This is a genomic window from Pseudomonas sp. SM4 (assembly GCF_051913165.1).
Taxonomy (GTDB): Bacteria; Pseudomonadota; Gammaproteobacteria; order Pseudomonadales; family Pseudomonadaceae; genus Aquipseudomonas.
In genome coordinates, this window is sequence record NZ_JBODOE010000003.1 from 98,791 (window position 1) to 210,793 (window position 112,003).

111 protein-coding genes, 1 tRNA gene, 1 other RNA gene and 1 pseudogene (1 of these 114 cut by a window edge) are annotated in these 112,003 nt (G+C 58.0%); 77 read left to right on the forward strand and 37 right to left on the reverse strand.

Going from position 1 to position 112,003, the window contains the following annotated elements:
* A partial coding sequence (locus ACQ4MY_RS06110; protein ID WP_440094375.1) for a M10 family metallopeptidase occupies positions 1–1,272 on the reverse strand: 1,272 nt, incomplete at its 3' end.
* 156 nt (positions 1,273–1,428) lie between these two features.
* Between ACQ4MY_RS06110 and ACQ4MY_RS06115 the strand changes: the two genes are divergently transcribed.
* Both ACQ4MY_RS06115 and ACQ4MY_RS06120 read left to right on the forward strand, forming a co-directional pair.
* On the forward strand, positions 1,429–2,073 hold the full coding sequence (locus ACQ4MY_RS06115; RefSeq protein WP_440094377.1) for an MBL fold metallo-hydrolase: 645 nt from the start codon (positions 1,429–1,431) through the stop codon (positions 2,071–2,073).
* 109 nt (positions 2,074–2,182) lie between these two features.
* Positions 2,183–2,920, forward strand: coding sequence for an OmpA family lipoprotein (locus tag ACQ4MY_RS06120; protein WP_008086951.1), 738 nt, complete (start codon positions 2,183–2,185; stop codon positions 2,918–2,920).
* A 227-nt stretch (positions 2,921–3,147) separates the two neighbouring features.
* On the opposite strand, the gene ACQ4MY_RS06125 is transcribed toward ACQ4MY_RS06120, so the two are convergent.
* Entirely contained in the window at positions 3,148–3,582 is a 435-nt protein-coding gene (locus tag ACQ4MY_RS06125; protein WP_008086953.1) for a YhcB family protein, read from the reverse strand.
* Positions 3,583–3,726: 144 nt separating this feature from the next.
* Here ACQ4MY_RS06125 and ACQ4MY_RS06130 point away from each other — a divergent pair, with 144 nt between their 5' ends.
* The 3 genes from ACQ4MY_RS06130 (at position 3,727) to zapE (ending at position 6,921) form a co-directional block, all read left to right on the forward strand.
* Positions 3,727–4,356 carry an alpha/beta hydrolase gene (locus ACQ4MY_RS06130; protein WP_440094379.1) on the forward strand — a complete coding sequence of 210 codons (630 nt, stop codon included), beginning with the start codon at positions 3,727–3,729 and terminating at the stop codon, positions 4,354–4,356.
* Between the two features lie 24 nt (positions 4,357–4,380).
* The gene (locus tag ACQ4MY_RS06135; protein WP_440094381.1) at positions 4,381–5,736 is read left to right on the forward strand and encodes a tryptophan--tRNA ligase; all 1,356 of its coding nucleotides are present in this window, start codon (positions 4,381–4,383) and stop codon (positions 5,734–5,736) included.
* A 90-nt stretch (positions 5,737–5,826) separates the two neighbouring features.
* On the forward strand, positions 5,827–6,921 hold the full coding sequence (gene zapE, locus ACQ4MY_RS06140) for a cell division protein ZapE (RefSeq protein ID WP_053123668.1): 1,095 nt from the start codon (positions 5,827–5,829) through the stop codon (positions 6,919–6,921).
* A 255-nt stretch (positions 6,922–7,176) separates the two neighbouring features.
* On the opposite strand, the gene ACQ4MY_RS06145 is transcribed toward zapE, so the two are convergent.
* On the reverse strand, positions 7,177–8,073 hold the full coding sequence (locus ACQ4MY_RS06145) for a GlxA family transcriptional regulator (protein ID WP_177323306.1): 897 nt from the start codon (positions 8,071–8,073) through the stop codon (positions 7,177–7,179).
* A gap of 250 nt (positions 8,074–8,323) precedes the next feature.
* Here ACQ4MY_RS06145 and ACQ4MY_RS06150 point away from each other — a divergent pair, with 250 nt between their 5' ends.
* A complete protein-coding gene (locus ACQ4MY_RS06150) occupies positions 8,324–9,460 on the forward strand; it encodes an acyl-CoA dehydrogenase family protein (RefSeq protein WP_008080270.1) in 1,137 nt (378 codons plus the stop codon).
* A gap of 187 nt (positions 9,461–9,647) precedes the next feature.
* Here the strand turns inward: ACQ4MY_RS06150 and ACQ4MY_RS06155 are convergent, their stop codons facing one another.
* On the reverse strand, positions 9,648–10,688 hold the full coding sequence (locus ACQ4MY_RS06155) for an NADP(H)-dependent aldo-keto reductase (RefSeq protein WP_008080271.1): 1,041 nt from the start codon (positions 10,686–10,688) through the stop codon (positions 9,648–9,650).
* A gap of 245 nt (positions 10,689–10,933) precedes the next feature.
* On the opposite strand from ACQ4MY_RS06155, the gene rplM reads away from it, so the two are divergent.
* The 7 genes from rplM (at position 10,934) to ACQ4MY_RS06190 (ending at position 15,819) form a co-directional block, all read left to right on the forward strand.
* Complete coding sequence (rplM, locus tag ACQ4MY_RS06160; RefSeq protein ID WP_007917032.1) at positions 10,934–11,362, forward strand: 50S ribosomal protein L13; 429 nt, start codon at positions 10,934–10,936, stop codon at positions 11,360–11,362.
* Positions 11,363–11,376: 14 nt separating this feature from the next.
* Positions 11,377–11,769, forward strand: a complete 393-nt coding sequence (rpsI, locus tag ACQ4MY_RS06165; RefSeq protein WP_008080273.1) for a 30S ribosomal protein S9 — start codon at positions 11,377–11,379, stop codon at positions 11,767–11,769.
* A 269-nt stretch (positions 11,770–12,038) separates the two neighbouring features.
* Entirely contained in the window at positions 12,039–12,632 is a 594-nt protein-coding gene (gene petA / locus ACQ4MY_RS06170) for a ubiquinol-cytochrome c reductase iron-sulfur subunit (RefSeq protein ID WP_003228055.1), read from the forward strand.
* Positions 12,632–13,843 carry a cytochrome b gene (locus ACQ4MY_RS06175; RefSeq protein ID WP_008080276.1) on the forward strand — a complete coding sequence of 404 codons (1,212 nt, stop codon included), beginning with the start codon at positions 12,632–12,634 and terminating at the stop codon, positions 13,841–13,843. Before petA ends, ACQ4MY_RS06175 begins: the two co-directional genes overlap by 1 nt.
* Entirely contained in the window at positions 13,843–14,625 is a 783-nt protein-coding gene (locus ACQ4MY_RS06180) for a cytochrome c1 (protein WP_440094383.1), read from the forward strand. Before ACQ4MY_RS06175 ends, ACQ4MY_RS06180 begins: the two co-directional genes overlap by 1 nt.
* A 146-nt stretch (positions 14,626–14,771) precedes the next feature.
* Positions 14,772–15,389 (forward strand): glutathione S-transferase N-terminal domain-containing protein, encoded by a 618-nt coding sequence (locus ACQ4MY_RS06185; protein ID WP_007917025.1) that lies wholly within the window; start codon positions 14,772–14,774, stop codon positions 15,387–15,389.
* A gap of 16 nt (positions 15,390–15,405) precedes the next feature.
* On the forward strand, positions 15,406–15,819 hold the full coding sequence (locus ACQ4MY_RS06190; protein ID WP_007917024.1) for a ClpXP protease specificity-enhancing factor: 414 nt from the start codon (positions 15,406–15,408) through the stop codon (positions 15,817–15,819).
* A 146-nt stretch (positions 15,820–15,965) separates the two neighbouring features.
* Here ACQ4MY_RS06190 and ACQ4MY_RS06195 read toward each other — a convergent pair whose 3' ends face one another.
* The 4 genes from ACQ4MY_RS06195 to ACQ4MY_RS06210 form a co-directional block, all read right to left on the reverse strand.
* Positions 15,966–16,544: a BON domain-containing protein gene (locus tag ACQ4MY_RS06195; RefSeq protein WP_007917023.1), complete on the reverse strand. Its 579-nt coding sequence runs from the start codon at positions 16,542–16,544 to the stop codon at positions 15,966–15,968.
* The gene (locus tag ACQ4MY_RS06200; protein WP_007917022.1) at positions 16,541–17,134 is read right to left on the reverse strand and encodes a phosphoheptose isomerase; all 594 of its coding nucleotides are present in this window, start codon (positions 17,132–17,134) and stop codon (positions 16,541–16,543) included. The genes ACQ4MY_RS06195 and ACQ4MY_RS06200 overlap by 4 nt, the downstream gene beginning before the upstream one ends.
* Positions 17,135–17,238: 104 nt before the next feature.
* Positions 17,239–17,601: a YraN family protein gene (locus tag ACQ4MY_RS06205; protein WP_158831928.1), complete on the reverse strand. Its 363-nt coding sequence runs from the start codon at positions 17,599–17,601 to the stop codon at positions 17,239–17,241.
* A complete protein-coding gene (locus ACQ4MY_RS06210) occupies positions 17,601–19,412 on the reverse strand; it encodes a penicillin-binding protein activator (RefSeq protein ID WP_158831930.1) in 1,812 nt (603 codons plus the stop codon). Before ACQ4MY_RS06210 ends, ACQ4MY_RS06205 begins: the two co-directional genes overlap by 1 nt.
* Positions 19,413–19,589: 177 nt before the next feature.
* Between ACQ4MY_RS06210 and rsmI the strand changes: the two genes are divergently transcribed.
* The 18 genes from rsmI to lpxC all read left to right on the forward strand — a co-directional run bounded on the left by rsmI (position 19,590) and on the right by lpxC (position 39,128).
* A complete protein-coding gene (gene rsmI / locus ACQ4MY_RS06215) occupies positions 19,590–20,495 on the forward strand; it encodes a 16S rRNA (cytidine(1402)-2'-O)-methyltransferase (protein ID WP_440094387.1) in 906 nt (301 codons plus the stop codon).
* Between the two features lie 73 nt (positions 20,496–20,568).
* Positions 20,569–20,922, forward strand: an RNA gene (gene rnpB, locus ACQ4MY_RS06220) — RNase P RNA component class A.
* Between the two features lie 402 nt (positions 20,923–21,324).
* Positions 21,325–21,780 (forward strand): division/cell wall cluster transcriptional repressor MraZ, encoded by a 456-nt coding sequence (mraZ, locus tag ACQ4MY_RS06225; protein WP_007917012.1) that lies wholly within the window; start codon positions 21,325–21,327, stop codon positions 21,778–21,780.
* Positions 21,777–22,724 carry a 16S rRNA (cytosine(1402)-N(4))-methyltransferase RsmH gene (rsmH, locus tag ACQ4MY_RS06230; protein ID WP_008082779.1) on the forward strand — a complete coding sequence of 316 codons (948 nt, stop codon included), beginning with the start codon at positions 21,777–21,779 and terminating at the stop codon, positions 22,722–22,724. Before mraZ ends, rsmH begins: the two co-directional genes overlap by 4 nt.
* Positions 22,721–23,014 (forward strand): cell division protein FtsL, encoded by a 294-nt coding sequence (ftsL, locus tag ACQ4MY_RS06235; RefSeq protein WP_007917008.1) that lies wholly within the window; start codon positions 22,721–22,723, stop codon positions 23,012–23,014. Before rsmH ends, ftsL begins: the two co-directional genes overlap by 4 nt.
* Entirely contained in the window at positions 23,014–24,753 is a 1,740-nt protein-coding gene (locus tag ACQ4MY_RS06240; protein ID WP_177323319.1) for a peptidoglycan D,D-transpeptidase FtsI family protein, read from the forward strand. The genes ftsL and ACQ4MY_RS06240 overlap by 1 nt, the downstream gene beginning before the upstream one ends.
* Positions 24,753–26,216 carry a UDP-N-acetylmuramoyl-L-alanyl-D-glutamate--2,6-diaminopimelate ligase gene (locus ACQ4MY_RS06245; RefSeq protein ID WP_440094390.1) on the forward strand — a complete coding sequence of 488 codons (1,464 nt, stop codon included), beginning with the start codon at positions 24,753–24,755 and terminating at the stop codon, positions 26,214–26,216. Before ACQ4MY_RS06240 ends, ACQ4MY_RS06245 begins: the two co-directional genes overlap by 1 nt.
* The gene (locus ACQ4MY_RS06250) at positions 26,209–27,576 is read left to right on the forward strand and encodes a UDP-N-acetylmuramoyl-tripeptide--D-alanyl-D-alanine ligase (protein ID WP_440094392.1); all 1,368 of its coding nucleotides are present in this window, start codon (positions 26,209–26,211) and stop codon (positions 27,574–27,576) included. The genes ACQ4MY_RS06245 and ACQ4MY_RS06250 overlap by 8 nt, the downstream gene beginning before the upstream one ends.
* A complete protein-coding gene (gene mraY / locus ACQ4MY_RS06255; protein WP_008082775.1) occupies positions 27,576–28,658 on the forward strand; it encodes a phospho-N-acetylmuramoyl-pentapeptide-transferase in 1,083 nt (360 codons plus the stop codon). Before ACQ4MY_RS06250 ends, mraY begins: the two co-directional genes overlap by 1 nt.
* Before the next feature lie 5 nt (positions 28,659–28,663).
* On the forward strand, positions 28,664–30,010 hold the full coding sequence (gene murD, locus ACQ4MY_RS06260; protein ID WP_440094394.1) for a UDP-N-acetylmuramoyl-L-alanine--D-glutamate ligase: 1,347 nt from the start codon (positions 28,664–28,666) through the stop codon (positions 30,008–30,010).
* Complete coding sequence (ftsW, locus tag ACQ4MY_RS06265; protein ID WP_008082773.1) at positions 30,007–31,224, forward strand: putative lipid II flippase FtsW; 1,218 nt, start codon at positions 30,007–30,009, stop codon at positions 31,222–31,224. Before murD ends, ftsW begins: the two co-directional genes overlap by 4 nt.
* Positions 31,214–32,284, forward strand: coding sequence for an undecaprenyldiphospho-muramoylpentapeptide beta-N-acetylglucosaminyltransferase (gene murG / locus ACQ4MY_RS06270; RefSeq protein WP_064392864.1), 1,071 nt, complete (start codon positions 31,214–31,216; stop codon positions 32,282–32,284). Before ftsW ends, murG begins: the two co-directional genes overlap by 11 nt.
* Positions 32,277–33,737: a UDP-N-acetylmuramate--L-alanine ligase gene (gene murC, locus ACQ4MY_RS06275; RefSeq protein ID WP_158831944.1), complete on the forward strand. Its 1,461-nt coding sequence runs from the start codon at positions 32,277–32,279 to the stop codon at positions 33,735–33,737. Before murG ends, murC begins: the two co-directional genes overlap by 8 nt.
* Positions 33,734–34,693 (forward strand): D-alanine--D-alanine ligase, encoded by a 960-nt coding sequence (locus tag ACQ4MY_RS06280; RefSeq protein WP_440094396.1) that lies wholly within the window; start codon positions 33,734–33,736, stop codon positions 34,691–34,693. Before murC ends, ACQ4MY_RS06280 begins: the two co-directional genes overlap by 4 nt.
* Before the next feature lie 4 nt (positions 34,694–34,697).
* Positions 34,698–35,564: a cell division protein FtsQ/DivIB gene (locus ACQ4MY_RS06285; RefSeq protein ID WP_008082766.1), complete on the forward strand. Its 867-nt coding sequence runs from the start codon at positions 34,698–34,700 to the stop codon at positions 35,562–35,564.
* A 15-nt stretch (positions 35,565–35,579) separates the two neighbouring features.
* A complete protein-coding gene (ftsA, locus tag ACQ4MY_RS06290; protein ID WP_008082764.1) occupies positions 35,580–36,839 on the forward strand; it encodes a cell division protein FtsA in 1,260 nt (419 codons plus the stop codon).
* A gap of 68 nt (positions 36,840–36,907) precedes the next feature.
* The gene (gene ftsZ, locus ACQ4MY_RS06295) at positions 36,908–38,104 is read left to right on the forward strand and encodes a cell division protein FtsZ (protein WP_007916986.1); all 1,197 of its coding nucleotides are present in this window, start codon (positions 36,908–36,910) and stop codon (positions 38,102–38,104) included.
* 112 nt (positions 38,105–38,216) lie between these two features.
* Positions 38,217–39,128 carry a UDP-3-O-acyl-N-acetylglucosamine deacetylase gene (gene lpxC, locus ACQ4MY_RS06300; RefSeq protein WP_008082763.1) on the forward strand — a complete coding sequence of 304 codons (912 nt, stop codon included), beginning with the start codon at positions 38,217–38,219 and terminating at the stop codon, positions 39,126–39,128.
* Between the two features lie 151 nt (positions 39,129–39,279).
* Here lpxC and ACQ4MY_RS06305 read toward each other — a convergent pair whose 3' ends face one another.
* The 7 genes from ACQ4MY_RS06305 to ACQ4MY_RS06335 all read right to left on the reverse strand — a co-directional run bounded on the left by ACQ4MY_RS06305 (position 39,280) and on the right by ACQ4MY_RS06335 (position 49,358).
* On the reverse strand, positions 39,280–40,788 hold the full coding sequence (locus ACQ4MY_RS06305) for a sensor domain-containing diguanylate cyclase (protein WP_440094399.1): 1,509 nt from the start codon (positions 40,786–40,788) through the stop codon (positions 39,280–39,282).
* A 222-nt stretch (positions 40,789–41,010) separates the two neighbouring features.
* On the reverse strand, positions 41,011–42,327 hold the full coding sequence (locus ACQ4MY_RS06310; RefSeq protein ID WP_440094401.1) for an OprD family porin: 1,317 nt from the start codon (positions 42,325–42,327) through the stop codon (positions 41,011–41,013).
* Positions 42,328–42,521: 194 nt separating this feature from the next.
* Positions 42,522–42,743, reverse strand: coding sequence for a hypothetical protein (locus ACQ4MY_RS06315; protein ID WP_158831954.1), 222 nt, complete (start codon positions 42,741–42,743; stop codon positions 42,522–42,524).
* Positions 42,744–43,046: 303 nt separating this feature from the next.
* Positions 43,047–44,411: a heavy metal sensor histidine kinase gene (locus ACQ4MY_RS06320; RefSeq protein ID WP_440094402.1), complete on the reverse strand. Its 1,365-nt coding sequence runs from the start codon at positions 44,409–44,411 to the stop codon at positions 43,047–43,049.
* The gene (locus ACQ4MY_RS06325) at positions 44,401–45,078 is read right to left on the reverse strand and encodes a heavy metal response regulator transcription factor (RefSeq protein ID WP_003228008.1); all 678 of its coding nucleotides are present in this window, start codon (positions 45,076–45,078) and stop codon (positions 44,401–44,403) included. The genes ACQ4MY_RS06320 and ACQ4MY_RS06325 overlap by 11 nt, the downstream gene beginning before the upstream one ends.
* A gap of 9 nt (positions 45,079–45,087) precedes the next feature.
* Positions 45,088–48,201 (reverse strand): multidrug efflux RND transporter permease subunit, encoded by a 3,114-nt coding sequence (locus ACQ4MY_RS06330; protein WP_008088919.1) that lies wholly within the window; start codon positions 48,199–48,201, stop codon positions 45,088–45,090.
* Positions 48,198–49,358, reverse strand: coding sequence for an efflux RND transporter periplasmic adaptor subunit (locus ACQ4MY_RS06335; RefSeq protein ID WP_440094405.1), 1,161 nt, complete (start codon positions 49,356–49,358; stop codon positions 48,198–48,200). Before ACQ4MY_RS06335 ends, ACQ4MY_RS06330 begins: the two co-directional genes overlap by 4 nt.
* 1,017 nt (positions 49,359–50,375) lie before the next feature.
* Between ACQ4MY_RS06335 and ACQ4MY_RS06340 the strand changes: the two genes are divergently transcribed.
* From ACQ4MY_RS06340 to ACQ4MY_RS06360, 5 genes and pseudogenes are all read left to right on the forward strand, one after another.
* Complete coding sequence (locus ACQ4MY_RS06340; protein WP_008083854.1) at positions 50,376–50,738, forward strand: DUF6124 family protein; 363 nt, start codon at positions 50,376–50,378, stop codon at positions 50,736–50,738.
* 239 nt (positions 50,739–50,977) lie between these two features.
* Positions 50,978–51,283, forward strand: coding sequence for a type 1 fimbrial protein (locus ACQ4MY_RS06345; RefSeq protein ID WP_440094407.1), 306 nt, complete (start codon positions 50,978–50,980; stop codon positions 51,281–51,283).
* 111 nt (positions 51,284–51,394) lie between these two features.
* Complete coding sequence (locus ACQ4MY_RS06350; RefSeq protein ID WP_008083852.1) at positions 51,395–51,634, forward strand: hypothetical protein; 240 nt, start codon at positions 51,395–51,397, stop codon at positions 51,632–51,634.
* 165 nt (positions 51,635–51,799) lie between these two features.
* Positions 51,800–52,081: pseudogene (locus ACQ4MY_RS06355) on the forward strand (PAS domain-containing protein); the annotation flags it as partial.
* A 246-nt stretch (positions 52,082–52,327) separates the two neighbouring features.
* Positions 52,328–53,389 (forward strand): methyl-accepting chemotaxis protein, encoded by a 1,062-nt coding sequence (locus ACQ4MY_RS06360; RefSeq protein WP_440094755.1) that lies wholly within the window; start codon positions 52,328–52,330, stop codon positions 53,387–53,389.
* A gap of 140 nt (positions 53,390–53,529) precedes the next feature.
* On the opposite strand, the gene ACQ4MY_RS06365 is transcribed toward ACQ4MY_RS06360, so the two are convergent.
* The 5 genes from ACQ4MY_RS06365 to norR form a co-directional block, all read right to left on the reverse strand.
* Positions 53,530–54,279 carry a YkgJ family cysteine cluster protein gene (locus tag ACQ4MY_RS06365; RefSeq protein ID WP_440094409.1) on the reverse strand — a complete coding sequence of 250 codons (750 nt, stop codon included), beginning with the start codon at positions 54,277–54,279 and terminating at the stop codon, positions 53,530–53,532.
* Positions 54,280–54,362: 83 nt separating this feature from the next.
* Positions 54,363–54,689 (reverse strand): hypothetical protein, encoded by a 327-nt coding sequence (locus ACQ4MY_RS06370; protein ID WP_158829252.1) that lies wholly within the window; start codon positions 54,687–54,689, stop codon positions 54,363–54,365.
* 152 nt (positions 54,690–54,841) lie between these two features.
* A complete protein-coding gene (locus tag ACQ4MY_RS06375) occupies positions 54,842–55,303 on the reverse strand; it encodes a GNAT family N-acetyltransferase (protein ID WP_440094411.1) in 462 nt (153 codons plus the stop codon).
* 27 nt (positions 55,304–55,330) lie between these two features.
* Entirely contained in the window at positions 55,331–56,233 is a 903-nt protein-coding gene (locus tag ACQ4MY_RS06380; RefSeq protein WP_007916955.1) for a chemotaxis protein CheV, read from the reverse strand.
* Between the two features lie 200 nt (positions 56,234–56,433).
* Positions 56,434–57,990, reverse strand: coding sequence for a nitric oxide reductase transcriptional regulator NorR (norR, locus tag ACQ4MY_RS06385; RefSeq protein WP_440094414.1), 1,557 nt, complete (start codon positions 57,988–57,990; stop codon positions 56,434–56,436).
* A gap of 164 nt (positions 57,991–58,154) precedes the next feature.
* On the opposite strand from norR, the gene hmpA reads away from it, so the two are divergent.
* The 10 genes from hmpA to ACQ4MY_RS06435 all read left to right on the forward strand — a co-directional run bounded on the left by hmpA (position 58,155) and on the right by ACQ4MY_RS06435 (position 67,240).
* Positions 58,155–59,336 carry an NO-inducible flavohemoprotein gene (hmpA, locus tag ACQ4MY_RS06390; protein WP_008084801.1) on the forward strand — a complete coding sequence of 394 codons (1,182 nt, stop codon included), beginning with the start codon at positions 58,155–58,157 and terminating at the stop codon, positions 59,334–59,336.
* A 251-nt stretch (positions 59,337–59,587) separates the two neighbouring features.
* Positions 59,588–60,097: a disulfide bond formation protein B gene (locus tag ACQ4MY_RS06395; protein ID WP_025109264.1), complete on the forward strand. Its 510-nt coding sequence runs from the start codon at positions 59,588–59,590 to the stop codon at positions 60,095–60,097.
* A gap of 840 nt (positions 60,098–60,937) precedes the next feature.
* Positions 60,938–61,879: a ubiquinol oxidase subunit II gene (cyoA, locus tag ACQ4MY_RS06400; protein ID WP_008084799.1), complete on the forward strand. Its 942-nt coding sequence runs from the start codon at positions 60,938–60,940 to the stop codon at positions 61,877–61,879.
* Between the two features lie 3 nt (positions 61,880–61,882).
* Positions 61,883–63,913: a cytochrome o ubiquinol oxidase subunit I gene (gene cyoB, locus ACQ4MY_RS06405; RefSeq protein WP_008084798.1), complete on the forward strand. Its 2,031-nt coding sequence runs from the start codon at positions 61,883–61,885 to the stop codon at positions 63,911–63,913.
* Between the two features lie 3 nt (positions 63,914–63,916).
* Positions 63,917–64,540 carry a cytochrome o ubiquinol oxidase subunit III gene (cyoC, locus tag ACQ4MY_RS06410; protein ID WP_008084797.1) on the forward strand — a complete coding sequence of 208 codons (624 nt, stop codon included), beginning with the start codon at positions 63,917–63,919 and terminating at the stop codon, positions 64,538–64,540.
* The gene (gene cyoD, locus ACQ4MY_RS06415; RefSeq protein ID WP_007916940.1) at positions 64,540–64,875 is read left to right on the forward strand and encodes a cytochrome o ubiquinol oxidase subunit IV; all 336 of its coding nucleotides are present in this window, start codon (positions 64,540–64,542) and stop codon (positions 64,873–64,875) included. The genes cyoC and cyoD overlap by 1 nt, the downstream gene beginning before the upstream one ends.
* 10 nt (positions 64,876–64,885) lie before the next feature.
* Positions 64,886–65,773, forward strand: a complete 888-nt coding sequence (gene cyoE, locus ACQ4MY_RS06420; protein WP_053123579.1) for a heme o synthase — start codon at positions 64,886–64,888, stop codon at positions 65,771–65,773.
* Between the two features lie 115 nt (positions 65,774–65,888).
* Positions 65,889–66,233: a hypothetical protein gene (locus ACQ4MY_RS06425; RefSeq protein ID WP_008084795.1), complete on the forward strand. Its 345-nt coding sequence runs from the start codon at positions 65,889–65,891 to the stop codon at positions 66,231–66,233.
* Positions 66,230–66,544 (forward strand): helix-turn-helix domain-containing protein, encoded by a 315-nt coding sequence (locus tag ACQ4MY_RS06430; protein ID WP_008084794.1) that lies wholly within the window; start codon positions 66,230–66,232, stop codon positions 66,542–66,544. The genes ACQ4MY_RS06425 and ACQ4MY_RS06430 overlap by 4 nt, the downstream gene beginning before the upstream one ends.
* Before the next feature lie 204 nt (positions 66,545–66,748).
* Positions 66,749–67,240, forward strand: coding sequence for a RidA family protein (locus ACQ4MY_RS06435; RefSeq protein ID WP_008084793.1), 492 nt, complete (start codon positions 66,749–66,751; stop codon positions 67,238–67,240).
* Positions 67,241–67,311: 71 nt separating this feature from the next.
* Here ACQ4MY_RS06435 and ACQ4MY_RS06440 read toward each other — a convergent pair whose 3' ends face one another.
* The 3 genes from ACQ4MY_RS06440 to ACQ4MY_RS06450 all read right to left on the reverse strand — a co-directional run bounded on the left by ACQ4MY_RS06440 (position 67,312) and on the right by ACQ4MY_RS06450 (position 70,350).
* Entirely contained in the window at positions 67,312–68,013 is a 702-nt protein-coding gene (locus ACQ4MY_RS06440) for a hypothetical protein (RefSeq protein ID WP_158829260.1), read from the reverse strand.
* A gap of 118 nt (positions 68,014–68,131) precedes the next feature.
* Positions 68,132–69,643 carry an ATP-binding protein gene (locus tag ACQ4MY_RS06445; RefSeq protein ID WP_440094419.1) on the reverse strand — a complete coding sequence of 504 codons (1,512 nt, stop codon included), beginning with the start codon at positions 69,641–69,643 and terminating at the stop codon, positions 68,132–68,134.
* Entirely contained in the window at positions 69,640–70,350 is a 711-nt protein-coding gene (locus ACQ4MY_RS06450) for a response regulator transcription factor (RefSeq protein ID WP_008084787.1), read from the reverse strand. The genes ACQ4MY_RS06445 and ACQ4MY_RS06450 overlap by 4 nt, the downstream gene beginning before the upstream one ends.
* Positions 70,351–70,502: 152 nt before the next feature.
* Between ACQ4MY_RS06450 and msrB the strand changes: the two genes are divergently transcribed.
* From msrB to msrA, 3 genes are read left to right on the forward strand one after another with little or no spacing between them, the layout of a single operon-like run.
* A complete protein-coding gene (gene msrB / locus ACQ4MY_RS06455; protein ID WP_440094421.1) occupies positions 70,503–71,021 on the forward strand; it encodes a peptide-methionine (R)-S-oxide reductase MsrB in 519 nt (172 codons plus the stop codon).
* Between the two features lie 43 nt (positions 71,022–71,064).
* Positions 71,065–72,873, forward strand: coding sequence for a cytochrome c biogenesis protein DipZ (locus tag ACQ4MY_RS06460; RefSeq protein ID WP_440094423.1), 1,809 nt, complete (start codon positions 71,065–71,067; stop codon positions 72,871–72,873).
* Positions 72,874–72,888: 15 nt separating this feature from the next.
* Positions 72,889–73,587 carry a peptide-methionine (S)-S-oxide reductase MsrA gene (gene msrA, locus ACQ4MY_RS06465; RefSeq protein ID WP_440094424.1) on the forward strand — a complete coding sequence of 233 codons (699 nt, stop codon included), beginning with the start codon at positions 72,889–72,891 and terminating at the stop codon, positions 73,585–73,587.
* Between the two features lies 1 nt (position 73,588).
* Here the strand turns inward: msrA and ACQ4MY_RS06470 are convergent, their stop codons facing one another.
* From ACQ4MY_RS06470 to ACQ4MY_RS06480, 3 genes are all read right to left on the reverse strand, one after another.
* Positions 73,589–74,104 carry a hypothetical protein gene (locus ACQ4MY_RS06470; RefSeq protein WP_440094426.1) on the reverse strand — a complete coding sequence of 172 codons (516 nt, stop codon included), beginning with the start codon at positions 74,102–74,104 and terminating at the stop codon, positions 73,589–73,591.
* A 61-nt stretch (positions 74,105–74,165) separates the two neighbouring features.
* Positions 74,166–74,570, reverse strand: a complete 405-nt coding sequence (locus tag ACQ4MY_RS06475; protein WP_008084778.1) for a GNAT family N-acetyltransferase — start codon at positions 74,568–74,570, stop codon at positions 74,166–74,168.
* A gap of 53 nt (positions 74,571–74,623) precedes the next feature.
* Positions 74,624–75,529: a LysR family transcriptional regulator gene (locus tag ACQ4MY_RS06480; RefSeq protein WP_440094428.1), complete on the reverse strand. Its 906-nt coding sequence runs from the start codon at positions 75,527–75,529 to the stop codon at positions 74,624–74,626.
* Positions 75,530–75,631: 102 nt separating this feature from the next.
* Here ACQ4MY_RS06480 and ACQ4MY_RS06485 point away from each other — a divergent pair, with 102 nt between their 5' ends.
* A complete protein-coding gene (locus ACQ4MY_RS06485) occupies positions 75,632–76,798 on the forward strand; it encodes an aspartate aminotransferase family protein (protein WP_440094430.1) in 1,167 nt (388 codons plus the stop codon).
* Here ACQ4MY_RS06485 and ACQ4MY_RS06490 read toward each other — a convergent pair.
* The 4 genes from ACQ4MY_RS06490 to ACQ4MY_RS06505 form a co-directional block, all read right to left on the reverse strand.
* On the reverse strand, positions 76,792–77,046 hold the full coding sequence (locus ACQ4MY_RS06490) for a Txe/YoeB family addiction module toxin (protein ID WP_008084772.1): 255 nt from the start codon (positions 77,044–77,046) through the stop codon (positions 76,792–76,794). The two genes, ACQ4MY_RS06485 and ACQ4MY_RS06490, sit on opposite strands and share 7 nt — an antisense overlap.
* A complete protein-coding gene (locus ACQ4MY_RS06495) occupies positions 77,043–77,297 on the reverse strand; it encodes a type II toxin-antitoxin system prevent-host-death family antitoxin (protein WP_008084770.1) in 255 nt (84 codons plus the stop codon). Before ACQ4MY_RS06495 ends, ACQ4MY_RS06490 begins: the two co-directional genes overlap by 4 nt.
* Before the next feature lie 231 nt (positions 77,298–77,528).
* Complete coding sequence (locus tag ACQ4MY_RS06500) at positions 77,529–79,448, reverse strand: alkaline phosphatase D family protein (protein WP_440094432.1); 1,920 nt, start codon at positions 79,446–79,448, stop codon at positions 77,529–77,531.
* Positions 79,449–79,519: 71 nt separating this feature from the next.
* Positions 79,520–80,302, reverse strand: coding sequence for a hypothetical protein (locus ACQ4MY_RS06505; protein ID WP_440094434.1), 783 nt, complete (start codon positions 80,300–80,302; stop codon positions 79,520–79,522).
* Between the two features lie 173 nt (positions 80,303–80,475).
* Here ACQ4MY_RS06505 and ACQ4MY_RS06510 point away from each other — a divergent pair, with 173 nt between their 5' ends.
* A complete protein-coding gene (locus ACQ4MY_RS06510) occupies positions 80,476–80,844 on the forward strand; it encodes a PH domain-containing protein (RefSeq protein WP_008084761.1) in 369 nt (122 codons plus the stop codon).
* A gap of 17 nt (positions 80,845–80,861) precedes the next feature.
* On the opposite strand, the gene ACQ4MY_RS06515 is transcribed toward ACQ4MY_RS06510, so the two are convergent.
* Both ACQ4MY_RS06515 and ACQ4MY_RS06520 read right to left on the reverse strand, forming a co-directional pair.
* Positions 80,862–81,191: a hypothetical protein gene (locus ACQ4MY_RS06515; RefSeq protein ID WP_440094436.1), complete on the reverse strand. Its 330-nt coding sequence runs from the start codon at positions 81,189–81,191 to the stop codon at positions 80,862–80,864.
* 241 nt (positions 81,192–81,432) lie between these two features.
* The gene (locus ACQ4MY_RS06520; protein ID WP_440094438.1) at positions 81,433–82,026 is read right to left on the reverse strand and encodes a hypothetical protein; all 594 of its coding nucleotides are present in this window, start codon (positions 82,024–82,026) and stop codon (positions 81,433–81,435) included.
* A gap of 753 nt (positions 82,027–82,779) precedes the next feature.
* On the opposite strand from ACQ4MY_RS06520, the gene ACQ4MY_RS06525 reads away from it, so the two are divergent.
* A complete protein-coding gene (locus ACQ4MY_RS06525) occupies positions 82,780–84,876 on the forward strand; it encodes an ATP-binding protein (protein WP_440094440.1) in 2,097 nt (698 codons plus the stop codon).
* A gap of 57 nt (positions 84,877–84,933) precedes the next feature.
* On the opposite strand, the gene ACQ4MY_RS06530 is transcribed toward ACQ4MY_RS06525, so the two are convergent.
* Both ACQ4MY_RS06530 and ACQ4MY_RS06535 read right to left on the reverse strand, forming a co-directional pair.
* Entirely contained in the window at positions 84,934–86,364 is a 1,431-nt protein-coding gene (locus ACQ4MY_RS06530; protein ID WP_440094442.1) for a DNA cytosine methyltransferase, read from the reverse strand.
* Positions 86,361–88,430 (reverse strand): ATP-binding protein, encoded by a 2,070-nt coding sequence (locus tag ACQ4MY_RS06535; RefSeq protein WP_440094444.1) that lies wholly within the window; start codon positions 88,428–88,430, stop codon positions 86,361–86,363. Before ACQ4MY_RS06535 ends, ACQ4MY_RS06530 begins: the two co-directional genes overlap by 4 nt.
* Before the next feature lie 1,166 nt (positions 88,431–89,596).
* Here ACQ4MY_RS06535 and ACQ4MY_RS06540 point away from each other — a divergent pair.
* From ACQ4MY_RS06540 to ACQ4MY_RS06550, 3 genes are read left to right on the forward strand one after another with little or no spacing between them, the layout of a single operon-like run.
* Entirely contained in the window at positions 89,597–90,142 is a 546-nt protein-coding gene (locus tag ACQ4MY_RS06540) for a PAAR domain-containing protein (RefSeq protein ID WP_440094446.1), read from the forward strand.
* A 10-nt stretch (positions 90,143–90,152) separates the two neighbouring features.
* Positions 90,153–90,935: a hypothetical protein gene (locus ACQ4MY_RS06545; protein ID WP_440094448.1), complete on the forward strand. Its 783-nt coding sequence runs from the start codon at positions 90,153–90,155 to the stop codon at positions 90,933–90,935.
* Entirely contained in the window at positions 90,920–91,276 is a 357-nt protein-coding gene (locus tag ACQ4MY_RS06550; protein WP_440094449.1) for a DUF7079 family protein, read from the forward strand. Before ACQ4MY_RS06545 ends, ACQ4MY_RS06550 begins: the two co-directional genes overlap by 16 nt.
* Positions 91,277–91,338: 62 nt before the next feature.
* Here the strand turns inward: ACQ4MY_RS06550 and ACQ4MY_RS06555 are convergent, their stop codons facing one another.
* Together ACQ4MY_RS06555 and ACQ4MY_RS06560 are read right to left on the reverse strand one after the other, a co-directional pair.
* On the reverse strand, positions 91,339–91,584 hold the full coding sequence (locus ACQ4MY_RS06555; protein WP_440094451.1) for a hypothetical protein: 246 nt from the start codon (positions 91,582–91,584) through the stop codon (positions 91,339–91,341).
* Between the two features lie 602 nt (positions 91,585–92,186).
* A tRNA-Leu gene (locus tag ACQ4MY_RS06560) sits at positions 92,187–92,271 on the reverse strand.
* Between the two features lie 108 nt (positions 92,272–92,379).
* Between ACQ4MY_RS06560 and queA the strand changes: the two genes are divergently transcribed.
* From queA to ACQ4MY_RS06590, 6 genes are all read left to right on the forward strand, one after another.
* A complete protein-coding gene (gene queA / locus ACQ4MY_RS06565; RefSeq protein WP_008084675.1) occupies positions 92,380–93,444 on the forward strand; it encodes a tRNA preQ1(34) S-adenosylmethionine ribosyltransferase-isomerase QueA in 1,065 nt (354 codons plus the stop codon).
* A gap of 14 nt (positions 93,445–93,458) precedes the next feature.
* Positions 93,459–94,574: a tRNA guanosine(34) transglycosylase Tgt gene (gene tgt, locus ACQ4MY_RS06570; protein ID WP_162130783.1), complete on the forward strand. Its 1,116-nt coding sequence runs from the start codon at positions 93,459–93,461 to the stop codon at positions 94,572–94,574.
* 43 nt (positions 94,575–94,617) lie between these two features.
* A complete protein-coding gene (gene yajC, locus ACQ4MY_RS06575; RefSeq protein ID WP_003227923.1) occupies positions 94,618–94,956 on the forward strand; it encodes a preprotein translocase subunit YajC in 339 nt (112 codons plus the stop codon).
* 64 nt (positions 94,957–95,020) lie between these two features.
* A complete protein-coding gene (gene secD, locus ACQ4MY_RS06580; RefSeq protein ID WP_158829282.1) occupies positions 95,021–96,889 on the forward strand; it encodes a protein translocase subunit SecD in 1,869 nt (622 codons plus the stop codon).
* 9 nt (positions 96,890–96,898) lie between these two features.
* Positions 96,899–97,813 (forward strand): protein translocase subunit SecF, encoded by a 915-nt coding sequence (gene secF, locus ACQ4MY_RS06585; protein ID WP_008084669.1) that lies wholly within the window; start codon positions 96,899–96,901, stop codon positions 97,811–97,813.
* Between the two features lie 121 nt (positions 97,814–97,934).
* Complete coding sequence (locus ACQ4MY_RS06590; RefSeq protein WP_008084667.1) at positions 97,935–98,483, forward strand: glycine zipper 2TM domain-containing protein; 549 nt, start codon at positions 97,935–97,937, stop codon at positions 98,481–98,483.
* Positions 98,484–98,708: 225 nt separating this feature from the next.
* On the opposite strand, the gene suhB is transcribed toward ACQ4MY_RS06590, so the two are convergent.
* Positions 98,709–99,527: a type III secretion system regulator SuhB gene (gene suhB, locus ACQ4MY_RS06595; RefSeq protein ID WP_008084666.1), complete on the reverse strand. Its 819-nt coding sequence runs from the start codon at positions 99,525–99,527 to the stop codon at positions 98,709–98,711.
* A gap of 145 nt (positions 99,528–99,672) precedes the next feature.
* Here suhB and trmJ point away from each other — a divergent pair, with 145 nt between their 5' ends.
* The 16 genes from trmJ to hisS form a co-directional block, all read left to right on the forward strand.
* On the forward strand, positions 99,673–100,443 hold the full coding sequence (trmJ, locus tag ACQ4MY_RS06600; protein ID WP_008084663.1) for a tRNA (cytosine(32)/uridine(32)-2'-O)-methyltransferase TrmJ: 771 nt from the start codon (positions 99,673–99,675) through the stop codon (positions 100,441–100,443).
* A 3-nt stretch (positions 100,444–100,446) separates the two neighbouring features.
* Entirely contained in the window at positions 100,447–101,223 is a 777-nt protein-coding gene (gene cysE, locus ACQ4MY_RS06605) for a serine O-acetyltransferase (RefSeq protein ID WP_007916901.1), read from the forward strand.
* A gap of 245 nt (positions 101,224–101,468) precedes the next feature.
* A complete protein-coding gene (gene iscR, locus ACQ4MY_RS06610; RefSeq protein ID WP_003227911.1) occupies positions 101,469–101,960 on the forward strand; it encodes a Fe-S cluster assembly transcriptional regulator IscR in 492 nt (163 codons plus the stop codon).
* A 47-nt stretch (positions 101,961–102,007) separates the two neighbouring features.
* On the forward strand, positions 102,008–103,222 hold the full coding sequence (locus ACQ4MY_RS06615; RefSeq protein ID WP_008084662.1) for an IscS subfamily cysteine desulfurase: 1,215 nt from the start codon (positions 102,008–102,010) through the stop codon (positions 103,220–103,222).
* Between the two features lie 101 nt (positions 103,223–103,323).
* Entirely contained in the window at positions 103,324–103,710 is a 387-nt protein-coding gene (iscU, locus tag ACQ4MY_RS06620) for a Fe-S cluster assembly scaffold IscU (protein WP_007916892.1), read from the forward strand.
* 34 nt (positions 103,711–103,744) lie between these two features.
* Positions 103,745–104,068: an iron-sulfur cluster assembly protein IscA gene (iscA, locus tag ACQ4MY_RS06625; protein ID WP_003227904.1), complete on the forward strand. Its 324-nt coding sequence runs from the start codon at positions 103,745–103,747 to the stop codon at positions 104,066–104,068.
* A gap of 8 nt (positions 104,069–104,076) precedes the next feature.
* Positions 104,077–104,598, forward strand: coding sequence for a co-chaperone HscB (gene hscB / locus ACQ4MY_RS06630; protein ID WP_008084660.1), 522 nt, complete (start codon positions 104,077–104,079; stop codon positions 104,596–104,598).
* Between the two features lie 51 nt (positions 104,599–104,649).
* Entirely contained in the window at positions 104,650–106,515 is a 1,866-nt protein-coding gene (gene hscA, locus ACQ4MY_RS06635) for a Fe-S protein assembly chaperone HscA (RefSeq protein ID WP_008084658.1), read from the forward strand.
* Positions 106,515–106,856, forward strand: coding sequence for an ISC system 2Fe-2S type ferredoxin (fdx, locus tag ACQ4MY_RS06640; RefSeq protein WP_064392064.1), 342 nt, complete (start codon positions 106,515–106,517; stop codon positions 106,854–106,856). The genes hscA and fdx overlap by 1 nt, the downstream gene beginning before the upstream one ends.
* Before the next feature lie 14 nt (positions 106,857–106,870).
* Positions 106,871–107,071 carry a Fe-S cluster assembly protein IscX gene (iscX, locus tag ACQ4MY_RS06645; protein ID WP_008084655.1) on the forward strand — a complete coding sequence of 67 codons (201 nt, stop codon included), beginning with the start codon at positions 106,871–106,873 and terminating at the stop codon, positions 107,069–107,071.
* Positions 107,072–107,159: 88 nt separating this feature from the next.
* Positions 107,160–107,585, forward strand: coding sequence for a nucleoside-diphosphate kinase (ndk, locus tag ACQ4MY_RS06650; protein WP_007916882.1), 426 nt, complete (start codon positions 107,160–107,162; stop codon positions 107,583–107,585).
* Between the two features lie 28 nt (positions 107,586–107,613).
* Positions 107,614–108,762 carry a 23S rRNA (adenine(2503)-C(2))-methyltransferase RlmN gene (gene rlmN, locus ACQ4MY_RS06655; RefSeq protein ID WP_008084652.1) on the forward strand — a complete coding sequence of 383 codons (1,149 nt, stop codon included), beginning with the start codon at positions 107,614–107,616 and terminating at the stop codon, positions 108,760–108,762.
* Between the two features lie 12 nt (positions 108,763–108,774).
* A complete protein-coding gene (gene pilW / locus ACQ4MY_RS06660; protein ID WP_008084650.1) occupies positions 108,775–109,533 on the forward strand; it encodes a type IV pilus biogenesis/stability protein PilW in 759 nt (252 codons plus the stop codon).
* Positions 109,533–110,564 carry a RodZ domain-containing protein gene (locus ACQ4MY_RS06665; RefSeq protein WP_008084649.1) on the forward strand — a complete coding sequence of 344 codons (1,032 nt, stop codon included), beginning with the start codon at positions 109,533–109,535 and terminating at the stop codon, positions 110,562–110,564. Before pilW ends, ACQ4MY_RS06665 begins: the two co-directional genes overlap by 1 nt.
* A gap of 3 nt (positions 110,565–110,567) precedes the next feature.
* Entirely contained in the window at positions 110,568–111,677 is a 1,110-nt protein-coding gene (gene ispG, locus ACQ4MY_RS06670) for a flavodoxin-dependent (E)-4-hydroxy-3-methylbut-2-enyl-diphosphate synthase (protein ID WP_008084646.1), read from the forward strand.
* 37 nt (positions 111,678–111,714) lie between these two features.
* On the forward strand, positions 111,715–112,003 hold the beginning of the coding sequence (gene hisS, locus ACQ4MY_RS06675; RefSeq protein WP_016984369.1) for a histidine--tRNA ligase. The gene runs 1,001 nt beyond the window's last position; the window shows 289 of its 1,290 coding nt (coding positions 1–289); its start codon is at positions 111,715–111,717; its stop codon lies beyond the right edge, outside the window.

Genomic DNA, 112,003 nt, shown 5'->3' on the forward strand with positions numbered 1-112,003 from the left:
GCCACCGTCCAGGGTGTTGTTGCCGGCGTTACCGGTGATGATGTTGTTGAGCGCGTTGCCGGTGCCGTTGAGGTTGTTGCTCCCCCACAGCGTCAAATTCTCGAGATTGGTGCCCAATGTGTAGTCGATGGCCGAAATGACCGTATCAATTTCGGTCAGTGAGCTACCGGTTTCAACGATGGTATCGCCGACGTTATCGACGATGTAAGTGTCGTTGCCGGCGCCGCCGGACATTGTATCGGCGCCCGCCCGGCCATCCAGCACGTTGTCCAGACTGTTGCCGACCAGAATGTCATTGAAGGCCGAGCCGATGGCATTTTCAATCTTCGCGCCGAAGGCGATGGCAAGACCATCATTGACCGAGATCTGAGTCGCTGTATTGACGAAGGCCTTGCCGATCTGGCTGTACTGCCCCTCATTGAGGTTCAGTGTGACGGCCGACAGTTGATTGCTTGCGTCGATGGTGTCGTTGCCGCCAGCGTCCCAGATGGTCTCGAAAACCGATTGATCCGATGCCCATTTGTAGACGTTGTCGCCGGTTTGCCAAAGCATGTTGGCACCGTAGAGCTGCTGGATCACAAGGATGTCCAGAACCATCGGCGTCGTTGGCTGATAGGAGTACGTGTTGTTGTAGCTCATCAGGGTGAAATGCGAATCGTCGATCAACGGCGAAATAAGGGTGCTGTTGGTCGGGCTCGCTTCGAACGGGTGCTTCAGGCCCAGCGCATGGCCGATTTCATGGACAAATGTCATGTAGTCATATGTGCCTCGGACAGGGTTCGGGTTATCCGTCACCGGTCCGATCCAGACGTCGCCGGCCAGAGGTTTTTCATCAGGAAAGTAGGCCCACGCGGCCGTTTTTGGGTCCATGCCGGCGTAGCCGCCAAAACGCAGGTCGCCAGCGCTGCCGTTAATGTCGCTGATCAGCGTGAATTTGATGTTCGCTACTGCGCTCCAGGCATTGAGTGCACTGGTCACGGCGGTTTGTTGTGCACTGGTCAGGGCATAGCTGTTGAGAAATTCGTTGTCCGGACTGTAGCCCTTGGCGAAGTACGACTGGCCGGGGGTGACAAAGCTGTAGGTCAGTCGGGTCGAGAAGAAATCGCTGCCACCAAAGTCCGGGCTCAGCCACTGTGTGCCAAAGATCAGGCTGTCTGCCTGGGCATTGCCGGTAAGAAACGAAGGCCTGGTGAGCACATAACCTGTTGGTGACGACATTGCGAGATCCTGAGTGGGGGCGGCCTTCCTGAATATGGCCACTTCAATAAACAATTTTGTACCAAGAGCAGCGTCAATTGATATCAGTACGCCACTATTTTTTTGTCAGTGGCGCCAGAAAAATGACTCAGCCCTGTATCGGTGCGCCGGCATGAAACTGAAGTTCGGCAGGCTGGTATCCTGTCGGAAATCGAAATTCAGGAGCTCTCGATGAATGTCCCGGCCACTAAGCTCATCCGCGAAACATTTCCCGTCGGCCCGCTCCAGTGCAACTGCACGATCATCGGTGACCCGATTACAAAAAAAGCCATTGTTGTCGACCCGGGCGGCAACCCCGACCTGATCATGGCGCGTCTCGATGCGCTAGGCCTCAAAGTGGTGAGCATCATCCACACCCACGCACACCTCGATCACTTTCTCGCTTCCGGGCAGATGAAGGAAAAAACCGGCGCGACCCTGCATCTGCACAAGGAAGATCAATTCCTCTGGGACAACCTGGAGATGCAGTGCCAGATGTTCGGCGTGCCTTACGTGCCGGTGCCATCGCCAGATCGCTGGTTGAGCGACGATGAGGAGTTGGCCTGTGGCTGCGGCGTGGCGCTGCATACGCCGGGGCATACGCCAGGTTCCATGAGCTTTTGGTTTTCCGAGGCTAAGCTGTTGATTGCCGGCGACACGCTGTTTCGTCGCGGTGTAGGGCGCACGGATTTGTGGGGCGGCGATCAGGCGACCATCGTGCGCTCGATCAAGCAACGGCTGTACACCCTGGACGAAGACGCCACGGTTGTGACCGGCCATGGTCCGGATACGCGTCTGGGCGATGAAATGCGCGAGAACCCGTTTGTGCGTGCCTAAATATTTTGTCACGGGTTGTCGGCGGAATTTTTCGGCATTGTCATGATCCAACGCCCGCACAGGTCCATTGCCAAATGGCCGCCATAGAATGCAAAAGTAGGAGCTTTCCATGTTCACCACGCGTCGTTTGATTATTGTCGCTACTGCCGTGGCCGTGCTGTCCGGCTGCGCCTCGCCCAACCCGTATGACAATCAGGGCCAAGCCGACGGTGGCTCGCAAGGCATGAGCAAAACCGCCAAGTACGGAGGCCTCGGTGCACTCGCCGGCGCACTGGCCGGTGCCGCCATCGGTCACGACAATCGTGGCAAGGGCGCGTTGATCGGCGCTGCCGTGGTAGGTGCCTCGGCAGCCGGCTACGGTTACTACGCCGACCAGCAAGAGAAAAAACTGCGCGCGAGCATGGCCAACACCGGTGTTGAAGTGCAGCGCCAAGGCGATCAGATCAAGCTGATCATGCCGGGCAATATCACCTTCGCCACCGACTCGGCGAACATCGCTTCCAGCTTCTACCAGCCGCTGAACAACCTCGCGGGCTCGCTGAAGGAATTCAGCCAGAACCAGATTGAAATCGTCGGCTACACCGACAGCACCGGCAGCCGCCAGCACAACATGGACCTGTCGCAGCGTCGTGCGCAGAGCGTGGCGACCTACCTGACCTCGCAAGGCGTCAGCGGTGCCAACCTGTCGGCCCGTGGCGCCGGCCCAGATAACCCGATTGCCAGCAACGGTGACGTCAATGGCCGGGCGCAGAACCGTCGGGTCGAGGTCAACCTTAAGGCGATCCCGGGGCAGCAGTATGGTGGTCAGCAGCAACAGCAGCCGGGCACGGTTCAGCAGTATCCGTAAACGATTGCCCGTATGAAGAAATGCCCGATCCGGTGATCGGGCATTTTTTTGTGTGGCCGGTTATGGCCTCATCGCGAGCAGGCTCACTCCTACAGGGGAATGCATTTCAAAATGTAGGAGTGAGCCTGCTCGCGATGGCGATCAAATCGGCCCCACAAAACTATCAGATACAAAAAAGCCCCCGGACACTTCACTGTCCGGGGGCTTTTGTTTGCAGCGAAGGCTGATTACTTCTTCAGACCATAATGCTCATCGAGCATTCCCGGTGCATTCGGGGTTTTCGGTGCGTAGTCGCGCGGCGGCTCTTGATCGCGCGGTGGCGTCAGGCGTTCGCGCGGGGTCTGTACCGCGTCGGCGTGCAGCGCGGCGATCAGGCGTTGACGGGTCTGCTCGTCCAGGGCCAGACGGTTGGCGCCCTCGGCGAGATGATCCTGCACTTCCTGATAGCTCTGGGTCAGTTTCTTGACCAGCGTCGCGGTGCTGTTGAAGTGGGTGACCACTTCGTTTTGATAACTGTCGAAACGCTCCTGGATATCATCCAGTTGACGCTGCGTGCGGCTCGGCGCGGCGCTTGGCACAACGCGCGCGATCAGGAATCCAATGGCGACACCCACAACCAGGGCAAGAGTCGGTAACAACCAAACTAAGAGCGAGTGTTCCACGAGTCCTTCCTCTATAAACGGCTTTGCTTTACGTTAACGGCTCGAACCTGCGCTGTATACCGCGATTCACTCGCAATAGATTGGCACAGACAATTTGCTAGACGAGTCGACCCGATTCGAGGTCACGGAGTTCCTTCCTTGCTGATGCGTGAAACCCCTGTAGTGATTGCCGGCCCAGTCGGCCAAATCGAAGCCTTGTACCTCGACAATGAGCAGCCGCGCGGCATCGCGCTGATCTGCCATCCGAACCCGGTGCAGGGCGGCACCATGCTCAACAAGGTCGTCTCGACCCTGCAGCGCACCGCGCGCGACGCCGGCCTGATTACCTTGCGCTTCAACTATCGCGGCGTCGGCGCCAGCGAAGGTTCGCACGACATGGGCACCGGTGAAGTCGACGATGCCCAGGCGGCTGCGGCATGGCTGCGGGAAAAACACCCGGATCTGCCGCTGACCCTGTTCGGTTTTTCCTTCGGCGGATTTGTTGCTGCAAGTCTCGGCGGTCGTCTCGAAGCCCAGGACGTGCAGCTGAAACATCTGTTCATGGTCGCGCCGGCGGTCATGCGTCTGGGCGAGCAGGATCAACTGCCGCAGCAGGGCGAACTCACCTTGATCCAGCCGGAAACCGACGAAGTCATCGAGCCGCAGTTGGTTTACGACTGGTCGGAAAAACTCCAGCGCCCCCATGAGCTGTTGAAAGTGGCAGAATGCGGACACTTTTTTCATGGCAAGCTGACCGATCTCAAGGATCTGATCCTGCCGCGTCTCTCGAATTGATTGCAGTCTGACAAGCGATTACCCATGACGAACCGTACCCGTATCCTCACCGGCATCACCACCACCGGCACCCCGCACCTGGGCAACTACGCCGGCGCCATCCGCCCGGCGATCCTTGCCAGCCGCGACAGCAATGCCGATTCGTTCTACTTCCTGGCCGACTACCACGCCCTGATCAAATGCGATGACCCGCTGCGCATCCAGCGCTCGCGTCTGGAAATCGCCGCGACCTGGCTGGCCGGTGGTCTCGATGTCGACCGCGTGACGTTCTATCGCCAGTCCGACATCCCGGAAATCCCTGAGCTGACCTGGCTGCTGACCTGCGTCGCCGCCAAGGGTTTGCTCAACCGTGCGCACGCCTACAAGGCCTCGGTGGACAAGAACGTCGAAACCGGTGAAGACCCGGATGCCGGCATCACCATGGGCCTCTACAGCTACCCGGTGCTGATGGCCGCAGACATCCTGATGTTCAACGCGCACAAGGTGCCGGTCGGTCGCGACCAGATTCAGCACGTGGAAATGGCCCGCGATATCGGCCAGCGCTTCAACCACTTGTTCGGTCAGGGCAAAGAATTCTTCACCATGCCCGAAGCGCTGATCGAAGAAAGCGTGGCGACATTGCCAGGCCTCGACGGTCGCAAGATGTCGAAGAGCTACGACAACACCATCCCGTTGTTCTCCAGCGCCAAAGAAATGAAGGACGCGATTTCGCGGATCGTTACTGACTCGAAAGCGCCAGGCGAAGCGAAAGATCCGGACAACTCGCACCTGTTCACCCTGTTCCAGGCGTTCGCCACGCCAGCGCAGGCTGACGAATTCCGTAGCGAACTGCTCGGTGGTCTGGGTTGGGGCGAGGCGAAGAGCCGTTTGTTCCAGTTGCTCGACAACGATCTCGGCGAAGCGCGCGACAAGTATCACCAGTTGATCGAGCGCCCGGCTGATCTGGAAGACATTCTGCAAATCGGCGCCAAGAAGGCCCGTGCTGTGGCCACGCCGTTCCTCAACGAACTGCGCGAAGCGGTTGGCCTGCGTTCGTTCGTCAATCAAGTTCAGGTTGCCGCAACCACCAAGAAGAAAGCCGCGAAAGCCGCACGTTTCGTCAGCTTCCGCGAAGACGACGGTAGCTTCCGCTTCCGTCTGCTGGCGGCCGATGGCGAGCAATTGCTGCTGTCGCGTAACTTCGCTGACGGTAAAACCGCTGGTCAGGTGACCAAGCAACTGCAATCGGGTCAAGCGCTGGACCTACGCAGCGAAGACCTGAGCTTCAGCGTCTGGCTGGAAGGCGAGTGTGTCGGCGACAGCCCGGCGTTCGCCGACGGTGCTGCGCGGGACGCGGCCATCGAGGCGTTGCGCATTGCGCTGACCCCGGTTCAGGACTAATCGGCGGCACGGTCCGACCAAGGGCCGATTGCCATTCCCACGGGCCGTCGCTACAGTGACGGCCCGTTTTTGTTGCCTTGCTAACGAATTATGACGCCCCTAGAACGATACCAAGCTGATCTGAAACGCCCGGACTTCTTCCATGACGCCGCGCAGGAAACTGCTGTGCGTCATTTGCAGCGTCTGTACGACGATCTGATCGCCGCCGATCAAAACAAGCCGGGACTGCTGAGCAAGCTGTTCGGCAAGAAGGATCAGACGCCGGTCAAGGGCCTGTATTTCTGGGGCGGCGTAGGTCGCGGCAAAACTTACCTGGTCGACACCTTCTTCGAAGCGCTGCCGTTCAAGGAAAAGACCCGCACCCACTTCCACCGCTTCATGAAGCGCGTGCACGAAGAGATGAAGACCCTCGGCGGCGAGAAAAACCCGCTGACCATCATTGCCAAGCGTTTCTCCGACGAGTCGCGGGTGATCTGCTTCGATGAGTTCTTCGTCTCCGACATCACCGACGCGATGATTCTCGGCACGTTGATGGAAGAACTCTTCAAAAATGGCGTGACCCTGGTCGCGACCTCGAACATCGTCCCGGACGGTCTGTACAAGGACGGCCTGCAACGCGCGCGCTTCTTGCCAGCCATCGCGCTGATCAAGCAGAACACCGAGATCGTCAACGTCGACAGCGGCGTCGACTACCGTCTGCGTCACCTCGAACAAGCGGAGCTGTTCCACTTCCCGCTCGACGAAGCGTCCCACGAAAGCCTGCGCAAAAGCTTCCGCGCGCTGACACCGGAATGCACTGCAGCGGTCGAAAACGATGTGCTGATGATCGAGAACCGCGAGATTCGCGCCCTGCGTACTTGCGACGACGTGGCCTGGTTCGACTTCCGCGAACTGTGCGACGGCCCGCGTAGCCAGAACGACTACATCGAACTCGGCAAGATCTTCCACGCCGTGTTGCTCAGCGGTGTCGAGCAGATGAGCGTCACCACTGACGACATCGCTCGCCGCTTCATCAACATGGTCGACGAGTTCTACGACCGTAACGTCAAGCTGATCATTTCTGCTGAAGTCGAGCTGAAGGATCTGTACACCGGCGGCCGCTTGAATTTCGAATTCCAGCGCACGCTGAGCCGTCTGCTGGAGATGCAATCGCACGAATTCCTGTCGCGGGCGCACAAGCCTTAAGCGGATTTCGGCAAATAAAAAGGGCCTGCAATTGCAGGCCCTTTTTTATGCGCTGAAGATCAAAAGATCGCAGGCTTCGCCAGCTCCTACAGGTGTACGCCATTCTGTAGGAGCTGCCGCAGGCTGCGATCTTGATCGCTCCCACGCTCCGCGTGGGAATGCATACCGTGACGCTCTGCGTCACATTCCGGGGCGGACGCAGAGCGTCCATTGGCAGCATTCCCACGCAGAGCGTGGGAACGATCATCGGGAGGGTTAGGCAGCTTGCTGAAACTGCTGCCGATACTGGTTCGGCGACAGCTCGGTGTGCTGGCGGAACAACCGCGCAAAGAAGCTCGCGTCGTCGTAACCGACCTCATAACTGATGGTCTTGATGCTTTTGCGGCTGCCCGACAACAAGCCCTTCGCCGTTTCGATGCGCAGCCGTTGCAGGTAATGCAGGGGCTTGTCGCCAGTCGCAGTCTGGAAGCGACGCATGAAGTTACGAATGCTCATGCCATGCTCGCGCGCCACATCTTCGAAGCGGAACTTGTCGGCAAAATGCTCTTCAAGCCAATGCTGAATCTGCAGGATGATCACGTCCTGATGCAGCTTCTGCCCGCCAAAACCAATGCGCCCCGGGGAGTAATTGCGCTGCACTTCGTAAAGGATGTCGCGGGCCACGGCCTGGGCGACGTTGGCCCCGCAGAAGCGCTCGATCAGATAAATGTAAAGGTCGCAGGCTGATGTGGTGCCGCCGGCGCAATAGAGATTGTCAGCGTCGGTCAAGTGCTTGTCCTGATTGAGGTGCACCCTGGGGAAGCGCTCGGCGAAGGCATTGAAGAAACGCCAGTAGGTGGTCGCTTCCTTGCCATTGAGCAACCCGGCTTCGGCCAGCCAGAAAACGCCGGTGGCTTCGCCGCACAGTACCGCGCCGCGAGCGTGTTGTTCGCGCAGCCAGGGCAGGATTTGTGGGTAACGGCTGCACAGCGTATCGAAGTCATCCCAGAACGCCGGGAGGATGATGATATCGGTGTTTTCCAGACCGCCGTCCACCGGGATGACCACGTCACTGAAGCTTTTCACCGGTTTGCCGTCGGGGCTGACGAGGCGCGTTTCAAACGCCGGAGTCAGGCCGTGGCCCAGTTGCTTGCCGTAACGCAGGCTCGCCACATGGAAAAAATCCTTGGCTTGCATGAGGGTGAAGGCGAAAACCTGGTCGATCGCCAGGATGCTGACGCGCCGCAAGGGCGTGGAGACTTGCTTGGACATAATTCAACTTTTGTTTTGTTTTTATAAGGGAAAGTGGTCACCAGACGGCTGGATCGTCTTATTTTTTGTCGGATGTGTCCAGTGTCCTGTGTCGGAGGGGAGGCATAGTCTCTGAAGGTCATCTCCCTCCAACAAGAAACAAAGGTGCCGCATGATTCCCAGAACCTTGTTCAGCTCCGAGCACGAATTATTTCGCGACAGCGTACGAACCTTCCTCGAAAAAGAGGCGGTGCCGTTCCATGCGCAGTGGGAGAAACAAGGCCACATCGACCGTAAACTGTGGAACAAGGCAGGGGAGGCGGGGATGCTTTGCTCGCATCTGCCGGAGGAATACGGCGGGTTGGGGGCGGACTTTTTGTACAGCGCTGTGGTGATTGAGGAAGTCGGCCGGCTCGGTCTGACCGGCATCGGTTTCTCGCTGCATTCCGATATTGTTGCTCCTTACATCCTGCATTACGGCAGTGAGGCGCTGAAGCATAAGTACCTGCCGAAACTGGTCTCGGGCGAAATGGTCACGGCCATCGCTATGACTGAGCCGGGTGCCGGTTCCGACCTGCAGGGCGTGAAAACCACTGCCGTGCTCGACGGTGACGACTACGTGATCAATGGCTCGAAAACTTTCATCACCAACGGCTTCCTCGCCGACCTGGTGATCGTCGTCGCCAAGACCGATCCCAAGGCCGGCGCCAAGGGCACCAGTCTGTTTCTGGTCGAGGCCAATACGCCGGGCTTCGAGAAGGGCAAACGCCTGGAGAAGGTCGGTATGAAGGCGCAGGACACCTCGGAATTGTTCTTCCAGGACGTACGTGTGCCGAAAGAAAACCTTTTGGGTCAGGCCGGGGCAGGGTTCGCCTATCTGATGCAGGAACTGCCGCAGGAACGCCTGACGGTGGCGATTGGCGGACTGGCCTCAGCTGAAGCGGCGTTGCAATGGACACTGGATTACACCCGTGATCGCAAGGCCTTCGGCAAGGCAATTGCCGATTTCCAGAACACCCGTTTCAAGCTGGCAGAAATGGCCACTGAAATTCAGATCGGCCGAGTCTTCGTCGACAAATGTCTGGAACTGCACCTGCAAGGCAAGCTCGATGTGCCGACGGCCGCGATGGCTAAATACTGGGGCACCGACCTGCAATGCAAGGTGCTCGACGAGTGCGTGCAGTTGCATGGCGGTTACGGCTTCATGTGGGAATACCCGGTGGCCCGGGCGTGGGCGGATGCGCGCGTACAGCGGATTTATGCCGGTACCAATGAAATCATGAAAGAGATCATTGCGCGGTCGCTCTGATGATCGTTCCCACGCTCTGCGTGGGAATGCCGCCGGGGACGCTCCGCGTTCCGCTGTGGATGCGACGCGGAGCGTCGCGGGATGCATTCCCACGCGGAGCGTGGGAACGATCAGACTGGCCTCTTCGCGAGCAGGTGATCACCGTACCTGTGGGAGCGAGCCTGCTCGCGAAGCTTTTAATGCTCAATCAGGGTGCCGGATTCGGATGATCCTTGTGAATCGCCTCAATCCCTTCCAGCACTTCATCGGAAAGCTTCAGATCGAAACTGGCAATGTTGCTGTCCAGTTGCTCAAGCGTTGTCGCGCCAATGATGTTGCTGGTGACGAACGGTTGCTGGGTCACGAACGCCAGGGCCATCTGCGCCGGGTCCAGACCGTGTTCACGGGCCAGTGCGACGTAACGGCTGCAGGCTGCTTCCGATTGCGCGTTGAAATAGCGGCTGAAGCGGCTATAGAGGCTCAGGCGGCCTTTCGGCGGACGTGCGCCACCTTCGTACTTGCCTGAGAGGAAACCGAACGCCAGCGGCGAATAAGCGAGCAAGCCGCACTGTTCGCGGATGGCGATTTCCGCCAGGCCCACTTCAAAACTGCGGTTGAGCAGGTTGTACGGGTTCTGGATCGACACTGCACGCGGCCAGCCACGGGCTTCGGCCAGTGCCAGGAAACGCATGGTGCCCCACGGCGTTTCGTTGGACAGACCGATGTGGCGGATCTTGCCGGCCTTCACTTGCTCGTCGAGTGCTTCGAGCGTGTCTTCCAGCGGGGTGAGGTTGGCTTCGATCTTGTGCTTGTAGCCCAGTTGTCCGAAAAAGTTGGTGCTGCGTTCCGGCCAGTGCAATTGATACAGGTCGATGTAGTCGGTTTGCAGGCGCTCGAGGCTGGCATCCACTGCGGCGGTGATGTGCTGGCGGTTGTGGCGCAGGTTTTTGTCGCGGATGTAGTCGATGGTGTTGCCCGGGCCGGCGATTTTGCTGGCGAGGATCCAGTCGGCGCGATCGCCGCGACTTTTGAAGTAATTGCCGATGTAGCGCTCGGTGGTGGCGTAGGTTTCGGCTTTCGGTGGCACCGGGTACATCTCGGCGGTGTCGATGAAATTGATCCCCGCTTCCTTGGCGCGTTCGATCTGCGCGAAGGCTTCAGCTTCAGTGTTTTGCTCGCCCCAGGTCATGGTGCCGAGGCAGATTGCACTCACGTTCAGGTCGGTACGGCCTAGCTGGCGATAGTCCATCGGGTGCTCCTTGGGCAAAACAATCATAAAAGCAGGTTGAAATATTTTTCGCAATCTGCATAATTGCCGACCTCTTTCTGCAGTGGAAGTGATGCGCCGCCGCCGAAGAATCTTGCCGTTGAACGGACGCGCCGACCCGAGCCCCCGAAAGCGTCTGTATCCGGCTGCCTTTGACTTGTCAAAGTACGCACTATTCAGTAAGATCCGCCGTCTAATTTACAGGGCGGCCCCTGAGGCTATAAAGAATGAAAACTTTTACTGCTAAACCAGAAACAGTAAAGCGCGACTGGTTTGTCGTCGACGCTGCTGGTCAGACCCTGGGTCGTCTGGCCACCGAAATCGCGAGCCGTCTGCGTGGCAAGCACAAGCCTGAGTACACTCCTCACGTTGACACCGGCGACTACATCGTCGTAATCAACGCTGAGCAGATTCGTGTTACCGGTGCTAAAACCACTGACAAAATGTACTACTCCCACTCCGGTTTCCCGGGCGGCATCAAGTCGATCAACTTTGAAAAGCTGATCGCTAAAGCCCCTGAGCGCGTGATCGAGACCGCGGTTAAAGGCATGCTGCCTAAAAACCCACTGGGTCGCGACATGTACCGTAAGCTGAAAGTCTATGCGGGCGCTGCACACCCACATACTGCTCAGCAGCCCCAAGAACTGAAGTTTTAACGGAATAGTACATTATGTCGGCGACTCAAAATTACGGCACTGGCCGTCGCAAGACCGCAACCGCACGCGTTTTCCTGCGTCCGGGTACTGGTAACATCTCCATCAACAACCGTTCGCTGGAAAACTTCTTCGGCCGCGAAACTGCCCGCATGGTAGTTCGCCAGCCGCTGGAGCTGACTGAGACTGTTGAGAAGTTCGACATCTACGTCACCGTGATCGGCGGTGGTGTAAGTGGTCAAGCTGGCGCAATCCGCCACGGCATCACTCGCGCTCTGATGGACTACGACGAAACCCTGCGTGGCGCTCTGCGCAAAGCTGGCTTCGTTACTCGCGACGCTCGTGAAGTTGAACGTAAGAAAGTTGGTCTGCGTAAAGCGCGTAAGCGTCCGCAGTACTCGAAGCGTTAATTCCGCTTCCACGTTCAAAAAGAACGCCCGCCTCCTCACGGAAGCGGGCGTTTTTTTATGCCTGTGATTTATCAAAGAATTGCGCTGCGACAACTTGCCACTTCCGTAGACCCCCTATACTGCAAGGCTTGAGGGTAAGAGCTCCGGGTAATTCCCTTGTCAGAATTGGGGCTTTTCATTACCATTCGGCAAAATTTTTATAAGTAACATTGATTTATTTAGTAGATGCCTGATTTAACAGGCCACAAAAGCTGATGGGAGAGGACTGAATGAGCAATGACGGCGTGAATGCAGGCCGGCGTCGCTTCTTGGTAGCAGCCACATCCGTGGTGGGTGCTGCAGGAGCGGTGGGGGCTGCGGTCCCGTTCGTGGGGTCATGGTTTCCCAGTGCCAAGGCGAAAGCCGCCGGTGCACCGGTGAAAGTGAATGTCAGCAAGATCGAGCCAGGACAGCAGATGATTGCTGAGTGGCGCGGCCAGCCGGTGTTCATTGTCCGCCGTACTGCGGAAATCCTGGGGAATCTCAAGAAGATCGAGGGCCAACTCTCCGATCCAACCTCCAAAAACTCCACGCAACCCACCTATGTCGACCCTGAAGTGCGATCGATCAAGCCAGAAATTCTGCTGCTGATCGGGATCTGCACACACCTGGGTTGCTCACCGACCTTCCGTCCCGAAGTGGCACCTGCGGATCTGGGCAAAGACTGGGTAGGCGGTTATTTCTGCCCTTGCCATGGTTCCCACTACGATCTGGCTGGCCGCGTCTACAAGTCGCAACCTGCGCCTTTGAACCTGCCAGTTCCCCCGCATTCCTATGAGACCGATGACCTGATTGTCATTGGCGTCGATACGGAGAAAGCGTGATGAGCAAGTTCATGGATTGGGTTGATGCGCGCTTCCCCGCGACCAAAATGTGGGAAGACCATCTCAGCAAGTATTACGCGCCAAAAAACTTCAACTTCTTCTATTTCTTCGGCTCGCTGGCGTTGCTGGTGTTGGTCAACCAGATCGTCACCGGCGTCTGGCTGACAATGAGCTACACGCCGTCGGCGGAAGAAGCCTTCGCCTCCGTTGAATACATCATGCGTGACGTCGAGTACGGCTCGATCCTGCGTCTGCTGCACTCGACCGGTGCTTCGGCATTTTTTATCGTGGTTTATCTGCACATGTTCCGTGGTCTGCTCTACGGTTCGTACCAGAAACCGCGTGAGCTGGTCTGGGTCTTCGGCATGCTGATCTACCTGGCGCTGATGGCTGAAGCGTTCATGGGTTACCTGCTGCCATGGGGCCAGATGTCCTACTGGGGTGCCCAAGTGATCATCTCGCTGTTTGGTGCGATTCCGGTCATCGGTAACGATCTGACTCAGTGGATTCGTGGTGACTACCTGATCTCGGGGATCACCCTGAACCGCTTCTTCGCCTTGCACGTTGTGGCGCTGCCGATCGTGATTCTCGGTCTGGTGGTACTGCACATTCTGGCGCTGCACGAAGTCGGCTCGAACAACCCTGATGGCGTCGACATCAAGAAGCACAAAGACGAAAACGGCATCCCGCTGGACGGCATTGCCTTCCACCCGTACTACACCGTGAAAGACATTGTCGGTGTCGTGGTGTTCCTGTTTATCTTCTGCTTTATTGTGTTCTTCTTCCCGGAAATGGGCGGCTACTTCCTCGAAAAACCAAACTTCGAGCAAGCCAACCCGTTCAAGACACCAGAGCATATTGCCCCGGTCTGGTACTTCACTCCGTTCTACGCAATCTTGCGCGCGATCCCGGACAAACTCATGGGCGTTATCGCCATGGGCGCGGCGATTGCGGTGTTGTTTGTGTTGCCGTGGCTGGATCGCAGCCCAGTTAAATCGATGCGCTACAAAGGCTGGATGAGCAAAATCTGGCTGGTGGTGTTCTGCATTTCGTTCGTCATCCTCGGCATTCTCGGTGTGCTTGCGCCGACGCCGGAGCGAACCTTGCTGTCGCAGGTGTGCACCTTCCTGTACTTCGCTTACTTCATTCTGATGCCGTTCTACACCAGGCTCGAGAAGACCAAAAAGGTTCCGGAAAGGGTGACTGGCTGATGAAAAAGTTATTTTTTGCTCTGATTTTTGCTGCGTTGCCTGTCTTGTCGTTCGCTGCTGAACACGGTGGTCCGGAGCTGGAAAAAGTCGACATTGACGTCTCCGATAAAGCGGCCCTGCAGGACGGTGCGCGTACTTTCGCCAACTATTGCATGGGTTGCCACAGTGCCAAGTTCCAGCGTTACGAGCGCGTTGCCGATGACCTCGGTGTGCCGCACGAATTGATGCTGGAGAAGCTGGTGTTCACCGGTGCGAAGATCGGCGATCACATGACCATCGGCATGCAGCCGACCGACGCCAAGACCTGGTTCGGCGCAGCACCACCGGATCTGACTCTGGTGGCTCGCGTGCGTGGCACTGACTGGCTCTACGGTTACCTGAAGTCGTTCTACGAAGATCCTGCACGCCCTTGGGGCGTGAACAACAAGGTCTTCCCGAACGTCGGCATGCCTAACGTGCTGGTCGGCCTGCAAGGTCGTCAGGTGGTGGGCTGCAAGCAGGTGCAGATCGTTGAAGACGGCAAGAAGCAATATGACCCGCTGACCGGCACGCCGCTGACCCATGAAGCGTGCGATCAGTTGACCATCGTGCCGAAGTCCGGTGCTCTGAACGAAGAGCAGTTCGATGAGAAGGTCAAGAATCTGGTAACCTTCCTGGCTTACTCGGCTAACCCGGTTAAGCTGCAACATCAGCGCATCGGTACTTACGTCTTGCTGTACCTGGCGTTCTTCTTTGTGTTCGCCTACCTGCTCAAGCGTGAATACTGGAAAGACGTGCACTGATACGCTTCAAGCATTGCTGTTAATCGCGCGCGCCCAAGGGCCCCTCCGATAACGTAACGTCTGGCTAGCCAGGCATTGCGGGAGGCGCCCTCTGGGCGCGCGCGTTTTTCCGGTTCCGACAAATTCAACAAGCGAGGAGGATCGCCATGGGCGTGACCAATCGGTTGGCCTGTTACTCCGACCCCGCCGACCACTATTCCCACCGAGTGCGCATCGTGCTTGCAGAGAAGGGTGTCAGCGCCGAAATCATTTATGTGGAGGCTGGTCGTCAGCCGCCTAAACTGATTGAGGTGAACCCTTACGGAAGTCTGCCCACGCTGGTCGATCGTGACCTGGCGTTGTGGGAGTCGACCGTGGTGATGGAATATCTGGATGAGCGTTACCCGCACCCGCCGTTGATGCCGGTTTATCCGGTGGCGCGTGCCAACAGCCGTTTGCTGATTCACCGTATTCAGCGCGACTGGTGTGGGCTGGTGGATCTGATTCTGGATCCGAAAAGCAAGGAGGCCGCGCGGGTCGTGGCGCGTAAGGAATTGCGCGAGAGCCTGACTGGCGTGTCGCCGCTGTTTGCCGACAAGCCGTTTTTCCTCAGTGAGGAACAAAGTCTGGTGGATTGCTGCCTATTGCCAATACTCTGGCGTTTGCCGATTCTGGGTATTGAACTGCCGCGGCCAGCCAAGCCGCTGCTTGATTATATGGAGCGCTCGTTTGCGCGTGAGGCTTTCCAGGCGAGTCTGTCTGGTGTCGAACGCGATATGCGCTAAGGCTTAAGGAGCCGCTATGAACTCCAGTCGACCTTATCTGGTCCGCGCGCTCTACGAGTGGATTGTTGATAACGATTGCACCCCGCACATGCTGGTCAATTCTGAGTACCCGGCGGTGCAGGTGCCACAGGGTTTTGCCAGTGACGGGCAGATTGTCCTGAACATCTCGCCAAGTGCAGTACGGCACTTGCACATGGACAACGACGTGGTGACCTTTGAAGGTCGCTTCGGTGGTGTTCCGCACAGCTTGTACGTGCCGATCAGTGCGATTCTGGGTATCTACGCCCGGGAGAACGGTCAGGGCATGGTGTTTGATCTCGAGTCGCCGATGGATGACGAGGAAGAGATCGAGTCGGATGACGACTTGCCGCCACCGGACAGCGAGCCACCGCGCCCTAGCGGCCGGCCAAGCTTGAAAGTGGTGAAATAAAAAAAAGGCGATCCGGAAGGATCGCCTTTTTCATGCGCGTCTCAAAACTGTAGGAGCTGCCGAAGGCTGCGATCTTTTGATCCTGGTCTTTTAAAAGCAAGATCAAAGGATCGCAGCCTTCGGCAGCTCCTACACAGAGATGTGTATTAATCGATGTATTCGAACAGCTTCACAATCTTCTGTACGCCGGAAACGCCCTGCACCAGGTTGGTCGCCTGGGTGGCTTCCTGTTTGGTCAGCAGGCCCAGCAGATAAACGATACCGTTCTCGGTCACCACCTTGATGCGCGAGCCGGGAATGCTGGCGTCAGTGAGCATCTGCGTCTTGATCTTGGAGGTCAGCCAAGTGTCATTCTGGCGCGCCAGAAAACCGGAGGGCGGGATGACCTGCAGTTCGTTGTGCACGGTTTTTACCCGTTGAACGGCGGCTGCCGCCTGCTCAGCCTTGGCTTTCAGGTCTGCGCGCGGCGTTTGACCGGCCAGTAGCACGACGCCGTTGAAGCTGGTGACGACGATGTGCGAGTCGTTGTCCAGAGCCGGGTCGGCCTTCGCCACGTTCACACCCACTTTGGTTTCGATCAGCGAGTCGTCGATCTTGCTGCCGAAGGTGCGCGTGCCACGGTCGTCGTCGATCGGTGCTTCACGGCTGGCGTTCACCACCGAGGTGCAGCCGCTGATGCCGAGGCACAGGGTCAAGGCCAGAAGGCCAAGGCGATTAGGGGTCATTCTTCACTCCCGAACAGTTGGCTGTCGATCAGATCGCAGAGGCAATGGATCGCCAGCAAGTGGACTTCTTGAATACGTGCAGTGACATTGGCCGGTACGCGAATCTCGACGTCCTCGGGCAACAGCAGCGACGCCATGCCGCCGCCATCGCGTCCGGTCATAGCTACGACAATCATTTCGCGATCATGTGCGGCCTGGATCGCTTGAATAATGTTCGCCGAGTTGCCGCTGGTCGAAATCGCCAGCAGGACATCGCCTGGCTGACCGAGTGCGCGGATCTGTTTGGAGAACACTTCGTTGTAGCTGTAGTCGTTGGCGATCGAGGTGATCGTCGACGTGTCGGTGGTCAGGGCGATGGCCGGCAGGCTCGGGCGCTCGCGCTCGAAGCGGTTGAGCAGCTCCGAAGAGAAGTGCTGGGCGTCACCGGCCGAGCCACCGTTGCCGCACGAAAGCATTTTGCCTTCGTTGAGCAGGGCGTTGACCATGATCTGGCTGGCTTGCTCGATGTGCGGTGCAAGTACGTCCATCGCCTGTTGCTTGGTGTCGATACTGGCCTGGAAAAGCTGGCGAATTCGGGATTGCATGTCCATCTGTGTGACCTTAAGTAGCGCGGCTGTTCGGCACATGAATGTGCAGCCCGCAAAGCAAAGAGCAAAATTTGTCGGTGGGATTGTCCGGGTCGCAACGCCGACGATCAACTGTCGAAAGCATTCTGCAACCAGTTCAGCTGATCCGGATGGCTGTCGATGGCCACCACGTCGAAGCGGCAGGGGGAATTGGCCCAACGCGACTCGCGCTGAAGAAAATACTGTGCGGCGAAAATCAGTTTCTGCTGCTTGCGCTCATCGATGCTAGCGAGCGCGCCACCCCATTGGGTGTTTTTTCTGTAACGAACTTCAACGAATACTACTGTATCGCCATCAAGCATGACCAGATCAAGCTCGCCACGTTTGCAAAACCAGTTCTGCGCCAGCAGGCGCAGACCTTGTTGTTGCAGATGCTCGAGCGCCCGGCGCTCGGCATCTTTACCGCTTTGCGAGCGTGACCTGTCAGGCATCAGCGCTGGGTGTCCGGCAGGCGTTGAACCTGGCCGCTGACGAACTGCGCCCAAGGCAACTGCCGCACAACACGCTGGGTCGGGGTCATGCCGAGGCTGCCCGACTCACCGTCGATGCGGCTGTCCGGCAGGGCCTTGAGCTGGCCCAGGCGTGGCGCCAGACGATAGGCATCAACGCCCATCGCGTACAAGCGGCCGAGGCTGCCCGCGGCTTGCGGCCACTGTGCAACCACTTGCTGGCGCAGTGGATCGCTGTTGTCCAGCAACCATGGGGTTTCGCAGAAGCGAATGCCGTTCATGTCGTTGTACTGATTCACATCGCCGCTGGCGCTGTAAACGTGCGAGGTCGCGTAAACCGGAACATCACCGGCGTACTGGAAGTTCAGGGTCGGCTTGATCTGCTGTGCTTGTTGCGGCGTTGCGGCAAGGAAGATGAATTCGATGTCCTGACGACGCGAAGGCTGTGCTGCTACGTTGGTACCGGCAGCATTTTGCAGGCTCTTGGCGCGGGCTTCGCTCTGACGCAACTGGAACATCTCGGCGATTTGCTGAGCCAGTTGCACCGGCTGATCAACGCGCTCAATGGCAATGATGCTGCCGCCGTTGGCCTGCCAGTCCTGGCTGAAAGCACGCAGTACACGGTCGCCCCATTCGCCTTTCGGCACCATGATGGCGGCGCGATGCAGACCGTCGGCACGGGCGCGGCGCGAGACTTCGCGAGCTTCGTCTTCAGCGGCCAGGCCAAACTGGAACAGTTGCGCCGGGCCTTGATCACCTTCGCTGTAGTTCAGCGCGAGGGTGGTGATCGGCAGTTGTGGGCGAGTGCTCAATTGTTTGACCAGTGGTTTTTCCAGCGGGCCGACGACCAGTTGCACGCCGTCAGCCTGAGCCTTGCGGTAGAACTCATCTATCGAGGTCAGCTTGGAGCTGTCGTAGAAGACGATGGCGGGTGGCTTCTGCCCGGCCTGTTGCGCCTGGTAGTGCGCCGCCATGAAACCTTCGCGCAGTGCTTTGCCGACCGCTGCCAACTGGCCGTCTTGCGGCAGCAGCAGGGCGATTTTGCTCAGTGGCTGGCTGGCCAGTTCCTTGAGTTTGGTCAGTGGCAGCGGCAGGTTGATCGCGGCCGGGTGTTTTGGATTCTGTGCGCGCCAGGTGTCGATCGCGGCTTGCTGCTGTTCCAGCGTGCCGGCGGATTTCACGGCCAGTGCCAGACCCATCCAGCCGCCGAGATCGTCGGTGGTGTTAGGTTGCAACTGGTCGGTCGGCAGCGAGCCAATCAGTGTCCAGATGGCTTCGTGGTTCTTGCTCGCGGCTTCGCCTTGCAGCATCGGTGCGATGAACACGCGTTCGCGCGCGGCGGCGAGTGTCTGACCGTCGGCTTCAAGGGCGCGGGCGTGAACGGTGCCGGTGCGCACTTGTTGCTCTTCAGGCATTTCGCCCAAGTGCTGCAGGCTTGGATGGCTCAGGGCAGTCAGCGCAGCTTTCGGCTGATTGCGCGTCATCGCCAGTTCAGCATTCAAGGTGCTGGCAAAAATCTGCTGGCCGGGCTTGAGTTGCTCCATCGGCACTTGTTGCAGGATTTGCGCGGACTGTCCGGCATTGCCTTGGCGATAAGCCAGGTCCGCCGCGCTCAGGCGCAGCAGGGCAGCTTTTTCCGGGGTTTTCGCCTGGGTAGCCTGTTCGAGCAGTTGCTCGATGCTGGCATCCGGAGTCCGTGGAAGTTCGCCAAGGCTGGAGGAAGGGGAGCTGGCACAAGCCGCCAACAAGGCAGCGAGGCAGAGGGCAGTGAACAGCCGCAGGCAAGCGATCATGTAAGTGTTCCTGATACTCGATCAAATTAGCGTCGAATTGTACCCAAGCACTGGCCGGGGCGCGATGTTAGTGGTGTGAAACGGGCAATTTAGCTGGAGTAAATGTTGCGACAGCACACAACTGCGGGCAAAACCGGGTTTGGCTCAGGCGTATCGCCGGTCGCGCGACGCGCTACAATGCCCGCTTTTACCGAACACGAGGTGTGTGCTTTGACTGCTCCAGGTCCTTTGAATTCCGCTGCTGGCTCGCTTTATGTGGTGGCGACGCCCATCGGCAACCTGGACGACATCAGCGCCCGGGCACTGAAAATCCTTCGCGAAGTGGCGCTGATCGCTGCCGAAGATACCCGTCACTCGGCGCGCCTGATGCAGCACTTCGGTATTTCCACGCCGCTGGCCGCTTGTCACGAACACAATGAACGAGATGAAGGTAGCCGCTTTATTACCCGTCTGCTCGCGGGCGATAACGTCGCGCTGATTTCCGATGCCGGCACGCCGCTGATTTCCGATCCGGGTTATCACCTGGTCCGACAGGCGCGTGCTGCCGGGATCAATGTGGTGCCGGTGCCGGGTGCCTGTGCGCTGATTGCAGCGCTGTCGGCGGCGGGGCTGCCGTCCGACCGTTTTATCTTTGAAGGTTTCCTGCCGGCCAAATCGGTGGGGCGCAAGGCGCGCCTCGAAGCAGTTAAAGAAGAGCCGCGCACGCTGATTTTTTACGAGGCGCCGCACCGCATTCTTGAGTGTCTGCAGGATATGGAAGCGGTGTTTGGGGGTGAGCGTCAGGCCTTGCTCGCCCGTGAAATCACCAAGACCTTCGAGACGTTGAAAGGCTTGCCGCTGGCCGAGCTGCGCGCATTTGTTGAATCCGACAGTAATCAGCAGCGCGGCGAGTGCGTCGTGCTGGTCGCGGGCTGGACCGCGCCGGAGTCTGAAGACGCCGTCAGCAGCGAGGCGATGCGCGTCCTCAATCTGTTGCTCGAAGAGATGCCGCTCAAGCGTGCCGCGGCCTTGGCTGCGCAGATCACTGGCGAGCGCAAAAACGTGCTGTATCAGGTCGCGCTGGATAAACAGAAGGGCGAGTAACCCGTCGATCGGACAGGTTTTGCGGCTATTAGCGCTTGTTCTTCGGGCGCTCTGCCGTTAACCTTCGCGGCGGAGAGTCGATCGGACAGTCGCTGCCCTCTATGAAAATTAGGGGGGGGAGGAAAGTCCGGGCTCCATAGGGCGAAGTGCCAGGTAATGCCTGGGAGGCGTGAGCCTACGGAAAGTGCCACAGAAAATAACCGCCTAAGCGCTTCGGCGCCGGTAAGGGTGAAAAGGTGCGGTAAGAGCGCACCGCACGTCTGGCAACAGTTCGTGGCTAGGTAAACCCCACTTGGAGCAAGACCAAATAGGGTCCCAAGGCGTGGCCCGCGCTGGGACCGGGTAGGTTGCTAAAGATGTCCAGTGATGGCCATCGTAGACGAATGACTGTTCAAGACAGAACCCGGCTTACAGATCGACTCTCCACCTTTTTCTTTCCCTGCTTGAATCATTGGCAACAGGGCTGTGTAATATCAGCACGCCTGTTCTGAAAGTTCGGCAGCGGCACGCGCAGTAATAGCCATTTCCCACCTCGCTTCAATCAACAGCAGAAGCGCTTTTGTAATACCGAAAAAATCTTACTCTTAACAAATTACTTTAACTTTCGAGCGCAGCTATCAGTGCTGCATCAAGTTATAGGTCAAAAGTCAGCGCCAGATTGTCGTTACTCCTTCTTTTATGCTCCTAAATCTCCGTTCTGTAAGGGTTTTCCTTTAATCCGCGCCTTGACGGTGTGGTGGGCGCATTCCTATAGTGTGCGCAAGTGGCGGAAAGTGGCATGAAGTGGGTTTTTTGAGCTCAAAACGATAAAAATTGGAGAAACGCAGACGTGTTTCGCGGAGCTAACGCTATCAGTCTCGATGCAAAGGGCCGTCTCGCCATGCCGAGCAGGTACCGTGACGAGCTCGATTCGCGTAGTTCTGGCCAGTTGATCGTCACCATTGATGCCGTTGATCCGTGTCTGTGTGTCTATCCGCTCGACGAGTGGGAAATTATTGAAACCAAGTTGCGCGCACTCCCTTCGCTTCGCGAAGAGAACCGTCGCTTGCAGCGTTTATTGATCGGCAACGCCGTCGACCTCGAGCTCGATGGCAGTGGCCGTTTTCTGGTTCCACCGCGTTTGCGCGAGTACGCCAAGCTGGATAAGCGCGCGATGCTGGTGGGCCAACTGAACAAGTTCCAATTGTGGGACGAGGATGCATGGAACGCGGTATCTGCCGCTGACCTTGCTGCCATTCAACAACCGGGCGCGATGCCTGATGAACTGCGTGATTTGATCCTGTGACTATTGATAGCGGCTTTAACCACATCACCGTACTGCTTGACGAAGCCGTCGAGGCTCTCGCCGTACGTCCTGATGGCTGCTATCTGGACGGCACGTTCGGACGCGGCGGCCACAGCCGGTTGATCCTCAGCCAACTCGGGACGGACGGTCGGCTCATCGGGTTCGACAAAGATCCACAAGCGATTGCCACCGGGCAAACGCTAGCGGCCGAAGACGGCCGCTTTGTCGTTGTGCAGCGCAGCTTTGCCGAACTCGGTTCGGTGGTTGCCGAGCAAGGTCTGAGCGGCAAGGTCAGCGGTATTTTGCTCGACCTCGGCGTGTCCTCGCCGCAGCTCGACGACGCCGAGCGCGGTTTCAGTTTTCTCAACGACGGCCCGCTGGACATGCGCATGGACCCGTCCCGGGGTATCAGCGCTGCCGAATTCGTCAACACCGCGCCGGCTGAGGAAATCGCCCGGGTGTTCAAGGAATACGGCGAAGAACGTTTCTCCGGTCGTATGGCTCGCGCCGTCGCCGAGCGTCGCGACATCAAGCCGTTCGAGCGCACTGCCGACCTGGCTGAAGTGTTGAAAGTCGCCAACCCGGCGTGGGAAAAGGGCAAGAACCCGGCCACCCGTGCATTCCAGGGTTTGCGTATTCACGTCAACAACGAACTGGGTGATCTGGAAGCCGGCCTCGAAGCGGCGCTGGACGCCTTGGAAATTGGCGGCCGCCTGGTGGTGATCAGCTTCCACTCGCTGGAAGACCGCATCGTCAAACTGTTCATGCGCAAGCTGGTAAAAGGCGAAGCCGACAACCTGCCGCGCAACCTGCCGGTTCGCCATGTGGCGTTCGAACCGAAAATCAAAGTCCATGGCAAAGCGCAGACGGCCTCCGACGCCGAACTCAAAGCCAACCCACGTTCCCGTAGCGCTGTCATGCGCGTCGCGGAGAAGCTGCGGTGAGCAAGCTTTTCGCCAAGCCACTGCCCGGCGGCAGCTTTCTGATGCTGTTGCTGTTTATCGGCGTGCTCGTGTCGGCCATCGCCGTGTCGTACAGCGCGCACTGGAACCGGCAGTTGCTCAACACCCTTTACAACGAACTCAGCGTGCGCGACAAGGCGCAGGCCGAGTGGGGCCGTCTGATTCTTGAGCAGAGCACCTGGACCGCGCACAGCCGCATCGAAGTGCTGGCCACCGAACAACTGAAAATGCACATTCCTGGCGCGGCTGACGTGAAGATGGTGGCGCCATGATGAAACTCGAAGGCGCTCTGTTCCCATGGCGTTTCCGCCTGATGGTCGCGCTGCTCGGTGTGATGGTCGCGGCGATCTGTTGGCGCATTATCGACCTGCAAGTGGTTGACCGTGACTTCCTCAAAGGTCAGGGCGACGCGCGCAGTCTGCGACACATTCCGATTCCGGCTCACCGGGGTCTGATCACCGACCGTAACGGCGAGCCTTTGGCCGTGAGTACTCCGGTGACCACGCTGTGGGCCAACGCCAAGGAAATGCAGACGGCCAAAGAGAAGTGGCCGGCACTCGCCGCCGCGCTGGGCCAGGACCCGAAAGCCCTGACCGAACGCCTAGAAGCCCAGGCCAACAAAGAATTCATTTATCTGGTGCGCGGGCTGACCCCCGAGCAGGGCCAGTCTGTGCTCGATCTGAAAGTACCGGGCGTCTACGGCATCGAAGAATTCCGTCGGTTCTATCCGGCCGGTGAAGTCACCGCGCACATGGTCGGGTTTACCGACATCGATGACCACGGTCGCGAAGGTGTCGAACTGGCTTATGACGAATGGCTCGCCGGGGTGCCGGGCAAACGACAGGTCATCAAGGATCGGCGCGGACGGCTGATCAAGGATGTCCAGGTCACCAAAAACGCCAAGGCCGGCAAGCCCTTGGCGTTGTCCATTGACCTGCGTCTGCAATATCTGGCCAACCGCGAACTGCGTAACGCGATCATCGAGAACGGCGCCAAGGCCGGCAGCCTGGTGATCATGGACGTCAAGACCGGTGAGATTCTGGCCATGGTCAACCAGCCGACCTACAACCCGAACAACCGTCGCAACCTGCAACCGGCGATGATGCGTAACCGCGCGATGATCGACGTGTTCGAACCGGGTTCGACCATGAAAGCCATCTCGATGGCTGCCGCAATCGAAACCGGCCGCTGGAAACCGAGCGACACCGTCGAGGTGTATCCGGGCTCCCTGCAGATCGGCAAATACACGATCAAGGACGTTTCCAAAAGCGAAGGTCCGGTACTCGATCTGACCGGCATTCTGATCAATTCCAGTAACGTCGGCATGAGTAAGGTCGCGTTCGATATCGGCGGCGAAACGATTTTCCGCCTCGCGCAAAAAGTCGGCCTCGGCCAGGACACCGGCCTTGGATTCCCGGGCGAACGTGTCGGCAACCTGCCGAACTACCGCGATTGGCGCAAGGCTGAAACTGCAACGCTGTCGTACGGTTACGGTATTTCGGTGACCGCGATTCAGCTCGTTCACGCGTTCTCGGCGCTGGCTAACAACGGTCGTCTCGCGCCGCTGACCCTGATCAAAACTGACAAGCCACCGCAGACCACCCAGGTGCTGCCGGAAGCCGTCGCCAAAACCATGCAAGGCATGCTCACCCAAGTGATCGAGGCGCCGCGCGGTGTATTCCGTGCGCAGGTGCCGGCGTATCACGTGGCGGGCAAGTCGGGTACTGCACGTAAAACGTCGGTCGGCACCAAGGGCTACGCCGAGAACTCCTACCGCTCGCTGTTCGCCGGTTTCGGCCCGATGAGCGATCCGCGTTACGCCATTGTTGTAGTGATCGACGAACCGTCCAAGGCCGGCTACTTCGGTGGTCTGGTATCGGCGCCAGTGTTCAGCCGTGTGATGTCCGGCACCCTGCGCCTGATGAACGTAACGCCGGACAACTTGCCGACGACGCAACAAGCCAACGCTACCCCGGTCATTCCGCTGAAAGCCAATGGAGGGCGCGGCTGATGTCATTAAGTCTGAACAAGATATTCCCCCACGCCGGTCACGATCTGTTGATCCGTGAATTGGCGCTGGACAGCCGCAGCGTACGCGCGGGCGATCTGTTCCTCGCCGTGCCTGGCGGCAAATTCGATGGCCGGGCGCACATCGCCGATGCACTGCAACGTGGTGCGGCAGCCGTTGCTTATGAAGTGGAAGGCGCCACCGTGCTGCCGATCACCGACGTGCCGCTGATTCCGGTCAAAGGCCTGGCTGCGCAGCTGTCGGACATCGCCGGGCGTTTTTATGGCGAGCCAAGTCATCACCTGAATCTTGTGGGTGTCACCGGCACCAACGGCAAGACCAGCGTGACCCAATTGGTTGCGCAGGCGCTGGATCTGCTCGGCCAGCATTGCGGCATCGTCGGCACCCTCGGTTCCGGCTTCTATGGCGCGCTGCAAAGCGGTCTGCACACCACGCCGAATCCGATTGCCGTGCAAGCGACCTTGGGCGACCTGAAAAAGGCCGGTGCCAAAGCCGTGGCCATGGAAGTGTCGTCCCACGGTCTGGATCAGGGCCGCGTTACTGCCTTGGCATTCGACGTGGCGGTGATGACCAACCTGTCCCGCGATCATCTGGATTATCACGGCACCATGGAGGCGTACGCCGAGGCCAAGGCCAAGCTGTTCGCCTGGAATGACCTGAAGTGCCGTGTGGTCAACCTCGACGACGATTTTGGCCGGCAACTGGCCGCTGAAAAACGTCAATCGCGCTTGATTACCTACAGCCTGCTCGACAGCAGCGCCTATCTGTATTGCCGCGAAGCACAGTTCGACGACCACGGCGTGCGCGCCACGCTGGTCACGCCGCAGGGCGAACATCATCTGCGCAGCACGCTGCTCGGTCGCTTCAACCTGAGCAACGTCCTGGCGGCAGTCGGCGCCTTGCTCGGTCTGGATTACGCGCTCGACGAAATTCTCAAAGTGCTGCCGAAACTCGAAGGCCCGGCCGGACGCATGCAGCGTCTGGGTGGTGGCACGCAGCCGTTGGTGGTCGTCGATTACGCCCACACCCCGGATGCGCTGGAAAAAGTCCTGACCGCGTTGCGCCCGCACGTCAAAGGCCAACTGCTGTGCTTGTTCGGCTGCGGCGGCGACCGTGATCGCGGCAAACGTCCGTTGATGGCCGAAGTGGTCGAACGTCTGGCCGATCAGGTGCTGGTCACCGACGACAACCCGCGCACCGAAGATCCTGCGGTGATTTTCGATGACATCCGCGCCGGTTTCACGGCTGTGGATAAAGTCACCTTCGTCGCCGGCCGTGGTCAGGCGATTGCACAACTGATCGCCGGCGCGTCCGCCGATGACGTGATTGTCCTGGCCGGTAAAGGTCACGAGGACTATCAGGAAATCAACGGCGAACGCCATGCCTTCTCTGATCTGGTCGAGGCCGATCACGCCCTGACCGCTTGGGAGGTGGCCCATGCTTAAGGCCCTGAAACTCAGCGAGCTAACCAATGCGCTCGATGCGCGTTTGATCTCTGCCGATGCCAGTTTCGACGGCGTCAGCATCGACAGCCGTGCGATCCAGCCAGGCCAACTGTTCATTGCGTTGACCGGCCCGCGCTTCGACGGTCATGACTATTTGAATGACGTCGCCGCCAAAGGCGCGGTGGCTGCGTTGGTCGAGCGCGAAGTCGCCGACAGCACGCTGCCGCAACTGCTGGTCAAAGACACCCGTCAGGCCCTCGGCCAGTTGGGCGCGCTGAACCGCGCTGCTTTCACTCAGCCAGTCGCCGCGATCACCGGTTCCAGCGGCAAGACCACGGTCAAGGAGATGCTCGCGAGCATCCTGCGCACGCGCGGCCCGGTGCTGGCGACCCGTGGCAATCTGAACAATGACCTCGGCGCACCGCTGACCCTGCTCGAACTGGCCCCGGAACATACCTCGGCGGTCATCGAACTGGGCGCCTCGCGTCTGGGTGAAATCGCTTACACCGTCGGCCTGACCAAGCCGCACGTAGCGATCCTGAACAATGCCGGCACCGCTCACGTCGGTGAGTTTGGCGGGCCGGAAAAAATCGTCGAAGCCAAAGGCGAAATCATCGACGGTCTGGCAGCTGATGGCATCGCCGTGCTCAACCTCGATGACAAGGCCTTCGGTATCTGGAAGACCCGTGCGGGTGCGCGCAAAGTGCTGACCTTCGCCCTGAGCAACACTCAGGCGCATTTCTATGCCAGCGACCTGAGCACCGATGCCCGTGGTTGCCCGGCCTTCAATCTGCACACACCTGAAGGTGTCGAGCGCGTTCAGTTGAACCTGCTCGGCACCCACAACGTCGCCAACTCCATGGCCGCCGCCGCTGCCGCTCACGCCTTGGGCGTGTCGCTGTTCGGCATCGCCACCGGGCTTGGCGCCGTGCAACCGGTCAAGGGACGCACCGTCGCGCAACTGGCGAAAAACGGTATGCGCGTGATCGATGACACTTACAACGCAAACCCCACCTCAATGTGCGCGGCCGTTGATATACTCGCCGGCTTTTCCGGCCGCACCGTCCTGGTGCTCGGGGATATCGGCGAGTTGGGCGATTGGGCGGAGCAGGGGCACCGCGACGTGGGCGAGTACGCCCGGGGCAAGGTTTCCGCGCTTTACGCTGTCGGGCCAAACATGGTTCACGCCGTGAACGCATTCGGTGAACAGGCGCATCACTTCGGCACGCAAGCCGAGCTGATCCAGGCCCTCGACGCCGAGCAGGACACAAATACCACCATTTTGATCAAGGGTTCGCGCAGTGCAGCGATGGAAAACATCGTCGCGGCTCTGTGCGGGTCCAGTCTGGAGAAACATTAATGCTGCTGCTGCTAGCGGAGTATCTGCAACAGTTCTACAAAGGCTTCGCGGTCTTTCAGTACCTGACCCTGCGCGGGATCCTCGGTGTGCTGACCGCGCTGGTTTTGTCGCTGTGCTATGGCCCGTGGATGATCCGCACCCTGCAGAACCGTCAGATCGGTCAATCCGTGCGTAACGACGGCCCGCAATCGCACCTGTCCAAGTCGGGTACACCGACCATGGGCGGCGCATTGATTCTGTCTTCGATCGGCGTCAGCACCTTGCTCTGGGCTGACCTGAGCAACCGCTACGTCTGGACTGTGTTGCTGGTGACCCTGCTGTTCGGCGCCATCGGCTGGGTCGACGATTACCGCAAAGTCATCGAGAAGAACTCACGTGGCCTGCCGAGCCGCTGGAAGTATTTCTGGCAGTCGGTGTTCGGCCTCGGCGCAGCGATCTTCCTTTATATGACCGCATCCACCCCGGTGGAAACCACGCTGATCCTGCCGATGCTCAAGGACTACAGCATTCCGCTCGGCCTCGGTTTCATCGTGCTGACCTACTTCGTGATCGTCGGTTCGAGCAACGCGGTCAACCTGACTGACGGCCTCGACGGTCTGGCAATCATGCCAACTGTGATGGTCGGCGGCGGCTTGGGCATCTTCTGCTACCTGTCGGGTAACGTGAAATTCGCTGAATACCTGTTGATCCCTTACGTGCCGGGCGCGGGCGAGCTGATCGTGTTCTGCGGCGCGCTGATCGGCGCCGGTCTCGGCTTCCTGTGGTTCAACACCTACCCGGCGCAAGTGTTCATGGGCGACGTCGGTGCCCTGGCACTCGGCGCGGCACTGGGCACGATCGCGGTGATCGTCCGTCAGGAAATCGTCCTGTTCATCATGGGCGGCGTGTTCGTGATGGAAACCCTGTCAGTCGTCATTCAGGTTGCGTCCTTTAAGCTGACCGGTCGCCGTGTGTTCCGCATGGCACCGATCCACCACCATTTTGAACTCAAGGGCTGGCCCGAGCCGCGCGTGATCGTCCGTTTCTGGATCATCACCGTGATTCTCGTATTGGTCGGCCTTGCCACCCTGAAGCTGAGGTAGAACGAGTGTCTCTGATCGCTTCTGACCACTTCCGCATCGTTGTCGGCCTCGGCAAGAGCGGCATGTCCCTGGTTCGCTTCCTGGCGAACCGGGGCACGTCGTTTGCCGTGGCGGACACGCGGGAAAATCCACCGGAACTGGCCACGCTCAAGCGTGACTATCCGCACGTGGAAGTGCGTTGTGGCGAGCTGGACGTCGAATTCCTCTGCCGTGCCGACGAGCTCTACGTGAGCCCCGGCCTGGCGCTGGCGACCCCGGCCCTGCAAGCCGCTGCGGCCCGTGGCGTGAAACTGTCCGGCGACATCGAGCTGTTCGCGCGTAACGCGCGGGCGCCGATCGTGGCCATCAGCGGTTCCAACGCGAAAAGCACCGTCACCACCCTGGTCGGCGAGATGGCGGCTGCGGCCGGCAAACGCGTCGCCGTCGGCGGCAACCTCGGCACTCCGGCGCTGGATCTGCTCAGCGACGACGTCGAGTTGTACGTGATGGAGCTGTCGAGTTTCCAGCTGGAAACCACCGACCAGCTCAACGCCGAAGTGGCGACCGTGCTGAACATCAGCGAAGACCACATGGATCGCTACAGTGGTCTGCCGGCGTACCACCTGGCCAAGCACCGGATCTTCCGGGGTGCCAGGCAGTTTGTGGTCAACCGTCAGGATGCGCTGACCCGTCCGTTGATGGGCGAGGGCCAGCCGTGCTGGACCTTCGGCCTGAGCAAACCGGATTTCAAGGCCTTCGGTATTCGCGAAGAAGATGGCGAGAAGTACCTCGCGTTCGAATTCCAGAACCTGATGCCGGTGCGTGAGCTGAAGATTCGCGGCGCGCATAACCAGTCCAATGCCCTTGCGGCGCTGGCGCTGGGGCATGCCGTAGGCTTGCCGTTCGACGCCATGCTCTCGGCCTTGCGCACCTTTGCCGGTCTCGAACACCGTTGCCAGTGGGTGCGTGATCTCGACGGCGTGGCGTACTACAACGATTCCAAAGCCACTAACGTTGGCGCCGCTCTGGCGGCCATCGAAGGCCTCGGTGCGGACATCGACGGCAAGGTCATCCTGATCGCCGGTGGCGATGGCAAGGGTGCCGAATTCAACGATTTGCGTGATCCGGTGGCGTCCAACTGCCGCGCCGTGATCCTCATGGGTCGCGACTCCGACAAGATCGGCGCAGCCATCGGTGATGCCGTGCCATTGATTCGCGCGACCTCGCTGGTCGACGCCGTTGCGCAATGCCGCGCCGCCGCCCAACCGGGTGACGTGGTGCTGCTGTCGCCGGCCTGCGCCAGTTTCGACATGTTCAAGAATTATGAAGACCGTGGTCACCAGTTCGTCCGCGCTGTGGAGGATCTGGCATGAGCCTGTTCAATATCATCAAGCCGTATCCGTCGCCGATCATCACCGGGCGCGGCATCGACCTCGATTTCCCGATGCTCGCCGGTTGCCTGGCGCTGCTTGGTCTCGGGTTGATCATGATTGCCTCGGCGTCCACTGAAGTGGCAGCCGCACAGTCGGGCAGTCCGCTGTATTACATGATCCGCCACCTTATTTATGTGGTGCTGGGCCTGGGCGCGTGTGTCATCACCATGATGATTCCGATCGCCACCTGGCAACGTCTCGGCTGGCTGATGCTGCTCGGTGCGTTCGGCTTGCTGGTGATGGTGATCATTCCCGGCATCGGCCGAGAAGTGAACGGTTCGATGCGCTGGATCGGTTTCAGCTTCTTCAACGTGCAACCGTCTGAAATCGCCAAAGTGTTCGTGGTGATCTACCTCGCCGGTTATCTGGTGCGGCGTCAGAAGGAAGTGCGCGAGAGCTGGATGGGCTTCTTCAAGCCGTTCATCGTGCTGCTGCCGATGGCCGGCCTGTTGCTGATGGAGCCGGACTTCGGCGCCACCGTCGTAATGATGGGGGCTGCGGCGGCGATGCTGTTCCTTGGCGGGGTCGGGTTGTTCCGCTTCTCGCTGATGGTGGTGTTGGCGGTCGGGGCCGTGGTTTTGCTGATTCAGATGCAGCCGTACCGAATGGCGCGTCTGACTAACTTCGCTGACCCGTGGGCCGACCAGTTCGGCGCTGGCTATCAGCTGTCGCAAGCCCTGATCGCCTTCGGTCGCGGTGAATGGCTCGGCGTCGGCCTGGGCAACAGCGTGCAGAAGCAGTTCTACCTGCCGGAAGCGCACACCGACTTCGTGTTCTCGGTACTGGCTGAAGAACTCGGTGCGGTCGGTTCGTTGTGCACCGTCGCGCTGTTCGTGTTCGTGTGTATTCGCGGCATGTACATCGGCTTGTGGGCCGAGAAGGCCAAACAGTTCTTTGCCGCTTATGTGGCTTACGGCTTGTCGTTCCTGTGGATTGGTCAGTTCCTGATCAACATCGGTGTGAACGTCGGTCTGTTGCCAACCAAGGGTCTGACCTTGCCGTTCCTCAGTTACGGCGGTAGCTCGTTGGTGATTTGCTGTGCCTGTCTCGGCTTGTTGCTGAGGATCGAGTGGGAGAGTCGAACCCACCTGGGCAGTGAAGAGATGGAATTCCATGAGAGCGACTTCGCCGAGGAGCCGAATCATGGGCGCTAACGTATTGATCATGGCCGGCGGAACCGGCGGCCACGTGTTCCCGGCGCTGGCCTGTGCCCGCGAGTTTCAGGCGCGCGGCTACACCGTGCACTGGCTCGGCACGCCACGCGGGATCGAGAACGAACTGGTGCCGGCGGCAGGTCTTGAACTGCACCGCATCAACGCTACCGGCCTGCGTGGCAAGGGCAAGCTGTCGCTGCTCAAGGCGCCGTTCATGCTGCTCAAGTCGGTGTGGCAGGCGCGGGCGATCATTCGTCGCTTGAAGCCAGTGTGTGTGGTCGGTTTCGGTGGTTATGTGACTGGCCCTGGTGGCCTCGCCGCGAAACTGGCCGGCGTGCCGGTGATCGTTCACGAGCAGAACGCGGTGGCCGGCACCGCCAATCGGTTGCTGGTGCCGTTCGCCGCCCGAGTGTGTGAAGCGTTCCCCGACACCTTTACTCTGTCGGACACCCGCCGTACCACCGGAAATCCGGTGCGCAGCGAGCTGTTCCTCGACACATCGCGACCAGCCCTGGCCGGTCGCAAAGCGCGTTTGCTGATCCTCGGCGGAAGCCTGGGCGCAGAACCGTTGAACAAATTGCTGCCTGAAGCTCTGGCCCAAGTCGCTGCCGATTTGCGCCCGGAAGTGTTTCATCAGGCCGGCAAAAACCACGATGAAGTGACTGCAGAGCGCTACCGCGCCGCCGGCGTCGATGCGCAGGTGCAGCCGTTCATCAAAGACATGGCCCAAGCCTATGGCTGGGCTGACCTGGTGGTGTGCCGTGCAGGCGCGTTGACCATCAGTGAGCTGGCTGCCGCCGGTCTGCCCTCGATGCTGGTGCCTTTGCCCCACGCGATCGACGATCACCAGACTCGCAACGCCGATTATTTGGCCCGTGAAGGCGCTGCCTTCCTGATGCCGCAAAGAACGACTGGTGCCGCGGACCTTGCCGCGCGCCTGACAGAGGTCTTGATGCAACCGCAACGACTCGAAGATATGGCCCAAGCGGCCCGCCGTCTGGCGAAACCCGATGCCACCCGTAGCGTGGTCGATACCTGTCTGGAGGTGGCCCATGGTTGAGAATCAGAAAGCCATGCCGCAACCGGAAATGCGCCGCATCCGTCGCATCCACTTCGTCGGCATCGGCGGCGTGGGCATGTGCGGTATCGCCGAAGTGTTGTTGAACCTGGGCTATGAAGTGTCCGGTTCCGACCTGAAAGCTTCGCCGGTCACCGAGCGTCTCGAATCGTTCGGCGCACACATCTACATCGGCCACCGCGCCGAGAACGCCGCGACCGCCGATGTACTGGTGGTGTCGAGCGCTGTGAACACCTCCAACCCGGAAGTGGCGACTGCGCTTGAGCGCCGCATTCCAGTGGTGCCGCGTGCTGAAATGCTCGCCGAACTGATGCGCTATCGCCACGGCATCGCCGTCGCCGGTACCCACGGCAAAACCACCACCACCAGCCTGATCGCTTCGGTGTTCGCCGCCGGTGGTCTGGATCCGACCTTCGTTATCGGTGGCCGTCTGAATGCCGCGGGCACCAATGCCCAGCTCGGCACCAGCCGCTACCTGATCGCCGAAGCCGATGAAAGCGATGCGAGCTTCCTGCATCTGCAACCGCTGGTGGCCGTGGTTACCAACATCGACGCCGACCACATGGCGACCTACGACGGCGACTTCAACAAACTGAAGAAAACCTTCGTCGAGTTCCTGCACAACCTGCCGTTCTACGGTTTGGCGGTGATGTGCTTGGACGACCCGGTGGTGCGCGAAATCCTGCCGCTGGTGAAACGTCCGACCGTGACCTACGGCTTCAGCGAAGACGCTGACATCCGCGCGATCAATGTGCGCCAGCAAGGCATGCAGACCTTCTTCACCGTGCTGCGCCCTGACCGCGAGCCGCTGGACGTTTCCGTGAACATGCCGGGCAACCACAACGTGCTCAACTCGCTGGCGACCATCTGCATCGCGTCCGATGAGGGCGTCAGCGATGAAGCCATCGTGCAGGGCCTGTCGGGTTTCCAGGGTGTCGGTCGACGCTTCCAGGTCTACGGCGAACTGCCGGTGGACGGCGGCCACGTGATGCTGGTCGACGACTACGGTCACCACCCGACCGAAGTCGCCGCGGTGATCAAAGCCGTACGCGGTGGCTGGCCGGAGCGCCGTCTGGTGATGGTGTATCAACCGCACCGTTACAGCCGCACCCGCGATCTGTACGACGACTTCGTCAATGTATTGGCCGACGCCAACGTGCTGCTGTTGATGGAAGTCTATCCGGCCGGCGAAGAGCCGATTCCGGGCGCCGACAGCCGCAAGCTGTGCAACAGCATCCGCCAGCGCGGTCAGCTCGACCCGATCTACATCGAGCGTGGCGTTGATCTGGCGCCGCTGGTCAAGCCGCTGCTGCGTGCCGGCGACATCCTGCTGTGCCAGGGCGCCGGTGATATCGGCGGTCTCGCGCCGAAGCTGTTGAAAAGTGAATTGTTCGCTGGCGCCGTGGCGGCGTCGGTCGAGGGGAAGTTGAAATGACTGCTGCCTACGCCAAGCTGTTTTCCACCATCGCGCCGAAAGACTTCGGCCGCGTCGCCGTGCTCTTTGGCGGCTTGAGTGCCGAGCGTGAGGTGTCGCTGAAATCCGGTAACGCCGTACTCGATGCCCTGCAAAGCGCTGGCGTGGACGCGTTCGGCATCGACGTTGGCGACGACATTCTGCAACGTCTGCTCAGCGAAAAAATCGACCGTGCCTTCATCATTCTTCACGGCCGTGGCGGTGAAGACGGCAGCATGCAGGGCCTGCTCGAAGTGGCGGGCATTCCGTACACCGGCAGCGGCATTCTGGCTTCGGCACTGGCGATGGACAAACTGCGCACCAAGCAGGTCTGGCACAGCCTCGGGATTCCGACGCCGCGTCACGCCGTGCTGTGCAGCGAAGCCGATTGTATTTCGGCGGCGACGGAACTGGGCTTCCCTTTGATCGTCAAACCGGCGCATGAAGGTTCAAGTATCGGGATGGCCAAAGTGAGTTCTGCGTCCGAGTTGATCGACGCATGGAAAGCGGCCAGTACCTACGATTCGCAAGTTTTGGTTGAGCAATGGATTCAAGGTCCGGAGTTCACCATCGCCACCCTGCGTGACCAGGTGTTGCCTCCAATCGCCCTGGGTACACCGCACACGTTCTACGACTACGACGCCAAGTACATCGCCAACGATACCCAGTACCGCATTCCCTGCGGGCTGGATGCCGCCAAGGAACAGGAACTCATGGAGCTCACGGCCAAGGCCAGTGAGGCGCTGGGTATTGCCGGTTGGGGCAGGGCGGACGTGATGCAGGACGCCGAAGGGCAGTTCTGGTTCCTCGAAGTGAACACCGCTCCGGGCATGACCGATCACAGTCTGGTGCCGATGGCGGCCCGTGCGGCCGGTCTGGATTTCCAGCAACTGGTACTGGCCATTCTGGCCGCCAGTGTTGAAGACGCTAGAGGTTAAGACGATGCAAGGCGCTCAGCTCCGACATCAGCCTCCCGCACCCGGCCGCAAGCCGGTGCCACGGGGCGCCAGCCGTATGGTGGCGAAAGAGCCGATGTCCGCGCGCCTGCCGAAAGCCAATTTTGGTTTTCTGAAAAGCCTGTTCTGGCCGGTGCTGTTGGTTGTGCTGGGTTTTGGGACGTACGAAGGCGCAACGCGTCTGCTGCCGTACGCCGACCGGCCGATCACCAAGATCGCCGTGCAGGGCGACCTGAGCTACATCAGTCAGCAAGCGGTGCAGCAGCGGATCGCCCCGTTTGTGGCGTCGAGCTTCTTCACCATCGACCTGGCCGGGATGCGCACCGAGCTTGAGCAGATGCCCTGGATCGCCCACGCCGAAGTGCGTCGGGTGTGGCCGGATCAAGTGGTGATCCGCCTCGAAGAGCAACTGCCGGTGGCGCGATGGGGCGACGAGTCGTTGCTGAACAACCAGGGCCAGGCGTTTACGCCCAAGGAGCTGGCGAACTACGAACACCTGCCACAGCTGTTCGGCCCACAACGGGCCCAGCAGCAAGTGATGCAGCAGTATCAGGTGCTGAGCCAGATGCTGCGGCCGTTGGGCTTCTCGATTGCGCGCCTGGAATTGCGTGAACGCGGCAGCTGGTTCCTGACCACCGGTGCCGGCAGTTCCGGCCCCGGCATCGAGTTGCTGCTGGGACGCGGCAACCTGGTGGAAAAGATGCGCCGCTTTATCGCCATCTATGACAAGACGCTTAAAGACCAGATTACGAACATTGCGCGCATCGATCTGCGCTACGCCAACGGCCTCGCTGTTGGCTGGCGGGAACCTGTAGCGCCGACGACAGACAAACCCGCTGTCGCAAAGAATTAAGAAGAGGCAGGACCCATGGCAAACGTGCAAAGCGGCAAAATGATCGTCGGTCTCGATATCGGCACCTCCAAGGTGGTGGCGCTGGTCGGCGAGGTCTCCGACGACGGCTCGCTGGAAATCGTCGGGATCGGTACCCATCCGTCCCGTGGCCTGAAGAAGGGCGTGGTGGTCAACATCGAGTCCACCGTGCAATCGATCCAGCGCGCGATCGAAGAAGCCCAACTGATGGCGGGCTGCCGCATTCACTCGGCGTTCGTTGGCGTGGCGGGTAATCACATCCGCAGCCTGAACTCCCACGGCATCGTCGCGATCCGTGATCGCGAAGTCAGCTCGGCTGACCTTGAGCGCGTGCTCGACGCTGCCCAGGCTGTAGCGATCCCGGCTGACCAGCGCGTGCTGCACACCCTGCCGCAGGATTACGTGATCGATAACCAGGAAGGCGTTCGTGAGCCACTGGGCATGTCCGGCGTGCGTCTGGAAGCCAAGGTTCACGTGGTCACCTGCGCCGTCAACGCTGCACAGAACATTGAAAAATGCGTGCGTCGCTGCGGTCTGGAAATCGACGACATCATTCTCGAGCAACTGGCCTCGGCCTACTCGGTACTGACCGACGACGAAAAAGAGCTGGGCGTGTGCCTGGTCGATATCGGCGGCGGCACCACCGACATCGCAATCTTCACCGAAGGTGCGATCCGTCACACCGCGGTGATCCCGATTGCCGGTGATCAAGTGACCAACGACATCGCCATGGCGTTGCGTACCCCGACTCAGTACGCCGAAGAAATCAAAATCCGCTACGCCTGCGCCCTGGCGAAACTGGCCGGTGCCGGTGAAACCATCAAGGTGCCAAGCGTCGGCGACCGTCCACCGCGCGAACTGTCGCGTCAGGCCCTGGCCGAAGTGGTCGAGCCGCGTTACGACGAACTGTTCACGCTGATTCAGGCCGAGCTGCGTCGCAGCGGCTACGAAGACCTGATCCCGGCCGGCATCGTCCTCACCGGCGGTACCTCGAAGATGGAAGGCGCCACTGAACTGGCCGAAGAAATCTTCCACATGCCGGTTCGTCTGGGCGTGCCGCACGGCGTCAAAGGTCTGGATGACGTGGTACGCAACCCGATTTATTCCACTGGCGTTGGCTTGTTGATGTACGGCCTGCAAAAGCAGTCCGACGGGATCTCGTTCTCGGGCATCGGCAGCCGCGACAGCTACAGCAACGAAGAGCCACAGGCGCCGTTGCTGGACCGATTGAAGAAGTGGGTTCAAGGCAACTTCTAAAGCTTTACCGCAACACCGCAACAAAAATGCAGTAGGCGAAAAAACTAGAGAATGTAAGGAGAGGGAAAATGTTCGAACTCGTAGACAACATCCCCGCAAGCCCGGTAATCAAAGTTATCGGTGTCGGCGGTGGCGGCGGCAACGCTGTCAACCACATGGTCAAGAGCAACATCGAAGGCGTTGAATTCATCTGCGCCAACACCGATGCTCAAGCGCTGAAAAACATCGGCGCGCGTACCATCCTGCAACTGGGCACCGGCGTGACCAAAGGCCTCGGCGCCGGCGCGAACCCTGAAGTCGGCCGTCAGGCTGCTCTGGAAGACCGCGAGCGTATTGCCGAAGTGCTGCAGGGCACCAACATGGTGTTCATCACCACTGGCATGGGCGGCGGTACCGGTACCGGTGCTGCACCGATCATCGCCGAAGTGGCCAAGGAAATGGGCATTCTGACCGTTGCGGTCGTGACGCGTCCGTTCCCGTTCGAAGGCCGCAAGCGTATGCAGATCGCCGACGAAGGCATCCGCATGCTCTCGGAAAGCGTCGACTCGTTGATCACCATTCCTAACGAGAAGCTGCTGACCATCCTCGGTAAAGACGCAAGCCTGCTGTCGGCTTTCGCCAAGGCCGACGATGTACTGGCCGGTGCCGTTCGCGGTATCTCCGACATCATCAAGCGTCCGGGCATGATCAACGTCGACTTCGCCGACGTACGTACCGTGATGAGCGAAATGGGCATGGCGATGATGGGCACTGGCTGCGCCAGCGGTCCGAACCGTGCACGTGAAGCGACCGAAGCGGCCATCCGCAACCCGCTGCTGGAAGACGTGAACCTGCAAGGCGCACGCGGCATTCTGGTGAACATCACCGCCGGCCCTGACCTGTCCCTGGGTGAGTACTCCGACGTGGGTAGCATCATCGAAGCCTTCGCTTCCGAGCACGCCATGGTCAAGGTCGGTACCGTTATCGATCCGGACATGCGCGACGAGCTGCACGTGACTGTGGTTGCCACCGGTCTGGGCGCGAAAATCGAGAAGCCTGTGAAGGTCATCGACAACACCGTTCACACTTCCATGGCTTCCGCTCAGGTGCAACAACCGGCTGCGGCCCGCCAGGAAGCGCCAGCGGTCAACTATCGTGATCTGGATCGTCCGACCGTCATGCGCAACCAGGCTCAGGCCGGTGCTGCGGCTGCCGCGAAGATGAATCCGCAAGATGATCTGGACTACCTGGACATCCCGGCATTCCTGCGTCGTCAGGCCGATTGATGGAATGTATCAGGGCTATGAAGGTGATTGGTGTTCAGCAAAGGCATGGTCTGCTATCATCGCCAGCCTTTGTTGATACCAGTTCGCAATTTGCGCTGAAGCGGCCCAAGCCATGATTAAACAACGCACACTGAAAAATATTATCCGTGCCACAGGTGTAGGCCTGCACTCCGGTGAGAAGGTCTATCTGACCCTCAAGCCTGCGCCTGTCGACACTGGCATTGTGTTTTGTCGCGCTGACCTCGACCCTGTGGTGCAGATCCCTGCCCGCGCGGAAAACGTCGGTGAAACCACTATGTCGACGACGCTGATTAACGGCGACGTGAAAGTGGACACGGTAGAGCACTTGCTCTCGGCCATGGCTGGCCTGGGCATCGATAACGCCTACGTCGAGCTCTCCGCGTCCGAAGTCCCGATCATGGATGGCAGCGCTGGACCCTTCGTATTCCTGATTCAATCGGCAGGCCTGGAAGAACAGGACGCCGCCAAGAAATTCATCCGCATCCTGCGTGAAGTGACAGTGGAAGATGGCGACAAGCGCGCCACTTTCGTCCCTTTCGAAGGGTTCAAGGTGAGCTTCGAGATCGATTTCGATCACCCGGTTTTCCGGGACCGCACCCAAAGTGCAAGCGTGGATTTTTCCAGCACTTCGTTCGTAAAAGAAGTCAGCCGCGCCCGTACCTTTGGTTTCATGAGTGATATCGAGTACCTGCGCAAGCACAACCTCGCACTCGGCGGCAGCGTTGAAAACGCAATCGTGGTCGATGCCGATGGCGTACTGAACGAAGACGGCCTTCGCTATGAAGACGAATTCGTGAAGCACAAGATCCTCGATGCCATTGGCGACCTGTACCTTTTGGGTAACAGCCTGATTGGTGAGTTCAAAGGCTTCAAGTCCGGTCATGCACTGAACAACCAGCTGTTGCGCAAGTTGATTGAGCAAACAGATGCTTGGGAAGTGGTGACGTTCGATGACGCCAGCACCGCACCAATCTCTTACATGCGCCCGGTTGCGGCGGTGTAAGTAAAAAACCTCTCTAGTTTTTTGAAGGCCATCCTCGGATGGCCTTTTTTTATGCCCCTTTTTTCAGAAGCAAAAGATCGCAGCCTTCGGCAGCTCCTACAGGAACCGCATTCCAATGTAGGAGCTGCCGAAGGCTGCGATCTTTTGATCTTCAGGCAGCCACCACCACCCGATTCCGCCCACCTTCCTTGGCCTGATACAACGCCTTGTCCGCCGCAAACAACAGTTGCTCCAGCGTCAACTCACTCGCCGATGTCCAGGTCGCGATGCCAATACTTACCGTCATCGGCCGCTCAGCCCCTTCGACCCACGGCAATTGCTCCACCGCCTGTCGAATATGCTCGGCAATCTGCTGCGCCCCATGACCGTCGGTCTCAGCCAGAATCACCGAAAACTCCTCGCCGCCATACCGCGCCACCAGATCCGCCGGCCGCCGCACATTTGCCGTGATCAGATTGGCCAGCTCACGCAGCGCCTGATCCCCGGCCTGATGTCCGTGCCGATCATTGAACGCCTTGAAGTGGTCGGCATCGATCATCATCACCGACATCGGCTTGCCCGAACGCTGGGCCCGAAACCATTCGTGACGCAGCGCCTGATCGAGCATTCGACGGTTGGCGACACCGGTCAGCGCATCAGTGGCTGCCAGTTGCGCCAGTTCGTGCTCGGCGCGCTGGCGTCGGCGCAGTTCGCGGGCCAGCAGCCAGGTCAGCCACAGCAAACCCACGCAGAGCACGCCGGTAGCACCGCTGATCAGGATCGCGGTGCGGCGCCAGGTGGCGAATACTTCATCGCTGGACAGCGCGACCATCACCGTCAGCGGCAGGTTGCCGACGCGCGAATAGGTATAGAGACGCTGCTGATGATCCATGCTCGAGGTGCTGCTGAAACTGCCGTTGCCATCCTTGTCGCGCAGTATGCGAATGACATTGGGCCGATTGCCGAAGCTCTTGCCGATCGAATTGCTTTGCAGATAAGGCTTTTGCGCCAGCAGGACGCCGTCGTTGTCGATGATGTTCAGCGTGCTGTCTTTGCCGATGTCGAGGCTGTTGAACAACTGGTCGAAGTAGTCGAGCTTCATTGAAGCGACGGCGACGCCGACAAATTCGCCGGTGTCCGAGGATATCCGCCGGCTGAAGCTGATTCGCCACTGGTTGGCTTCATCACAGTCGCAGCGGGTCTTGAACGGGCGGCTGATGAACATGCCGACATCGCGATTGAAGGCGTGGGCGAGGAAGTAGTCGCGATCGGCGAAATTGCCCGGTTTCGGTTCGACACGCGAAGAGTCGGCGAGCACGTCGCCATGCTTGTCGAGGAGCAGGATGTCGCCCTTGAAACGTGCGGTGGTGGAACGGTCGAACAGCGCCAAGTGGCGGACCTGCGGAGTGACATCGCGCAAATCATCACGCTGGGCGGCGGCGATCAGGCCTTGCAGGGTCAGGTCGTAGAGTTCGACGGTGCGCAACACATCGGCGTCGATCAACTGGGCGATGGTGGTGGCGCTGCGGGTCGCCGATTCCTGAGCGTTGGCGTGCTCGCGGATCAGCAGAAAGGTGACGATGCATAAAATCGCGATCACGGTCAGCGAGCTGCCGCAAATCAGCAGCAGTTCGGGGCGTCCGGTCTTGCCCGAAACCGGAGGGGTACGGCTCGCGATCATGATGGGGTTATCGATTAGGGGATCTTATAAGCGTAGTTGCACAAACACTGCGGGGGATAACACTAAAACAGATCTACTGTGGCGAGGGGATTTATCCCCGATGGGCTGCGAAGCGGCCCCAAAAAAGGGTTTGCTGCGCAGCCCATCGGGAATAAATCCCCTCGCCACAAAAAACATTTCAATCAAAATTTGTATCAGATCGCAATTGATTTGATGCTGATCTTAGAAGACGTTGATCGGGTAGTCGATGATCACGCGGTATTCATCTGTGTCCGAATCAATCGCGCCGTAGCCGTTGCCGCCACGGTTGGTCGCCCATTGCAGGCGTACCGCCAGGTCTTTCGCCTGGCCGCTTTGCACCACGTACTTGAGATCGATATCGCGCTCCCAATGTTTGGCATTGCGCCCTTCAGCGCTGTACCAGTTGGAATAGCCCTTGCCGTCAGGATCGACCTTGGTCAGATCCACCGTCCCGCGCGAGTACGACACCGCCGACGTCAGCCCCGGATAACCCACACCGGCGAAGTCATAGGCGTACTTGAGTTTCCACGAGCGCTCATTCGGGCCGTTGAAGTCCGAGTACTGCTGCGAGTTGTCGAGGTAAACGCTGTCGCCCTGACTGATGTAGTCGAACGGCGTGTTGCCGTTAACCCGCTGATACGCGGCGGTGACGCTGTGGCTGCCGACGCCCACGGTGAAATGCAGGCTATAGGTGTTGTTGTCGATGTTGCCGAGCAGCGCATCGCCGGTGTCTTGCGTGTGATAGAAGTGCAGGCCCGGGTTGAGGCTGACCAGATCGTTCAACTGCCAGGTGTAATCCAGGTCGTAGTAATACTGGTTCCAGATGTCCTTCAGCTCAGAGGCGTAAAGGCTGCTGGTCAGGCCTTCGACACCGCTCCACGCCACGCCGGCCCAGTTCAGGTGCTGGCTCTCATCGCCATCGGCCAGGGTGCCGTAGGAGGTGCCGATGCGCGTATGGCCACTCTGGTTGTACGGTTTGGTGAAACTCGCCTGGCCACCTTCGATCAGCCAGCCATCGAAGCTGTGGTTGGTCAGGCTCACACCACGAAACGTCTGCGGCAGCATGCGCGTGTCACCGCCGGCAATTACCGGATTGGTGAGGAACAGGTCACCGGCCTTCAACTCGGTGTCGAACGCGCGCATTTTCAACGTGCCACCGGCGGTGGAGAAAGCTCCCGGTGCTTTGCCGCCATTTTCTCGGACCGGCAAGATGCTCGAACCGTCCGTGCCGCCACCGCCGTCGAGTTTCAGCCCGAGCATGGCGTGGGCATCAATGCCGAAACCGACCGTGCCTTCGGTGTAACCCGACTGGAAAATCCCGAGAAACCCTTGGCCCCACTCAATGTTGTCGTCCGCCTGCTGCAAGCGGTTGCGATTCATGTAGTAGTTGCGGGCGTTGAGGTTGAGGCTCGAACCTTCAACGAAACCTTCTTTGGCTGGCTCGTCGGCATGGGCGGCGGGGGCAATCGTTGCGGCAATTGCAATGAACAACGGGGTGAAACGGACTGGGTAACGCACGTGCAATGGAGCTCCTTGGGTCAACTGGCGCCTCTATATTTTGAGGCGCTCGATGTTTCTTGTTGTTACAGACGAACCAAACGGCTTTCAGACCACAACGAAAAAAGGCCGCTGAACGGCAGCGGCCTGGAATGACGACGGTTGAACGGGAAGAGCCAAACAACCGCGTCGAGGGAAACGGTGCGGTGCGCGACTCAGCTGTCTTTTTCCAGCGATTGAGCCTGGGACGTTGCAGCCTGAGGGGCCTGCGTCGCGTCTTTGGCCTTGGCCATCATTTCTGCCTGATGCTGGTCATACGCTTGAGCGCGGGCAGAATTCTGCGCCACGAACGCGTGGGATTCTTCAGCCATCGCCAGCGGCGACAGGATCAATGAGGACAAAACGAAAGCGCTGGCAATACCCATACTGTTGGACATCTTGAAAACCTTCTCGCTTGGCGAGTGTGCTGTTTGGTGCGGGCAAAGATAAGGTTGCCGGGCGACGGGAAACAGCGCGATTTTCATAAATGACTGTTACAGCAAGAGCAAAGATCACCCATCCAGTCGTGGTAGAAATCCTTGTGGCGAGGGGATTTATCCCCGATGGGCTGCGAAGCAGCCCCAAAAATCCAGCCTCAAAGAACCCTGTAGATCTTACACACAGGATTTACGACTGCTGCGCAGCCGGTCGGGGATAAATCCCCTCACCACAGTTGATCCTGTTCAGCCGTGGAAAAGCGGTTAGACAGGAAGGTGGATGCCAAAGGTATTCATCCCCCGATCACTGCGCACAAACACATCCCCGCCATGCATCAGCGCAATCGCCTTGACGATCGCCAGCCCCAATCCGTGGTTATTGCCGCTGTTGCTGCGCGACGCATCGACCCGATAAAACCGCTCGAACAAGCGTGGCAAATGTTCACTGGCAATCGGCGAGCCGGGGTTGGCGACGCCGATACTGACTTGATGTTCCTCAACCTCAATCCGCACCTCGATCACCTGCCCTGGCCCGGTATGCTGCACCGCATTACTGAGCAAATTGATCAACGCCCGCCGCAAATGCGCGACCTCGATCTGCACCAGCGCATCACCACTGACCTGTACCTCAACCTGCGCATCTTCAAGAATGAAATCCAGATACTCCAGCGTCGTCGCCACCTCATCGGCCAACGAAGTCGAGGTGAGTTTGGTCGCCTTGATGCCCTGATCGGCACTGGCCAGAAACAGCATGTCGTTGATGATCGAACGCAACCGTTCCAGCTCTTCCAGATTCGATTGCAGCACTTCGAAGTAGTGTTCGGCAGAGCGCCCACGGGTCAGCGCCACTTGGGTCTGGCCGATCAGATTGGTCAGCGGCGAGCGCAACTCATGGGCTACGTCGGCGTTGAACGATTCCAGCCGCGAATAGGCCACTTCAACCCGTTCCAGCGTCGAGTTGAACGAGTCGACAAACTGTTCCAGTTCCGGCGGCAGTGGTGACAAACGCAAGCGCCCGGCCCGCAGCGGCGGCGCCAGACGTTGGGCTTCATGGGAGAGTTTGATCAGCGGTTTCAGGCCGATCCGCGCCACCCAATACCCCAGTGCCGACGCCATCAACACACCGACAATCGCCAGCCCGATCAGCGCGATCAGCAGGTTGTGCTGAGTCTCGTGAAACGTCTCGGTATCAATGCCGATCATGAAGCGCAGCGGCGGGCGCTGGTCCTTGGCCGGCAACTCGGTCAGCAGCACTTTCAGCGGATAAGGATGCTCGGCCAACTGCAGGTCACGCATGCCCAACGGGCCTTGGGCGAAGGCGCGAATCGCCGTATCCGGCTGACCGTATTGGTAACCCGGATCGCCGCTCACCACCCAGAAACGAATGCGTTTGTCCTCTTCGCCGAGCAGCTTCAACTTGGCGGTGATCTTCGCCCAGTGCTCCGGGGTGCCGAAGCGATTGAGCGCCGATTCGAGCACGCTGTAACGCGCATCCAGCTCGGCTTCCGGCAGCAATCCCAAGCCTTTATCGACCTGCTGATACAGCGCGCCGCCGATCAACAGAAACACCAGCAACGCCACCAGCGTGAACATGCCACTGAGGCGCAGGGCAATCGAATTACTGGACACCACGGCTCTCCAGCACATAACCCATGCCGCGAATGGTGTGCAGCAGCTTCTCGTCGAACGGCCCGTCAAGCTTGGCGCGCAGGCGTTTGATCGCAACTTCGACGACGTTCGCATCGCTGTCGAAATTGATGTCCCAGACCATCTCGGCAATCGCGGTTTTCGAGAGGATTTCACCCTGGCGGCGAGCCAATACGCTCAGCAGCGAAAACTCCTTGGCGGTCAGATCCAGGCGCGTGCCGGCGCGGGTGGCCTTGCGGCTGATCAAATCGATCCACAGGTCGGCGATGCTCACCTGCACCGGTTCATGGCCGCCACTGCGCCGGGTCAGCGCTTGCAGGCGCGCGACCAGTTCAAGGAAGGAAAACGGTTTGCCGAGGTAATCGTCGGCACCGTCGCGCAGGCCTCGGATGCGATCTTCGACGCGCTCGCGAGCGGTGAGCATGATCACCGGGGTCTGCTTGCGCGCACGTAATGCGCGCAGCACGCCGAAGCCATCGAGCCCCGGCAACATGACGTCGAGGACGATCACCGCGTAGTCGCTTTCCAGCGCCAGATGCAGACCCTCGACGCCGTCGCGGGCCAGATCCACGGTGTAACCCTGTTCCGTCAGACCGCGGTGCAGATAGTCCGCGGTTTTTTCCTCGTCTTCGATAATCAGAACGCGCATGACCCTGCCTCAGTCTGTGGTCGCCAGTGCCGGTGCGGGCGATGGGGCTGGTGGGTGTGAGTGCCGGTGAAACAGCCGCTCAAGCCACAAGTATATGACCGGCGTGGTGAACAGCGTCAGCATTTGGCTGACCAGCAAGCCGCCGACCACCGCGATGCCCAGCGGTTGGCGCAGTTCCGCGCCGGTGCCATAACCGAGCATCAGCGGCAGCGCGCCGAGCAGGGCGGCGAGGGTGGTCATGATGATCGGCCGAAACCGCGTGATGCACGCTTCGAAAATCGCATCCTGAGGTGATAAGCCTCGGTGGCGCTGGGCTTCCAATGCGAAGTCGATCATCAGGATGCCGTTCTTCTTGACGATACCGATCAGCAACACCAGGCCGATCAACGCCATGATCGAAAAGTCCTGACCGCAGATCCACAGCATGATCACCGCGCCCAAGCCTGCCGCCGGCAACGTCGAAATGATCGTCAGCGGGTGTACGAAGCTTTCATAAAGCACGCCGAGAATGATGTACACCGCCACCAGCGCCGCGAGAATCAGCCATGGCTGACTGGCCAGCGAACTCTGGAACGCCTGCGCCGCACCCTGAAAATTGCCGCTGATCGCGGTGGGCATGCCGATCTCGGCCTTGGCCTGATTGAGCAGAATCACCGCATCACCCAACGCCACACCGGGCGCGAGGTTGAACGACAGGTTGGCGGCGGGGAACATGCCGTCGTGGGCAATCGACAACGGGCCAATGGTCGGCGCATCGAATTTGGCCAGTGCCGACAGCGGCACCATCTCGCCACTCAGCGGTGAGCGCAGATAGAAATAGTTGAGGCTTTCGGCCTTGCCGCGCTGCTTGGTGTCCAGCTCCAGAATCACGTTGTACTGGTTGACCTGGGTCTGGAATTCATTGATCTGCCGTTGACCGAACGCGTCGTACAGCGCCTCGTCGACATCGCTGGCGGTCAGGCCAAAACGCGCGGCGGCGCTGCGGTCGATGCTGATGTGGGTGATGCTGCCGCCCAGTTGCAGATCGTTGGAAATGTCGCGGAACGCCGGGTTGCTGCGCAGTTTTTCAGTCAGGCGTTGCGTCCATGTTGCGAGGGTCGCGCCGTCGTTGCTCTTCAGCACGTACTGGTACTGCGCGCGGCTCGGGCCGGAGCTGAGGTTGATGTCTTGGCCTGCGCGCAGGTACAGCACGATGCCGGGGACTTTCATCAGTTGCGGGCGGATGCGGTCGATGAACTGGCTGGCGCTGACATCACGGTCGCCGCGTTTTTTCAGGGCGATCCAGAAGCGGCCGTTGGCGATGGTCTGGTTGCTGCCGGAGACACCGACCGAATGGGAAAACGCCTGCACTGCCGGATCGGCGGCGACGATTTCGGCCATGGCCAAGTGTTTTTTCACCATGTCGCCGTAGGAAATATCCGCAGCGGCTTCGGTGGTGCCGAGGACGAAACCGGTGTCCTGCACCGGGAAGAAACCTTTCGGGATAAAGATGTAACCGCCGATGGCCAGCGCCAGCGATAAACCGAACACGCCAATCATCAATTTTTGATGAGCGAGGGCGCGGCGCAGGCCTTTCTCATACCAACTGAGCAAACGTTCGCTGAAGCCCGGTTTATCGTGGGCGTGATGCACCGGTTTGCGCATGAACAGCGCGGCCAGCGTCGGCGCGAGGGTCAGCGACACCACCACGGAAATCATGATGGTCGAGGTCGCGGTCAGGGCGAATTCCTTGAACAGTCGTCCGACCACACCGCCCATGAACAGCAGCGGAATGAACGCTGCAACCAGTGAGAAACTGATCGAGACCACGGTGAAGCCAATCTCGCCAGCGCCCTTGATCGCCGCTTCGCGCATATCGTCGCCGGCCTCAAGGTGCCGGTGGATGTTTTCCACCACGACGATCGCATCGTCGACCACAAACCCCACGGCCACCACGATCGCCACCAGCGTCAGGTTGTTCAGGCTGAAACCGAGGATGTACATCAAGGCGAAACTGGCGATCAGCGACACGCCGAGCACTGCCGACACGATCAGGGTCGCCGACAGCTGGCGCAGGAACAGCGCCATCACCGCGACCACCAGCATGATCGCGATCAACAGGGTGATTTCGACCTCATGCAGCGAGGCGCGAATGGTCTGGGTGCGGTCGATCAGGGTTTTCACTTGCACCGAGGCCGGCAACATCGCTTCGAGGCCGGGCAGGGCGGCTTGAATGCGGTCGACCGTTTCTACGATGTTGGCGCCGGGTTGGCGCGAGATCACCAGGTTCACCCCGGGTTGATCACCGGCCCAGGCTTGCACGTAGGCATCTTCCGAACCGTTGACGACTTTGGCGACATCGCGCAGGTGAACCGGGGCGCCATCCTTGTAGGAAACGATGAGTTGGCTGTAGTCCTCAGGGTGGAACAACTGGTCGTTGGTCGACAGCGTCGAGATGCTCGATTCACCGTACAGCGCACCTTTGGCGAGGTTGAGGCTGGTCTGTTGAATCGCCAGACGAATGTCGGCGAGGGTCAGGCCGATCGCCGCGAGTTTGTCCGCCGAAGCTTGTACGCGAATCGCCGGACGTTGCTGACCGGTGATGTTGATTTGGCCTACGCCGTCGATCTGACTGATCTGACGCGAGAGCAGGGTTTCCACCAGGTCGCTGAGTTCGGTGCCGGGCATCTGCGTCGAGCTGACACTGAGGATCAGCACCGGGCTGTCGGCCGGGTTGACCTTCTTCCACGTTGGCAGCGTCGGCATGTCCTTGGGCAGTTTGCCGGCGGCGGTGTTGATTGCCGCCTGGACTTCTTGCGCGGCGGTGTCGATGCTTTTATCGAGGGTGAATTGCAGGGTCAGCAGGCTTGAGCCCAGCGCACTGCTAGAAGTCATCTGGGTCATGCCGGGGATGGCGCTGAATTGCACCTCCAGCGGCGTGGCCACGGATGAAGCCATGGTATCGGGGCTGGCGCCGGGCAACTGCGCGGAAACCTGAATCGTAGGAAATTCCGCTTCCGGCAGTGGGGCGATTGGCAAGCGCGGGAAGGCAATCAAACCGACCAGCACCAGAGCGATGGTCAGCAGGATTGTGGCGACCGGATGATCGATGCACCACGTGGAGACGCCTTTGTGCGCCTTCATGGTTTCGGCTCCGTTTGCACCACCTGCGCCGGTTCGGTCATGACTTGCACGGTCGAGCCGGGCTTGAGCCGCGACTGGCCGTCGGTGACCAGCACGTCACCGGCCTTCACGCCTTTGATGATGTCCTGGCCGCTGCCTTGGTAAACCATCTGCACTTGTACGGCTTCGACCTTGTCGCCATTCACCCGGTAAACGAAGTGTTTGTCGAGACCACGTTGTACGACAGTGGGTGGGACGACCAGCGCATCTTTGTCGAGGGCTGTCTGAATTTTTACCGTGACCAGCAGACCGGGCCAGAGCTTCTGGCTGGCGTTGTCGAACTCGGCCTTGGCGCGAATGGTGCCGGTGTTGGCGTTGATCTGGTTGTCGATCAGGGTCAGGTGACCTTCGCCGAGCAGGTTGCCGGTTTCGCCATCGGTGTCGGCGCCGATGTAGGCCTTGACCTGGGCGCGCTGTGGATCGTTGATCAGGCCTTGCAGGGTCGGCAGCATTTGCTGGGGCAGGGAGAACTCGACGGCGATCGGGTCGATCTGGGTGACGGTGAACAGGCCGGCGGTGTCGGTCATGCGCAGGAAGTTGCCTTCGTCGACTGTGCGAATACCGACGCGGCCGGTGACCGGGGAGCGGATTTGCGTGTAGGAAAGTTGTACCTGCGCGGAATCGATGGAGGCCTGGTTGCCTTGGGCGGTGGCCTTCAATTGGTTGACCAGAGCTTGTTGTTGGTCGTAGGTCTGTTTCGAGATGCCGTCGTCGACGGTGAGCAGTTTGTAGCGTTTGAGGTTGACCAGGGCGACTTGCAATTGTGCCTGGCTTTCGCCCAGTTGGGCGCGGGCCTGGTCGAGGCTGGCGCGGATGGAGCGGTCGTCGATGGTGGCCAGCAGGTCGCCTGTTTTGACCAGTTGGCCTTCTTTGACGAGAATTTTGGTGAGGATGCCGTCTATTTGTGGGCGCACTACCACGCTGTGCAGGGAGAGTACCGAGCCGATGCCGCTGGTGTAGCGGGGGACGTCTTTTTCGCTGACCGCGATGACTCGCACCGGGATGGCGGTGGGGGTGGCGAGTTTGGTCGGGGCGGGTTTCAGGGCGTACCACAGACCTGCGCCTGCGAGGACGATCAATAGGGTGGCGAGCAGGGCTTTGTTCTTTTGGATTCGCATGCGGGGTGGGCGCCAAGGGTATGGAGTTTGGGCAGGTTGGGTAGTTATAAACTTGTTTGGGGGTCAGGAGGGTGACGGCTGGCTGTCAGCGCTGTCAGTTTCGTGTGTACATATCCGTTGCTGCGGTAACGGCTACTTAGGGTTTCGCCCTGACGGCGACTCACTTTTTTACAAGCGCCTAAAAAAGTAAGCAAAAAACGCTTGCTCCTACGTGCGGCCCGCTCGCTGGGGCTCGGGGTTCCTTCGCTACGGGATCGATCCGGGCGCAGCGCCTACGGTTTGCTTCGCTGCACCTCCTCTCGCTGTGTTTGGCTGCGCCAAACGGTCGCTGCGCTCCCACCCCCGGATCAATCCCTCCACTCAGCCTTCCGACGTCGCCCGTGGATCAAGATCAAGAGCTGCACCCGAGCTTGCGCTCATCGTGTTGAGTGGTGAGAAGCAGAAGCGGTGTGCGTTCTGCTTTTGCTCTTCGTAGGAGCAGAGCTTGCTCGCGATGGCGGCCAACCTATTTATTACAGACTGCACAAAAACCCTGTGGGAGCTGGCTTGCCAGCGATGGCGGCCCGCCAGCCGACCATTTTCTCCAGTTGGCGGCAATCTCATGTAGGAGCTGCCGCAGGCTGCGATCTTGTGATCTTGCCTCTGACGTCGAACATCAAAAGATCGCAGCCTGCGGCAGCTCCTACATCGGCAGTGGGTGTTTAAACGCGTTTCGAAATGGGTGAACCTTCCCACAAGGTTTTCAGGTTGTCCGTCGGACGTGCGCTCTCTAGGCTTGGGTTGTCGCCGAAAACTCGGCGATCGGGTGTGAGAGCCCTTAGGAACTGTTAATCCAACACCAGTACCACCATAATTGCCGCCGGCTTTTTGCTGCCCTGCAATTTTTATGGCGGCTGTGTGCGGGCGAACTTCGGTTCGGCCGGGCTTGTTCCTACCGGTTTCTCACTCCGCACATAGCTGCCACCACTCCGCCGCGTGAGAAACGGCACGTGTTGGCTTTTGACAAGGAACATTTCCATGACTAAGCCCGTACCCGATCCCCCCTTCGAAACAACAACCCCCCTCGAAGACGCCATCCGCGCCGACGACCAGCTAAAAAACCGCGAAGCGATAAAACGCGCCCTCGATTTCTACCTCAGCCCCGACCCGATAAAACCACGCTTGCCCAGCACGATGTTCCTCATCCACCCGAACATCGACACCGAAAGCCTGCTCGCCCACGCTTGCGAATCCCTGGCCTCGGCCAATGTGATGGCCGGCGATTTCGCCGATCAGCTCAGCCGCCCGCAACGCAGTACGGCACTGGCCATCCAGCAGATCGTCATGCTCGCCGAACTGGCGGTGAACCGTGTTTTGGATCGGGTTGATCCCCAGCCCTGATCAGGCAGGAACACCGCGTTATCGTTCATCGCGAGCAGGCTCACTCCTACAGAGAGAATGCATTTCACATGTAGGAGTGAGCCTGCTCGCGATGACGGTATAACGGTCCCAAAAAGGGACCGATCGGTCCCAATTCGGGACTTGTTTGCCAACTATCCTGCTCAAGATCCTCCCCTGTTCGCGGATAAACATTATGTAGCCTGGGTTTTCCGGGCCGCTCACCCCGGGAGGGTCTAGACATGAAGCTGAAAACCGCTCTGCCGTATTTGCTTCTCTTGCTTCCACTCGCAGCCTTCGCTGCACCTGGCAGTCAATCTGGCGAGATCCGTTTTACCGGGCAGATCGTCAATTCCGGCTGTGCGGTCGCACGTGTCGGCGCGTTGTCCGCCGCGCAGTCCCGTCAGGTCGAAATCAAGCCTGGTCTGAAAGTCGAGGTGGACACTGATCGCAACGCTTGCGGCCATCAGTCGCTGCCGATCTCCATGAGCTACGAAGCGCTGAAGACTTCGACCGATAAAGGCATCGTCACCATCACCTACCTGTGAGCCGTTCGGCGTGCGCTGTAAATCTTCAGGTGCCGAGCCATGGCGCGCAGGTATACTGCGCGCCTTCGCGGCTCACTGTTCGGGCCCGACTTTTTGCTTTCCGGAGCTTTTATGACTTCCCCGACCCTGCCGCCGGTTGACGACGCTGTCAGCGATGTCTCGGCTGAACTGGCCGATACCAGCGACACCAAAGCCGAAATTCCGGCCTTCAAGTTCCCGTTCAAACCGGGCGAGCTGGCTTCTGCCAAAGGCTCTAACCAGCCTTGGTACAAGAACGGCGCCAAGAATGGCCACACCAAGACCCCGGGCATGGCGCCGCCGGGCACCCGTCGTTCGATGGGCAAGCGCTGAGTTTTATTCCCGCCTGCGGCCCTCACTGTGATTTTCGATGGCGATGATTATCGAACACAGTGATGGCTAAGTGCTCAGTTCCTGAGCCAGATCAATATTTGACCAATTGGTGCGCTTAGAGTCAGCAGCCCTGCCGACTCTTCCCATAAAACGAGCGCGCTATCCATGAAGATCAATCTCCCGGTGACCGGCCGCAACGTCGACGTGGCGCTGGATGCGAACATTCTTTCGACCACCGATCTGACCAGCGCGATCACCTACGCCAACGACGATTTCATCCAGATCAGCGGTTATACCCGCGACGAACTGCTGGGGACGCCGCACCACCTGCTGCGTCATCCGGACATGCCGGCGCAGGCGTTTGCGCACATGTGGCAGACGCTCAAACGCGGGCGTTCGTGGATGGGGCTGGTGAAGAATCGTTGCAAGAACGGTGATCATTATTGGGTCAGCGCCTTTGTCACACCGGTCACACAGAACGGCGTGGCGGTGGAGTATCAGTCGGTGCGCACGCGGGCGGACGCGCGTCTGGTCGCGGCGGCTGAGCGCGCTTATGCGCAATTGCGCGGTGATCAGATGACGCGCTGGCAACTGCCTGAGATCAGCGTGCAGGCGAAGATCACTGCGCTGGGCAGTGCGTTGCTTGGCGTGGTCTTGAGTATCGAGGCGTGGTTACGACCGGAGTCGTTCTGGATGGAAGCCGCTGTGTTTGTGGCTGGCAGTGGCGCCTGTGCGTTGGGTGTGCGCTGGATTTTGCGTCCGCTGGTGCGTCTCACCGAACGTGCGAAACAGATTGCCGACAACCCCTTGAGCCAGACCATCTACACCGGCCGGGGCGATGAATTCGGGCAGATCGAGTTCGCCTTGCAGATGCTTGAGGCGCAGGTCGGCGCGGTGGTCGGGCGCATTGGCGATGCCTCGCAGCAATTGGCCGGGCATGCCGCGCAACTGGTCGATCATCTGCAGAGCAGTCATAGCAGTTCACTCGCGCAGCAAGCAGAAACCGATCTGGTGGCGGCAGCGATTCATCAAATGGCCGCCAGTGTCGCGCAGGTGGCCAGCCATGCGCAGCAAGCTTCGGTGGCGGCAGACATGGCCGGAACCGAAACCCGCGAGGGGCATTTACTGGTGGGTGAGAGTCGCCGTGCGGTGTTGCGTCTGGCCGAAGAGTTGGGGCGCGCCACCGAGGTGATTCATCAGCTCGAAGGTCATAGCAGCGAGATCTCCGGGGTGCTGGAGGTGATCCGCAGCATCGCCGAGCAGACCAATCTGCTGGCGCTCAACGCGGCGATCGAAGCGGCGCGCGCCGGTGATGCCGGGCGCGGTTTTGCCGTGGTCGCCGATGAAGTGCGCGGCTTGGCGCAACGCACCCAGCAATCGACCAACGAGATTCAGCGCATGATCAGTACCCTGCAAAACGGCGCACGCGATGCGGTGATGGTCATGCAGCAGAGCAGCGAGCATGTCGATAACAGTGTCGAACAGGCGCAACGCGCGGCGCGGGCGCTGGACGGGATCAGTGAGCGGGTCGAGCAGATCACCGAGATGAGCCTGCAGATAGCGGCGGCGGTGGAGCAGCAGAGCGCGGTGAGCGAGGACATCAATCGCAACATCGTCAGCATCCGCACGGCGTGCGAGGTGACGGTGGATGAGGGGCGGCAGAGTCAGCAAAATTCCGAGGATGTGGCAGGGTTGGCGGGGGATTTGCGCTTGTTGGCGCGTGAATTCTGGGGGCGGCGGCAGGTTCGCGATTGAGGTCGCCTGCAAAGGCCCCATCGCTGGCAAGCCAGCTCCCACATTATTCTCGGGTGTTCACACTATTTGTGTACGCCACAGAACCCTGTGGGAGCTGGCTTGCCAGCGATGAGGCCAGTTCGTTCGCCGTAAAATTCTGATCAGGCCGCGCGCAACGAGATAAACGCATACGTCTGCGCCGGCTCGGTCACCACTTGCGCCCCCGCCGCCAGCACTTGCCCGGCAATGTCATCTCCGGACACATGAAACAGCCATTCGCTGTGCGCCTCGCCTGGCGGCTGCGCACTCACCTGATCGATGACCGTGGCGAATGCCGCCATGTTCGGCAGGTAGGCGGTGAAGCCATCACCTTTCAACGCCGTAGTACGAATCCCCAGCAGCGCACAGATTGCGTCCTTGGTGCCGATGTCATCCCGATCGGCCTGACGCGAGCGCTGAATCAATTCAACCAATTCCTGATCAACCAACTCACCCCCCGCAATCAAAGCCGGTCCCTGGGTCCAGGATTCCGGCGGGCAATCCTTGGCAGCAGGGTTGAGCGGGATGTGCGGATTGATTTCTGCCGGATAGATGCGGCAAACCAGCGGCCGCCGTTCGTAAATCCGGCAGAGCTTGTCTTCGTCAAGATTCCGGCAGGGGCCGACGTTGTACGCGGCAAAAGTGATTGCCACATGCGCTTGCGTCATGCCGCTGCGCACCACCGCTGAACGACGTTCGGCGTGTTCACGCTGGTGCGCCGGCAGGCCCAGGCCATTGCCGAGAAAGGCTTCGACTAACACGATCACCTGGCCGCCATCCGCCGCCCACATGCGGGCTTCGGCCAAGGTCAGGGGCACATGGTGGTCGGTGCAGCACTTGCCGCAGCCTACGCAGGAAAACGTCGTATTCATTGAGCGATCTTTCTTCAACCAAGGTGTGAAACGGTGGCGGAAAACCACCGCACAGGTCCGGGTCGAAGCAAGTTATGCGCCATTCACTGAGGTTTGGCGGTCGGGCGGATCGAGTCCCACTCGGTGACGAAGGCGGTTTTCGTTTGCTTGTTGTACAGGCACAGCTCGCTGCCTTGCTGGCCTTTCATGTGTTTTTGCGGGTATTGGCCTTGCAGCAACACGGCGGTGTAGCCGACGCGGTCGTCGAATTGTGCGGGTGTGCCGACGGGTTTGGCATTTTTCAGACCGCTGGCTTTGGTGCAACTGGCGAGTACGGTTTTGTCGTAGGCGGCCCAGGCGTCCGGGCTGGAGGCGTGGGCCTGGGAGGCTAGGGCGGTGAGGCAGAGCAGGCTGGCGGTGAGGGTTTTCATGGTGGGCGTCCTTGGTCGTGGGTGGCCAAGGTTGGAGTGTGCCTAAAGAGTTTTGTTGCCTCGGACAGCGCTAAAAGATCGCAGCCTTCGGCAGCTCCTACATGGATATGCGTTTCCCTGTAGGAGCTGCCGAAGGCTGCGATCTTTTGACTTTACAGGTCCGGCACCAGCTCGCGGCGGACTACGTACATGCCGGCACTTTCATACAAGCGCTGCGCCCGCAGGTTGTCTTCCAGCACCTTCAAATCAACAAAGCCTTCGCGCCGCTGCTGAAATGCGTTGAATGCGTTAAGCAACAACGCCCGGCCCAACCCGCGCCCCTGCATCCGTGGATGCACCACCAGATTTTTGATATAGGCACTGGTCCAGCATTGCGCCACACCGACGACACCCTCGGCATCGCGGGCAATAAAGCACAGTGTCGGATCGTACTCAGGATCGCTCTCGAACTGTTTCTGCCAAGCGTCCAGCGCCGGCACCCGGCCGCCACCTTCGCGGTAGCCGAGTTGCATCAAGTCATGCACCTCCGCCGCCAGTTCGACGGAGTAGGTGCACAGCTCAATACCTTGAGGCAGAAGCGCATCCAGCGCTTCCTTGCCAAGGTCGCGGCGCATCAAAAAACAGTACGTCTCGCCCAAGACTCAGTGCCCGTGCGCCGCGACGTGTTTGGCCGCTTCGATCAGGCAGTGGGTCAGTTCCGGCGAGGAGAACTTGGTCAGCACGCCGTTTGCCCCGGCCAGTCGGGCTTTCTCGCTGTTCATCGCGCTGTCGAGCGAGGTGTGCAGCAGCACGTAGAGGTGGGCGAAGTCCGGCGTCTCGCGCAGGGTGCGGGTGAAGGCGTAGCCGTCCATCTCGGACATTTCGATGTCGGAGACGATCAGGTTGATCTGCTGCGCCGTGCCTTGCAGGTCGAGCAGGCAGTCGATGGCTTCCTTGGCGCTGCGCGCGGTATGGCATTGCAGGCCGAGGTTGCGCAGGGTGTGCACCGATTGCTGCAGCGCCACTTGGCTGTCATCGACCACCAGAATCCGTGCGTTGCCGAGCACATCAGCGTCTTCCATGCTCAGGTCGGTCGGGGCCATTTCGATCTGCGCCGGGGCGATGCTGTGGATCACCTTTTCAATGTCGAGCACCTGCACCAGCGTGCCGTCCACCGAAGTCACGCCAGTGATGTAGGCGCGCGAGCCACCGGAGCCGAACGGCGGCGGTTTGATGTCAGTGGTCAGGCAATGGACGATTTTGCTCACCGCCTGCACGTGCAGGCCCTGCTTGGAACGGCTGACGTCGGTGACGATCAGGCAGCCGCCGTTCGGGTCTTCCAGCGGCCGCTCGCCGATGGCGCGGCTGAGGTCGATGACCGACAGCGACGCGCCGCGCAAAGTGGCGATGCCCTTCACGTGCGGGTGCGACTCCGGCAGCTTGGTCAGCGGCGGGCAGGGGATGATTTCACTGACTTTCAGCAGGTTGATCGCCATCAACTTGCCGCTGCGCAAGGTAAACAGCAGAAGCGAAAGTGAATCTGCGCGGGCTTTGGTGGAGGACATATAAACCTTCTGTGGAAAGGTGGTGGGCGAGGGTGGAAATCGCCAGAAACTATTGATGCCGGGTTATCGACTTGTCGGGGGCAGGCTTTAGGGCCATTGGGCAGGTGAAGATCAAAAGATCGCAGCCTGCGGCAGCTCCTACGGAGTGGCCTGTGAAAATATCCTCTGGTGAGGGAATCCACTCAAGCCAGTTGATGGGGTTATTTCATTCCCAACCGCTTGGCCATCCGCCCAAGATTCGCCCGATCCAGCCCCAGCTCTCGCGCTGCGCTTGCCCAGTTATCCTGATTGCGTTCCAGCGCCGCACTGATCAAACGGCGCTGATACTCCTCAGTGGCACTGCGCAAATCGCCGTTGATCAACGGCGCCGCCACTGCAACTTCGGCAGTCGGTGCGGTCGAGTTATCCACAACCTCATGTGGCAAATCCAGATCCGCCGCACTCAGGCTGAGGATCTTCGGCCGCACCTTGCAATTGCCCAAAGCCTTCAACGCGCTGCGGCCGATCAAGTGTTCCAGTTCGCGCACGTTGCCCGGCCAAGTGTAGGCGAGCAGCGCTTCCTGGGCGTCGCTGTTCAGGCGCAGGCTGTTGAGGCCCATGCGCGAGCGATTCTGTTCGAGGAAAAAACCGCTGAGCAACAACACATCGCGACCACGATCACGCAGTGCCGGTACCTTTAATGGGTACACGCTCAAACGATGGTAGAAGTCGGCGCGATAACGCCCGCTACGGACTTCTTCCGCCAGGTCACGATTGGTCGCGGCGATCAGGCGCACATCGACCTGGTGTTCCTTGTCCGAACCCAAACGTTGCAGCTGCCCGCTCTGCAAGACGCGCAGCAACTTGGCCTGCACCGTCAGCGACAACTCGCCGACTTCATCGAGAAACAGCGTGCCGCCGTTGGCCAGCTCGAACTTGCCACGACGGTCACTGGTGGCACCGGTGAACGCGCCGCGCACGTGGCCGAACAATTCGCTTTCGACCAGTGTGTCGGGGAGGGCGGCGCAATTGAGGCTGATGATCGGTTTGTCGGCACGCGCTGAAGCGGCGTGGATCGCCTGCGCTACCAGTTCTTTGCCGACCCCGGTTTCACCGGTGATCAACACGGTCAGGTCACTGCCGCCGACCAGATTGATTTCTTCCACCAAGCGTTTGAGGGCTTTGCTCTGGCCGATCATTTCGCGGTTCTGTTGGCCGCTGGCCTGACGGTAGACCTCGGCGCGCTGGTGCTCGTCTTCGGCGCGAGTCGCCAGGCGTTCGATGCGTTCGGCGGCATTGACCGTGGCCGCCGCGAGGCTGGCGAAGGCTTGCAGGGCGTCGAGTTCGATCGGTTCGAATCGCTCGGGATCGAGGGCGTCGAGGGTGATCAAGCCCCAGAGCTTTTCATCGACAAACAGCGGACAGCCGAGGCAATCGTGGACTTCGAGGTGTTCGTCGAGGCCGTCGACCAGGCCGTCATAAGGGTCGGGCAGGTCACTGTCAGCGGCAAAGCGGGTCGGCCCGGCACCGGCCAGGAGGATTTCGAAACGCGGATGCTCGCTGACTTTGAAGCGCCGGCCGAGGGTGTCGGTGCTCAAGCCATCCACCGCCAGCGGCACCAGCGATTCGCCGTCCAGGCGCAACAACGCGGCGGCATCGCACGGCAGCAAGGCGCGCATGGCTTCGAGCAGGCGTCGATAGCGTTCGCCCTCGGGCAATTCGCGGGACAGGTCAGAGACCAGGGGCAGCAGAGCGGTGAGCAGGGATTTGGCAGTCATGGTCTTGTAGTCAAAGAGACAAGATGTAGTCTGGATGACTATAAGTCTTCTTGAGTCATTATGACTATCTCGTTTTCAAGCTATTGATTTATATGGATTAAAAAGCTGGCACGGAAACTGATAAAGCAAAAGTAACTTTTCAAAGAAGCTCAGGAGTCACTCTTATGCTTAGCGTCCAGGATCGTGCCATCGTCAAATCCACCGTGCCTCTGCTGGAAAGCGGCGGCGAAGCGCTGATCACGCACTTCTATCGCATGATGCTCTCTGAATACCCTGAAGTGCGTCCGTTGTTCAACCAGGCGCATCAGGCCAGCGGCGACCAGCCGCGTGCCTTGGCCAATGGTGTGCTGATGTACGCCCGCCACATCGATCAACTCGATCAGTTGGGCGATCTGGTGGCGAAAATCATCAACAAGCACGTCGCCCTGCAAATCCTCCCGGAGCACTACCCGATCGTTGGCGCCTGCCTGCTGCGCGCCATCTCCGAAGTGCTCGGCGAAGAAATTGCCACGCCTGAAGTGATGAGCGCCTGGGGCGCAGCTTACGGTCAACTGGCTGACATCCTGATCGGCGCCGAAACCGCTATTTATGACCAGAAAGAACAAGCGGTCGGCGGCTGGCGCGGCGCGCGTGAATTCATCGTCGCGGCCAAGGTCGAGGAGAGTGCGGAAATCATCTCCTTTTACTTCGAGCCTGCCGACAAAGGCCCGATTCTGGCGGCTGAGCCGGGTCAGTACATCGGTATGAAGCTGATCCTCGACGGCGAAGAAATCCGCCGTAACTACTCGCTGTCGGCGCTGGCTAATAAAGGACAGTACCGTATCAGCGTCAAACGCGAACCGGGTGGCCGCGCGTCCAACCATCTGCACGATCAGTTGCATGTCGGCGCGAGCATCCAGTTGTTCCCGCCATCGGGTGAGTTCACCCTGACCGCCAGCGATAAACCGCTGGTGCTGATCAGCGGCGGCGTCGGCATCACTCCGACCCTGGCGATGCTTGAAGCGGCGCTGGAAACCGAGCGCCCGGTGCACTTTATCCACTGCGCGCGCAATGGCAGTGTCCATGCGTTTCGTGACTGGATCGATGGCTTGGCGGCGCGTCATCCGCAGCTCAAACGTTTCTACTGCTACGCCGAAGACGATGGCGTGAGCCCGGCGGCGGACAAGGTCGGAATGCTGAACCAGGAATTGCTCGGCGAATGGCTGCCGGAGCAGCGTGATGTCGACGCTTACTTCCTTGGGCCGAAGGGGTTCATGGGCGCGATCAAGCGCCATTTGAAAGCGTTGGGTGTGCCGGAGAAGCAAAGCCGTTACGAGTTCTTTGGGCCGGCCTCGGCTTTGGAATGATCCAAGACCGAGTCGCCTTCATCGCGGGCAAGCCCGCTCCCACAGGTCAGGCGTCGTTCACAGATTTTTTGTACGCCGCCAATCCTGTGGGAGCGGGCTTGCCCGCGATGGCCGTTACACCATTCTGATTTGGCAAACCTCACTACGACTTAATGGTTGCTTAACCGCTTTATCGTTTATTGCCCCGGTGTAGACTTGCGACAACCTTCAGTCGCGAGCCGGCTGAACCATGGACATAAAAGGGAAACGCGATGAGCGAGGAAACGATTCGGTTGGGCCGTGAGCGGCGCTTTCTGGTGCTGTTGGGGATCATCTGCCTGGCGCTGATCGGTGGCGCGCTTTATATGCAAATCGTGCTCGGTGAAGCGCCATGCCCGCTGTGCATTCTGCAACGTTATGCGTTGCTGCTGATTGCGCTCTTCGCCTTCATTGGCGCGGCCATGCGCACCCGCCGCAGCATTACCGTGTTTGAAGTGTTGGTGGTGATCTGTGCGATTGCCGGCGCCGGAGTGGCCGGGCATCACGTGTACACGCAGTTCTACCCGGCGGTCAGCTGTGGCATCGATGTGCTGCAGCCGATTGTCGATGATCTGCCACTGGCGAAGATCTTCCCGCTGGGCTTCCAGGTCGACGGTTTCTGCTCGACGCCGTACCCGCCGATCCTCGGTCTGTCGCTGGCGCAATGGGCGCTGGTGGCGTTCGTGCTGGTGGTGATCCTGGTGCCGCTGTTGACCTCGCGTAACCGAAAAGCACTGCGCTGAGTCAACTATTCGGCGATCAGGCCGATACAGAAAACGCCTCGATTTGCGGATCAGCAAATCGGGGCGTTTTGCATTTCAGAGTGTTTGTGAAAACACCGTGACGAACGGCAATAGTGGGTGCGGCGAGTGTGCGACATGTTGTCACACGCGCCGTGTCGCAGGGTGTCGCGAAGTGCCGGATTGGTCTCTTGTTACACAAAATCATTGGTCTGTTTCAACGTTTTGCGGCTTTTGAACGCAAGTGCCAGATCAGGCAGTTTTAACAAGCTCTGGCAAATGGCCAGAGCCCTTGGAATATCGGGCTTTGCGCCGATCGGGGGTTCAGAAAAAGCCTTCGGAGCTGTCTGAACTGAGGCGGATACACCTACATTTTTTGGTGTTTTTGTTGAGAATCGATTTCGATAACATGCGGAACTTTTGCAAAAATGGTGATGGATTGTTGCTCGAACGGATAAAAATTATTTCGGGATAAGACATGGTGTATAGGGCGCTACCTATCTACAATCGCCCGCACTGAATTCCCGGCACTGTTCAGCCTTTATTAAGGAAGACTTTATTAAGGCGCTGCGCAGAAAGTCGGGTGTCGAGCGAGTCGGAAGGCTTTCAAGACACCCAGGTGTCGGTGCCTTCCAACTTTCCGCACCAAATGGAATTGGTCTGTAACAAGGCCTTTGACCACGAATTCGAATAAGAACTTAACGCTGTCCCAGGATTTGTCGAGCGTCTGACGCGCGACGGGCGGCCCTTATTCAATCCAAAGAAAATGCCAACCCTTGGCAGGGTGAAGTGTTGGCGATCAAAACCCAACTGCATTGCGCAAGCTGCTTTAGAGGTCGTGAGATGAGTAAAAACAGGTACCCCAGATTACTAGGCCTAGTGCCGCTGCTCGGCACGTTGTTGCTGGGAGGCTGCAACATGACCTTGCTCAATCCAACGGGCCAGGTCGGCCTGGAACAGCGCAACCTGATCATCACCGCGACCCTGCTGATGCTGTTGGTCGTTGTGCCGGTTATCGTCATGACCTTCCTGTTCGCCTGGAAATACCGCGCGTCGAACAAGAACGCCGTCTACACCCCGAAATGGTCGCACTCGACCAAAATCGAAGTGGCAGTCTGGACCATCCCGGTCCTGATCATCATTGCCCTGGGTTACATCACCTACATCTCCACCCACGAACTGGACCCATATCGTCCAATCGAATCCGACGTCAAGCCTGTGACCATCGAAGTGGTCGCGCTGGACTGGAAGTGGCTGTTCATCTACCCGGAACAAGGCATCGCCACGGTCAACAAGATCGTGTTCCCGGCGCACACGCCAATCAACTTCAAGATCACCTCTGACGCTGTGATGAACTCGTTCTTCATCCCGGGTCTGGGCGGCCAGATCTACGCGATGGCGGGCATGCAGACCAAGCTGCACCTGATCGCTGACCGTAACGCTGAAATGGACGGTATCTCCGCCAACTACAGCGGCGCGGGTTTCACCGGCATGAAGTTCAAAGCTATCTCCACCACTCAGGAAGATTTCGACGCCTGGGTAAGTGAAGTCAAGAAGTCACCTAAACAGCTTGATCAAGCTGAATACGCAGCCCTTGCCAAGCCAAGCCAGAACAACCCAGTCGAGCTCTACTCCTCGGTCACGCCGAACCAGTTCCAGATCATCGTCGACAAGTACGAAGGTATGAAGCCGGGCAAGCCGCTGAAGCACGAGAAGAAAGAGAAAGAAGTGGCGGCCACGGAAATTGACTCGAGTTCGCATTCAGCTGCCGGGGCAGAGGAGTAAACGATGTTTGGTAAATTAAGTTGGGAAGCAGTCCCATTCCACGAGCCGATCGTGATGATTACCATCGCCATGATCGCCCTCGGTGGTCTGGCGCTGTTCGCTGCAATCACCTACTTCAAGAAGTGGACGTACTTGTGGACCGAGTGGCTGACTTCGGTTGACCACAAGAAAATCGGCGTGATGTACATCATCGTCGCCATGGTCATGCTGCTGCGCGGTTTTGCCGACGCCATCATGATGCGTACCCAGTTGGCCATGGCCACCGAGGGTTCGCCTGGCTACCTGCCACCTGAACACTATGACCAGATCTTCACCGCTCACGGTGTGATCATGATCATCTTCATGGCGATGCCATTCTTCACCGGCCTGATGAACCTTGCAGTGCCGCTGCAGATCGGCGCGCGTGACGTTGCGTTCCCGTTCCTGAACTCCCTGAGCTTCTGGCTGCTGGTGTCCGGCGTTGTGCTGATCAACCTGTCCCTGGGCGTTGGCGAATTCGCCAAGACCGGTTGGGTTGCCTATCCACCATTGTCGGGTCTGCAATACAGCCCTGGCGTGGGCATGGACTACTACATCTGGGCGCTACAGTTATCCGGGTTAGGTACGACGCTGACGGGGGTTAACTTCCTCGCGACCGTGCTGAAAATGCGTACCCCTGGCATGAAACTGATGGACATGCCGATCTTCACCTGGACCTGCACCTGGGCAAACGTTCTGATCGTGGCTTCGTTCCCGATCCTGACCGCTACCCTGGCACTGCTGACCCTTGACCGTTACATGGATTTCCACATTTTCACCAATGAACTTGGTGGCAATCCAATGATGTACGTCAACCTGTTCTGGGCGTGGGGCCACCCTGAGGTTTACATCCTGATCCTGCCGGCATTCGGCATCTTCTCGGAAGTGATCTCGGCGTTCACCGGTAAGAAACTGTTCGGCCACCACTCGATGATCTACGCCTCGGGCGCGATCTCGGTACTGGGCTTCATGGTTTGGCTGCACCACTTCTTCACCATGGGTTCGGGTGCCAGCGTCAACGCCTTCTTCGGTCTGGCGACGATGCTGATTTCCATCCCGACGGGTGTGAAGCTATTCAACTGGCTGTTCACCATCTACCAGGGCCGTCTGCGTTTCACCAGCCAAGTGCTGTGGACCCTGGGCTTCATGGTGACCTTCGCCATCGGCGGCATGACCGGCGTACTGCTGGCCATCCCGGGTGCTGACTTCGTTCTGCACAACAGCCTGTTCGTGATCGCGCACTTCCATAACGTGATCATCGGCGGTGCGGTATTCGGTTACATCGCAGGTTTCGCGTTCTACTTCCCGAAAGCGTTCGGCTTCAAGCTGCACGAAGGCTGGGGTAAAGCAGCGTTCTGGTTCTGGATCTCGGGCTTCTTCGTCGCATTCATGCCGCTCTATGCACTGGGCTTCATGGGCATGACCCGTCGTCTGAACGCCACCACCAACCCTGAGTGGGTACCGTACCTGTACGTTGCCATGTTCGGTGCGGTGATGATCGCTGCCGGTATCGCCTGCCAACTGATTCAGCTGTACGTCAGTGTGCGTGACCGCAACAAGCCAGAGAACGTTTGCGATCACGGTGACCCGTGGAATGCACACACTCTGGAATGGTCGACCTCGTCGCCACCGCCGTTCTACAACTTCGCTGTGCTGCCAAAAGCTGACTGCATCGACCCGTTCACTGAAGCCAAGGAAAACGGTACTGCGTACCAGCAACCGGCCAAGTACGAGCCGATCCACATGCCGAACAACACCGCCACTGGTGTGGTGATGGGCGCGCTGTTGACCGTATTCGGTTTCGCGATGATCTGGCACATCTGGTGGCTGGCGATCGCGAGCCTGGCCGGTACTGTCATCTACTTCGTGATCCACGCTGCACGTGACGACCAGGGCTATATGGTTCCGGTTGAAACGATCGAGCGTATCGAAGCCGAGCAGCACAAGCGTCTGGTCGCGGCAGGGAAAATCCCGGCCTCCGCCACCCGTGTTGAAACCTCGTTGGAACAGGCTTAAACCATGTCGAATTTAGTGACCAATGCTGGACACGCCCATGGTGAACATGGGCACGATGACCATCACCACGATTCGGGCGAGATGACCGTATACGGTTTCTGGCTCTACCTGATGACCGACTGCATTCTGTTTGCGTCGATCTTCGCGGTATACGCGGTACTGGTAAACAACGTCGCCGGTGGCCCTGCGGGCCACGACATCTTCGAACTGCCATACGTGCTGGGCGAAACCGCTCTGCTGTTGTTCAGTTCGATCACCTACGGCTTCGCCATGCTGGCGTTGTTCAAAGGCAAGAAGCAGCAGGTTCTGGGTTGGTTGTTCATGACCTTCCTGCTGGGCGCAGGCTTTATCGCCATGGAGATCAACGAGTTCCACCTGCTGATCTCCGAGGGCTTCGGTCCTAGCCGTTCGGGCTTCCTGTCCGCGTTCTTCACCCTGGTCGGTACCCACGGTCTGCACGTATCGGCGGGTCTGATCTGGATGGGCATCATGATGTACCAGGTCAACAAGCACGGCCTGACGGCGACCAACAAGACCCGTCTGAGCTGCCTGAGCCTGTTCTGGCACTTCCTGGACGTGGTGTGGATCTGCGTATTCACCGTTGTTTACCTGATGGGGACTCTGTAATGGCTAATGCACACTCCCATGACAGCCATGATGCTGGCCACGGCAGCGTAAAGTCGTACGCCATTGGCTTCATCCTGTCGGTGATCCTGACCGTTATCCCATTCGGTCTGGTGATGTACCCGAGCCTGCCGAAGGCCACCACGCTGGCAATCGTTCTGCTGTTCGCAGTGATCCAGGTGATCGTTCACCTGTATTACTTCCTGCACCTGGACCGTTCCATTGCTCAGCGTAACAACGTGATTGCATTCGTCTTCACGGCGATCGTGATCGTGCTGCTGGTTGGCCTGTCGTTGTGGATCATGTTCAGCATCCACACGTACATGATGGCGAAGTGAGGTAGACCCGATGTCGCTCAAGCACTTTATCCAAATCACCAAACCGGGGATCATTTTCGGTAACGTGCTTTCTGTGGCAGGCGGGTTCTTCCTGGCCTCGAAAGGGCATGTTGATCTGGCGGTGTTTCTCGCCGCCATGATCGGTACATCCCTGGTCGTCGCCTCCGGTTGCGTGTTCAACAACTGCATCGACCGCGACATCGACCTGAAGATGGAACGCACCAAAAACCGCGTGCTGGTACAGGGCTTGATCTCCCTGAAACTGGCACTGGTTTACGCGACCATCCTTGGTGTTCTCGGCGTTGCCTTGTTGTACAAGGTGGCCAACCCGTTGGCTGCCCTGTTCGCCGTAATCGGCTTCGTTATCTACGTCGGCTTCTACAGCCTGTACCTCAAGCGCAAGTCGGTTCACGGCACGCTGGTGGGCAGTCTGTCCGGCGCCATGCCGCCAGTGATCGGTTACGTTGCCGTAACCAATAGCTTCGACATGGCCGCGCTGACGTTGCTGGTGATGTTCAGCCTGTGGCAGATGCCGCATTCCTACGCCATCGCGATCTTCCGCTTCAACGATTACCTGGCCGCATCGATTCCGGTGTTGCCAGTGAAGCGCGGGATTCAAGTGGCGAAGAAGCACATTCTGCTCTACATCCTGGCGTTCCTCGTGGCGACCTTGATGCTGACCTTCAGCGGCTACGCCGGCATGAGCTACCTCGCCGTCGCCGCGGCCATGGGCATGTACTGGTTGTACATGGCCTGGACCGGCTACAAAGCGGTGGATGACACGGTCTGGGCACGCAAGCTGTTCGTGTTCTCGATCTTCACCATCACTGCACTGAGCGTCATGATGTCCCTGGACTTCAAGGTGCCGGCAGAGCTGCTGCTGACGTACGCGCCGTAAGGCTGAAAGGCTTGAAGAAAAACCCCGCACATTGAGAGATGTGCGGGGTTTTTTGTTTATCTGATGTGGAATTTGTTGATAGTCTATCTGTAGGCGAGTTGCCTATAGTTTGCCCATGCGAACAGTCTTCTTTGAAACCACAATATTTACCGCAAGCGTTGGTCATTACCTGACGGACGACGAGTATCGAGAGCTGCAGAGCTATTTGCTGAGTAATCCGCTGTCGGGTGACGTGATGCCGCGAACAGGTGGTTTTCGGAAACTGCGTTGGGCTGATGTTCGCCGTGGTAAAGGGCGACGAGGCGGCTTGCGGGTTCTCTACTATTGGCTTATGAATGATAGTCAGTTCTGGATGTTTGCCATTTACGACAAAGATGAGCTTGAGAATCTGACAGCCGAGCAAGAGAAGGCGCTCAAGAAAGCCATTGATAAAGAGTTGAAAACAAGAGGCACCCCATGAAAAAACGCGACCTGTTTGCAGAATTGATGCAGGGCGTTGATGAGATGGCAGCTCAACGCGAAGGAAAAATTACGTTACGTAATACGACGTTCGAGGACAAACCTGTCCCCGAGGTCGGTGCTCAGGAAATTGTGGCCCTGCGCGAAAGGTTACATATGTCTCAGGCAGTCTTTGCCAAGCGAATCAGGACAAGCCCCAGCACTCTGAGAAACTGGGAGCAGGAAAAGTCGAAGCCTAATGCTCAAGCAGCGTTGTTGATCCGTTTGGTTGAGAAATTCCCTGACATGGTTGAACGCTTGAGTGCTGTGTGATTAAAAAGCGTTACAGTTTTAAGGCCCTACCTTTCGAGTGAAGCGTAGGGCCTTTGTTTTATGGCTCTCGCGGGGCAATCTGCGGTGCCATGGCAAACCACATAGACTCGCTCAAATCTATCAGTGATAGCGCCATGCCACTTAACTGGTGCTTTACTGTTTTTAACTGCGGTTATCCAATTATTGACTGAGAGGCAGGGCGAAATGACTGAGAGGATGACCTGCGACGAGCGTTTTATTGCCCTGGCGCAAGAGCTGAATTACGACATCTATGGTGAGAACACCGCCGGCGGCAATTACGCGCCGCTGATCCGTCATCATGATGAGCTGTACATCAGCGGCATGGTGCCGCGCACCCACGGCAAGATTCAGTATCCTGGTCGGGTAGGGCTGGAGTTGACGCTCAAGGATGCGCAAGCCGCTGCGAGTATCAGTGCGATGCGTTGCCTGGCGCTGATTGTTGATGCGGTGGGTTCGCTGGACAAGATCAAGGCGTTGTTGCGGGTGACGGTGTATGTGAAGTCGACGCCTGATTTTGTGGATCTGAGTGAAGTGGCCAACGGTGCTTCAGACGTGTTCAGCCATGTGCTGGGTGATGCCGGGCGGCATACGCGAACGACGGTTGGCGTGTATCAGTTGCCGAAGAATGCGGCGATTGAAGTGGACATGATTGTGGCAGTGCATTCGGGAGCGTAATCCCCCGAAAGCCAGACAACAAAAAGCCCCACCTGAATCTCAGAGTGGGGCTTTTTCGTCAGCGCTGAAAATTACTGCGCAGCGATGCTGTAGCCATCAAACGCCGTCTGCTTCTGCAGCGCAGTGATGATGTTCTTGCGGTTCACCGCTTGCTCGGTGCCGTCGTTATCAACGAAGACTTCGCTTTCCAGTTCCGCCTCTTCGCCTTCACCGACGAAGGTGAAACCGAGGAATTCCAGCGCTTCACGGTCAACGCTCAAACGCGAACGCGGTGTGCGCAATGGCAGGGTTACGCTGATGCCGTCCTTGCTGATGGTGAAGATTTCGACTTCTTTCTTCTTCGCAGCCTTGCTCTTGCCGCCGCTCGGGTTGCTGATCGCCTGATGGGTCTGGTTCAGCACTTTGAGGGCCAGGCCGTAGACGATTTCCTGGAAGGCCGGATCGTCCTTGAAGCTGGACAGGATGCGGCCGATCGAAAACTTGCTGCTCAGGTCTTCAAGCGCGGCGAGGTCGGCGGCTTCGGCGTCTTTCAGAGACTTGAGTTGGCCCATCAGTTCGTAGGCCTTGTCGTCGTCGAAGCTGTCGTGAGCGTGACGGATTGCGGTACGTAGTTCGCGGATCTGGTCGCTTTCGCGGGTCGACTGGAACGCGTCCAGGACCATCTCGCTGATGATTTTGGCTTGTGGCAGGTGTTGTGAAAGATTGATGGAGTTTTCGTATTCCGCTTTGGACGATTCGGTGACTACGGATTCAGCGGTGTTGAAATCGGACATTGAAATTTCACTACTATTTAACTTGAGTGGAGATGAGCAAGCCCGAGGGCTTTTTCAGGCCGACTAATTTAGGGGAGCGCGGCGGCGTTGTCACGGAGCAACGGGCCGGCGGTCCCAACTATTTGCCCGGGGTGTTCAGGTTCATTGAGCGCACCATCCATTGTTCGGCGGTTTGCGGGTCTGTTGGCAGCGAAAACTGAAATGTTGCACCGCGCCCGCCGATGTCCAGCAACTGAATCTCGCGCCCGTGCAATTGCAGGATACGGTGCACGATGCGCAGGCCCAATCCACCATCACGCCGTGCGCCGCCGATATTGAACGGCCGCAGGAACAGGCCTTCGCGCAGTTCAGGCGCAATCCCCGGGCCGGTGTCGCTGACCGTGACGTCGACCAGCGCGCCGTGGGGTTTCAGGTCCAGTTCGATTTCACCGCCCTGAGGCGTATGGCGCAAAGCGTTGTCCATCAGATTGGTCAGCACCCGTTCGATCAACCCGAGGTCGGCACAGACCGCTGGCAGGTTCGGCACGAAATGTGCCTTCAATTCCACCTGCCGCGCTTCGGCGGTGAGTTCGAATTTCTGAAAGATGTCCTGCACCAGATCGATCAGGGAAAACCGCTCCAGCACCGGTTGCACAAACCCGTGCTCCAGACGCACCAGTTCCAGCAGCGATTGCGCCAGACCACCGACTTTGCGGCTTTGATCAAGGGCAATGCCCAGATAACGACGGCGCTCTTCCGGGGACAGCGTGGCGTCCTTCAATGACAACGTTTCCAGATAACCGTGCAGCGAGGCCAATGGCGTTCGCAGGTCGTGGGAAATGTTCGCCACCAGTTCGCGGCGTTCCTGATCCTGGCGCGTCAATGAACGCCATTGCTCGCCGAGGCGGTTTTGCATCTGCCGGAAAGCCGCGTCGAGGACCGCGATTTCATCCGGGTCAGCTGATTTATCCACAGGTGCCGGTACGGGCTGCGGCGCACCGTCGATATCAAAACGGCTGACCGTTTCGGTCAGTCGCCGCAGCGGCCGGGTTATCAGATTGAACGCCGTGAGACCGGCAATCAGGCACAGCAACGCCACCAGCCCGATCGACAGCAGCGCAGTGTTGAGCGCAGCGCTGGTCGCCCCGCGCTCGGCGAAACGGTCATGTTCTTCGCTGAGCAACACCACGTACAGATAACCGGCAGGTTTACCGTTGACCCGTAACGGCGCAGCGCTGAACACCTTGCGACCATCAGCGCTGCGCGGATCGTCGCCGAGGATCGGCAGAGGCTGATCGTTGAGCAGTTGGCGGATCGGCGCCAGATCAACCTGCTGCCGGCGAATCCGGCCCTCCGGTGCGGCATTGCCGACGATCCGTCCCTCGGTGTCGAGCAGATACACCTCGACACTCGGGTTGACCAGCATCAGTTGGCTGAACAACGCGCGCACGGCACCGGGCATCAGGCCGTTGCTGTCCATCAGCACCGTGTCGTGGGCGATGTGTTGCGCCAGATCCCGCGACAGCCCCTGCACCACTTCCAGTTCATGCATCTTGCTGGAGCGCACCTGCAACCATGCCGACGTGCCGCAGCACACCAGCAGCAACACGGCGAATACCACGGACAGGCGCTGCGTCAGGGTCAGTTTCATGGCTGCTCGGTACCGAATTTATAACCGCGACCCCACACGGTGAGGATGCGAGAGGGCTGGGCCGGGTCTTTTTCGATCTTCGCCCGCAGGCGATTGATGTGGGTGTTGACCGTGTGTTCGTAGCCCTCGTGGCTGTAACCCCAGACAGCGTTGAGCAGGTCCATGCGCGAGAAGACTTTGCCCGGTTGCCGGGCAAAGAAATACAGCAGGTCAAACTCCCGTGGCGTGAGATCGAGGCGCTGCCCCTCGAGACTGACATCGCGGGTGATCGGGTCGATGGTCAGCCCATCCAGGCTGAGGCTACCGGCGTCCATCTTCAGATTGCGCGCCATCGCGTCAACACGGCGCAGCAAGGCTTTGACCCGCGCCACCAGTTCGAGCATCGAAAACGGTTTGGCGAGGTAATCGTCGGCGCCCAGTTCCAGGCCAAGGATGCGATGCAATTCACTGGAGCGAGCGCTGGTGATGATGATCGGTGTGTAGCGGGCCATCGCGCGGGCGCGGCGGCAGATTTCCAGACCGTCGACCCCCGGCAGCATCAGGTCGAGGATCAGTGCATCCCAGTGACCTTGTTGTAGCAGGCGCATGCCCTCGTCGCCGTCGGCGCTGTGGGTTACCTCAAATTGTTCATCGCGAAGATGCAGGCAAATGAGGTCGGCGATGTGCAGGTCGTCCTCGACCACGAGAACGCGTTTGGTCTGTTCCATGAAGCTCAATCCTTCGGCGCGATAAGGCGCATTGTGCGGGTTTTCCTCGGGGCGAGTTATCACGAATTCGTTAACTTCCCGTGAGGATTTGGCGATCAAACCAAGCCTAGGCTGTGTTCCAGAAAGGGCATCTGGAATTTCGGGAGACGACCATGTTTTCAAGGCGACAGATTCTGTTAGCGGGCGGCGGGCTAGGGGTTGCAGCCCTGGTCGCGGGTGTATTGCCAAAATTGTCGACCAGCACGGCGCTGGTGAGTGAGGCGCGGGCCGACGAGGCGTTCGAAGTGACTCACAGCGACAGTCAATGGCACTCGATCCTCAGTGACGAGCAGTATCAGGTCCTGCGCGAGGAAGGCACCGAACGGGCCTACACCAGCGCGCTCAACAACGAACATCGCACCGGCACTTTTGCCTGTGCCGGCTGTGCTCTGGCGCTGTTTTCCTCGGCGACCAAATTCGACAGCCGTACTGGCTGGCCGAGTTTCTGGGCGCCGCTGGAACATGCAGTGGCCACGCGTCAGGACCGCTCGTTCGGCATGTCCCGCGACGAGGTTCACTGTCGCCGCTGCGGCGGCCATCTGGGCCATGTTTTCGATGACGGGCCCAAGCCTACCGGCCTGCGTTACTGCATGAATGGCCTGGCGATGACCTTCAAAGCCGTGGCGGCTTGAGTCATGACCCGCTCGCGATCTTCACTTCACACAGGACGAATTTATGTGGCTCTTGGTTCTCGCTTATCTCGGTGGTGTGCTGACGATCGTCAGCCCGTGCATCCTGCCGGTTCTGCCTTTTGTCTTCGCTCGCACCGGGCAGCCGTTTATCAAGAGTGGCTTGCCGCTGCTGGCGGGGATGGCGCTGACCTTTGCGCTCGTCGCCTCGTTGGCGGCGGTGGGCGGCGGTTGGGTGGTGCAAGTCAATCAGTACGGGCGCTGGCTCGCGTTGCTGTCCGTTGCACTGTTCGGGCTGACCTTGCTGCTGCCGCGTGTGGCCGAGCGTCTGACCCGGCCGCTGGTGTCGGCCGGCAGTCGTCTGTCGGAGGCCGCCGGGCAGGACAATCGCCCGCGTCCCGGCGCTTCGTTTCTGATCGGGGTCGCCACGGGGCTGCTCTGGGCACCTTGCGCGGGGCCGGTTCTGGGGCTGATTCTGACGGGCGCCGCACTGCAGGGGGCAAGCATCGCCACCACGCTGTTGTTGCTCGCCTACGCGGCAGGTGCCGCCACTTCACTGGCGGCGGCGTTGCTGCTCGGCGCTAAGGTCTTTGCGCTGATGAAGCGCTCGATCGGCACCGGTGAGTGGATTCGACGTGGCCTCGGCGCGTTGATGTTGGCCGGCGTAGCGGCCATTGCTCTCGGTCTCGATACCGGGATTCTCGCTCGGTTATCGACGGCGTCTACCAGTGGGCTGGAACAGACATTGGTCGGCAAGCTTTCGGGCAAATCCGCTAATACAAACGGCACGATGATGGCGCAGATCCCGCCGGCGGATGACTCGGCCAACGGCAGCATGATGGCTGCGGGCGGCGCGATGAAAATGGCCGCGAAAGCACCGGGCACGTTGCCGGTCGAGGGGCAGTTGCCGCCGCTCGATGGTGCTGTGCAATGGCTTAACTCTCCACCGCTGGATGCCCAGGCGTTGAAGGGCAAAGTGGTGCTGGTGGATTTCTGGACCTACTCCTGCATCAACTGCCTGCGCACCCTGCCGTACGTCAAAGCCTGGGCCGAGAAGTATCGCGATCAGGGCCTCGTGGTGATTGGTGTACACGCCCCGGAATTCGCTTTCGAGCGTGACGTCGGCAACGTCACCAAAGCCATGAAGGAACTCGGTATCAACTACCCGGTAGCGATCGACAACGACTACAGGATCTGGCGCGCTTTCAACAATGAGTACTGGCCGGCGCATTACTTTGCCGACGCTCAGGGACGCATTCGTTACCACCATTTTGGCGAAGGCGACTACGCCGAATCGGAACGCGTCATTCAACAACTGTTGCGTGAAGCTGGTTCGAAAGCCGTCGCCGATGGCTTGATCAATGCCGACGCGAAGGGCGTGCAACTGGCCCCGGACATGCGCGAAGCACAATCACCGGAAACCTATGTCGGCTACCAGCGTGCGGAACATTTCGTACCGGATACCAGCCTGGTGCCTGACAAGGTTGCGGCTTACACCCCACCGGCGAATCTCGCGCTGAATGACTGGAGCCTTGGTGGCCAATGGAACGTCGGTGCCGAGCGCGCGACGGCCAGTGCCCCGGCGAGCCGCATCGTTTATCGCTTCCATGCCCGTGACCTGCATTTGGTCCTGGGGCCGGGCGCGGAGGGCAAACCGGTGCGCTTCAAAGTGTTGATCGACGGTCAGGTGCCGGCGGATGCCCACGGCGTCGACGTTGCCCCTGACGGCACGGGCCGCGTCACCGAGCAACGCCTGTATCAGTTGGTGCGACAGACCGAGGCTGTGAAGGATCGAACCTTCAGCATCGAGTTTCTTGACCCGGGCGTGTCGGCCTACGCCTTTACCTTCGGCTAATCAGGAGTCATTGCAATGAAAATCACATGGCGTCGTATGTTGTTGGGAGTCGCGGTGGCAGGCGTGATCGGCCAGGTTTCAGCGTTCTCCCTGGGAGGAGAAGACGCGGTGGTCATTCCACCGCCCACCCTCGACGAAGTGACTCAGGCACACAGCGAAACGGCGGTATTTGCCGGCGGCTGTTTCTGGGGTGTGCAGGGGGTTTTTCAACACGTCAAAGGCGTGCAGAAAGCCGTCTCCGGTTACGCCGGCGGCGCTGCGAATACGGCGGAATATGAACGTGTCAGCGAGGGCGATACGGGCCATGCCGAGTCGGTGCAAGTTACCTTCGATCCGGCGCAGGTCAGTTACGGCAGCCTGCTGCAGATCTACTTTTCGGTGGCGCATAACCCTACCGAACTTAATCGGCAGGGCCCGGACAGCGGCACGCAATATCGCTCGGCGCTGTTCCCGGTCAACGCCGATCAGCAGAAGCTCGCGCAGGCCTACATCGCGCAACTCGATGCGGCGCATGCGTTCAACAAACCCATCGTCACCCAGCTGGAAAGCTACAACGGCTTTTACCCGGCGGAGGACTATCACCAGGATTTCCTGACCGAGCACCCGAGCTATCCCTATATCGTGATTAACGACATGCCGAAGGTGGCGAATCTGAAGCAGGTGTTTGCCCAGCGTTATCAGGAAAAACCGGTGCTGGTGAAAAGCGGCTCCTGAATCATCGGGCGCCCAATGGCGGGCGATGAGCCTGAAGGGTGCGCAGCAAACGGTAATATTTCAGTGAGCGAGCGCTGATCAGACCACTGATAAAGCCCGATGCTGCGGCTTTGAGCAACACCATATCCGGGGCGGCAGCCCGCTCTGGGTACACGTCATCCTGATAGCAGAAGTAGTAGTTCACTGCGAAAAAAAGCAGGAGCAGAATCAGCGCTTTCCAGGTGCCCGGCACGACCAGCCCGGTTTCCGGATCATCAAGATTTACCCCCTTGTTGGGGAAAATCAGCCATGCCGACAGGGCGCCGAGTAACAAAGCAATGAGCCAGCCGCTGAGGGTCAGATCTGGGTCATTCGTCAGGTTCAACGACAACAGCGACCACGCCAATAACACCAGCGGGGTCGACAGCAGGGACAGCCGGCTTTCGTGTTGAGGTTTGAGGGTCTTGAGGCCGAAATACAGCAGAACCAGAAAAACGGCATAAACCCACAAGGGAGTATTTTGAAGAGTGACGAGCATCGCACAGCGTCCATGCTGGAAAGAGAAGGCAGATCATATCCGTTGCCAGGGTGGACGCCGCTTATTTTAATCGCGGCCGCTCCATGGCAATCACTGACGTCTCGAAACCCAAACGGGCAAAAAAGGCCTCGGCACCCTCCCGACCGGCGCGCAATACCCAAGTGATGTCGGGGTTATCGCCCATGACATGCTCGACCAGTTTGCGGCCAATGCCTGCGTGTCGGTACTGGTCGTCAACCACGACCATCGACAGGTAACCGTTGGACAAGCCGTCGGTGATGCCCCGGGCGAAGCCAACGATCCGGGCGCCGCGCAGGGCAACCGCCGTGCGTTGAGAGTTGTTGATCAGTTGCATGAAGTGTTCGCTGGAGCCGGTGCGGTGACCCCAGCCATGTTGCCCGAGGAACAGCCGTACCGACTCCACCTCGTCAGGGCGCAGGTCGCGTACGCTCAGATTGTCGTTCATCAATGGTTCGACTCCTTGTCAGCAGTTGTTCGAGACTGGCCTATCCCTTGATGTCAGGATCTGCCCCAGGTCTGCATCGCGAATTCGACGAAGCGGCGCAGCTTCGGCAGGCGATAGCGATCCGGGGCGTACAGCAAATGCAGGGGACGGCTGGGAGGTTGGTAGTCGGCAACCACGGTCACCAGTTTGCCCTCGCGCAAATCCTGTTCCACCAGTGCATCGGGCAGCATCACGATGCCCATGCCGGTGCGTGCAGCCTGATGCAACCCGGCTGACGTATTCATCAGCATTGGCCCGCTGACGTCGACGAGAATTTCTCCGTCCGGGCCGCTGAGGCGCCAGCGCTTTTCCACCGATTGCCAATCGTCGCCAGCAGGATAGGCGAACGACAGGCAGTCGTGTTGTTGCAGGTCCTCAGGGGTTTTCGGCATACCACGGCGGGCCACGTATTCCGGGGACGCGCACACGGTCAGGGTGTAATCGATCAAGGGACGGGCGATCAGGTTCGACTCCTCGAAATGACCCAGCCGAAACGCTACGTCGAGGCCGCTTTCCAGCAGGTCCGGACGGCTGTTGGTCAGTACCACATCCATCTTCACCTGCGGATATTGCAGGGAAAAATCGCTCAGCGCCGGTGCCAGGCGTTCTACCCCGAAGGTCAGCGGCGCGGTAATGCGCAAAAGGCCACGGGGTTCATCGAGTGCTTGTTCGGCCAGACGTTCGGAGTCGGCCACCAGCCCCAGGACATCCAGGCAACGCTGGTAGTAGACGCTGCCGAATTCAGTCAGGCGCTGCCGTCGGGTGGTGCGTTGCAGCAGTTGCACACCGAGCCGGTGCTCCAGCGCCCGTAGATGATTGCCAACCATCGTCGTCGACATGTCGGATTGCAGCGCCGCCGCCGTCATGCTCCCGGTTTCGACGACTTTGACGTATACGCTCATCGACTGGAACAGGTCCATTATCAAGCCCTGCTTTTAAATGAATGAAGTTGTAGCGAGTTTATCCAGTTCTGGTGGCTAACCATACTGCCAGCACACCGACCTTCACTGGAGTTTGAAGTCATGACCGCCGCCCTGATGAACACCTACCAACCGCTGGCCCTGAGTTTCACCAGAGGCCTGGGCACTCGCCTGTGGGATCAGGCCGGTCGCGAGTATCTGGATGCGGTTGCCGGGGTCGCGGTGACCAATGTTGGCCACTCGCACCCGCGTATCGTTGCGGCCATCAGCGAGCAGGCGGGATTGCTGCTGCGCACCTCCAATCTGTACAGCATCGACTGGCAGCAACAGCTGGCAAAGCGGCTGACCGCGTTGTCGGGGATGCAGCGGGCGTTCTTCAATAACTCTGGTGCCGAGGCTAACGAGACCGCGCTCAAACTGGCGCGGTTGTACGGTTGGCGCAAAGGAATAGAACAGCCGCTGGTGGTGGTCATGGCCAACGCTTTCCATGGCCGTACCCTCGGCACGTTGTCCGCCAGCGATGGCCCGGCGGTGCGGCTGGGCTTCAATGAATTACCGGGAGATTTCATCAAAGTCCCGTTTGGTGATCTCGCTGCGCTGGAGCAACTGCAGCGTCAACACGGCGAGCGCATCGTGGCGATTCTGGTCGAGCCGATTCAAGGCGAAAGCGGTGTGCAACTGGCGCCTGCCGGCTATTTGAAAGCGCTTCGTGGATTATGTGATCGCCACGCCTGGCTGCTGATGCTTGATGAGATCCAGACCGGCATCGGCCGCACGGGTCAGTGGTTTGCGTTTCAGCACGAAGGCATCGTTCCCGACGTCATGACCTTGGCAAAAGGGCTGGGCAACGGCGTGCCGATCGGCGCTTGCCTGGCACGGGGCAGGGCGGCGGATCTGTTCACGCCTGGCAGCCATGGCAGCACATTCGGCGGCAATCCGCTGGCCTGCCGGGTCGCTTGCACAGTGCTGGATATCATCGAGGAACAAGGGCTGCTGGACAACGCACGAGTTCAGGGCGAGCGCCTGTTGACCCGCCTGCACGCAGAGTTGGCGGACAACCCCAATGTGCTGACGATTCGCGGGCAGGGTTTGATGATCGGTATCGAGTTGAAACAACCGGTGCGCGATCTGACACTGATCGCTGCGCGCGACCACGGGCTGCTGATCAACGTCACGCGTGGCAAGACGATACGGCTGCTGCCACCGCTGACGATTGATGAGCGTGAGGTGGAGATGATTGCTCGAGGTGTGGGACGTGTCGTTCAGTAGTGATATTTGCAATTGATAACGCAAATTTCACCGCCTTCTACCCTATAAACCAAACGGTGCTCGGCGGTTATACGCCGAGACCACAAGCCGCTCATGTTGTGCTTGAGCGGCTCGGGCTTACCAACACCTTCAAACGGTTGTCGATGGATAGCTTTTATCAGCAGATTGATTCGCTTGAGTCCGGCCTTATCATTTTGCTGAAACCATAAATAGTCTTCCCATCCAGTCGGCGTGAACTCGATTTTCATTCTTCGATCAATTGCCTGACTTTGGCTTTACCAGCGCGCATTTCTCCGATCGATTTGATTAACCGCTCTGCGTTCGCCGGGGAACGCAGCAGGTAGGCGGTCTCTTCAAGTGCGTTGTATTCCGCGAGAGACATCATGACGACAGGCTCACCTTTTTGCCGGGTTATCAGCAACGGGGCTCTATCTTCATTGACGCGATCCATCGTCTCTGCCAAATGCGCACGGGCGGTGGTGTAGTTGATGGTTTGCATGTAGTAGTCCTCGCTGGAGGCAAAGAACGTACAGAAATGGGTACAGGATGACAAGGCGACACCTACTAGTGGTTATTTCGCAGAAGGGCTGACTGCGAGCACGTTCAGTATCACTTGGAAGCGGCGAAGACGTTTCTGAGAAGGTTGTAATCCTTATCTACTGCTGCAAGCAGTGAGAAGCCATCGCGATGTCGTCATATCGCATTTTATTCGTAGGAAAAAAGGTGCGCGTCAATCCGGATAATCCGCCAGATCCGGCGCCAGCATTCGCGTCTTCGCCGCCCCGTTCGAATTGTGCTGGATGATTTCCCGCGGCTGCCCCTTCTCATTGAAAAATACCTGACCGATCCCCGCCGAATTCCACAGCCGTTCACCCGCTTCTGCGTGTTCCGGGGTGTACGGCACGATGCGCATCAGCCTGCGTTTGGTAAACCAGTTCAGCGGCGAACGCGGGGAGTAGAGCCAGCGGTTGAGGCGGTCGAACCATTCCAGCAGGGTTTTCGGGAATTCATTCTTGATGCCGCTGCTGGTGATCTGCCAGATGCGCGGACCGGCCTTGCGGTGGCGGATCAGCACTTCATAGACGAAGGAATAATGCACATCGCCGGACAGCACCACGTAATTACCCGGTGTACGCGAGTGTCGGAAAATGTTCAGGATCACCTGTGCCGCGCCGCGATGGGCCATCCAGTTTTCCGCATCGACCAGCAATGGATAACCGCACCAACTGAAGACTTTCTGCACCGTCTCGATCAGTTTCACACCGAAGATCGGCGCCGGTGAAACGATGATTGCCGAGGGATGATCGAGCAGTTCCTGTTGCAGTTCGCTCAAGGCCTCCCAGTCGAGCAGACCGGACGGTTGCTTGAGCGCCATTTCGCTGCGCCAGCGGCGGGTGCGGGTGTCGATGACCACCAGCGCCGGACGGGTGGGCAGTACGAAATGCCAATGTTGAAAGCGCAGCAGGTCGTCGATCAGTTCGTCCTGCACCGGGCTGTCGAGGTATTGATCATCACCGCTGGCGCTCAAGCCAAGGGTTTTCTCCAGCAGATCCTTGAAGGCATCCGGGTTATTGCCCCAGCCCTGACACAACATATAAGCGATCAAGGCGTTGCCGATGATGCGCTTGGAGAACGGATGGCCGTAGGCCGTTTCCTCCCATTGCGCGGAAAGATTCCAGTCGTCGGTGATGTCGTGATCGTCGAAAATCATCAGGCTCGGCAGATGCGCCAATGCCCGGGCAACGTTGCCCAGGCCTGCCTTGAAACCGTCGATCCGCGTCTGTTCCAGGGCGTAGCGCTCGAGCCGTTCGGGCGTCAGCGTCGGCGCCGTTGGCTCGATCAGCGTCCATGCGGTCGGCGCCCATACCAGCAAGTACATCGCCATGACTTCGGCGAACGTCACCAGGTGATTGTCGGCGCTGCTGCTGGTGAAAATCGGCTTACGCGCGCCGCCGAAAAATCGCTCGCGCAATGTCTCGTTGCTCTCCAGCGCCGGTAACAAATCCGCACGGTGGTAATAGCTGGCCGGGTGGTCGTAAAGCTTGGCGCTGTCACTGACCACGGCGCCTTCGAGGTGTTCGTCGAACAGGCCCAAACGCTCGATCAAGGCATGAATCGCCCGCAGCATCGGGCCAGCGACGTCATCGGCATACACCTGATCGCCACTCATCATCAGCAGGGCGGGGCGCTCGTGCGGTTCGGTTTCGGCGGCCAACAGTTGATCGACGCAGAGCAAACCGTCCGCCGCCGGGTGATGCGGTTTGCGGCAGGAGCCGTGCAGCAATTGATCAATGCGCGAACGCAGGACGAAGTTCGGGCACTTCGCATCGCCATACAGCAGATGTGGCGCCCATTCGGCGATGCCCATCGCGCCGTCAATCAGCAGGTCATAGTCGATACATGTGTCGAAGGGCAGGGCGCGCTCAAGGGGGACGTCGATGAGATGGACAAACGCATGACGGCCTACAGGAACCACCGTGCATTTCTCGCCATCGAGAGGAATGTCTCCTACACCGTGCAGACGCAAGACCAGTGACAGCGGGCGCGTGCCGACCAGCCACATGACCAGTCGAGTCGGCTCCAGGCGGCGCAGCAGTGGGCCGGCCAAAACCGGTGGCAGCAAGGAAGGGTCAGCTAAAAGTCGGGACATCGGTGGGCAAGGCTCAAGGCGCACAGCCGGCGATGATAGCGCAGCCGGCGCCTGCAACCCTTAAGCGAGGCTTAAGATTCAGCCTTCTTCAGCTTCAGATCGAGCAATCGCCATTCGGTATTTTCTGCAGTGCTGCCCGCCACGGGCTGAACGGTGCAGGTGTAGCGATAGCTCACATCGTCGCCGAGCATATTGCGGGCGCTGACGTTATTGCTGATGGTGTAGATCTGATCCTTGAAGCGCTGGTTTTTGTTGGTGATTTGCGGGGCAACGACCGTCGTGGCCGGGAAACGCATTGCACCGTGCAGGAAGGGCGCGCACATCACCGCCGCCATCATGGACTTATCAGCCTCCGGGTCCTTGCCGAGCATTTTGCGCAGGGCGACGAAGTCCTGGCCAAGCGCATCCGTAATCGGCTTCTCGAACACCGTGCTGGTCAGACGACTGCTGTAGTTCGGCAGCAACGCGGATTCGGGTGGCGAAGGCTCATTCTGGGGTTTGCCGGCAACAAAGGCCGGAAAGTTGTCCAGCGCAGGTGCAGGTGCAGGTGCAGGGATTGGTGCGGGTGCGGGTGGCGCGACAGCAACAGGGGCCGGCGCAGGAACAGGCTCAGGCTTCGGCGCAACAGGCGCGACCTCTTGAGTCACCGTCTCTTGTACCTGTTTTTTTGCAGTTTTAAGCTCCGGCGTGAACAGCGCCAGCGAGATGGAGAACACCACGACACCGACAATAAAGCCCGCCCCCGCGCCGAGAACGTTGCCGAAAAACAGATTCCAGTTGCCGCGGTTCTTCACCACCCAGCGCCACATCAAACCCCATGTCGCCAGAAATGCGAGTAGACACAGAAACGCCATTCGATCCTTTCCTTAACCTGCAAAAATCCTGAGGCAGCGCGTATTGATCAGTCGCGCTGAAGATGGACGGCAAGATAACAAAATAGTAGCGTCGCGCCACTCTCTTCATCGGTGCCAAACGGTGGGCAATAGTGATGAAGGACAGGATTTTTCTTCAACCAGAGGATGGACAGATGATCGACTTCAACAACAAGGGTTTCTTCAAACTCAAGCAGAACGACGAATACGCCGAGCGCGTCAGCGCCCTGTTGCTGGAAGGGGAAGAGGTGATCGACTCTTATAAGGCCATGCGCGATGGCGTGGTGTTTACCAACAAACGCATCATCGCCGTCAACGTCCAGGGCATCACGGGCAGCAAGAAGGATTTCACTTCGCTGCCGTACAAGAACATCGTCGCCTACTCCGTGGAAACGTCGGGGACGTTTGACCTGGACTCGGAGCTGGAGATTTACTTTTCATCGCTGGGCAAGGTGAAGTTTGAATTCACCGGGAAGACGTCGATGGTGGAGATTTCCAAGTACATCTCCAAACATCTGTTGTAAGAGCGCGACGCGCTCAATCAAAGAATGTCCTTCAGATAAACCTTGAGCGCAAGGAGCGGCTGATCGAGCTGCTCCAGCGACTGCGCATGGTTGAAGTCCGCCGACAGCTTGTGCAACTCGCGCCCGAGCGGTTTCTCGACACCGCCCAATGAATCCAGCGCCAGGCCGAGGCACTCATTCATCTTGAATTGAATAGTCTCGACATCGCCACGTTTCACCAATAACTCGAAAATATCTCGCTGGTAGTCACCCATGACCATGTCATCGCGCAGGATCGGGCTCAGGCCCTCTTCCTCATACGCGAGTTTCAGGGAGAAGAGGGCGACTGTTTCCAGTGACGTTTCCATGGTGTTGATCCTTGGGGTTTTCGTCGGTCGAGAAGCTGAAGGTCAAAAGATCGCAGCCTGCGGCAGCTCCTACAGGGGCAAGGGCTTTATTGCAGGCGAAAAAAAAGGCCTTGCTAAGCAAGACCTTTCTTAATTTTGGTGCCCCGAGGGAGATGTCGGGTTCCACAAAATACACGGCCTGCAGCAAGATTATAAGGTCAGGGATACAAGCAGGGATACAAGGTTCGGTTGGCTAGGCTCGTCACGTTGCGGAAGGTGCTAACAACTGTTCGATTTCAATCCTATCCAATTTACCAATGCCTTTTCCCTCTACTACCTTTTTCACGAGAGCGTCAGCGATCACGCATATCGGCTTCGCATTCAATTCTACCAGCCGGAGTGAAGTAGCAAGAAGAGAGCGTAGCAAGTCCGCAGAGGTGCTTTCCTTGCCCGTTTCAGCGTTCGTCGTAACGGGAGAGGAATTATGTATTAAATTAACAAGCTCTCTCGCAACCGCGAAATCTTGGCCAGCCCCAGTGGCTCCCTCTTCGAGAATCTTGTACGCGTTTGCGGCATTTACCTTGAAAGTGGAGCGGTCAATCGCCTCGCCCATTGCACCCGATAGGGTAATTACGGCTCTTTTGTTCATGAAATCACGCAGCTCAGTCAGTGATTCGCAACGTATGTTGTAGTCACCGTGAGCTTTACCATGATGTGCCTGGGGGTATAACTGGTAGTGAAGGCTAATCTGATGAGCGTCGAACCCACACGCCCTCGCTGTTACACAGTGAGCAGCCTCATGCTGTGCGATTGCACCAACGTTGAGGAGCATTTGTTGCATCTCGAACGTCTCCATGCACGATATCTCCTAGCTTTATTTGAGCCGATATTTTGGCCATCTCGCGATTGCCGGGTCGATGTCATTTTACGCATGGAAACACCCGGGGGGCCCTGAGACATTCGTCTTCACACGGGGTCGGAAACCCGCGGGATCTTTTTAGTGGAAGGTGCTCCAGCTTACTGAAATTTTAACGTTGAAATTGAAAGGATCTTAAAGAAAAAGGGACATCTTTACCGTACAGGTAATGATGACCTCAGATCGGCCATTCCGTGGTGCAGATGCACAGGTGAACTGTCAGTTCACTAAGATGGGAGTTCTCCCGCTAACAAAGTCCGGCGGGTTTCCGACCCCGTATGTTTTCTACACTCACAGGGGCCCCAGCAGGCAAGGAGCGCACGACCAACGTCTATATCGACGCCTATACTCGCCGGATGGCCATTGCTCACCGGGGAGTGGTGTTATAGGAGGTTACAGGTGTTACGAAAGTTACAGATTTTTTAAGTGGTTGATTTATATAGGATTTATGTTGATGGCATTCCTTGTCGTAGCCTTGGGGTACGAGGTTAAATCTACGAGCGGTGTAACAGAAGCATGGAGCCTCAAGGCTGGATAATATGTCCCAGAATGGTTCCAGCAGATACAGCGATGATGTCTTAAGCTGCAATCGCAGGAAGAGCGTGGCATTCTAGTGGCCATTAACCCACAAAGCGCAGGGATGGTCATGTAGACCTGGACAAAGCGCGAGCACGAAATGGAAGGCTGGATATAGTGACTGACCCCCTAAAGAATGTGCCCCTCACCCTTAGATTTGCGCATAATGTGATTGAGCATTTAGGCCTAAAGCTATATCAGAATAAGCCTACGAATGTTTTAGCCGAGCTTGTGTCCAATTCTTGGGATGCAATGGCCAAAAATGTTTATGTTGATTTGTTAACCAATGATATTGGTATACCTGACGCGATCAGTGTGTTTGATGATGGCGTAGGAATGAGCAAAGCGTTATTGGTTAGCAATTATTTGGTAGTGGGAAGACCCAAGCCTAGACCAGAAGATGTTAAGAAAGTCGAATCGCGTTATCCCATGGGCCGCAAAGGAATTGGAAAGCTTGCACCGTTCGGCGTCGCACGTATTGTCCATGTGGTTACGGTCCACGAAGGGTCAGTGATGTGGCTAAGATTCGATTACAACCTGATGTTGCAGTCGGAAAATGAAGACGTTTCGGCGACAGCAATATACGCACCGAGAATTGTTGCAGATCAGGTGCCGTTGGCGGAATTGAAAAATAACGAATTTCCAGAGATGGAAAAGACGCTTGCCAGATTTAGTAAGGCTATTGAGGTTACTAAGTCTGGAACTTTAATTTTCGCAACAGAGCTAACTTCAAAGCGCTCTATTCCGGTAACTCAATTGCGTGAGTCTTTAGGAAGACGCTTTACTGTCACCCTCACTAGACCTGATTTTAAAGTTCATATCAATGGGGACGTTCTCGGTGAAGGCGACGCTTTCCCCGAGTGGGAGTTGCGTATACCTTCGGAAGGTATGTTAGAGCAGTCTCTGAGTACTCCCCAAGGCGAGAAAAAGATAAAATACTGGGTTGGGTTCGTAAAGTCGGCAACATGGTCACAAGAAGAGGCAGGGGTGGGGGTCTATGCTCACGGGAAAATTGGCCAAGACAGACCTTTCTTTTTCGGTGTCAAAGGTCGTGAGATTTTTTCTCGATATATGTACGCCGTTGTCGAGGCCGATTGGATAGATGAATTGCAGCAAGACACTATTTCGACAGATCGCACTAGCGTTAATTGGGAGGATCCTGACTTAGAGTCTTTACATGAGTGGGGGGCAAAATCAGTTTTGTCTTGGATTAAAGAATACGAGAAAAAACGCAGAGAGATTTCCGATAAGGAAGATCAAGAGTTAATAAATCGCGTTATTGAAAAGTCGCCTAATATTAAATTGCGTGCATCAGAAAAAACTCATCTCGCATCATTGATAAGTGACGTTTCTCCGCGTCTCGGTAAGGATCAGGAAGCAAAAATCCGATTGATTGAGGCCGCAGCCAAAGCGTGGGTCCACGAGCCCGCCCGTAAGCTCATTAAAGAGCTTTGGAAGGAAGTGACTACGTTCGAGCCGGACGGATTTGTGGGCTCAATTAATAGGCTAAACGATGAGCTTGTCCCAGAAAGCCTTTCGCTGGCCGTAGCATTCTCTTTGCGGGTGTTTGCGTTAACGCAACTTCACGGGCATATTCTCAAGGGGCAAGAAACCCAGCTTCAGCAGTTAATCGAAAGTTTTCCTTGGATTCTAAACACAAAATACGAAAAATACGTCTATCGTAAAGCGTTAGCAACCATTGTTAAAGATGAAGCGCACCTTATTGATAAACGAAATCCTTTTCCGGCAATGCCGGCAGATAGAACGCTGCCCGACTTTGTTTTTTTTGGAACTCCGGAAGATAGGGATATACTGATTGTGGAGCTGAAAGGGCCAGGCGATGTAGCGGAAAATGAAGAATATCAACAGCTTCACTCATACGTTTTATATTTGTCTTCACGGTTTCAAACCGCTACTGTAACTGGGCTTCTAGTAGCGGGTTCACATGCTCCTTATATATCGAGGCTTGAATCCGAAGTGATTAAGTTTGAAACTTGGGATAATGTTTTGCTTCGGTCGCGCCGTGGGCATATGGATTTGCTTAGTGCCCTCTTGGTCGGTACGGACCCATATGGTGATGATTCCCGAGTACAGCAGGTTTGTGAATTGGGTGGGCAAGCTGTGCAAGATTTCCTGACTCAAATGAGTGAAAGAGAGCCGCTGTTGCGCGACTTGGTAACCAAGCTTAAGCCTGTACCGGGTTCACCTAAGTGATTCGAAGGTGAGCAGCTGCGCGAATAGTATATTCGCGCAGCTAAATTGTCGGAATGATCAAAGATTACATTCAGATGTTTCGAAAGTTGAGGGTGTGTTTTTTTCTTTACTCAGTTTCTGAAAAGTGTTTAGGTCGAAAAAGGTTCTAGGGTCAGTACGCCCGTCTTTGCGAGCAGCTACGGCTAATTTATCCCAGCCTTTTTTAACGCGCTCGTCACTTTGTGGCATAGGTGCGATTTCCCATTTTCTCAAGAAAATGCTCCGCAGCACTTGTCCGTGCATTTTCGTAAATGCCGGTGGAACTGCCTCACCAATCATTTCTCGAACGTTTGAATGTCCGTACTTACTCAGTGTGTTTCCCCATTTAAAATCAGAGGGAAAAGTTTGTAAAAGGGCGCATTCGATAGGACTGAGTAGGCGATTCTGCGTTGGATGAATTGTATAGTCGCTACCAATATGGCCGCTTGCGGTGGTCACTGTAGCTGCTGGTCGTTCGGCATGCATTCGACGGTAGCTGCTCTTGAACCCCTTTACAAAGCGATACGTCCCTTCGTCCTGGACGATAGGTCTCAATAGAGGCGATCTGCAAATTGGGCACACAATTGATTCAGCGTTAACATTGACGGGGCCGCAATCGATACATCTTTCATTTTCCCAAGCACTTTTACCTGATGCTTTAGGTATCGCAGCTACCATTGCATATATTCGCTCGTTCCAAACAGGAACGGAATGAAAGCCCGCGTACTCCACAGCAGTTGCTGAAGTTGATGTGGCTGCATCTAGCTCTGGTAAGCCAAAGCTATCGAGAGCCTCCATAATTGTAACGGGCCGACTATTGCCGACATCTAGGGTGTGTGTAGCTCTAGGAAAAGGAGCACGTCCAATTTTTAACATGTCCTTTAAGCCAGGTAAGTCTTTGCGAACTAGTGTGAGAAACGCTCGATTACGAGATTGAGGAATACCAAAGTCACATAAGTCAGTAATAATGGGAAAGGCGACATAGTTGTCAGCAAGCGTACTTATTAGATAATTCGCAGCAGAGACAGGCTCTTTATCCTCGGGGTGGTGCACCTTGCGTGAAAAGAAGGCCGGTACGTTTTCTACAACCAAAATTCCCGGCTGTAGCTCTAGGGCGACTTTCGCGACAATGGTGACAAGGAGGTTACGCTCGTCTTTTGAACCTGCTTCGGGATCGTCATGGCTTCCCTTTCCGGAGCGTGCTGAACTCATTCCTTGGCACGGAGGACAGGCGCAGAGAAGAGCTGGACGAGCTTTTCCAGCTCTAGATCTATATTTTTTTATGACGGTTGGCCAAGTAACTCTTAAGTCCCCAGCTACTCCTTCCGCTCCGTCATGATTTAATAGGCAAACCTCTAGTCTTCGCGGATCTAGTTCGGCCATTACTTCAAATTCAAACCCTGCTTTCCGATAGCCGACATCGCCAGCTCCGCAGTTAGAGAATAAGCTTACTGCTCGCAGCTTTTTCATATCGTGTTGCCTTGTCTTTTTTCTTTGCCTAGCTCGTAGACATCCAAAAATTGTTCATGGACTTTTTTTGCGCGACTAAGAAAATCTCGCCATGTTACGCGTTTCATTCTTCCACTGTTTTCAAAACTTTGATAGGTATGCTTGTTTGCGCTTTTTTTTAAGTTTTCGCCATCCGCTACCAAGTCTATTCGCCACTCACGATAAAACTCAGATACTGTGATTTTGTTTTCTTCAAAGAATTGTTTGAACGCATCGTGATAGTTTATAAGTCGTTCAAAGTCGCTATCATCCAGTGTATGTGACGCTTTTTTTATTTCGACAATGTGTAAAAGTCCGTCGATAGTAACAAGCGTAAAGTCTGGGCGTTTGTCTTCGTAGCCGATAGCTAAACATATTACAGTTCCATGCTGTTTCTTCCAAAATGCTTCAAATGCATGTTTGAAGTTTTTCAAACTTTGATTTTTTGTGATGACGGTCCAAGATGGCTCGATAAGCCAGGGAGCTTTGGCAATAAGAGCCTGGAATTGGTTCTCATCCATGGATTCATCGATGATGCGTTCTAAGTCTTTTATTACTCGTACACGTTGAGCTGCTATCTGCGCGTATGACGCAAGCTCAGCAATTTGAGCCTTATTAAATATGTCTAGCATTTGATCCAACGAGGCTTCACCTTTGATCGCCTGATTGGTGAATTCGTGAAAAGCTTCCATTAAGGCTTGATGCGGCGCAACGGAGAGAATAATTTGAGACAGGTCCTCGACATAAGTTTCATCGTTGAGTTCATCTTCAGCTGCAAATCCACCGAATTTTTTTGCAAGCTCAATCGCTACACGCGCGACTTCTCTATCTCCGAAACGCTCTTTGGCTTTACTTTCAATGCCGGATTTCTTGAGGAATTCATCTCTAATCCGAATTCGGCGGGGCTCTCGAGAAGTGCGGGCTATTTCCTTGATAAGCTCAGCACCCCACTTACGAAGTAGCTGGCCATAATCGGAGTCCCACAGTATATCTTGACGGTCGGTTCGAACCAGATCTTCTCCTTGGTCAAGATCGAGCCACTCTGCCTCCACTTGCCCGACAAGATATGAGCGCATTGCAAATTCGCCAGTGAAGCCCGCCGGTTGATTGAAATCACGAGTGACCCCCGCAATTTTTCCCCGTGCGTAAATTCTCACGCCCATCATCTCTTCGTTTTTATACGCTTCTTTGGCCATTCCCAGCCAACCTGTAACTGCGAGCATAGTACCGTCATCGGCGATAACTGGCCTACTAGATACATCGACACGGGTACCTGGGAGAAGCGGAATATCTAATGGGTCCACCGTAACGGGTTCATCTTCTGGCTTGTTTTTATCAACGATTACAATTCTGAAGTCTGGCTTGGCAAAGGTAAATCTCACAGATAGCTGTCGCAGGAAGGTTTTTTGATCTGGGACACGCTTAGCTAAAAAAGATGTCATCCGAATCCGCGTGCCGGATTTAGGACTCCATTTTAGATCCTCGTCGCCAATTTCCAACGGTACAGCATCATCCTCGTCTGTGACAATTTTGTCGAAATCCATGTGGAAATGGGTTATGGCATAGCCTTTGGGTGTCTTTTCCCCACCCGCAGACCACACTTCAATTTTCCTACAAATTCCGAAAGGTGCTAATTTTCCTATACCCTTACGCCCCATTACAGGGCGTTTCTTCTGTCTTGATTTCCCTCCATCTTGGCCGAGCCTGGCTCTCCGGTCGGCGCCAACCCTTAGAAAAAAATCGTTCGCTTCTTCTGGTGACATCCCGTGGCCGTCATCCTCCACATCTATCACATGTCCTAGATCAGCCAGCACGCCGCCGGATTGCGATGCTAGCTGAATGTTTAGGGGGAGGCGTACGGTGACCGTTTCGGCGTCTGCGTCATATCCGTTAGCGATGAGCTCAGCCACCACTGCACTTGCCTTGTCGTAGAGTTTTACACCCAATTTGTCGACCGTTAGCCTAGATATCCTTAGGCGATAAGGTGATTCTTGAGCGAGGGTGGATTGAGCGGGGACGAGGAATGTTGACTGGTCAGAGATCGGCATAGGCAATTCCTTCTGGTGGCGGCTATATCCCGGGCCGCGTCCTTAGACAGGAATCAGCTTAATCTAATAATTATTGCATGGTAGGAAGAAAATTCTCAAAAAATGCCGACAGAGAGCCTGGATCTTCGGTTCGTGCATTCTTCTCTGGCGAAGAGCGGGCTGACGCTTGCCTCACCATTGATATGGGGGCCAGCCACACTACATAAATACAGCGGCATCAGGATGCAGTTGCGCAGATTTGGCTTTAGGTGATTTTGCATCGTTGCGGACTATATCGCTAACTGTATGAATTGGGGTTTTTATGTGTTTTTAAATGGGGGATAAGAAGGCTGTACTAAATCCTCTTATATTGTTTGCTTGGTCAGACAAATCTGAGAAAAATTTGAATGGTTTTTGATTCTTGTTAGTGTATGTATTGATACGTATAGTGGGTCGTGGTGGTTTGAATGGTCGTATCCCGTACATGTCCAGCGCCAACAACTGTTTTTTAGACGGCCTTCTATACGGCTATTTCTGCCTTAATTGATAAGATCGGTAGTCATCGTCTGGGCTCTTGTTATTTGTTCGGTTTTATATCTAAGATGTCGAGCAAACCATTTTAAATGGCTTGTTCGCGATTTAATAACGTCATTCGTATTTGCGCCAGCATTAATTTCAAATTGAGTATTCATGATCTAAAGGCTCGACAGGGGTTTCAAGCAGCCTGCGTGTGCAGGCTGTTTAAAGTGGCTGAGTTGGTTAAAGCGCTAGGATGTCTTGCACGCTGTACTGGCCGGATCGATCCGCCAGCTCGCGCCAATTCCAACTGTGGAAATCTTCACCTTCTTTTGGAAGCACCAGCTTCATCAGGCTGAGTAGGTGATGTGGAATAATCGAAGACTTTAAAAGATTTTAATAAAGCGGAAGTGGATCTATACCCGACGTCTATTTCTTGCTGCCACCTATTCTAAATATTGGAGGTGCTAGTCTAATTAATTTCTCGCTATGATCGTCCGCTTCATGCCGATAGCAGCCTCTTAATGTTCGTTCGCTTATAGCTAAGCGCTGATGTCGGTGGCGGGAAGAAACTGATCCTTCTGGCTAAGTGTGGGAACTCTTCCTAGGTGGGACTTAGCTTTCGCCTTCTGGTAAGGTCAAGTCACACATGATCATGACAAGGAGTCAACGTGGCGAAGCCTGCAGCGCGTAAAAGTGATTCATATGACTGTCCTCTGCCGGGACATGGCACCAACCCCATTGCATCAGGGTCACCTGACGTTTTCTTTGACGGCCTTCCAGCTGCGCGGCAAGGCGACACATGTACCTGCGGCAGTGCACTCTCTACAGCGCTATCGCCGACGGTTTTCATTAACGGCAAGAATGCAGCAACCATTGATACAGGAGGTTTGCACGGTGGAATTGTAATAGGTGGTTCAGGCACTGTAATTATCGGTGGCACTCACACTCCCTGCGAATTCGTTCCACCGGCGCTGTTGACTGGTTATGCGCGCTGGATTGGTTTCAAAATTCCCGCTGACGAAAGCTACGAGGGCTTATCCTGTACCGCGCATTTCGACGATGGTTCATCACTTCCGGGTGTGTTCGACGGACAAAACGCTGTGAAATTTTCGAACCCGTCCGGTAGGACTTGCGTGATGATTAAATTCGAAGATGACGCCTCCAGTAATGCATCTTCGCTAACTGAGAGTTTTTTGAACCGTATTTTAGGATAAGGAACATCCTATGACAGAACCCTATCTCGTTACCGGCAGCTACGTCGTCCAACGTGAACACGCTTTACAGGATTCTCCCCTCGACCGAGCCTTAGAATTGATGGAGGGCACTGCTCTCAGATTCTCACTAGATGCTATCTCTGACGAAAAAGTCAGGGCGAACTATCTCAGAAACATAAAGCGGATGTCACTGCAGACATTAGCCGATGTGAAATCTGGGAAGATTTCAGCGCTAGAAGGTGTCCAGTTTAGTCATGAGATGCGAAACAAAATTCTGATGGAACACCGCAAGGTTACCTCCGCACAGGGCCTTGCCGTCGTGCAGCGAAAAAAAGCAGCGGGCCGACCGCTTCAGGCAATTCTTGATCGCTATTCGAAGGAACTTTTCCAAAAGACTTACGAAAATCTTTCACGTTCGGAGCAGAGCAAGGTCCATTACACAGTTTTGGAGGCCGCCGGACGAGATGACGCGAGGTTCTCAAAGGGCACCAAGACTATGCGGATGATGGGCAAGCTTGGCATCTTAGTAACCGCCGCTCTGGCGACGTATCAAATTCTAAATGCTGAAAACAAGCAGAAGGAAACGGCGCGTCAAGGCCTCATTGTGAGTGGCGGCGCGGCCGGTGGTCTTCTTGCAGGGCTGGGAGTCAGCGTTATCTGCGGTCCTGGCGCTCCGATCTGTGCATTTGCCATTGTATTTTTGGGTACCGTCGCCGGGGGCCTCGCAGGCGGGGCGGCAGCGGACTCGCTTGATGAGGAATTAGAGGAGTTCTCGCATTGGGACATTCTTTGAGTAAGTCTGAGTTGACGAAGATTAGAGTCGCACTTTCAGATCCTTTCAATGATTTTCCAGTTGATTACGATTACATCGCTAAGCAGGTGAGAGGTGTAGACCCTAATATTCTCTACAAGATTCTTTATTCCGACGTTGCTCCTGTGTGCTTTACTAATATTGCGGCAGTGCTTCCAACAGTATGGACAGGCTTCGATCCAGACTCCCTAAATGCCATGATCGAAGAAAGGCATGCCGCGAGGAAAAATAATTGGTTTCGCAGGCAATTTGATAAGTTGCTCGTTCGCTGGCTGCAATATAACTACGAGTACATTTGGAAGGAAATCGTCTTCCGGCTTTAGGCGGGCGACAAAATTTTCGTTTTGGCTAAAAACGCTTAAAAAAGGGCCCTTCAGGCCCTTTTTCAGGTGAGTCGGTTGTTAATTCTTTTGCCATCCGTCGATGACGTCAGCGCCGTGTTTGCTTTCCACTCTTTTAGCGCCTTGTGATTTCCACCCTTTGTTTCGCTGACTTCACCATTGTTCGGGTTTTTGTAGACCTTGAGTTCCCGTGGTTTGCGTGTGTTGGCGGTCGGAGCTGCGCCTGGGCGCCGGCCCGTTCTAATCGATTTTTGCCGCCGCCGATTCCAAGCGCGTGAAGCGGCTTTCACCGAACCGCTCGATCACCTGGCGCAGTCGCGCCAAGATCGCATCGCCCTCGAAGTTGCCTGCTGGTACAGGCGGGTTTTATACGCACGCGAGCGAGGAGAAGGCGTGCTTGCCCGATGGCGAATGCTAGGAACAATTGGGCGATAAAGCCTCACCACGAGCGGCGCAGAATGGTTGCCCGAACATGGCGTCAGCGTTTGTTAGCTTCGGAGATTTGTATCTAAAGTGTTTTTGTCGAACGGGAAGGAGTCGGGCGCCTGTCACTCAGCTTTGATCAGCGCTGCGCGTTGCATGCGCTGGCTAGCGCAGCCGATTGGATAAAGTCAGGAGAAATTCGCAGGCTTCAGTGGGGGGCGCATGTATGCGCTGAACTCGACACTTCTTATGTCCATTTCGGTCTCGAGGTTTTCAATTCGTTGAGACAAAGGATTAGCGCAATGAGCAGGCGGTGTGAAATTGAACAACCGGCAGTCGTGCTGATTAATTTCAAATTTGATAGCGCAGCGCAGGCATGGCCGCGTAGGGAGTGAACGAGGAAAGGATAGCTACCCACTTTTCGGCAGGCGAAAAAAAAGGCCTTGCTTAGCAAGACCTTTCTTAATTTTGGTGCCCCGAGGGAGACTCGAACTCCCACTCCTTTCGAAAACGGATTTTGAATCCGCCGCGTCTACCAATTCCGCCATCAGGGCTCAATGGCGGCGAAGTATAGAGATGAGATTACCGTTGGTCAATCACGTTTCATGGTCTATTTTCGATATTTCCGCTAAACTTTCCGGCCCTGCTAGACGAACCCCATCATGCGTGTTGCTGACTTTACTTTCGAGCTCCCTGATTCGCTGATCGCCCGCCACCCTTTGGCCGAGCGTCGCGGTAGTCGCCTGCTGACCCTTGATGGGCCGAGCGGCGCCCTTGCACACCGTCAATTCACTGATTTGCTTGAGCATTTGCGCCCGGGCGATTTGATGGTGTTCAACAATACCCGGGTGATTCCGGCGCGGCTGTTCGGGCAGAAAGCGTCCGGCGGCAAGCTGGAAATCCTCGTCGAACGCGTGCTCGATTCGCACCGCGTGCTGGCCCATGTGCGCTCCAGCAAGTCGCCGAAGCCGGGTTCGAAGATCCTTATCGACGGTGGTGGCGAAGCTGAAATGATCGCGCGTCACGATGCGTTGTTCGAGCTGGCCTTCGCCGAAGAAGTGTTGCCGCTGCTCGACCGCGTCGGGCACATGCCGTTGCCTCCTTATATAGACCGCCCGGATGAAGGCTCGGATCGCGAGCGTTATCAGACCGTGTACGCCGAGCGTCTCGGCGCGGTGGCGGCGCCGACGGCGGGGCTGCATTTCGATCAGTCGCTGATGGAGGCGATTGCCGCCAAGGGCGTCGAGACCACGTTCGTCACGCTGCACGTGGGCGCGGGGACGTTCCAGCCGGTGCGCGTCGAGAAGCTTGAAGATCACCATATGCACACCGAGTGGCTGGAAGTCGGCCAGGACGTGGTCGACGCAGTCGCTGCGTGCCGTGCGCGCGGTGGTCGAGTGATTGCTGTCGGCACCACCAGCGTGCGTTCGCTGGAAAGTGCCGCGCGCGATGGCGTGCTCAAGCCGTTCAGTGGCGACACCGATATCTTTATCTTCCCGGGCCGGCCGTTCCATGTGGTCGATGCCTTGGTGACCAATTTCCATTTGCCGGAATCCACGCTGTTGATGCTGGTGTCGGCTTTTGCCGGTTATCCCGAGACCATGGCCGCCTACAAGGCCGCCGTCGACAACGGTTACCGCTTTTTCAGCTACGGTGATGCGATGTTCATCACCCGTAATCCCGCACCTACTGCCCCTAAAGAAACCGGCCCAGAGGAAACAGAATGAGTCGCGAATGTCGCATGTCCTTTGAGCTCCTTGCCACCGATGGCAAGGCCCGTCGTGGTCGTCTGACCTTCCCGCGTGGCACCGTCGAGACCCCGGCGTTCATGCCGGTGGGCACCTACGGCACGGTCAAGGGCATGTTGCCACGTGACATCGTCGCCACTGGCGCGGAAATCATTCTGGGCAACACCTTCCACCTGTGGCTGCGCCCTGGTACCCAAGTGATCAAGGAGCACGGCGACCTGCACGATTTCATGCAGTGGAAAGGCCCGATCCTCACTGACTCCGGCGGTTTCCAGGTGTTCAGCCTCGGCGCAATGCGCAAGATCAAGGAGGAGGGTGTGACCTTCGCTTCTCCGGTCGACGGCGCCAAAGTGTTCATGGGCCCGGAAGAATCGATGCAGGTTCAGCGCGATCTCGGCTCCGACATCGTGATGATTTTTGACGAATGCACGCCGTACCCGGCTGACGAAGACGTCGCGCGGATCTCCATGGAATTGTCGCTGCGCTGGGCTCAACGTTCGAAAAATGCCCACGGTGAAAACACCGCAGCGCTGTTCGGTATCGTTCAGGGCGGCATGCACCAGGATCTGCGCATGCGCTCGCTCGAAGGCCTCGACAAAATCGGCTTCGATGGCCTGGCCATTGGTGGTCTGTCGGTGGGCGAGCCGAAGCACGAGATGATCAAAGTATTGGATTATCTGCCGGGCATGATGCCGGCTGACAAACCTCGTTACCTTATGGGCGTTGGCAAACCGGAAGATCTGGTTGAGGGTGTGCGCCGCGGTGTGGACATGTTCGATTGCGTGATGCCAACCCGTAATGCCCGCAATGGGCATCTGTTCATTGATACCGGCGTGCTGAAGATCCGTAACGCGTTTCATCGCCATGATGAATCGCCGCTGGATCCGACCTGCGATTGCTATACCTGCCAGAACTTCTCTCGCGCTTATCTGCATCACCTGGACAAGTGCGGCGAAATGCTGGGAAGCATGCTCAATACCATCCATAACTTGCGCCATTATCAGGTGCTGATGGCTGGTTTGCGCGAGGCTATTCAACAGGGTACATTGGCCGCCTTTGTCGATGCCTTCTACGCCAAACGCGGGCTCCCCGTTCCGCCTTTGGACTGAGTTTTCTGACCCCAAGATTCAACATTTGCAACTGGAGTGCTAAATGAGCTTTTTTATCTCTAACGCCATGGCTGACGCAGCTGCACCGGCTGCTGCAGGCCCAATGGGCGGCGGCTTCGAGTGGATTTTCCTGGTCGGCTTCCTGGTCATCTTCTACCTGATGATCTGGCGTCCACAGGCCAAGCGCGCCAAAGAGCAGAAGAACCTGCTGAGCAGCCTTGCGAAGGGCGACGAAGTTGTGACCACTGGCGGCATCGCCGGCAAGATCACCAAAGTTGCCGATGACTTCGTGGTTCTGGAAGTTTCCGACACCGTGGAAATGAAGTTCCAGAAAGGCGCCATCGCCGCCACGCTGCCAAAAGGCACGCTGAAAGCGATCTAAGAGCAACAACTTCTACTCAATCGACGGGGCGCGCAAGGCGCCCCGCGTCATAACGGGCGGCGTGATGCTGAACAAATATCCTCTGTGGAAATACATTCTGATCCTGGCGGTGCTGGCGATCGGTCTGATTTATTCCGCTCCGAATCTATACCCCGATGACCCGGCCATTCAGGTCAGCGGTGCAAGCACTGCGCTGCAAGTCAATCAGGCTGATCTGGATCGTGTGAGCACTGCGCTCAAGGAGTCCGGGATCAACGTCAAGGCGGCCACGCTGGCGGCAAATGGCAAGGGCGGCCTGATCCGTCTGACCAAGGCTGAAGATCAGCTGCCGGCCAAAGACGTTGTGCGCAAGGCATTGGGTGATGACTACGTCGTCGCGCTGAACCTGGCACAGACCACCCCGCAATGGCTGCGCAATCTGGGCGCGCACCCGATGAAGCTGGGTCTGGACTTGTCCGGTGGTGTGCACTTCCTGCTGGAAGTGGACATGGACAAAGCCCTCGATGCACGCCTGAAAGTCTACGAAGGCGACGTCAAGAGCCTGCTGCGCAAAGAGAAGCTGCGCTATCGCAGCCTGCCGCAACTGGGCGGTGCCATTCAGCTGGGCTTCAGCGATGAAGATTCCCGCGAGCAGGCCCGTGCACTGATCCGCAAAAACTTCAACGATTTCGACATTGTTCCGGCCGACCTCAACGGTCAACCGGTGCTGCGTCTGGCGATGACCCCGGCCAAGCTGGCGGAAATCCGTGAATACTCCATCAAGCAGAACTTGACCACGGTACGTAACCGCGTCAACGAGCTGGGTGTTGCCGAACCGATCGTTCAGCGTCAAGGCGCCAACCGCATTGTGGTTGAACTGCCGGGCGTGCAGGACACTGCCGAAGCCAAGCGTATTCTCGGCAAGACGGCCAACCTTGAGTTCCGTCTGGCTGCTGAGCCGGGTGCTTCGAAAGCCACCTCTGAGACTTTCGAGTTCCGTGAAGGCAATCGTCCCGCTGCGCAGATCGAACGTGGTCTGATCATCACCGGTGACCAGGTGACCGACGCCAAGGCCGGTTTCGGTGAGCACGGCACGCCTGAAGTGAATATCCGTCTGGATGGTCACGGTGGCGAGCTGATGAGCCGCGCGACCCGTTCGAACGTCGGTCGCAGCATGGCAGTGATTTTCATCGAGCAGCGTCCGGTTACCACTTACACCAAGCAAGTGGTCGACGGTGTCGAGAAAGACGTCGCCGTTCAGACGTTCAAAGAAGAGAAGAAGATCATCAGCCTGGCGACCATTCAGTCGCCGTTGGGTGCTCAGTTCCGCATCACTGGTCTGAACGGTCAGGGTGAGTCGTCCGAGCTGGCGCTGCTGCTGCGTGCCGGTGGTCTGGCCGCGCCGATGTACTTCGCTGAAGAGCGCACAATCGGCCCGAGCCTGGGTGCTGACAACATCACCAAAGGTATCGATGCGTCGCTGTGGGGCATGTTGTTCGTGTCGCTGTTCATCATCGCCATCTACCGCTTCTTCGGCGTCATTGCCACTGTCGCACTGGCGGTGAACATGGTGCTGCTGCTGGCGTTGATGTCGCTGTTGGGTGCCACACTGACCCTGCCAGGTATCGCCGGTATCGTGCTGACCATGGGTATGGCGGTCGATGCCAACGTGCTGATCTTCTCGCGGATCCGTGAAGAGATCGCCGCCGGCATGACCGTGCAGCGTGCAATCAACGAAGGCTTCGGCCGGGCATTCACCGCGATTCTCGACGCCAACCTGACTACCTTGTTGGTCGGCGGGATTCTCTTTGCCATGGGCACCGGCCCGGTCAAAGGTTTCGCAGTGACCATGTCCCTCGGGATCTTTACCTCGATGTTCACGGCCATCATGGTGACCCGCGCAATGGTCAACCTGATCTTTGGCGGACGTGACTTCAAGAAGTTGTGGATTTAAGGGGCTGCCATGTTACGTACAATCAACTTCATGGGCGTTCGCAACGTTGCGTTCGGCGTCACAGTGTTACTCACGGTCATTGCCTTGTTCAGTGTTTTCCACAAGGGCATGAACTGGGGTCTGGATTTCACCGGCGGTACGCTCATTGAGCTGACCTATGAGCGTCCGGCCGACGTCACCAAGGTGCGTGAAGAGCTGGTAACTTCCGGTTACCACGAAGCCATCGTGCAGAGCTTTGGTGCGACTACCGATTTGCTGGTGCGGATGCCGGGTGAAGACCCGCAGCTGGGTCATCAGGTCGCGCAAGCGCTGCAGAAGCTCGGCGGCGACAACCCGGCGACGGTCAAGCGTGTCGAGTTCGTCGGCCCGCAGGTCGGTGAAGAACTGCGCGACCAGGGCGGCCTCGGCATGCTGCTGGCGCTCGGCGGCATCCTGATCTACCTGGCTTTCCGCTTTCAGTGGAAGTTTGCGGTCGGCGCCATCGTTTCGCTGATTCACGACGTGATCGTGACCGTAGGTATCCTGTCGTATTTCCAGATCACTTTCGATCTGACCGTACTGGCGGCGGTGCTGGCGATCATCGGTTACTCGCTGAACGACACCATCGTGGTATTCGACCGGGTTCGTGAGAACTTCCGCGTGCTGCGCAAGGCGACGCTGATCGAGAACATCAACATCTCGACCACGCAGACCCTGCTGCGGACCATGGCGACGTCGATTTCGACCTTGCTGGCGATCGCGGCGCTGCTGTTCTTTGGTGGTGACAACTTGTTCGGCTTCTCGATCGCGCTGTTTATCGGTGTATTGGCGGGTACTTACTCGTCGATCTACATCGCCAACGTGGTGCTGATCTGGCTGAACCTGACCACCGAGGATCTGATTCCTCCGGCCAACACCGAGAAGGAAGTCGACGACCGTCCATAACGGTCATCGTTTTCCCGGCTGTCAGCCCAAGAAAGGCGCGAGTTGAACTCGCGCCTTTTTTTATGCTCCAAGGCTGGGAGAAGCGCGGGCGTGTCCCGCATGTGATGGTCAGGAGGTTCATGTGAACAAGTCGTTGCTGGTTGGTGCGGTATTGGGTGCTGTCGGTGTGACTGCCGGGGGTGCTGTTGCCACCTACAGCCTGGTTAAAAGCGGCCCTGAGTATGCGCAAGTGTTGGCCGTTGAACCGGTTAAAACACAGATCAAGACGCCACGTGAAGTGTGCAAGGATGTAGCCGTGACCCGCCAGGCGCCGGTCAAGGATCAACACCAGATTCTCGGCACCGCCATTGGTGCGGTAGCCGGTGGTTTGCTGGGTAACCAGGTCGGCGGCGGTACCGGCAAGAAGATTGCCACGGTCGCTGGTGCAGTCGGTGGTGGTTATGCCGGTAACAAAGTGCAGGAAGGCATGCAGAATCGCGACACCTACACCACCACCCAGACTCGCTGTAACACCGTGAATGACATCAGCGACAAGGTCGTTGGTTACGACGTGCGTTACTCGCTGGACGGCAAGGAAGGCAAGGTGCGCATGGATCGTGATCCGGGCAACCAGATTCCGGTCGACAAGGAAGGCAAGTTGATTCTGTCGCAGAATGAGCCGGGTCAATAAAGACCGACTGTTTTAACAAGAAGCACCCTGCGGGGTGCTTTTTTGTACCCGCATGAAACCTATTCCCAATGTAGGAGCTGCCGAAGGCTGCGATCTTTTGATCTTTGTCTTTTAAAAACCAAGATCAAAAGATCGCAGCCTTCGGCAGCTCCTACAGGGGGTGGGTGTAAAATTCAGGCATAAAAAAAGCGCCCCGAAGGACGCTTTTTTCGTTTCGCGTAACGCTTAGCGCTTCAGCGAAGCCGGCAGGTGCGGCTGGATCGCCGTCAGAACTGCCTTGAAGCATTTGGTGTTGCCGGCAACGATGTGGCCTTTTTCAAGGAAGTCGTGACCGCCGGTGAAGTCGCTCACCAGGCCGCCGGCTTCTTGAATCAGCAGGGCGCCTGCAGCCATGTCCCACTCGGACAGGCCCGACTCCCAGAATGCATCGAAACGACCGGCAGCTACGTAAGCCAGGTCCAGGCTCGCCGAACCGGCGCGGCGGATGCCGGCAGTCTGGCCAACCAGGGCGCGGAACATGCCCAAGTAGTTTTCCAGGTTGTCCATCTGGTCGTCACGGAACGGGAAGCCTGTGCCCAGCAGTGCGCCGTCGAGGCTAGTACGACCGCTGACGCGCAGACGACGACCGTTCAATTGAGCGCCGCGACCACGGCTGGCGGTGAATTCTTCCTGGCGAACCGGGTCCAGAACCACTGCGTGTTCCAGGCGACCACGGTATTTGCAGGCAATGCTGACAGCGAAGTGAGGAATGCCGCGCAGGAAGTTGGTGGTGCCGTCCAGCGGATCGATGATCCACAGGTACTCTTCGCCCTCGATGCCGGTACCGGCGTGCATGCCAGTCTCTTCACCGCGGATCGAGTGGTTCGGGTAAGCCTTGCGCAGCGCGTCGATGATTTTCTGTTCAGCGGCGCGATCGACCTCGGATACATAATCCTTGGCGTCTTTTTCGTCGACCTTGATGGTATCCAGGCGCTCGATGGAGCGGAAGATCAGTTCACTGGCGCTGCGGGCGGCGCGCAGCGCGATATTCAGCATGGGCTGCATGGATGTGTCACCTAAGGTTGTTAAAGAAAGCCGCGCATTCTATCAGAACTTTTCTTCAGGTGAAGGACGCTGTTCGCTTTCATAGCTTAACGGTAGGCTGTTCTGTAAGATTTGCACCCCTTTCCTGTGTCCGAGAGCGCCTCCCTTGCTGCAGAACATTCGTGTCGTCCTGGTCAATACCAGCCACCCCGGCAACATCGGCGGGGCCGCGCGCGCCATGAAAAACATGGGTCTGTCGCGCTTGGTGCTGGTCGAACCGCGCCTGTTTCCGCACCACGAGGCCGATGCTCGCGCCTCCGGTGCCGGCGACATCCTTGAAAATGCGCAAGTCGTCGCCACCCTGGAAGACGCCTTGGTCGGCTGCAATCTGGTGCTCGGCACCAGTGCCCGTGACCGCCGAATCCCCTGGCCGCTACTGGATCCGCGCGAATGCGGCACCAAAGTGGTCGAGGAGGCCGGGCAGGGCGCAGAGATCGCTTTGGTATTTGGTCGTGAAGACTCTGGCCTAACCAATGACGAGTTGCAGCGATGTCACTTTCACGTGCACATCCCCTCCGATCCTGAGTTCAGTTCACTGAACCTTGGGGCGGCGGTGCAGGTGTTGAGCTATGAAGTGCGCATGGCCTGGCTGGCTGCACAAGGTCAGCCGAGCAAGATCGAGAAAGAAGAAGTGGCTTCGGTGAAAAGCGCCGAGCTGGCGACCATGGATGAGCTGGAGCGCTTTTATGAGCACTTGGAGCAAACGCTGGTCGCGATCGAATTCCTCGATCCGGAAAAACCACGGCACTTGATGGCGCGCCTGCGCCGGTTGTACGGACGCAGCTCGGTCAGCCGGGCGGAAATGAATATTTTGCGTGGCATCCTCACGGAAACCCAAAAAGCGGCCCGTGGTGAGCTTCTAAAGCGGAAGGACTAAACAATGTTTGAGCGTTTGCGTGAAGATATCCAGAGCGTGTTCCATCGAGACCCGGCGGCGCGTAACGCTTTTGAAGTCCTGACCTGCTACCCCGGCATGCATGCGATCTGGATCCATCGCTTGGCCGGCATGCTGTGGCGCAACGAGCTGAAATGGCTGGCGCGGCTGGTGTCGAACTTCGGTCGCTGGTTGACCGGGATCGAAATTCATCCTGGGGCCAAAGTCGGTCGACGCTTCTTTATTGACCACGGCATGGGCATCGTCATCGGTGAAACCGCCGAGATCGGTGATGACGTGACGATCTATCAGGGCGTGACCCTGGGTGGCACCAGTTGGAACAAAGGCAAGCGCCACCCGACGCTGGGTGACGGTGTTGTCGTGGGGGCGGGCGCCAAGGTGCTCGGCCCATTCACCGTCGGTGCAGGTGCCAAGGTTGGCTCCAACGCCGTGGTGACCAAAGAAGTGCCGCCGGGCGCCACTGTTGTGGGGATTCCGGGGCGAATCATCGTCAAATCCGACGAAGAGCAGGATGCCAAGCGCAAGGCCATGGCCGAGAAGATCGGTTTTGATGCCTACGGCGTCAGCGAAGACATGCCCGACCCGGTGGCGCGCGCCATCGGTCAGTTGCTTGATCACCTGCAAGCGGTGGACGGACGGCTGGAAGGCATGTGCGGCGCGTTGAAGGATCTGGGCAGCAATTACTGTGCGAAAGATCTGCCTGAGCTGCGCGAAGAAGACTTCGCCTGCGTCAAAGGCAAAGACGAATCCAAAGCCAGCTAGCGCCCCTGTAGGAGCTGCCGAAGGCTGCGATCTTTTGACTTTGCTTTCCATAAGATCAAAAGATCGCAGCCTGCGGCAGCTCCTACAGAGGCTTGCGCCGGCCGGTGTGCCATTAGGCCGCAGACCCTGCTATCATTCGCGCGCTCTTTTGCGGGTAATCCTGACTAAAGTACTAGGTCTTAAAGTTGACTTAAATACTCGGGAATTGCATACTCGCCCCATTCTGAACTCCGTGGTAACTGTCCATGCGACTGACTACAAAAGGCCGATACGCCGTGACCGCCATGCTTGACCTGGCGTTGCACGCGCAGCACGGGCCCGTGTCCCTGGCCGATATCTCCGAGCGCCAAGGCATCTCCCTGTCCTACCTCGAACAGCTGTTCGCCAAGCTGCGCCGCAGCAACCTGGTTTCCAGTGTTCGCGGCCCGGGTGGTGGCTACCAGTTGTCCCGCGACATGCAGGGCATCCAGGTCGCCCAGGTGATCGATGCGGTAAACGAATCGGTCGATGCCACAAAATGCCAGGGCCAGGGCGATTGCCATTCCGGCGACACGTGCCTGACTCACCATCTGTGGTGCGATTTGAGCCTGCAGATTCACGAATTTCTAAGTGGTATCAGCTTGGCTGATCTTGTGACTCGCCGTGAGGTGCAAGAAGTAGCCCAGCGTCAGGACCAGCGCCGTTGCAACAGCAAGGCGCCACGCCTGGACAAGATTGAAGCGTCCGCCGTCGAATGACAGCCAGAGAGCTAGCGGCACGCCAGCCCTGATTTAGGAGATAGTCCATGAAATTGCCGATTTACCTTGATTACTCTGCGACCACCCCGGTTGATCCGCGTGTCGCGCAAAAAATGAGTGAATGCCTGCTGGTCGACGGAAACTTCGGTAACCCGGCTTCCCGTTCCCACGTATTCGGCTGGAAAGCTGAAGAGTCCGTCGAAAACGCTCGTCGTCAGGTGGCCGATCTGGTCAACGCCGATCCGCGCGAAATCGTCTGGACCTCCGGTGCCACTGAGTCCGACAACCTGGCAATCAAGGGTGCGGCACATTTCTATGGCTCCAAGGGCAAGCACCTGATCACCTCCAAGATTGAGCACAAGGCTGTCCTCGACACCATGCGCCAACTGGAGCGTGAAGGTTTCGAAGTGACCTACCTCGAGCCTACTGAAGACGGTCTGATCACTCCGGCCATGATTGAAGCGGCACTGCGCGAAGACACCATCCTGGTCTCCGTGATGCACGTGAACAACGAAATCGGCACCGTTAACGACATCGCCGCGATCGGCGAAATGCTCCGCGCCAAGGGCATTCTGTTCCACGTCGACGCCGCTCAGTCCACTGGCAAGGTCGAGATCGACCTGCAGAAACTGAAAGTCGACATGATGTCGTTCTCCGCCCACAAAACCTACGGCCCTAAAGGCATCGGCGCGCTGTACGTCAGCCGCAAGCCGCGTGTGCGCATTGAAGCGACCATGCACGGCGGCGGTCACGAGCGTGGCATGCGTTCCGGCACCCTGGCGACCCACCAGATCGTCGGCATGGGCGAAGCGTTCCGTGTGGCCAAAGAAGACATGGCTGCCGAAAACGTCCGTATCAAAGCCTTGAGCGACCGCTTCTACAAGCAGGTCGAGCATCTTGAAGAGCTGTACGTCAACGGCAGCCTGACCGCCCGCGTTCCGCACAACCTGAACCTGAGCTTCAACTACGTTGAAGGCGAGTCGCTGATCATGGCGCTCAAGGATCTGGCGGTATCGTCCGGTTCGGCGTGCACCTCGGCGTCGCTGGAGCCTTCGTACGTACTGCGCGCCCTGGGCCGCAACGACGAACTGGCACACAGCTCGATCCGCTTCACCTTCGGCCGTTTCACCACCGAAGAAGAAATCGACTACGCCGCGCAGAAAGTCTGCGAGGCCGTTACCAAGCTGCGCGCTTTGTCGCCGCTGTGGGACATGTACAAAGACGGCGTCGATATCTCGAAAATCGAGTGGGCGGCACACTAAATATAGAAGCCGCCGGATACAGATCCTGTAGCGACGCGGCGGTTTACGCAGCGCAGTTGCAGGGTCTCAAGAGCGGCCCTGATGAGTGAGGATTAAGAATCATGGCTTACAGCGAAAAGGTCATCGACCACTACGAAAACCCGCGCAACGTCGGCAAGATGAACGCGGAAGATCCTGATGTCGGCACCGGCATGGTCGGCGCTCCGGCATGCGGCGACGTGATGCGTCTGCAAATCAAGGTCAACGACGCTGGCATCATCGAAGATGCCAAGTTCAAGACCTACGGCTGCGGTTCCGCTATCGCTTCCAGCTCCCTCGCTACCGAGTGGATGAAGGGCAAGACCCTGGACGAAGCAGAAACCATCAAGAACACTCAGCTGGCCGAAGAACTGGCCCTGCCGCCAGTGAAAATTCACTGCTCGGTACTGGCTGAAGACGCTATCAAAGCGGCTGTTCGCGATTACAAGCAGAAGAAAGGCTTGATCTGACTTTCTGGATTTGGCGACGAGTAAGGAGTCACCGATGGCTATCAGCATGACAGAAGCGGCTGCTCGACACGTGCGGCGCTCCCTCGACGGGCGCGGCAAAGGTGAAGGGATTCGTCTGGGTGTTCGCACCACAGGCTGTTCCGGCCTTGCCTACGTGCTGGAGTTTGTCGACGAGGTGGTTGCAGAGGATCAGGTGTTCGAGAGTCACGGCGAAAAAGTGATCATCGACCCGAAAAGCCTCGCCTACCTGGACGGCACCGAGCTCGATTTCGTCAAGGAAGGGTTGAACGAAGGCTTCAAGTTCAACAACCCCAACGTACGCGGTGAGTGTGGCTGCGGCGAAAGCTTCAACATCTGAGGCTTGTCGTGGGTATTCCTTGTCATTTCGCTTTATTCGAGCTGCAACCGAGTTTCCGTCTGGATCTCGAGCAGTTGGCCACGCGCTATCGTGAGTTGGCGCGCGGCGTTCATCCTGACCGCTTTGCCGACGCTTCCGAGCGTGAGCAGCGGTCGGCACTTGAGCAGTCTGCTCGGCTCAACGACGCCTATCAGACGCTCAAGAGTCCGGCCCAGCGTGCACGCTACCTGCTGACCATCAGCGGGCATGAAGTGCCGATGGAAGTCACGGTCCATGATCCCGAGTTTCTTCTGCAGCAGATGCAGTGGCGCGAAGAGCTTGAGGACCTCCAGGACAGTGCCGACCTCGACGGTGTCGCGGTGTTCAAGCGTCGCTTGAAAGTGGCTCAGGAAGAACTCAACGAAAGCTTCGCAGCCTGTTGGGATGATGCAGCGCAACGCGAACAGGCCGAACGCCTGATGCGGCGTATGCAGTTCCTCGACAAGCTCACCTACGAAGTGCGCCAGTTAGAAGAGCGCCTCGACGATTAACCCAGTGCCGCTCCGGTCGCACGCCTGATATACAGATAAGTCCTGATCACGATGGCCCTACTGCAGATCGCCGAACCCGGCCAAAGTCCTCAACCGCACCAGCGTCGTCTGGCTGTGGGGATCGACTTGGGCACTACCAATTCGCTGGTCGCTGCGTTGCGCAGTGGTCTTTCCGAACCGTTGGCCGACGCAAACGGGCAGGTCATCCTGCCGTCCGCTGTGCGTTACCACGCCGATCGCGTCGAAGTCGGTGAGTCGGCCAAACTGGCTGCCGCCTCCGATCCTTTGAACACTGTGCTGTCGGTCAAGCGCTTGATGGGTCGTGGCCTGTCCGACGTCAAGCAATTGGGCGACCAACTGCCGTACCGCTTTGTCGGTGGCGAATCGCACATGCCGTTCATCGATACTGTGCAGGGGCCGAAAAGCCCGGTCGAAGTCTCCGCCGATATCCTCAAGGTGCTGCGTCAGCGCGCTGAAGCGACGTTGGGTGGCGAACTGGTTGGCGCGGTGATCACCGTTCCGGCTTACTTCGATGATGCTCAGCGTCAAGCCACCAAAGATGCGGCCAAACTCGCCGGTCTGAACGTGCTGCGTCTGCTCAACGAGCCGACTGCGGCCGCTGTGGCGTATGGTCTGGATCAGCATGCCGAAGGCCTGGTCGCGATTTATGACCTGGGCGGCGGTACTTTCGATATTTCGATTCTGCGTCTGACTGGCGGTGTTTTCGAAGTGCTGGCCACTGGCGGCGACAGCGCGCTGGGCGGCGATGACTTCGATCACGCGATTGCCGGCTGGATCATCGAGAGCGCCGGTCTGTCCGCCGATCTCGATCCGGGCGCACAACGTAATCTGCTGCAAACCGCCTGCGCGGCCAAAGAAGCCCTGACCGACTCGGCCAGCGTTGAGGTGGCCTACGGCGACTGGAAAGCGCCGCTGACCCGCGAAGCCTTTGATGCGCTGATCGAGCCAATGGTCGCGCGCAGCCTGAAAGCCTGCCGCCGCGCTGTTCGTGATTCCGGTGTAGAGCTGGAAGATGTGCACGCCGTGGTCATGGTTGGCGGTTCGACTCGCGTGCCGCGTGTTCGCGAAGCTGTTGCCGAAGCCTTCGGTCGTCAGCCTCTGACCGAAATCGACCCGGATCAAGTGGTGGCCATCGGTGCCGCGATCCAGGCCGATACCCTGGCGGGCAACAAGCGCGATGGCGGCGAACTGTTGCTGCTCGACGTGATTCCGCTGTCCCTGGGGCTGGAAACCATGGGTGGCCTGATGGAGAAGGTGATTCCGCGCAACACCACCATCCCCGTCGCTCGCGCACAAGATTTCACGACCTACAAAGATGGCCAGTCGGCCATGGCGATCCACGTTCTGCAGGGTGAGCGCGAGCTGATCAGTGACTGCCGTTCGCTGGCGCGCTTCGAATTGCGTGGCATTCCAGCGATGGTGGCCGGCGCAGCGAAGATTCGCGTGACCTTCCAGGTCGATGCCGACGGTCTGCTCAGCGTTGCTGCCCGTGAATTGGGTTCAGGCGTTGAAGCGAGCATCCAGGTCAAACCGTCCTACGGTCTGACCGACGGCGAAATCGCCAAAATGCTCAAAGATTCGTTCCAGCACGCCAATGACGATAAAGTCGCCCGCGTTCTACGCGAGCAACAAGTCGATGCCCAGCGCCTGATCGAAGCGGTGCAGGGCGCTCTGGAGGCTGATGGCGAGCGTTTGCTCGACGCCGAAGAGCGCATGGTCATCGACCTGCAGTTGCAGGAATTGGCCGAACTGATGAAAGGTACCGATGGTTATGCCATCGAGCAGCAGACCAAGCGTCTGTCGCAAGTGACCGATGCTTTTGCTGCCCGCCGCATGGATCTGACGGTGAAAGCCGCTCTGTCGGGGCGCAATCTGAATGAAATCGAGGATATCTGATGCCGCAGGTCATTTTTCTGCCCCACGAGAAGTTCTGCCCTGAAGGCATGGTGGTCGATGCTGCGCCCGGCACATCGATTCTCGAACTGGCTCACGAACACCACATCGAGATGGAAAGCGCCTGCGGCGGCGTCTGCGCTTGCACCACCTGCCACTGCATCATCCGTGAGGGTTTCGACTCGATGGAAGAGGCTGACGAGCTGGAAGAAGACTTCCTCGATCGTGCCTGGGGCCTGGAAGCGCAATCGCGCCTGGCCTGTCAGGCCATCGTCGGTGAAGAAGACATCACCGTCGAGATTCCGAAATATTCGCTTAACCATGCGGCTGAAGCGCCGCACTGACTGGTAAGACTGTCATGAGCTACGGTTGGAATGATGTTCAACGTATTGCAGAAGAACTGGCCGAGGCCAAGCCGGGTGTAGATCCGTTTTCTGTCAATTTCGTCGATCTGCAGCAATGGATCAAAGAGCTGCCTGATTTTGACAATACCTCTGGTCGAGTTGGCGAGAAGGTGTTGGAAGCGGTTCAGACGCTCTGGGCTGAAGAATTGGACTGATCGTCCTCGCAGGTTAGGCAATACCCAAGAACCCGCGTATAATTCGCGGGTTTAATTTTTCGCAAATTACCGTTTCTGGAGTTACACCATGGCTGTTCAACGCACTTTCTCCATCATCAAGCCTGACGCTGTTGCAAAAAACGTCATCGGCGAAATCACCACTCGTTTCGAAAAAGCCGGCCTGCGCGTTGTAGCTTCGAAACTGAAGCAACTGTCCAAAGCTGAAGCTGAAGGCTTCTACGCTGAGCACAGCGCTCGTGGTTTCTTCGGCGACCTGGTTGCTTTCATGATCTCCGGTCCTGTTGTTGTTCAGGTTCTGGAAGGCGAAAACGCTATCGCTCTGAACCGTGAGCTGATGGGCGCTACCAACCCTAAAGAAGCTGCTGCCGGCACCATCCGCGCTGACTTCGCTGATTCCATCGACGCCAACGCTGTTCACGGTTCGGACTCCGAAGCCGCAGCTGCTCGTGAAATCTCGTACTTCTTCGCAGCTACTGAAGTAACCACTCGCTAAGCATTGGCTTAAGAGTGAAGGTGAATCCATGACTACATCGACTGTAAAAACCAACCTGCTGGGTCTGACTCAACAGGAAATGGAAAAATTCTTCGACTCAATCGGGGAGAAGCGTTTCCGTGCCGGTCAGGTAATGAAATGGATTCACCACTTTGGTGTCGATGATTTCGACGCCATGACGAACGTCAGCAAGGCCTTGCGCGACAAGCTCAAGGTTATTGCTGAGGTCCGTGGTCCGGAAGTGGTCAGCGAGGACATCTCCACCGACGGCACCCGTAAGTGGGTGGTGCGTGTGGCGTCCGGCAGCTGCGTCGAGACCGTGTACATTCCCCAGGGCAAACGCGGCACTCTGTGCGTTTCGTCCCAGGCAGGCTGTGCCCTGGATTGCAGTTTCTGCTCCACCGGCAAGCAAGGCTTCAATAGCAACCTCACCGCCGCCGAAGTCATCGGTCAGGTGTGGATTGCCAACAAATCTTTCGGCAGCGTCCCGGCAACCGTCGACCGTGCCATCACCAACGTGGTGATGATGGGCATGGGTGAGCCGCTGCTGAACTTCGACAACGTCGTCGCCGCCATGCATCTGATGATGGATGACCTCGGCTACGGGATCTCCAAGCGCCGCGTGACCCTGTCCACCTCGGGCGTGGTGCCGATGATCGATGAGCTGGCCAAGCACATCGACGTCTCCCTGGCGTTGTCCCTGCATGCACCGAATGACGCATTGCGTAACCAATTGGTGCCGATCAACAAGAAATATCCGCTTAAGATGCTGCTCGAGTCGTGCCAGCGCTACATGTCGTCCCTGGGCGAAAAACGTGTGCTGACCATCGAGTACACCTTGCTCAAAGACATCAACGACAAGGTTGAACACGCCGTCGAGATGGTCGAGTTGCTGAAAAACATTCCGTGCAAGATCAACCTGATTCCGTTCAACCCGTTCCCTCATTCCGGGTACGAGCGTCCGAGCAACAACGCGATCCGTCGTTTCCAGGATCAGTTGCATCAGGCCGGTTTCAACGTCACTGTCCGCACCACCCGTGGTGAAGACATCGACGCTGCATGTGGTCAATTGGTAGGGCAGGTGCTGGATCGCACCCGTCGCAGCGAACGTTATATCGCCGTGCGTGAGTTGAACGCCGACAGCGATCTGGCACAGAACGCCGCGAACACTAACTAAGAGAGGATCTCTATGTCCCTGCGCTTTGCGCTGCTGTTGCTGTTGGCCAGCCTGTGTGCTGGTTGTGTCCTGTCGGGTGATTACAACCCGATGAAGACCAGCAAGGGCCGCGATGAAGCGCGGGCTGCCTACGTGCAGTTGGGGCTGGGGTACTTGCAGCAAGGCATGACCGAGCGGGCCAAGGTGCCGTTGAAAAAGGCCCTGGAACTGGACAGTTCCGATCCGGATGCCAACGCGGCCCTCGGGCTGGTGTTTCAGTCTGAAATGGAGCCTGCACTTGCCGACGAACACTTCCGCAAGGCTTTGTCCTCCCGTCCTGCCGATGCGCGCATCCTCAACAATTACGGCAGTTTCCTCTACGAAGAACAGCGTTATAAAGAAGCCTACGAGCGTTTTGAACAGGCCGCCGCCGATACCCTGTATCCTGAGCGTTCGCGTGTGTTCGAGAACCTCGGCATGACGGCAGCGAAGCTCGGTCAGCGTGATCTGGCACAGCAACAGCTGGAAAAGGCGCTGCGTCTGAACCGCCAACAGCCACGTGCGTTGCTGGAAATGGCTGAGTTGTCCTTCGAAGACAGGCATTATGTGCCCGCGCGTGACTATTACGACCGTTTCAGCCTGCTTACCGAACAAAATGCACGTAGTCTATTGCTCGGCGTTCGGCTGGCAAAAGTGTTTGAAGATCGCGACAAGGCCGCCAGTTATGGCCTGCAACTAAAACGACTCTATCCCGGTACGCCGGAATATCAGCAATACCTGTCGGAGCAATGATGAAAGCGGCGCATCCCGAAGTTGTAGCAGCGAATCGCGTTAACCCCGGTGAGACCCTGCGCCAGGCCCGCGAAAGCAATGGCTGGTCGCTGGCCGAAGTGGCCCTCAAGCTCAACCTCACCGTGACGTCTCTGGGCAATCTTGAAGCCGGCGCTTTCGACAAGCTGCCGGGGCATACCTTCGCTCGCGGTTACATTCGCGCCTATGCCAAATTGCTCGGCATGGACCAGACCGTTCTGGTTCAGCAATTCGACCAGTCCACCGGCACCGACTCGCAGGGCAGCAACGTCCACGCCCTCGGCCGTATCGAAGAGCCTGTACGGGTTTCCCACACCATTTTACGTATCGTCAGCCTGTTGTTGCTGATCGCGGTCATCGGCGGTGGTTTCGTCTGGTGGCAGGATCAGACCTCGCTGCGCACCAAGGACCTGACGTCTCTGGCGCCTGAGCACGTTGAAGTCGAAGGGGCTGATGGCACTACCCAGATTCACCCGATCGACGAGCCGGAAGATCAGGCTGTCGCGGAAAACCAGACCGAGGGCTCGACCGCTCTGGCATTGCCGCAAGCCGAAACCACGGCGGAATCGACGGGTGCCGAGCCTGCCGTTCCGGCCACCGAGTCTGCGCCTGCTGCACCGGTTGCTCCGGCAGCGCCAGCCGCTCCCGCTCATACGCCTGCCCCCGTGGTTGCCTCGCCTGCCACGCCGGCGCCTGCTGTGCCGAGCACGCCCGCTCCGACCGTGACTGCCCCGGTGGCACCGGCCGCGCCTGCTGCAGCCCCGGTTGCCGGCCAAGGCCAGGTATCGGTGCAATTTGTCGCTGACTGCTGGACGCAAGTCTCCGATGGCAGCGGTAAAGTATTGTTCAGTGGTCTCAAGCGCAAAGGCGACAGCCTGGCCGTTGCCGGCAAGCCGCCTTTTGCCGTACGCCTGGGCTATGCCCGTGGCGCGCAGGTCAGCTACAACGGCCAGCCGGTCGATGTTGCTCCGTTCACCAGTGGCGAGACTGCTCGCCTGAAGTTGGGTCAATAAGTCATGCACGGCGAATCTCCAATCAAACGTCGCGTTTCGCGCAAGATCTGGGTCGGCAACGTACCGGTGGGCGGCGATGCGCCGATCGCGGTGCAGAGCATGACCAACAGCGACACCAATGACGTTGCCGCCACTGTTGCGCAAATCAACCGTCTGGAAGCCGCTGGCGTCGACATCGTTCGCGTCTCGGTGCCGGACATGGACGCCGCCGAGGCGTTCGGCAAGATCAAACAACTGGTCAAAGTGCCACTGGTTGCCGACATCCACTTCGACTACAAAATCGCTCTGCGTGTAGCCGAACTGGGCGTCGACTGCCTGCGCATCAACCCGGGCAACATCGGTCGCGAAGACCGTGTTCGTGCTGTGGTCGATGCCGCGCGTGATCGCGGCATTCCGATCCGCATCGGCGTCAACGCCGGTTCCCTGGAAAAAGACCTGCAAAAGAAATACGGCGAGCCGACCCCGGCCGCGCTGGTCGAGTCTGCTTTGCGCCACGTTGAGCACCTCGAACGCCTGAATTTCCAGGACTTCAAGGTCAGCGTGAAAGCCTCTGACGTGTTCATGGCCGTCGAAGCCTACCGCTTGCTGGCGAAAGAAATCGTCCAGCCGCTGCACCTGGGCATCACCGAAGCCGGTGGATTGCGTTCGGGCACAGTGAAATCCGCCGTGGGCCTAGGTATGCTGCTCGCCGAAGGGATTGGCGATACCATCCGCATCTCGCTGGCGGCCGATCCGGTCGAGGAAGTGAAGGTCGGTTACGACATCCTCAAGTCTTTGCATCTGCGTTCCCGTGGCATCAACTTCATCGCCTGCCCGAGCTGCTCGCGGCAGAACTTCGATGTGGTGAAAACCATGAACGAGCTGGAAGGGCGCCTTGAAGACCTGCTGGTGCCGCTGGATGTCGCGGTGATCGGTTGTGTGGTCAACGGCCCCGGCGAAGCCAAGGAAGCCCATATCGGCTTGACCGGCGGCACGCCCAACCTGATTTACATCGACGGCAAGCCGGCGCAGAAACTGACGAATGACAATCTGGTGGACGAGCTGGAAAGGCTGATCCGCCAGAAAGCGGCCGAAAAGGTCGAAGCTGACGCTGCCGTAATTGCGCGCGGCTGACCCTGACTGAAGAGCCGAACGAATTTAAGGATTTAAAGTGAGCAAGTCATTGCAAGCCATTCGTGGCATGAACGACATCCTGCCCGAACAGACTCCCCTGTGGCGTTATTTCGAGGGCACCGTTGCGCGCCTGCTGGATAACTACGGTTACAAGCAGATCCGCATGCCGATCGTCGAGTTCACCGAGCTGTTCAAGCGCTCGATCGGTGAAGTGACCGATATCGTCGAAAAAGAGATGTACACCTTTGAAGACCGCAACGGCGACTCCCTGACCCTGCGTCCGGAAGGCACCGCGGCGTGCGTGCGTGCGGTGCTTGAACACGGCA

Excerpts from the sequence above, each read along its gene's own strand:
- ACQ4MY_RS06115 (WP_440094377.1), top strand. The coding sequence starts at position 1,429 with ATGAATGTCCCGGCCACTAAGCTCATCCGCGAAACATTTCCCGTCGGC.
- ACQ4MY_RS06120 (WP_008086951.1), top strand. The coding sequence starts at position 2,183 with ATGTTCACCACGCGTCGTTTGATTATTGTCGCTACTGCCGTGGCCGTG.
- ACQ4MY_RS06130 (WP_440094379.1), top strand. The coding sequence starts at position 3,727 with ATGCGTGAAACCCCTGTAGTGATTGCCGGCCCAGTCGGCCAAATCGAA.
- ACQ4MY_RS06135 (WP_440094381.1), top strand. The coding sequence starts at position 4,381 with ATGACGAACCGTACCCGTATCCTCACCGGCATCACCACCACCGGCACC.
- zapE (WP_053123668.1), top strand. The coding sequence starts at position 5,827 with ATGACGCCCCTAGAACGATACCAAGCTGATCTGAAACGCCCGGACTTC.
- ACQ4MY_RS06150 (WP_008080270.1), top strand. The coding sequence starts at position 8,324 with ATGATTCCCAGAACCTTGTTCAGCTCCGAGCACGAATTATTTCGCGAC.
- ACQ4MY_RS06155 (WP_008080271.1), bottom strand. The coding sequence starts at position 10,688 with ATGGACTATCGCCAGCTAGGCCGTACCGACCTGAACGTGAGTGCAATC.
- rplM (WP_007917032.1), top strand. The coding sequence starts at position 10,934 with ATGAAAACTTTTACTGCTAAACCAGAAACAGTAAAGCGCGACTGGTTT.
- rpsI (WP_008080273.1), top strand. The coding sequence starts at position 11,377 with ATGTCGGCGACTCAAAATTACGGCACTGGCCGTCGCAAGACCGCAACC.
- petA (WP_003228055.1), top strand. The coding sequence starts at position 12,039 with ATGAGCAATGACGGCGTGAATGCAGGCCGGCGTCGCTTCTTGGTAGCA.
- ACQ4MY_RS06175 (WP_008080276.1), top strand. The coding sequence starts at position 12,632 with ATGAGCAAGTTCATGGATTGGGTTGATGCGCGCTTCCCCGCGACCAAA.
- ACQ4MY_RS06180 (WP_440094383.1), top strand. The coding sequence starts at position 13,843 with ATGAAAAAGTTATTTTTTGCTCTGATTTTTGCTGCGTTGCCTGTCTTG.
- ACQ4MY_RS06185 (WP_007917025.1), top strand. The coding sequence starts at position 14,772 with ATGGGCGTGACCAATCGGTTGGCCTGTTACTCCGACCCCGCCGACCAC.
- ACQ4MY_RS06190 (WP_007917024.1), top strand. The coding sequence starts at position 15,406 with ATGAACTCCAGTCGACCTTATCTGGTCCGCGCGCTCTACGAGTGGATT.
- ACQ4MY_RS06195 (WP_007917023.1), bottom strand. The coding sequence starts at position 16,544 with ATGACCCCTAATCGCCTTGGCCTTCTGGCCTTGACCCTGTGCCTCGGC.
- ACQ4MY_RS06200 (WP_007917022.1), bottom strand. The coding sequence starts at position 17,134 with ATGGACATGCAATCCCGAATTCGCCAGCTTTTCCAGGCCAGTATCGAC.
- ACQ4MY_RS06205 (WP_158831928.1), bottom strand. The coding sequence starts at position 17,601 with ATGCCTGACAGGTCACGCTCGCAAAGCGGTAAAGATGCCGAGCGCCGG.
- ACQ4MY_RS06210 (WP_158831930.1), bottom strand. The coding sequence starts at position 19,412 with ATGATCGCTTGCCTGCGGCTGTTCACTGCCCTCTGCCTCGCTGCCTTG.
- rsmI (WP_440094387.1), top strand. The coding sequence starts at position 19,590 with ATGCCCGCTTTTACCGAACACGAGGTGTGTGCTTTGACTGCTCCAGGT.
- ACQ4MY_RS06240 (WP_177323319.1), top strand. The coding sequence starts at position 23,014 with ATGAAACTCGAAGGCGCTCTGTTCCCATGGCGTTTCCGCCTGATGGTC.
- ACQ4MY_RS06245 (WP_440094390.1), top strand. The coding sequence starts at position 24,753 with ATGTCATTAAGTCTGAACAAGATATTCCCCCACGCCGGTCACGATCTG.
- ACQ4MY_RS06250 (WP_440094392.1), top strand. The coding sequence starts at position 26,209 with ATGCTTAAGGCCCTGAAACTCAGCGAGCTAACCAATGCGCTCGATGCG.
- mraY (WP_008082775.1), top strand. The coding sequence starts at position 27,576 with ATGCTGCTGCTGCTAGCGGAGTATCTGCAACAGTTCTACAAAGGCTTC.
- ftsW (WP_008082773.1), top strand. The coding sequence starts at position 30,007 with ATGAGCCTGTTCAATATCATCAAGCCGTATCCGTCGCCGATCATCACC.
- murG (WP_064392864.1), top strand. The coding sequence starts at position 31,214 with ATGGGCGCTAACGTATTGATCATGGCCGGCGGAACCGGCGGCCACGTG.
- murC (WP_158831944.1), top strand. The coding sequence starts at position 32,277 with ATGGTTGAGAATCAGAAAGCCATGCCGCAACCGGAAATGCGCCGCATC.
- ACQ4MY_RS06280 (WP_440094396.1), top strand. The coding sequence starts at position 33,734 with ATGACTGCTGCCTACGCCAAGCTGTTTTCCACCATCGCGCCGAAAGAC.
- ACQ4MY_RS06285 (WP_008082766.1), top strand. The coding sequence starts at position 34,698 with ATGCAAGGCGCTCAGCTCCGACATCAGCCTCCCGCACCCGGCCGCAAG.
- ftsA (WP_008082764.1), top strand. The coding sequence starts at position 35,580 with ATGGCAAACGTGCAAAGCGGCAAAATGATCGTCGGTCTCGATATCGGC.
- ftsZ (WP_007916986.1), top strand. The coding sequence starts at position 36,908 with ATGTTCGAACTCGTAGACAACATCCCCGCAAGCCCGGTAATCAAAGTT.
- lpxC (WP_008082763.1), top strand. The coding sequence starts at position 38,217 with ATGATTAAACAACGCACACTGAAAAATATTATCCGTGCCACAGGTGTA.
- ACQ4MY_RS06305 (WP_440094399.1), bottom strand. The coding sequence starts at position 40,788 with ATGATCGCGAGCCGTACCCCTCCGGTTTCGGGCAAGACCGGACGCCCC.
- ACQ4MY_RS06315 (WP_158831954.1), bottom strand. The coding sequence starts at position 42,743 with ATGTCCAACAGTATGGGTATTGCCAGCGCTTTCGTTTTGTCCTCATTG.
- ACQ4MY_RS06325 (WP_003228008.1), bottom strand. The coding sequence starts at position 45,078 with ATGCGCGTTCTGATTATCGAAGACGAGGAAAAAACCGCGGACTATCTG.
- ACQ4MY_RS06330 (WP_008088919.1), bottom strand. The coding sequence starts at position 48,201 with ATGAAGGCGCACAAAGGCGTCTCCACGTGGTGCATCGATCATCCGGTC.
- ACQ4MY_RS06335 (WP_440094405.1), bottom strand. The coding sequence starts at position 49,358 with ATGCGAATCCAAAAGAACAAAGCCCTGCTCGCCACCCTATTGATCGTC.
- ACQ4MY_RS06340 (WP_008083854.1), top strand. The coding sequence starts at position 50,376 with ATGACTAAGCCCGTACCCGATCCCCCCTTCGAAACAACAACCCCCCTC.
- ACQ4MY_RS06345 (WP_440094407.1), top strand. The coding sequence starts at position 50,978 with ATGAAGCTGAAAACCGCTCTGCCGTATTTGCTTCTCTTGCTTCCACTC.
- ACQ4MY_RS06350 (WP_008083852.1), top strand. The coding sequence starts at position 51,395 with ATGACTTCCCCGACCCTGCCGCCGGTTGACGACGCTGTCAGCGATGTC.
- ACQ4MY_RS06360 (WP_440094755.1), top strand. The coding sequence starts at position 52,328 with ATGGAAGCCGCTGTGTTTGTGGCTGGCAGTGGCGCCTGTGCGTTGGGT.
- ACQ4MY_RS06365 (WP_440094409.1), bottom strand. The coding sequence starts at position 54,279 with ATGAATACGACGTTTTCCTGCGTAGGCTGCGGCAAGTGCTGCACCGAC.
- ACQ4MY_RS06370 (WP_158829252.1), bottom strand. The coding sequence starts at position 54,689 with ATGAAAACCCTCACCGCCAGCCTGCTCTGCCTCACCGCCCTAGCCTCC.
- ACQ4MY_RS06375 (WP_440094411.1), bottom strand. The coding sequence starts at position 55,303 with ATGCGCCGCGACCTTGGCAAGGAAGCGCTGGATGCGCTTCTGCCTCAA.
- ACQ4MY_RS06380 (WP_007916955.1), bottom strand. The coding sequence starts at position 56,233 with ATGTCCTCCACCAAAGCCCGCGCAGATTCACTTTCGCTTCTGCTGTTT.
- norR (WP_440094414.1), bottom strand. The coding sequence starts at position 57,990 with ATGACTGCCAAATCCCTGCTCACCGCTCTGCTGCCCCTGGTCTCTGAC.
- hmpA (WP_008084801.1), top strand. The coding sequence starts at position 58,155 with ATGCTTAGCGTCCAGGATCGTGCCATCGTCAAATCCACCGTGCCTCTG.
- ACQ4MY_RS06395 (WP_025109264.1), top strand. The coding sequence starts at position 59,588 with ATGAGCGAGGAAACGATTCGGTTGGGCCGTGAGCGGCGCTTTCTGGTG.
- cyoA (WP_008084799.1), top strand. The coding sequence starts at position 60,938 with ATGAGTAAAAACAGGTACCCCAGATTACTAGGCCTAGTGCCGCTGCTC.
- cyoB (WP_008084798.1), top strand. The coding sequence starts at position 61,883 with ATGTTTGGTAAATTAAGTTGGGAAGCAGTCCCATTCCACGAGCCGATC.
- cyoC (WP_008084797.1), top strand. The coding sequence starts at position 63,917 with ATGTCGAATTTAGTGACCAATGCTGGACACGCCCATGGTGAACATGGG.
- cyoD (WP_007916940.1), top strand. The coding sequence starts at position 64,540 with ATGGCTAATGCACACTCCCATGACAGCCATGATGCTGGCCACGGCAGC.
- cyoE (WP_053123579.1), top strand. The coding sequence starts at position 64,886 with ATGTCGCTCAAGCACTTTATCCAAATCACCAAACCGGGGATCATTTTC.
- ACQ4MY_RS06425 (WP_008084795.1), top strand. The coding sequence starts at position 65,889 with ATGCGAACAGTCTTCTTTGAAACCACAATATTTACCGCAAGCGTTGGT.
- ACQ4MY_RS06430 (WP_008084794.1), top strand. The coding sequence starts at position 66,230 with ATGAAAAAACGCGACCTGTTTGCAGAATTGATGCAGGGCGTTGATGAG.
- ACQ4MY_RS06435 (WP_008084793.1), top strand. The coding sequence starts at position 66,749 with ATGACTGAGAGGATGACCTGCGACGAGCGTTTTATTGCCCTGGCGCAA.
- ACQ4MY_RS06440 (WP_158829260.1), bottom strand. The coding sequence starts at position 68,013 with ATGTCCGATTTCAACACCGCTGAATCCGTAGTCACCGAATCGTCCAAA.
- ACQ4MY_RS06445 (WP_440094419.1), bottom strand. The coding sequence starts at position 69,643 with ATGAAACTGACCCTGACGCAGCGCCTGTCCGTGGTATTCGCCGTGTTG.
- ACQ4MY_RS06450 (WP_008084787.1), bottom strand. The coding sequence starts at position 70,350 with ATGGAACAGACCAAACGCGTTCTCGTGGTCGAGGACGACCTGCACATC.
- msrB (WP_440094421.1), top strand. The coding sequence starts at position 70,503 with ATGTTTTCAAGGCGACAGATTCTGTTAGCGGGCGGCGGGCTAGGGGTT.
- ACQ4MY_RS06460 (WP_440094423.1), top strand. The coding sequence starts at position 71,065 with ATGTGGCTCTTGGTTCTCGCTTATCTCGGTGGTGTGCTGACGATCGTC.
- msrA (WP_440094424.1), top strand. The coding sequence starts at position 72,889 with ATGAAAATCACATGGCGTCGTATGTTGTTGGGAGTCGCGGTGGCAGGC.
- ACQ4MY_RS06470 (WP_440094426.1), bottom strand. The coding sequence starts at position 74,104 with ATGCTCGTCACTCTTCAAAATACTCCCTTGTGGGTTTATGCCGTTTTT.
- ACQ4MY_RS06475 (WP_008084778.1), bottom strand. The coding sequence starts at position 74,570 with ATGAACGACAATCTGAGCGTACGCGACCTGCGCCCTGACGAGGTGGAG.
- ACQ4MY_RS06480 (WP_440094428.1), bottom strand. The coding sequence starts at position 75,529 with ATGGACCTGTTCCAGTCGATGAGCGTATACGTCAAAGTCGTCGAAACC.
- ACQ4MY_RS06485 (WP_440094430.1), top strand. The coding sequence starts at position 75,632 with ATGACCGCCGCCCTGATGAACACCTACCAACCGCTGGCCCTGAGTTTC.
- ACQ4MY_RS06490 (WP_008084772.1), bottom strand. The coding sequence starts at position 77,046 with ATGAAAATCGAGTTCACGCCGACTGGATGGGAAGACTATTTATGGTTT.
- ACQ4MY_RS06495 (WP_008084770.1), bottom strand. The coding sequence starts at position 77,297 with ATGCAAACCATCAACTACACCACCGCCCGTGCGCATTTGGCAGAGACG.
- ACQ4MY_RS06500 (WP_440094432.1), bottom strand. The coding sequence starts at position 79,448 with ATGTCCCGACTTTTAGCTGACCCTTCCTTGCTGCCACCGGTTTTGGCC.
- ACQ4MY_RS06505 (WP_440094434.1), bottom strand. The coding sequence starts at position 80,302 with ATGGCGTTTCTGTGTCTACTCGCATTTCTGGCGACATGGGGTTTGATG.
- ACQ4MY_RS06510 (WP_008084761.1), top strand. The coding sequence starts at position 80,476 with ATGATCGACTTCAACAACAAGGGTTTCTTCAAACTCAAGCAGAACGAC.
- ACQ4MY_RS06515 (WP_440094436.1), bottom strand. The coding sequence starts at position 81,191 with ATGGAAACGTCACTGGAAACAGTCGCCCTCTTCTCCCTGAAACTCGCG.
- ACQ4MY_RS06520 (WP_440094438.1), bottom strand. The coding sequence starts at position 82,026 with ATGGAGACGTTCGAGATGCAACAAATGCTCCTCAACGTTGGTGCAATC.
- ACQ4MY_RS06530 (WP_440094442.1), bottom strand. The coding sequence starts at position 86,364 with ATGAAAAAGCTGCGAGCAGTAAGCTTATTCTCTAACTGCGGAGCTGGC.
- ACQ4MY_RS06535 (WP_440094444.1), bottom strand. The coding sequence starts at position 88,430 with ATGCCGATCTCTGACCAGTCAACATTCCTCGTCCCCGCTCAATCCACC.
- ACQ4MY_RS06545 (WP_440094448.1), top strand. The coding sequence starts at position 90,153 with ATGACAGAACCCTATCTCGTTACCGGCAGCTACGTCGTCCAACGTGAA.
- queA (WP_008084675.1), top strand. The coding sequence starts at position 92,380 with ATGCGTGTTGCTGACTTTACTTTCGAGCTCCCTGATTCGCTGATCGCC.
- tgt (WP_162130783.1), top strand. The coding sequence starts at position 93,459 with ATGTCCTTTGAGCTCCTTGCCACCGATGGCAAGGCCCGTCGTGGTCGT.
- yajC (WP_003227923.1), top strand. The coding sequence starts at position 94,618 with ATGAGCTTTTTTATCTCTAACGCCATGGCTGACGCAGCTGCACCGGCT.
- secD (WP_158829282.1), top strand. The coding sequence starts at position 95,021 with ATGCTGAACAAATATCCTCTGTGGAAATACATTCTGATCCTGGCGGTG.
- secF (WP_008084669.1), top strand. The coding sequence starts at position 96,899 with ATGTTACGTACAATCAACTTCATGGGCGTTCGCAACGTTGCGTTCGGC.
- suhB (WP_008084666.1), bottom strand. The coding sequence starts at position 99,527 with ATGCAGCCCATGCTGAATATCGCGCTGCGCGCCGCCCGCAGCGCCAGT.
- cysE (WP_007916901.1), top strand. The coding sequence starts at position 100,447 with ATGTTTGAGCGTTTGCGTGAAGATATCCAGAGCGTGTTCCATCGAGAC.
- iscR (WP_003227911.1), top strand. The coding sequence starts at position 101,469 with ATGCGACTGACTACAAAAGGCCGATACGCCGTGACCGCCATGCTTGAC.
- ACQ4MY_RS06615 (WP_008084662.1), top strand. The coding sequence starts at position 102,008 with ATGAAATTGCCGATTTACCTTGATTACTCTGCGACCACCCCGGTTGAT.
- iscU (WP_007916892.1), top strand. The coding sequence starts at position 103,324 with ATGGCTTACAGCGAAAAGGTCATCGACCACTACGAAAACCCGCGCAAC.
- iscA (WP_003227904.1), top strand. The coding sequence starts at position 103,745 with ATGGCTATCAGCATGACAGAAGCGGCTGCTCGACACGTGCGGCGCTCC.
- hscA (WP_008084658.1), top strand. The coding sequence starts at position 104,650 with ATGGCCCTACTGCAGATCGCCGAACCCGGCCAAAGTCCTCAACCGCAC.
- fdx (WP_064392064.1), top strand. The coding sequence starts at position 106,515 with ATGCCGCAGGTCATTTTTCTGCCCCACGAGAAGTTCTGCCCTGAAGGC.
- iscX (WP_008084655.1), top strand. The coding sequence starts at position 106,871 with ATGAGCTACGGTTGGAATGATGTTCAACGTATTGCAGAAGAACTGGCC.
- ndk (WP_007916882.1), top strand. The coding sequence starts at position 107,160 with ATGGCTGTTCAACGCACTTTCTCCATCATCAAGCCTGACGCTGTTGCA.
- rlmN (WP_008084652.1), top strand. The coding sequence starts at position 107,614 with ATGACTACATCGACTGTAAAAACCAACCTGCTGGGTCTGACTCAACAG.
- pilW (WP_008084650.1), top strand. The coding sequence starts at position 108,775 with ATGTCCCTGCGCTTTGCGCTGCTGTTGCTGTTGGCCAGCCTGTGTGCT.
- ACQ4MY_RS06665 (WP_008084649.1), top strand. The coding sequence starts at position 109,533 with ATGAAAGCGGCGCATCCCGAAGTTGTAGCAGCGAATCGCGTTAACCCC.
- ispG (WP_008084646.1), top strand. The coding sequence starts at position 110,568 with ATGCACGGCGAATCTCCAATCAAACGTCGCGTTTCGCGCAAGATCTGG.